The sequence below is a fragment of the Arachnia propionica genome (assembly GCF_037055325.1).
Taxonomy (GTDB): Bacteria; Actinomycetota; Actinomycetes; order Propionibacteriales; family Propionibacteriaceae; genus Arachnia.
Window position 1 is genome coordinate 2,124,566 of record NZ_CP146373.1, and the last position, 112,789, is coordinate 2,237,354.

Here is a 112,789-nt window from a genome sequence, read left to right on the forward strand (position 1 = left end):
ACAACACCCGGGAGGCAAGCCCGAGCGCATCAGCCAGCTGCGATTCCGGGGAGGTCAGCCAACCGAGCGCGGCAGGACCCGCCATCAGCAACCACCCCGCGGCCGCCACCGCAAGCGCCCCCACCGGGGCCAACACGAACCACGGAATGGTCACCTGGGGCCTCGCCACGCGTGCGGCCTCGTCCACATCCACGGCTATCATCCGATGCCGAGAACCGCGTTCCGCCACACCAGCCTCCTTCCTTGATCCAACAGATCACCGAAGTCATGGGTACCCTGTACCAGTGAGATACCGCCCTGGTGGCGGTTCGTCATCCGCGTGGAGGTGAACATGACTGACTCCGGCAAGCAACGTCCCCGCAGGGCCTTCTCGGCGGATAATGCCCAGCCGGACGGCGTCGACGATACACGTAGCGGACATGCAGGCCGGGCCCGACGCGGCGCCGCTGACGACATCGACTCGCCGTTCACTCGCCCCGCCACATCCTTCGAGGAAAGCGCCGTTCCTGCACCGGTTCTCCCAGGAACGGAACGACGCGCCATGCCGGGTTCAGGGGCCGGCAGAAGAGCAATGCGGTGGGATGGGCTCAATGACGAAACCACTCCTGCAGGACGGGAATCGGTATCCGACACCACAGTGCATGCCACGACCCCGCCCACCCGGTACGCACCCTCCAAACTGGATTTCCAACACCAGAGCCAACAACCGGAATCCTCCTGGGGAGGCTGGCCCGATCAACTCTCCCCGCCAACCCGGGCATCCGAGCAACCCCGCACCACAACGCATCGCTCCCCGGCCCGGGCCGCAGATCCCGAGCCGGAAACGGACAAGCCCTGGAAGGCAAATTCCCAGAAGGAACGAAGCGAAGACTCCGCTACTTCACAAGGTTGGATCGCACATCACAAGCGCATGCTCACCACATGGGTGGTCACGGCCATCGCCGCGGCCGTCCTACTGGCAGGCGGGATCTTCGTGCTATCGCGCATGAATGCCCCCGGTCCAGCCGCCAGCAACGCCAACCCCAGCTCCTCGGAAACCGACAGCACCCCGGTCAATCTCACGGAGGCTTCGCTTCTCGACCCCTCGGATGCAGGCCTCATCGAACCAACTGCCAGCTGGAGCATCACCCAGACAGTCACGGAGAAGGGTAAAGAGTCACTTCGCAAGAAAGTGAGCTGTCTGGCGCCTGACCCTGCGGAGATCAACACGACTGCAGCCCTTCAACGCGCCCTTGGGACCCAGCAGGAGGACAAGCTGGCCCTCATCCACCAGATCGACGCGTACGCCAACGAGGAGACCGCCAAGAAGATCTATGAGCAGCGCGCCACATCCTTGGCCTCCTGCTCCGCGACTCCTGCTCTGATCACCGGCTCCTCCACTGTGGCCGGGCTCGGCGACGAGATGCTGCAGCTGAGCGTCCTTCAGGAGAGCAGCGCCCAACATCACACGATTCTGCTGGTGCGCACGGGCAAGGTGATCAACCTGCTCGACGTGGCACGCAATAACAGCGCCGTCGACCCCACAGGCGCGGCGAGCGCCCTGCAGCGCCCCCTGACCGCCACCTGCGAGGCCGCTGCCGGTACCTGCCCCACCACTCCCACAGTCACGCCGGCCGCTCCACCCGCCGCGAACCCGCCGGGCTGGCTGATCTCCAACGACATCCCGATCATCGCCCCGGGGCACCTGGACTGGAAAGGAAGCAGCAGCCCGAGGGAGGTGGAGCTCTCCGGGATGGGCTGCGAGGGCGTGAATCTGACCAGCGAGCAGGGCCCCACCGACCGCAAGCAACGCTCCTACACGGTCGGCTCCTCCGACGAGGCCTTCAAGGTTTTCGGCATCACCCAGTACCGTTTCACCTTCGCTGACGAGGCCGCGGCCACCGCCTTTGGGGATCTGCTCTCGGAGAACATAGCCTCCTGCGCCAAGAGGGTCGCGGCGGCCAAGGTCACGGAGCTGAGCCCCGTAACCACTGACGGCAGTGATGGACCGGCCGTAGCGGCTCGACTCTTCGACGTGAAACAACAGATAGCCGACGACGGCACCCAGCGACCGTATCAATTGATAGTCGCTAGATCCGGCACAGCCGTCAGCTATCTGCTGTTCACCGGCGTCGGGGAAACCCAGTTCACTGCGGAACAGCTCACGAACCTGGCTACGCGGCTCGGCCAGCGCACCGCACAGGGCTAGCGAGCCAGACCTGAAAGCAGGGATGGGAACACGATCGCCACGCGGTCGAGTCGTACGTTGACCCGACTCGAAACTTGATTTTGAGAGCATACTGAGAATTGCTAAGGTTTGTTTCGGACGTCCATCGAGAGCGGAGACACAGCCTTGAATCACACGGAAAAGGCCAGTACGCCAAAAAGGGCCATGGTCGAGGTCGATCCTTTCGACTTTCCCGGTGAGCAGTCGGACACAAACGACGTCATAGAGATCTCCACGACGTCCCCGACGAGACGGCGTCGGCGCTTCGGGAGGGTCTCAATCGCCTCCGGTCTTGCCGGTTTGCTCGCAGTCGGGACCCTGTTCGGTTGGGCGTGGTACTCCCGCACATCGGGGAACGAGTCTGTCTCCGATCAAGTGGCCAGCGACGCCGCCGTTCCGGAGGCCGCCGCACAGGCCGTGGAACAGGGTTTTGGCAACTCCGGCGCTTCCTCCCGCTCCGGGGTGCGCGGCGACCTGGATTCAGCCGTCGCGGATGAGAACGCCAAGGAACACGATGCCTCTCTCAAGTCATCCCATGACGATGCTTTGGAGACCAGCGCGGATGAGACCGCGGCTGAACGCGAGCAGCTGATCGAGTCCGACCTCAAACTTGTTGCCGCGCAGGCGGAAAAGATCGAGGCTGAGAAGAAACAGGCCGAGGAACGTCTCAACGCGGCGCGCGAGTCGCTGAAGAAGGCCGGGGTCGACACATCTCAGATCTCCGCCGAAGATCTGGCAGCGGCCTCCGCCGGGGGCGGCTCCATGCCGCTCAAGGAGAACTACTCCATCGGCTCCACCTTCGGGCAAACCGGCGCCTGGGCCCGGTACCACACGGGGCAGGACTTCCCGGCACCGGTGGGAACCCCCATCTACGCCGCCGCGTCCGGAATCGTGCTGAGTCCCACCGCTGCTTCCTGGGCGGGTAACAACGTGGTGATCATGCACCTGAACGGTGGCATGACCCTGTACGCGCACCAATCGCAAGTTGTGGTGAAACCAGGGCAGGCGGTCAAGGCCGGCGATCTGATCGGGTACGTTGGCCAGACGGGTCGTTCTTTCGGACCTCACCTGCACTTCGAGTACTACCCGGCAGGTACCACCCCTGGTGACGTCTACAAGGCCACCGATCCCATGGAGTTCCTTCGCAGCCAAGGCGTCACCATCCGCTGACGGTTCTGCGTTCTTTCTCGGTTCACGGGGTTCCGCGCATCAGCTCGGAACCCCGTTGTTCGATTCCCTACAGTTTCTCCATGGGCGCGTGACTGATGGCGAGACGTTTCTTCCCTGCCGACCCGAAATCCACGTCCACCTGTTGCTTCAGACCGGCCCCATGGACGGCCAGCACCGTTCCGAGCCCGAAAGCGGTGTGGGCTACACGGTCTCCGACCGCCAGGTCACTGACCGTCGGGCGTTTCCCGCCTCCGGTCCCGAAACTCATTGTTTCTCTGGTGCGTGACCTGCGCTCCGCGTTGCTGGCGGCCCACGTGGTCGGGGTCTCACCGAGACGACGCCAGTCCATCAGCCCTGCTGGGATCTCTTCCAGGAAACGGGAGGGTGGGTTGTAGCTCGGTTGCCCGAAGGTGACCCGCACTGTGGAACGAGACAGGTGCAACAGTGTGCGAGCCCGCGTGATGCCGACATAGGCCAGTCGGCGCTCCTCCTCCAGCTCGTCCTGCGATTCCATGGCGCACATGTGGGGGAACACGCCCTCCTCCATACCGGTGAGGAACACGGTGTCGAACTCCAGGCCTTTCGCGGTGTGCAGGGTCATGAGGGTCACCACTCCCTGCCCCTGTTCCCCATCCGGAACCTGGTCGGAGTCCGCCACCAGTGCGATTCGCTCCAGGAAGGCAGGCAACGAGGCATCAGGTTCGGGCATTCCCGCTGCCAGCCCGGAGTCACTCTCCTCGTCGAGATCGACAGCAGTCGTAGCCGCCACAAACTCTGCCGCCACGTTCACCAGCTCCTCCAGGTTCTCCAGACGCGTCTCGTCCTGGGGATCGGTGGAATTCTGCAACTCTGCAAGGTACCCGGAGTCACTGAGCACCGAGGTGAGGATCTCGTCGGCAGGATCGCCCTGGGCCATTTTCACGCGGTGCCGTTCGATCAGGTCCACGAAACCACGGATCTGTTTCATCGAACGGGTTGCAAGGCCTGGTGCATCCTCGCTGCGCGAAAGGGCCTCGAAGAAGCAGATGCGTTCCGCGCCGGCCAGCGACGAGATCGCCGCCACGGCCCGGTCACCAATGCCGCGTTTGGGAACGTTGAGAATTCGCCGCACCGACACGTCGTCGGCGGGGTTGGCGATAGCTCGAAGGTAGGCGATGGCGTCGCGGATCTCCCTGCGCTCGTAGAACCGCACCCCACCGACCACCCGGTAAGGCATCCCGACGCGGATAAAAACCTCCTCAAGCGCACGCGATTGGGCATTGGTCCGGTAGAACACCGCGACATCGCCGTAGCGCGCACGGCCATCATCGACGAGCCGGTCGATCTCCCCCGCCACGAACTGTGCCTCATCGTGTTCGGTATCAGCCACCCAGCCGACGATCGGGGCGCCCTCCCCCAGGTCACTCCACAACGCCTTCTCCTGGCGCCCTCGGTTTCTGGCGATCACCGCGTTCGCGGCCTGCAGCACAGTGTTGGTGGAGCGGTAATTCTGGTCTAACACAATCGTCCTGGCACCCGAAAAATCATTCTCGAAATCGAGGATGTTGCGGATCGTGGCCCCCCGGAAGGCGTAGATGGACTGGTCCGAGTCGCCCACCACCATCAGCTCGGCCGGATCCACCGTCAAAGTTCCCGTGGCCGACGGGGTGGTGTGTCCACAGAGTTCACGGATCAGCGCATACTGGGCGTGGTTGGTGTCCTGGTACTCGTCCACCAGCACGTGGCGAAACCTTCGGCGGTATTTCTCCCGGACCTCACGGAACGCCTGGAACAGGTGCACGGTGGTCATGATCAGGTCATCGAAGTCGAGGGCGTTGGCGGCCCGCAGCCGTTCCTGATAGTCCTCATAGACCTCGGCGTTGGTCTTCTCCACCGGGCTGGCGGCCTGTTCCTTCGCAGCCTCAAAATCCACCAGATCGTTCTTCCAACCGCTGATGGCGTTCATCACTGCGCGCACCGGAAATCGTTTCGGATCGAGTTGGTGGTCCCGCATCACCAAAGACAGCAGACGCTTGGAGTCGGTGTCGTCATAGATGGAGAAGGACTTGGTGATGCCGAAGCGGTCGATCTCGGAACGCAGGATACGCACGCAGGCCGAGTGGAAGGTCGAAACCCACATCAATGTGGCCCGATTGCCCACCAGCTCCGCCACCCGCTCTCGCATCTCGGCAGCTGCCTTGTTGGTGAAGGTGATGGCCAACACCGCACCGGGATGTACCCCCCGGACCCCCACCAGATGGGCGATCCGCCGGGTCAGCACCCTTGTCTTGCCGGAACCTGCACCCGCCACGACCAGCACCGGGGAACCGGCGTGAATGACAGCCGCCCGCTGTTGCTCATTCAAACCCGCCAGCAGTTCTTTCTCATCAACAGCCCGCGCAGCCCCCCGCGGAGAAGGTGTGGCGACGGTCGCCTCGTCGGGCGCGAAAACGGCGGCAAGATCGGGGAAGAGGGAGTCAGACATCGTGTCATCACCGTAATAGGCTTGGCCGTCATGAGGCGAGTCCTGAGATTCCTCCGTGTCGCGATTCCACGGATCAGTGCCGGCCTGCTGTTGGCGCAGATCGCCTTCATGATCGGTATCACCGGTCGAGAGTCGTTGCGAAAGAAGCACCGAAAGCTGCGACGTTTTCCTTACTCCCCTGCCACACCGGTGACCGTCGGTCAGGATGAAATCACCGTCTATACCTTCGGTGAAGAACTTTACCGGGACATGCTCGCCGCCATTGATGGCGCCCGGGATGTGGTGAACTTCGAAACCTACATCTGGAAGTCCGACGAGGTGGGAGAGGCTTTCAAGGATGCGCTTGGCAGAGCAGCTGCCCGTGGCGTCAAAGTGAACGTCATCTGGGATGATTTCGCGAATCTTGTGGTGCCGCGTCGTTTCTTTACCATGCCTGAGGGGGTGCTCGCGCTCCGGCATCCGGCTTTCCCGAAACCCTGGTCGCCGAGAACATGGGGACGCGACCACCGCAAGCTGCTGATCGTCGACCACGAAAAAGGATTCATCGGCGGCTACAACATCGGCAAGCTGTACGCGCAGCAGTGGCGCGATACCCACGTTCGCGTGATTGGCCCCGGGGCTGCTGAACTGGAGAACGCCTTCGTTGATTTCTGGAACCAGAACGCCAGCAGGCAGGGACTACCAACCCTCCCCAACGATCAGCAGCGTCGCTGGAATTCTCCGTTGAAAGTGCACCGGAACGTCCCACGGATTCAGGTCTACCCGATCCGAAACATGTACCTCGAGGCCATCGATCGCGCCACCGAACGCATCTGGTTGACCCACGCCTACCTCATCCCCGATGACGATCTGGTGGCCGCACTCCGGGACGCTGTGAAACGTGGGGTGGACGTCCGGATCATCGTTCCCGACCGTTCCAATCACGCCGTAGCGGACTGGCTGTCGCGGGGTTTCTACACCGACTTGTTGAACTCTGGCATCCGGTTGTTCCTCTATCAGGGCGCGATGGTGCATTCGAAAACCGCGGTGATCGACGGCACGTGGTCCACCATCGGAACCGCGAACCTGGATCGCCTGAGCCTGTGGGGCAACTACGAGGCGAACCTCGAGATCACCGACCGCGACGTGGCCACCCACATGGAACACATCTTCGCCGTAGACGAGGACAACACCGTGGAATTGACAGCTGACGCATGGCACCGTCGCCCTTGGTGGAAGAAACTCGCAGAATCCCTGCTCAGTCCTTGGCGTCCGCTGTTCTGAACGACACGCAGGGACGAACCGGGGGATCACCTGATGGTCTACGACGTTGCAACAAGGCATGCTTGACACATGCTCACTTTCATCGCATACATCATCATCGGTCTGATCGGCGGCACCATCGCCAAGGCGATCATGCCCGGCGAGGAGGGCGGCGGCTGGGTGGCCACCACCGCTCTCGGCGCCTTCGGCGCACTGCTCGCCGGCTGGCTCGGTCAACTGATCTTCGATTCCTCCTACCACGGGATCTTCTCCATTCGCGGCCTGATCTTCTCCGTGGTTGGAGCCGTCATCATCCTGGCGGTACAGGGCTGGCTCAAGAAACGCAAGGCCTGATATTAGGAGACGTGGTTCGCGGGAGCACCCTGAAGGGGGATCCCGCGAACCACGTCTCGAAAGCCGCAGATTTCCGATTCACACCAGATGCCGGTCCGTAGCCCACTTGGTGAGTTGATGCCGGTTGCTCAATTGGAGTTTCCGCAGCACTGACGACACGTGGGTTTCCACTGTCTTTATTGAGATGAACAGCTCCCGCGCCACCTCACGGTACGAATAGCCACGGGCAATCAGTTTCAGCACCTCACGTTCCCGAGAGCTGAGTCGGTCCAGTTCCTCATCAATGCTGGAGATGTCGACGGCTCCGGAAAAGGCATCGAGCACGAATCCTGCCAGTCGCGGTGAGAACACCGCGTCCCCGGAAGCCACCCGCTGGATCCCCTCGACAAGTTCCTCCGACGAGATCGACTTCGTCACGTATCCTCGTGCACCGGCCCGGATCACGCCGATCACATCCTCCGCGGCATCGGAGACCGACAGTGCCAAGAATTTCACTTCGGGCGCCTTCGCTGTGACCTGCTTGATCACCTCGGCTCCGCCGCCACCTGGCAGGTGAACGTCGAGCAGTACCACATCGGGTTTCGTCTCCAGGATCGAGGTGACCGACGACACCACGTCGTGTCCCTCTCCCACCACCTGGCACATTTTCCCGATCTCGTGGCGCACCCCGGCGCGAAACATGGCGTGATCATCCACGAGCACCACACGCAATTCTTCCAGCGGTTTGCTCTGCTCCTGGTTCATCGAATCAGCTCCAACCTGACCTCGGTACCTTCGCCCGGCGCCGTTCGGATCCGGGCCGTCCCTCCATGACGCTCCATTCGCGCCCTGATTGATTCTTTCACGCCTTGGCGGTCCGGGCGGATCATCGCCTCATCAAATCCGCAGCCACGATCCCGGATGAACAGCTCAACCTTTTCAGGTTCGACCTCGGCGAATACGTCGACCCGGGAGGCGCCAGAATGTTTGGCAGCGTTCATGACGGCTTCCCGTGCGGCCTGCACCAGCGCCATGGATGCCTCATCGAGATCCATGTCGCTCACGCAAATCACCTCAACCGCGATCGGAAACCGCTCCTCGACATCGATGCGCAGCTGCTCCAGGGCGCCCTTGAGGGCCTGTGCCCGGGTCTCCTCCCCATAGAGCCAGGTGCGCAACTCCCGTTCTTGACGACGCGCCAGCGAGGCCACCCGGACAGGGTCATCGGCCTGGCGTTGGATCAAGGCCAAGGTCTGCAACACGGAGTCGTGCAGATGGGCGGCCATGTCGGTCCGTGCTTCGGCACGCAACCTCTCCCGATCCGCGGTCCTGACCCGCGACCAGAGACGAAGCAGCCAGGGAGCCATGACGACGGCCACCCCCGCGAGAAGCGCGACGGCTGCAGCAACCACCGTCTGGAGGCCCTCCCAGCCGAACTGGGATGCGAGAAGCCAGCTGGTCCCAAAACCCACCAGAATCAATCCACCGACGAGCCGTGCGACGCTGGCAATCGTCCTGACTCGCGATCCGGATCGCTTACCCAGGGAGCCTGTCTTCAAACCGCCCCCGTCAGCCTGAACCCAGATCAGGACCACGCCAACGCCCGCCAGCAGAAACGGCCAGAACAGGGACATCCCCCGACCAGTGTCGGTGTCTTCGCCAGGGATCATCCCCCACAACACCCCGGCTATCAGCGCCCCGGCGGAGAAGAGCATTCCTGCATCGATCCGCCGCTCGACCCGCTGCGGTCGCATACTGGCCCGGGTCGCCCCCGCGAGTCCGGGCGCCTCCTCACGCTCGCCCGCAGGCACCAGGGCCCACAACACCCCGTACAGAAACATCCCCAAGCTGTTGAAGAACACCAACAGCACAAAAGCCACCCGGAACCAGAGCACGGGCAACCGCAGATGTGCAGCGATCCCACTCGCCACTCCGGCTATCGCCTTCTGGGAAAGGTCACGTTGCAGCTGTGGGGGATCGTTCGCGATGGATGGGTCGGAAGTCATGACCCTTCAAGGTTGACACGCCGGGAATCACCACGCCACCCCGCTCACCGGGTTTCGGGGCTCCTCAAGGACAACCTCAGGGGAAGTCCTGATGGCCGCTCACCGCTTCAGGGGTAAGACTGGAGACATGAACGAACTGGTGGATCTGGGAGCGCTGCACCCACGGCTCGCTCATCTGGACCGCCCGGCCGGCGGTCTCACTCCCGGATTCTGCCGGGCCATCGGCTCTCGTTTCGGGATTGATCCGCTGCTGATACGCATCCTCTTCATCCTGACCTCCGCACTGAGCGGGGTGGGTGTTATCGCATACGGCTGGGGAGTCCTGCTCACCCCGCGCACTGGACGTCAGGCTTTCATCCATCGGCTGCTTCCCGCGTTCAGCACCTGGAGCCTCCGGACCCAATGGACCATCATCGTCCTGAGCTCCACCCTGGTGGTGGCCGCGGTCTCACAGATGCTGTCCTCACTGTCCTCCGTGTTGTTGCTTCCGTTGCTAGCCCTGGTGCTGTATCGCCGCTGGCGGGAGCCCCGCAAGCACCCGGTTTCCCCTAGCATCCCCCTCTCCGATCGGGAGCAGCCCGCTGCCGAGGCTGATCCCCAGCTCCCCGTCGTGGATCTCTACGCCCCCGAGACCCCTGAACCCCAGCCCCCCGAACGCGGACAGTGTTCCTGGCTCGGCGCGGGGCTGGTGCTGTTCGTCGGATACCTCACGGCCACTGGTGTCGTCGTGTTTGATCTGCTGGACAATCCCCTCCTGGGTTTCTCCATCGTCCTCGGAGTCGTCGGCGTCATGATCCTCGGCTGGGGGCTGCTGGTGCGCAGTCGTCGCCTCCCTGCAGCATTGCTGCTGCTCGCAGTCATGTTCGCCGCCACCACCGCTGCTTTTGCCACCGTCGAGGTGGAGGTGGCCGCGAACTCTGTTGATGCCCGTTCCGACCAGGAGCGTTTCGACTATCAGTTCACGATGACCGATGAAGCAGTGGTGGATCTCCGGCACCTGCCCGCGGACAGCCCCGCGTTCGTTCATGTGCGAACCGCCATGAGCCAGGTTCGCATCATACTGCCGAGGCCACCGGCCCACCGCTACGTGCGAGCCTGGGCAATCGACGTGTCCTGGCCCGAGGGCACCGCTGCCCGGGAGCGCGATCCCGAGACCCGGGGAATCCAGTTGCTCATAGACGGGTACTTGTCCGACGTGAAAGTGGAGTATCCCTCATGAAACGGCTGGATGTTCCGACCATGGTCACGGGAGTGATCGTCATCGGTTTCGCGGCAATCTCCGCCTGGGCCGCCCTCGGCCAAGGATTCTTCGTCCCCATGAAGATGTTGTTCGCCGGCGTGCTGCTGGTGGCGGGGTCGCTGGGGTTGATGATCATCCTCGGACGTTCCCCCAGAAACAGGAAAACCAACGAAAGGAAAAAATGATGACAGTAGTTCGTTCAGACTCTGACAAGTGGATCGCAGGCGTCGCCGGAGGCATCGCCGAAGCGACCGGCTACGAATCCAGGACCGTACGTCTGGTGCTCGCTCTGCTCATGATGTGTGCCGGTTCCGGGCTCCTGATCTATTGCATTTTGTGGGCCATCATGCCACGTCCCACGGGTGGTTCCCTGGCCGAGGACGGGCTGCGGGAGATCAACAGGTGGCGCCAAGAACGTCGCCGCTGAACCCCCGGTTCCGAGCATCCCATCGGTCGGCACCTTGTCCGTGAAACCAGCGGGGAGGCGTATTCCGACTTTCAGGGTCGCCGGGCCGGAGCCAGGGCCTTATCAGCGCTCTCATCTCGGGGAGTTCGTCAGCCGATCCCCATGAGACGAAGACCTGCTCGATGCTCTGGAACCGACCCGGCTGCTCTTTATCGAGGAACCACGCCAAGAACTCCGAGGCGATCTCGATGGCGACACTCTGCACGCGACTGCCTCCGCGCACCGCACCCTCCCAAAGTCCGCTGCCAACGCTCTGACCCCAGCCGTTGCCGGGCAAGAACCTTCAAACACAAGGTGGGCGGTCTCGTCATTACCCGCGACCTGAAACTCATCGCGTACGCCTGCGACCGGACCCCGTGGACGCTGGCCGCATCACCACGCTGGTGCGAATGATCGATGCGTTCGACACCATTCGGATGATGACCGATGCGGGAGATGCGACTCGCGCTTCGAGCAGACCTGGAGTGGCTTGCCGGGAGGTTTTGTTCAGCCCCTGGGCACTGCGAAATGTCTCGCTCCGGAGCTATTCCCATTCGATGGTGGCCGGCGGCTTGCTGGTGATGTCCAGGACCACGCGATTGACCTCGGAGCACTCGTTGGTGATCCGGGTGGAGATCTTCTCCAGCAACTCCCACGGCAGCTTCGCCCAGTCCGCAGTCATGGCGTCGTCGGAGGTGACGGGACGCAGCACGATGGGGTGTCCATAGGTGCGTCCGTCTCCCTGCACTCCGACGGAGTGGACATCGGCAAGCAGCACCACCGGGAATTGCCAGATCTCCCGTTCCTTCCGGGCGTTCGCCAACTCCTGGCGGGCGATGGCATCGGCGCGACGCAGCACGGCCAGCCGCTCGGCAGTCACTTCACCGATGATGCGGATCCCCAGGCCGGGGCCGGGGAACGGATGCCGCCACACGAGCGAATCGGGCAATCCGAGCTGCAGACCGACGGCCCGCACCTCGTCCTTGAACATTGTGCGCAGCGGCTCGATCAACGTGAACTGCAGGTCCTCGGGCAAACCGCCCACGTTATGATGCGACTTGATGTTTGCGGTCCCCACTCCCCCGCCAGACTCCACCACGTCGGGATAAAGGGTTCCCTGCACCAGGAAGTCGATGCCGCGTTCCCCCGCCAGTCGGGCAGCCATCGCCTCAAAGGTGCGGATGAACTCGCGGCCAATGATCTTGCGTTTCTCCTCCGGCTCCGTGACCCCAGCCAGAGCACCGAGGAAACGCTCGGACTCGTCAGCCACCACCAGGTCCACTCCGGTGATCTCGACGAAATCCTCCTTGACCTGTTTGGCCTCCCCCTCACGCAGGAGTCCGTGGTCGACGAAGACACAGGTCAGTTGCGGCCCGATGGCCCGCTGTACCAGCGCCGCGGCGACGGCAGAGTCCACACCTCCGGACAGCGCACAAAGCACCCGGCTGTCCCCCACCTGGGCGCGGATGTCCGCGATGGCCTCGTTGACCATGTTCTCGGGGGTCCAGTCGGGGGCCAGCCCTGCGATGTGGAACAGAAAGTGCTCCAGCACCTGTTGCCCCCACTGGGTGTGCGCGACCTCCGGGTGCCACTGCACCCCCGCCAGTTTCCGCATCCGACACTCGAAGGCTGCGACAGGAGCGCCCGCCGTGCGCGCCAGCACATGGAAACCCTCCGGGGCGCGGGAAACGGAATCCCCGTGACTCATCCATACATTGAGCGTGTTCGGGAGGGTCGCCAGGAGTTTGCCGCTGTTCTGGATGGACAGGGGCGTGCGACCGTACTCGCGCTGCCCCGTCTTAGCCACCGCCCCTCCCAAAGCCTGGGCCATGGCCTGGAAGCCGTAGCAGATACCGAAAACCGGGATCCCGGCCTCGAACAGTGCCGGATCGACCCGCGGTGCATCATCTGCGTAGACCGACGACGGCCCGCCCGAGAGGATGATGGCCGATGGCCGCCTGGCCAGGATCTCCTCCACGGAGGCCTCGGAACCGATGATCTCAGAGTAGACGTGGGCTTCACGGACCCGCCTGGCGATGAGCTGCGCGTACTGGGCGCCGAAGTCGACCACGAGTACCAGATCGTGCTGGGAAGTCATGAGCGAGAGTCTAGGCCCAGCCGTTCCCGTTGAGCCAGAACACAAAGCACCTGCACCAAGTGTCCAATATGTGATACGACGAGCCGTAGTGGGAATAGCGACGATCCAGACACCGTTGTCCCTTACATGACCGTTTACTCCAATGTCACAGAGCTCATCGGACGCACCCCGCTCGTCAAGCTGAACCGCATCGCCGGGAACAACGCGACCGTCGCCGCGAAGCTCGAGTTCTACAATCCGGCCAATTCCGTCAAAGATCGCATCGGAGCCGCCATCATCGAGGCAGCAGAGGCCTCCGGCGAGCTGAAGCCGGGCGGCATCATCGTCGAGGGCACATCCGGCAATACCGGTATCGCGCTAGCGATGGTTGGCGCGGCAAAGGGATACACAGTGGTTCTGGCGATGCCCGAGACCATGTCTCTGGAGCGCAGGGCCCTGCTGCGCGCCTACGGCGCTGAGCTGGTACTGACCCCCGGTCCTCTGGGCATGAAGGGCGCCGTCGCGAAGGCCGAGGAGATCGCCGAAGAGCGTGGCGGCGTTCTGGCCCGTCAGTTCGCCAATCCCGCCAACCTGGACGTGCACCGCCGCACCACCGCCGAGGAGATCTGGGCCGACACCGACGGCAAGGTCGACATCGTGGTGGCCGGTGTCGGCACCGGCGGCACGGTCTCTGGCGTCGGACAGGTGCTCAAGGAGCGTAAACCCGAGGTGAAGGTCATAGCCGTCGAGCCCGCCGAGTCGCCAATCCTGTCCGGCGGCGAGCCCGGCCCACACAAGATCCAGGGCCTCGGTGCGAACTTCGTCCCGGAGATCCTGGACCGCAACGCGATCGACGAGGTCATCACCCGCAACATCGACCAGTCCCTCGAGTTCGCCCGGGCAGCCGCCACCAAGGAGGGTCTGCTGGTCGGTATCTCCTCCGGCGCCGCACTATCCGCCGCCGTCGAGGTCGCCAACCGCCCCGAGAACGCCGGCAAGACGATCGTCGCAGTACTGCCCGACTTCGGTGAACGCTACCTGTCCACCGTTCTGTTCGAGGGTCTCCTCGACGCCTGATCGCCGGGGTAAAGAAGAAGCGGGCCCCTGCAACCGCCTCAACCAGCACACCAGGCTCCCCCACCACCCATCGAGTGGTGGGGGAGCCTTGCGGTTTCAGCGCGCGACGCGCCTGCGGAAAACCACGGCGGTCAGCGCCGGGAAGATCGCCAGCAGCACCACCCACGCGATGACGATGGCCGCCACGGAATTCTGCAGCGGCCACACATCGGGAATCGGCGCCGTGCCGAGGTTCCCGAACAGCGTCCGCACCGCCTGCACCAGCGACGACAACGGGTTCCACTCGGCGATCATCCGCAGCCAGTCGGGCAGGGTCTCCGAGGGCACGAAGGCGTTGCTGACGAATGAGACCGGCAGCACCACGACCGTGGAGATGCTCTGGAGGGACTGGGGGTTGGGGACGGTCACTCCCAGCAGCACCATCACCCAACTGAAGCACCACGCGGTGACAAGCAGGAGCAGCACCCCGAGGAGAAAATTTCCCAGCCCGGCGTGGAAGCGCCAGCCGACGATGGAACCGGCGATGAGCATCACGATCACGGAGCAGGCGGCAACGGCCAGGTCCGCGAGGGTGCGGGCCATCAGGATCGCGCTGGGCGCCATGGGCAGGGTGCGGAACCGGTCGATGATCCCCTCCTTGAGGTCCTCGGCCATGTACATACCGGAGATCATCGACCCGAACACGATCGTCTGCCCGAAGACACCGGCCATCAGGAACTGCGTGTAGTCGCTGCCCTGGACGTGCACGGCGCCGCCGTAGACCTGGGTGAACAGCAACACGAACATGATCGGCTGCGTCAGCGAGAAGGCGATGATCTCGGGGCTGCGCCGCAACTGGAGCAGGTTGCGCACCAGGACGGCGTGGACGTCGCCCAACCAGCCAGCCACTGGTCCGCGTCCCAGGGCCTGAACCGAGCTCATGCCGCCACCTCCTGCTCCTCGGCCACGTGACCCGTCAGGGTCAGGAAGACATCGTCCAGGGTCGGGCGGCGGATGCCGGCGTCGTGCAGTTCGACACTCTCTTCACCCAGGACCTTCAGCACCGCGATCAGCGCTGCGGTGGGGTCACCCACCTGTGCCGTGAGCACCCGCCCCGTGACCGCCACCTCGGTTCCGGTGCTGGACGCGACGATCCTCCGCGCCCGGTCGGCGTCCGCCTCGTCGACGAGGGTCAGTTCGATGCGTTTGCCACCCACCGATGCCTTGAGTTCGTCGGCGGTCCCCTCCGCGATGACGTGCCCGCGGTCGATCACGGAGATGGAGTCTGCCAGCTGGTCGGCCTCCTCCAGGTACTGAGTGGTCAGCAGGACCGTGGTTCCCTCCCCCACACGCTCCCGGATGACCTCCCAGAGCCCCAGCCGGGCCTGCGGGTCGAGACCGGTGGTCGGTTCGTCGAGGAACAGCACCGGAGGATTGATCACGAGCGCCCCGGCCAGGTCGACGCGCCGCCGCATCCCGCCGGAGAATCCCTTCAACGGCCGATCGGCGGCCTCGGTCAGGTCGAAGGCCTCGAGCAGCTCCTCCGCGCGCCGTTTCGCCTGGCGGGTTCCGATCCGGTACAGCCTGCCCACCAGCACCAGGTTCTCCCGGGCGGTCAGCACCTCGTCCACGGCCGCGTACTGACCGGATGTGCCGATCAGCGGACGCACCTTCGCGGGATCGGCGAGCACGTCGACCCCGGCGACACTCGCCCTCCCGGATTCCGGACGCAGCAAGGTGGTGAGCACCTTCACGACGGTGGTCTTCCCCGCACCGTTGGGGCCCAGCAGTCCCCGGACGGTTCCCTGCTCGACGGAGAGATTGAGCCCGTCGAGGGCACGCACCGGTCCGGTCTTGGTTTGATACGTTTTACGCAGTTCCTGCGCCGTGATGAAGGTCATGCATTCCCTTTCTCGTGGTGTGGAATCGGGCGAGAGTCGCTGCAACGACTACCCGTCCGGGAGTGCCGCGTTCCAATGCACCTACGGATCGCGGCACTCTTGTTTTTCATGGATCCCCCCGTTCCGCGGAATCACCGATGAGGCGGCGCAGCGCCTCCTCGATCTCCTCGCGCGGGGCAACGGTGTCCCGGACGACGGCCTGGAACAGGACCCCGTAGCAGTAGGCGAGCACGGCGCGCCCCGTCGCCTCCGGGATGTTCCGCGACAACCGCTCCACCAGGGCCGCGTCGCCGGGGACGATGAAACGCCGAAGCTTCGGGTGAGTCGTGTAGAGCAGGGCGAAGGACATCTCGTTGCGGGTCCGTTTCAGATCCGCCAGGGATTCCATCACCATGTCCGCGACCAAGCCAACGGGGTCATCGACCTCGTTGAGTTCGGAGGTGGACTCGGCCAGTTTCTCCTCGCGTTCCTCCTCCAGCCCCGTGAGCGCCTCCGCCAGCATGTCGGTGAGGGACTTGAAGTACTGGGTGGTCGACCCGAGCGGCACCCTGGCGCGTTCGGCCACCTTCCGGTGGGTGACGGCGCTGAACCCGATCTCCTTGATCAGCTCCCCGGCGGCCTGCAGGATCTTCTTCCTGCGCCCCTCCGGGTCCCTCGTCCGTTTCGCCATGGCGCTAATGTACATGCGTACATGTACGGATGTACAGATTCGGCGTGTCGCGGCTCACCCGCGCAGGATCGCGCGGTGAAGCACCTCGTGGGTCCGGTTTGCCAGGTGAGATTCCACCAGGACGACCTCGGGGACGACGAACTCCCGGGACTCGTAGGTGTCGAGGGCCTGGAGAAGACGCCCTGCTTTCTGGGCGCGCTGGGCCCTGGCGATGGTGATGTGGGCCCTGAAGCCCGTCCCGTCGGGGCTGCCGCCGTGGTGGGTGACGAGAGTCCGCAGCTGCCTGGACCACTCCCCCAGCTGTACCGCCGCGACCCCCGGAACGCCGAGGTACAACACCTTGGCGCGCTCCGGGCCACGGAACCCGCCTGCGCCTGCGATGCTCATCGCCAGCGGGGCATGACGCCCGGCCCATTCATCAATCGCCTGCGCCAGTTCCTCGACTCGGTGACCGGGGTGGTCGGCCATGAAGGCCAGCGTGAGGTGGTAGGTCGCAGGTCGGCTCCAGCGCCACGGCGATTTCTCGGTGGCGATGCGGCGCGGTTCCAGGAAGCGGTCGATGTCGGCGACAACATCGGAGGGAGGTGTCACGGCGATGAAACAACGCATCCGGCGATCCTACGGGGATTGGACCCGTGAGCCTTCGCCACGCCCCGCCTCCAACCAGTCCGTGCGGGCCTTCAGCCCTTCATTCCCAGGTGTTCACGAAGCGTGTTCCCCTGGTATCCGTCCCGGCACAGTCCGCGTCGCCCGAGTATCTGCACCACCTGATCCAGGAACAGGTCGACGGAGTTCCGCGACCCGCCGGGCAGTGCGATGAAACCGTCGATCGCCCCCGCTTCCGCCCGGGCCTCGACCGCATCGGCCGCGTCCTCCGGGGTACCGATGACGGTCCAGTGCAGGGTTGCATCCACCCCACTGGACTCGGCCACCGCATGGGCCTCCTCGCGGCTGTCCGCCAACACCATGTTGAGCCCGGGCAGGAACCGGATGTCGTCGGCCTCGCGACCCGCCGCGACGGCCGCATCACGCAGAGCAGCCCGTTGTGCGACTGCGTCCTCCAGGTCAGGGACCGCCCCGAACACGACATCGGCCACGGCACCCGCGAAGGAGATCCCGGTGGGTGATGCCCCGGCCTGGACGACGGGCAATCGCCCTGCGGGATGCGATGGGAGGGCCATGGGCCCAGCCACCCGGAAGTGTTCGCCCTCGAAGTCGATGGCCTTCACCTTCCCGGGATCGGAGAAAATCCCGGAGGCCCGGTCCGCGACGAATGCCTCGGCGGGGAACGAGTCCCAGAGCGCGTTCACGACTTCGACGAACTCGCCGGCTCGGGAGTATCGCTCCTCGGATCCAGGGGGTGTGTCCAGTCCGTAGTTCTCCTCACCCCCCAGGGCGGTGACCACGTTCCACCCGGCACGTCCCCCGCTGATCTGCTGCAGGGAGGCCAGCGCCCGGGCGACGGGGAACGGGTGCGCGTAGGCCGTCTGGACGGTCGGGACCAGGCCGATCCTCGTCGTGAGAGGCGTCAGGGCCGTGACGAGGGTGAACGAGTCGAGGGTGGTGAATCCCGGTGCACCGCCGACGGAATCCGGTCTGAGATAGCCCGCTTCGGGGCAGAAGAGGAAGTCAAGCGCAGCGGCCTCGGCCTTCCGCGCGAGCTCGGCGTAGGGGCTCAGGGAGAACATCTCCTCGACGCGACTGTCGTCGCGTCTCCAGGCTTCTCCGCGCAACCAGATCGGGGAAAGAGCAATTCCTGTGCTGAGGGTCATGTCGGTCCTTCGTGATTCAGGGGCGCGGTGCGCCCACTTGGTGTCACCTGGGGGGATCCGGTGACAGGATCAGGGGTCACGACGCAGGGCAGTCCGAAGACCTCTTCAACGAGGCCAGGGGTAACCACCTCACCAGGTGGTCCCTGGGCGACGATCTCGCCGGCCCGCATCGCTATCAGATGAGTGGAGAAACGTGCTGCCTGATTGAGGTCGTGCAGCACGGCCACCAGGCAGCGTCCCCTCCGGTTCAGGTCCACCAGGAGTTCCATCAGCTCCACCTGGTGACGGATGTCGAGGAAGGTGGTGGGTTCGTCGAGCAGCAGTATGGGGGTGTCCTGGGCGAGCGCCATCGCGATCCAGGCCCGTTGGCGCTGCCCACCCGACAGTTCATCGACCCGTCTGGTCGCCAGGGCGGTAACGTTCGCCTCGTCCATGGCACGGGCGACCAGTTCCTCGTCGCGCAGGGTCCACCGGCGGGCGAAGCCCTGGTGGGGGAACCTGCCCCGGGCCACCAGCTCGGAGACCGTGATGCCGTCAGGGACCATCGAGCTCTGCGGTAGGATGCCGATTCTTCTAGCGACCTGTCTCGTGGGCTGGTCGTGGATGTCGCGGCCGTCGAGGAGCACCCGTCCGGCAGTTGGTTTCAGGAGCCGGGCCAGCGCCTTCAGCAGCGTCGACTTGCCACAGCCGTTCGGCCCCACCACAGCAGTGAACTCCGCATCGAGAATCGTGAGGTCCAGACAGCTGGAGATGATGCGGTTGCCGTAGCCGAGCCTCGCCCCATCGACCCGCAGCCGGCCAGTGGGTGTCATGCGGATCTCCTTCCCTCACGTACCAGGAGGTAAATCAGATACAGACCGCCGACGGACACCGTGATCAGGCCCACGGGCACGGGACGGTTGCTGCTGCTGGCCAACACGGAGCAGAGTTGGGCGGCCGACAGCAGCACCGCTCCCGTCACCGCCGCCCCCGTGATGGAGGTTCCGGGGATCCTCATGAGTCGCCTCGCGACCTGTGGGGCCGCAAGCGCGACAAAACCGATGGGCCCGGCAGCGGCCGTCACGACGGCGGAGGCCGTCACCCCGACGACGACGAGAAGCGCCCTGCGGGGTTCCAGCGGGATCCCGAGCGCGCCAGCGGTCTGGTCACCCAGCTCGATGATCCCGAGGGAAGGGGCCAGCAGAACCGCGGACACGAGGAGCACGGCCGCTGCCCCCAGCCACATCGGAAGCGACCCGGCCTCAATACGCGTCAGGGAACCAGCCCCCCAGAATCCGACCAACATGGCGTCCTCGACGCGGGCGCGGGTGACCAGATACGCGTTGATCGAGCCCAACGCGGCGGAGACGGCCAGCCCGACCACGATCAGACGGAACCCCGTCGTGGTCCGCCCCGAGAGCAGGTGCACAACGAAGGCGGCCAGCAGTCCCCCGGCCACGGCGGCCACCGCGATGATTCCCTGCGCGCGGGCGCCGAACAGCAGGATTCCCACCACGACGGCGGTGTGTGCCCCGGCGTCGAAACCGATGATGTCCGGCGATCCCAGAGGATTGCGGGTCAACGACTGGAAGATTCCACCACCGATCCCCAGCAGGGCGCCGAAAACCACCGCGGAAGCCGCGGCGGGCAGACGCCATTCGAGAACGACCACCCGGGCGAAAGATCGCCCGCCCAGGAACACGTCGAGCACCTGCCCCGGGGTCAAGGAATAGTCGCCGACCAGGAGACAGGCCCCTGCGAGGACCAGCGCCAGGAGACCCAGAAGCCCTTGGAGGAGCAGCGGGCGCAGGGCGATACGAATGCCGAACCGGGCCCCGCTCAGGCGGAGCATCCGGTGCGCGAAGACGACTCGTTGCCTCATGTGGTGCTCGCTCTGCGGGCCAGCAGCACCAGCAGGGGCGCACCAATCACGGCGGTGAGGATTCCCGCTTCGATCTCCCCGGGAATGGCGATCACACGGCCGAGCACATCGGCCGCCAGCACGAGGGCCGGACCCACCAGCAGGGATCCGGCGAGGATCACCCGCTGGCCGGATCCGACACCCCACCGCACTACGTGCGGGACCATCAGTCCGACGAAGGCGATTCCACCCGTGATCGCGGTAGCGGGACCCGCCAGGAGCGTGATGGCGATCACGGCCAGAAATCGGGTCCGCCCGGCCCGGACCCCCAGCCCGGATGCGACGTCATCACCCAGGGCCATGGCGTCCAGCGAACGCCCCAGGGCGAACGCAAGCATCAGGGCCACGCCAACGAGGGGCAGGACCGGGAGAAGTTCTGCGATCCGGGTGCGTCCGATCGATCCCACCGCCCAGTTGCGGACCGCCGCGAAGGTGTCCGGATCCAGCAGGGACAGAAACTGGCTCACCCCGCTCAGCACGGCCGACATGGCCACCCCGCCGAGAACCAGCTGGACCGGCGCTGTGGGGCCCCGGCCCGTGGCCCCCAGAAGCAGGACCAGAGCCGTGACCCCGGCGGCACCCACGAAGGCGAACCACTGGTAGCCCTCCACTCCCGTGATGCCGAACAGACCGATGCCGACCGTCACCGCGAGCCCGGCGCCGGAGTTGACACCCAGGATTCCCGGATCCGCCAGAGGATTGCGGGTCAGCGCCTGCATCAGGGCACCCGCCACGCCATAGGCGGCCCCGACCACCAGGCCGACGGCCGTGCGCGGGATACGCATGTCCCACACGATCGCGGTGACGGGATCAGCCCCGGGAGCGACGAGCGCCCGCCACCACTCGGAGGGGCTGAGGAACCTGGCTCCCGTCATCGTGCTGGCCAGGACCGACAGCAGGAGAATCACGACCAGTCCGGCAAACACGGTTACCGGCCGTCGGGGAGCCCCGTCAGGACCCCGGTACTGGACGGACGAGCGGATCATGATGGATTCCGCGCAGCGGTGTCAGCGGATCCCGGGAGGGGTCCGGGGTCATCCGATCGCCTCGGCAATCCTGGGTGTGAGGATGTCGAGCGCCACCTTGGTGCCCATCGGTCCGGCCGTGGACATCGCCCATCCTGCGGGGGACTTCTTCTCGGTGATGACCGTGTGCCCGTTCTTCCACGCCTCGAGGCCTTGGAAGACGGTGGAGTCGGTCAGACCGGGAATCGCATCAGGCGTCACCGTGGTGGCGCCCTCACTGCCCGAGACGATCAGCACGTCGGCGTCGATCGATCCCATCAGTTCGGGGCTGACAGTCTGGGTCTCCGAGAAGGAACCCGCATTCTGGGCCTGCGTGAAACCGATGGATGTGAACACCTCGGTGATGATCGAACCGGGAAGGCTCTGGTAGCTGAGACCTCGCTGGGTCCCGAACCAGACCGTATAGCTGAGACTCTTGCCCGCGAAACCCGGGTTGGCCTGTTTGATGCCAGCGATGTAGGAGTCGTAGTCGGAGATCACCTTTTCGGCTGCGTCGGACAGGTCGAGCGCCTTGCCGAGGATACGGATGTTGTTCTGCCAGGGGTTGCTGAAATAGCCGGTCCACGGCTTGTCACTTGTGATCACCGGGGCGATCTCGGAGAGTTTCGCGAAGGAGTTGGTCAGGTCGTAGCCGAACACCACGATCACGTCGGGCTTGGCCGCCGCGATGGATTCGTAGGGGTACTGGTCCCAGCTCTCGGTCTCGAAGACCAGTTCTATACGACCCGCCGCTGCCTCCTTCAGCCAGGGAGCCTTGTTGAATCCGAGACCATTGGTGGTCACGGGGACCCCTCCCAATGACAGCAGGAGTTCCGTGTCCACGGCGTTCGCGCCGACGGTGGCGACACGGGTCGGCCGCTTGCCGATGACCGATTCGCCGTAGGGAGAGGTAAGTGTCAGCGGGTACTCGGTTTTTCCCTCGGCAGCCGGCAGGAGAGCACCGGCCGTTTCGGATGCTGGTGAGGACACAGAAGCCCCGTTGGATGCCGATGAACACGACGTGGCGGCGAGGGCGCAAAAGGCCAGCAGGACGCCACTCAGACGGATCAGCAGAGGAAACCGGAAGGACATATTGGGCGACACCTTCGCTCAGAGCCGCTCGGGACCACTCGGCCAGCGGCTGGCGGAACATTTATGTTAGATACACTAACTTATTATGTGGCGAGTGACCAGACGTGTCTCACGCACCCTCCGAAACGGTTCCTCCGGCCTCTGAACGCCCAACCTCACCGAAAGACGCAAGAATTGGGGCATGGTCTCACCCGGACGGCCTCGCCTCATCACCACCGAACGCATCATCGAGGCAGGAAAACGCATCACCCTTCCACGCCTGTCGATCAGGGGGGTGGCGAAAGAACTCGGCGTCAGCGAGATGTCGATCTACCGGATCGTCGGGGATCTCGAGGGACTGAGGGCCATGGTGGCCGAGGGCATCGTCGCCGGGCACGTCTTCCCCGAACCAACAGCCACGGACCCGGAAGACGCGCTCGTCGAACTGGCGCACACGCTCCGCGCCTTCGTGATGGCCAATCCGGGCATCGGACAGCACCTGGCCAAGCTCGCCGCACCCAGACATGACTTCACGATCAGGCTGGCGGAGGAACAACAGGCGGCTTTCGCATCGTGCTTCGGCTACCCACCGACAGAGGCCAGCCTGCTGGTCTCGACGGTCGCGGAAAACGCGATCGCCCTGGCCGAGATCAATCCGCTGTCCCACGATGACGAGGCCCGGCACACTCCCCTGCCCACAGACGCCCCGACGGTTCGCGCAGGGGCGGAGTCAATCGCGACGCTGAGCCCTCGAGAACGTTTCGAATGGTCCATCCGGGCCACAGCGCGAGGAGCGCTGTCTCTGCTGGGTCAGGAACACATCGCTCAGAGCCGGTGAACCGAATACGTATTGAGACACTGCAGCCACGTGAGTCCGAGGCATCAGCGGGGGTCCTTCAACCACAGCGCGACATCGGGACCCCACCCGGTCATGGTTGTCACCCCGCCCAGGCACGGGATGGGTGCGTAGGCGCATTCGAGGTACCCCACCTGGGTGACGTGGACCACGTCGTACCGCTGCGCGACTTCTGCCCAGTCGGGCTCGAAGATCTGGTGGCCAGCGAACCAGTCTCCCAGGAAGCTCTGTTGTCGTCCGGCATTCGACGGGAAATGCGACGGCCAGGCCTCGACGAGGGCCGCCCAGTCCTGCGCGGAGGTCACCTCGGCGACGCGCGGGGTGAACCTCGGAACGACCGGCCGCCACAGCACTTCCCGCTCCAGGAGATGCCACGGAGCGAAGAACGCGTCCTCGGCACCCCACAGCTCCACCGATGGCGCATCCAACCATGGTCCGCTCGTGGTCTGCACGCACATGCTGTAAGGCGGAGGTTTCCCCACGTACTCCGCCTGTGGAATCTGCTGCACGGGCAGGGTCCACCACCTGCCATGAGGTCTGTCCTGTCCCACGGGGTAGCGCTGCGGCGGCCGAAACTGGCCCCGCCCGGTCATCATCTCCACCTGGGCATCGACCCGAAAAGGGTGGGACCATGCCTGAATCACATTCTCGGGGACCACATCACGGACCTGGAGGGACGGCCATGCCCACGGGTCGAAGGGCTCCGGTCCCATCGGCGGGAGGTCATTCATCACGAATTCTCCCAGCACGCACTGCCAGTCACGCAGCCCCGTGGTGTGGAGGACCTCCTCCTCGGCCGCCTCGGCCGCAAGCATGGCGAGGACCGGGTGGGGGAAACGCTCACGTCCCACAGTCTTCGAGCTCTTTCTCCCGAGTGAGCTGTCGGGCGTAGTAGGTGTAGCCATCACTTGCTTTGATGGTGGAGGAAGTCTGCCCTCGCCAGCGAGACGGGGTTTGATTCCCGCACACCATGTCGATATCCGTGTACCTGAAGCCCTTCCGACGAGTTGACTGACGCAAGTCCACCTCGGTGAGAATATAGTTTTTGGTGAATTCGGTATTCCACCAGAATGCCACTATGTGCTTCTGAAGCTCGTTGGACAAGGAGATCCCGACAGGCTGTTTGAGACACCTCACATGCACCTTGTACCCGATATTGCTAGAAGATTTTCGCCTGTGGACATCATCGACCCTCAGTCTGCAGCCGTCAGGATTCTTCACCACTGTTTGAGGCACGGCTTCACCCGCGGCCTCCTGTCCATCTTGCTGCTCGTAATATTTATCCATCACCGAGTCATCACCGCGCTCGAGAGCTTTTGCTTCCGACTCATCCACACGAATCCACTCATCATCCGAGAGAGTCGAGGGGACCGCCTGCGAGTCGTCCTCCCGGACTCGGACGCCATCAGTCGCGCCTGCGGGAGCTGCTGCAAGCAGGAAGAAAGAGGCCAGAACAGATGCAATCCAGAGGAATTTTAAAGATAACCTCATCATGCACGAGAAGGCTATCAATCACTCCCCCTGGTATCAAGAGGTTTCCCCCGCGGCGATCTGCTCGTGGTGCCGCACCACCTCACGAACGATGAAGGTGATGAACTTCTCCGCGAACTCCGGGTCCAATTCGGATTCGACAGCCAGGGCACGCAGCCGCTGGATCTGCTGGGCTTCCCGGTCCGGGTCCGCCGGTGGAAGACCCGCGGTGGCCTTCAGCCTTCCTACCTGCTGGGTGATCTTGAAACGTTCGGCCAGCAGGTGCACCAGCATCGAGTCCATGTTGTCGATGCTGCCCCGCAGCCTCAACAGTTCCCGGCGGGCGTCCTCGGTGCCCATCAATGCACCATCACATCGATACGCTGGAAGGACTTGATGTCGGTGTAACCGGTGAAGGCCATGGCTTTGCGCAGCCCACCGACGAGGTTCATGGTGCCGTCGGGAAGGTGGGAGGGACCGTTGACCACCTCGGCCAGGGAACCGACCTGCTCGAAGAACACCCGCTCGCCCCGCGGCAGGGTCGCATGCCACGCCTCCGGTCCCCAGTGCCAGCCGCGACCGGGGGCCTCAGCGGCACGTGCTAGCGGGGAACCGACCATCACCGCATCGGCCCCGCAGGCGATGGCCTTGGCGATGTCACCGGACCTCCCAACTGCACCGTCGGCGATCAGGTGCACGTAGCGCCCGCCCGACTCCTCCAGGTAGTCACGACGCGCCTCCGCGACATCAGCGACGGCGGAGGCCATCGGTACCTCGATGCCCAGCACCGACGCGGTGGTGTGGGTGGCGCCGCCGCCGAATCCGACGAGTACCCCGGCGGCACCCGCACGCATCAGGTGCAGGGCCATCCGGTAGGTAGCGCACCCCCCTACCAGCACCGGCACGTCGAAGCGGTAGATGAAATCCTTCAAGTTGAGAGTGTTCTCTGCCTCGTCGACGTGCTCGGCGGAGACCGTCGTGCCACGGATCACGAAGAAATCCACCCCGGCCCGCTCGATGACATCGGCGAACTGCTGGGTCCTGGCAGGCGAGAGCGCGCCCGCCACCGGTACTCCGGCAGCGCGGATCTCGGCCAACCGAGCCTCGATCAGTTCGGCCTTGATGGGCTCAGCGTAGAGCTGCTGCAGGCGGCGGGTGGTGGTCACCTGGTCGGCGGGTTCAGTGAGCTGTTCATAGGCCGGGGAGGGGTCCTCGTAGCGGGTCCACAGGCCCTCCAGGTTGAGCACTCCCAGCCCGCCCAGGCGTCCCATCTCGATGGCGGTAGCGGGAGACATCACCGAGTCCATGGGAGCGGCGACAATGGGGGCATCGAAGGTGACAGCGTCGATGCGCCAGTGGAGGTCCACCTCCGACTCGGAGCGGGTGCGCCGCGCGGGAGCGATGGCGACATCGTCGAAGGAATACCCGCGGGTGGCGTTCTTGGAGCGGCCAAATTCGTACATCGTTTTCCTGTCAGCGTGACCAGTAGTTGGGTGCCTCAGCGGTGAGCTGGATGTCGTGCGGATGTGATTCTCGCAGACCCGCTGCGGTGATTCGCACAAACCGTCCGCGTTCCTGCAGCTCATCGATCGTGCGGGCACCGGAGTAGAACATCGACTGCCGAAGCCCGCCGACCAGCTGATAAGCGACCGCCGCCAAGGGACCGCGGTAGGCCACCTGTCCCTCAATGCCCTCGGGGATGAGCTTGTCATCGCTGGTGACGTCACCCTGGAAGTAGCGGTCCTTCGAGTACGAGGCCTTGCGGCCGCGCGCGGCCATCGCACCCAGGGAGCCCATGCCCCGATAGGTCTTGAACTGTTTACCGTTGATGAACACCAGGTCGCCGGGGCTCTCCTCGCAACCGGCCAGCAGCGACCCGAGCATCACCGAGTTGGCACCCGCAACGATGGCCTTGGCGATGTCACCGGAGTACTGGAGGCCACCATCGCCGATCACCGGAACGCCATGAGGCCTGGCAGCACGGGCCGCGTCATGAATGGCGGTGACCTGCGGCACCCCGACCCCCGCCACCACCCGGGTGGTGCAGATCGAACCCGGCCCGACGCCGACCTTCACCCCGTCGGCCCCCGCCTCGACGAGCGCCCGGGCTCCGGCATAGGTGGCGACGTTGCCGCCGATGACGTCCACCCCGGCGGCAGCCGAGTCGGCCTTGATGCGCCGGATCATGTCGACCACGCCACGGGAGTGACCGTGAGCGGTGTCGACGATGACACAGTCCACCCCCTGCTCCACCAGAGCCATGGCCCGCTCCCAGGCGTCACCGAAGAAACCGACGGCCGCGCCCACCCGGAGCCTGCCGGCATCGTCCTTGGCGGCATTGGGGTATTTGTCGGCCTTCACGAAGTCCTTGAGAGTGATCAAGCCCTTGAGTTTGCCCCGCGAGTCGACGATGGGCAGCTTCTCGATCTTGTTCTTCGCCAGCAACGCCAGGGCGTCGTCGTTGGAGATACCGACGGGTGCGGTGACCAGGGGCATCCTCGTCATGACCTCACTCACCGGACGGGTACCGTCGTCCTCGAAGCGCAGGTCGCGGTTGGTGATGATTCCGAGCAGCATCCCGTCGTCGTCCACCACGGGCAACCCGGAGACACGGTACTGGGCACAGGCATCGTCCACCTCCTGGAGGCTCGCCCCGGGCCCGATCGTCACGGGTTGGGTGACCATCCCGGCCTCCGAGCGCTTCACCTGATCCACCATGTGCGCCTGATCATCGATGGACAGGTTGCGGTGCAGGATCCCGATGCCTCCTTCACGAGCCATGGCGATGGCCATGCGGGTCTCCGTGACGGTGTCCATGGCAGCCGAGGACAAGGGAACATTCAACCGGATGTTGCGGCTGAACCAGGTATCGGTCGCCGCCTCCGAAGGGATGACGTCCGATTCGTTGGGTTGGAGCAACACGTCATCGAAGGTCAGTCCCAAGGTCTCGAAGGGGGCCGGAACGCCAGAGGGGGTCAAATTCGCCACGAGATTGTTCCTCCCAATTGATCTCAGACGGCGAGTCTATCGCGCACCCGCGCAATCAACCGATCCCCCACGCCCCTGAGGAGCTGCCTCCCCCCGAAGCCCCTGCACACATCATCGCCACGGTTTATTCACGACACGTTTTCCTGCGGCCCTCGGGAATCCGACACACCTCTACTTCTGTTGCGACCGTTGGGTATGTGCCACCCGTATCGAAGCCCCGCCATCCGAATGAGGAAGATCAGCGTCGCGGTGCCAAACATCCCGATGCCCCCGGCGACTCCCATGGACGCGAGCCAGACGATCAATCCACTGCCCAGGAGCGCTGCCACCACGTAGAAAGGAGAACGACGGCGGAAGACAAGTGGCACCTCACTGGCCAAAACGTCTCGGAGGATGCTGCCCCCGACACCGGTGACCACTCCGGCCAGTACGGCTGCTGCGGGATGCAGCCCGAAGGCCAGGCCCTTCAGCGCTCCATCGACGGTGAACAGACCGAGCCCCACCGCGTCGCACACCAACAGCGGTATCCGAAGCCGTCTCCCTGTGTGCACCAGCGGCATCACGACCACCGCGGTCGCGATCGACAGGCCGATCATCCAGAGATCGACCAGGGCAGCCACAGGCACTGCACCGATCAGGAGGTCCCGGAGAATACCACCGCCAACCGCGGTGCAGCAGGCGAGCGTGATGACTCCGATACCGTCCAGGTCCCGTCGTCTCGCCTCAAGCGCCCCGGAAGCCGCAAACGCGATCACTCCCGATACAGATATCCCCCACCGAGCCAGCATCTCCAGATCCCACACCACGATCAGAAAGTCTAAAGGGAGCAACCCCTGAATTCCGTGCATGGACATACTCACCCGGCCAAAACAGCCAGGTGTAGGCTCCCCGCGGGAGAAGCAACGGAACCAACCACGTCCTGCACATGAGGAGGCCGGATGGCCCAGAGAACCAGCACCGTGATAGCCGCCCGTGACGCCGCATTCGCAGCGATGAGCGAGGGTTTCCGGCTCATCGACCTGACCGACGCCCTCGGGCCCGAGACCATCCTGTGGCCCGGGGTCCCACCCCTGGAGATCGTCGATGCGGTCACCCACGACGCGCACGGCTATCACGCCCGCGTCCTGACCACCTTCGAGCACGCGGGAACGCACTTCGACGCGCCCGAACACTTCGTCCCAGGAGGCGCTGACACCGCGAGCATCTCGATCGATGACCTCGTGGTACCGGCCGTGGTCATCGACATCTCCGAGAAGGCGGAAACGAACCCGAACACGGTCGTCGAACCCGATGACGTGGTTGCTTTCGAGAAGGAGCACGGCGCCATTCCCGCCGGCAGTGCGGTACTGATGCTCTCCGGGTGGGCCCGGAGGAAGTCCAGCGCGCTCAGCTACATCGGCTCCGAGAGCACCACCGACCTCAAGTTCCCCGGTTTCGGCGTCGAGGCCGCCCGCATGCTCGTGGATCGCGGAGTCGTCGGCCTGGGTGTCGACACCCTCGGCATCGACCCTGGCGACAAACCCGATTTTCCGGTGCACAGAACCGTCTCCCACCCCGCAGGGTTGTGGCACCTGGAGAACCTGATAAACCTCGAACAGCTCCCGGCCACGGGCGGCGTCATCGTGGTCGGGGTGCCACGGATCGCGGGTGGAACCGGTTTCCCCACCCGCGTGTTCGCCTTTGTCCCCAAACAGTGAGCAGGTGAAAGAGCCGCAATGGAATACACGTCCACTCTCCCTCTCGTCGACGATGAGTCCGCCAACCCCCGCGTCAAGGCTGTCTTCGACGACATCCGCGCCACCCGCCAAACCGATTTCATCAATAATTTCTGGCGAGCGCTGGCCAACGATCCCGCAAATTTGGAACGCACCTGGCAGGAGCTCAAGGAAATCATGGGCCCCGGCACGGAACTGGATCCGGTGATCAAGGAACTGATCTACGTGGCGGTCTCCACCGTCAACAACTGCACCTACTGCGTGCGTTCCCACACTGCCGCGGCCCGCGCCAAGGGCGCCAGCGACGCGCAGATCGCCGAGTTGCAGTCCATCGTCGCGGCCGCCAACAAGACCAACCGCCTTGCGATCGGGCTCCAGGTGCCCATCGACGAGGTTTTCGCCTAGATGCAGCAGGAAGGAGGGCATCCATGGATCTGGGTCTGAACGACAGGCGAACGATCGTCACCGGGGGTTCCAAGGGCCTCGGGTTCGCCATCGCACGAGAACTCGTCTCCGAAGGGGCCACGGTGCGGATCTGTGCCCGCAACGCCGGCGAGGTGGAGGCTGCCGTTGAGGGGCTCGGTGAAGGCGCGGATGGCCGTGTCCTCGACGTGCGTGATGCCGGGCAGCTGAATGACTTCGTGGTCTGGGCGGCAGAGTCGATGGGAGGCATCGACGTCCTGATCAACAACGCCGGCGGAGCACATCCGGGCTCCTTCGAAGCTCTCTCGGACGAGTCACTGCTGGCCGATTTCAACATCAAGGTGCACACCTGGTTCCGGGCCGTGAAGGCCGCCCTACCGTGGCTGCGACAAAGCCCTGCCCCCAGGGTGATCAACATCGGGTCGGTCTATGCCCGGATGCCCGATTTCCGGTTCTTCTCCACAACGGTGAACCGCGCGGCCGGGCTCAACCTGACCAAGGCCCTGGCCCAGGAGCTGGCAGGCGACGGAATTCTGGTCAATTCCGTGAACATCGGCTGCGTCGAGACCCCACAGTGGGCGAACATCCATGCAAAACGGGCACCAGAGAAATCAGCGGAGGAGTTCTTCGCGGACCTGGCCGCCGATGAGATCCCCCTTGCCCGTTTCGGCACACCGGACGAGGTCTCGGGAATCGTGGCCTTCCTGGCAGGCGACCGGGCGAGTTACATCACGGGCGCAAGCATCGACGTCGCCGGCGGCATGGGGCGCTACGCCTGAACCCTGAAGGAGGCAACAATGACTGATTTCCGTCTGGACACCGCGACCCGCAGACCGCAGGCCGAACGCGAGACAATCCTCGCCGACCCCGGGTTCGGATCGAACTTCAGCGACCACATGGTCCTGATCGATTGGACCCCGGAACGTGGCTGGCACGACCACCGGATCGTCGGCTACGCCCCCTTCGTCCTCGACCCGGCCTCGGCGGTGTTCCACTACGCCCAAGAAGCGTTCGAGGGGTTGAAGGCCTATGCCCACGAGGACGGTTCGATCTGGCGGTTCCGCGCCGACGTCAACGCCACCCGGTTCCAGTGTTCGGCACGTCGCCTGGCGCTGCCCGAACTCAGCGTCGACGATTTCCTGACAGGCATCGACCGTCTCGTGGATGTGGACCGGGACTGGGTGCCGCGCGGAGCGGAGCAGAGCCTGTACCTGAGGCCTTTCATGTTCGCCCGCTCGGCCTTCCTAGCGGTCAAGCCGTCGACCTCGGTCACCTACGCTGTCATCGCGAGCCCGTCCGGGGCCTACTTCGGCGGATCCGGGGTGCAACCGGTCAGGATCTGGGTCTCCCGCGACTTCAGCCGAGCCGCTCCCGGTGGAACGGGCTTCGCGAAGTGCGGTGGAAACTACGCCGCATCGATGGTGGCCCAGCAGGAGGCCGAAGCAGCCGGGTGCAGCCAGGTCGCTTTCCTTGACGCGGTGGAGCACCGCTACATCGAGGAGCTGGGTGGCATGAACCTGTTCGCGGTCACCGCAAACGGCCACGTGATCACCCCAGCGCTCACGGACTCGATCCTGGAGGGCGTGACCCGCTCCGCGGTCCTGCACCTGGCTGCCGATGCGGGACTGGCCGTCGAGGAACGTCGCCTCTCACAGCAGGAGCTCTTCTGCGGCATCGACGACGGAAGCATCCGTGAGGTCTTCGCCTGCGGCACCGCGGCCATCATCACCCCGGTGGCCAGCTTCACCGATCCGGACGGCACCCACGTCGTGGCGGAGGGACAGCCGGGCAGGACGACACTCGACCTGCGCCGGCAGCTCACAGAGATCCAGTACGGGCGGCGCCCCGACCCCTACGGTTGGATGCACCGCATCGTTTGAGCGCGAGTTCAGTCGTCCTCCTGCGGAAGGTAGTCGACCAGGGCCTGTACCGATGGGATGACGTAGATGGCTCCGCTGAGTGGGGTAGTGAAACGGGTCAGCGCGTCACGGGTCCCATCGACACCGGCCATGCGGCGCAGCATCTCGACCTGCCGCCACTGGTCCTGGCTGAAACCGACGAACAGCGTTCCATGCTCCCCGGTGCAGCCGTACGAGACGTTGTGCCGGAAGATGTCGAGTTCATTGCCGTCAACATCGACCACGGTCCGGGCGACATGCGAAGAGGCCGGTTTGATGTCGTCAGCAAGCTCGACGGAATCGGATTTCGTGCGACCGATGACAAGTTCTTGGTCGTGTTCGCTGAGGTTTTGCCAGGACCTCTCGTGCCGCCACTGCTGAAAGAGCAGAATGCTCGCCCCTGCTCCGGGCCTGCCCGGAGCGACACAGGCCGCTGTGGGGGCCTCGATCAGCGGTGGATTCTCGCTGCCATCGATGAATCCCGTCAGGTCACGCGACTGCTTGTAGTGCCAGCCGTCCAGTTCCGTGGCGACGGTGGCGATGCCGGTGAGGGCGTCGCGCAGCTCCGTTGTCCGATCGAACAGGATGGAGCGTTCCCCAGCGGAGAGCCACACCCACAGATCGTGCGGGGTGGCTGGCATCGTGAAACCATCGGTTCCACGGATCGGCTCATCCCAGTCGGCAGCATCTTCGGGGGTATCCGCGGGCCGGGCAGCGCGCCACAGGCTGGGCCGGACCCCCACGACCATGTTGGTGCTGCCTTCCGTGTAGGCAGCCGGAATTCTGAACAACGCCCGAAGCGCCTCTTCCAGCGTCTCAGAACGGTCGAGATCGAACTCCAGGTATGCGTTCTCCGTGTTTCCCTGGGCGAAAATTCCTGGCTGCGGCATGGTCATGGCGACACCCTATCGGGGAAATCCTCCGCTCCTCGCACCGCCGGGCCAGTCCACTCACATCTTGACTGCACCTTCGGTCAGGCCGCTCAGGAACTGGCGACTACCCACGACGAAAATGAGCAGCAGCGGCGCAACCGCAATGAACGAACCCATCATCACCATTCCATAATCGGTGCCGTGGGCGGTCTGGAGCTGCGAAAGCACCACCTGGAGGGTGAGCTGGTTGGGATTGTTCAACACGATCAGCGGCCACAGGAAGTCGTTCCAGGAACCGATGAACGTGAAGATCCCGAGGAAAGCCAGGGCGGGACGGGCCGCGGGCAACGCGACATGGAAATATTGGCGGAAAAATCCGCACCCGTCCATGGTGGCGGCCTCGATCAGTTCGACGTGCACCGCGCTGGTGAAGTACTGCCGCAGCCAGAAGATCCCAAAGGCGTTCGCGAAAGCCGGGAACATCACCGCCTGCAACTTTCCCACCCAGCCAACCTGGCTCATCACCAGGAACAACGGGATGGTCGACAGCTGTCCGGGCAGCAGGAACGTGAACATGATGATTCCGAACAGGATTCCCCGCCCACGAAACGAGAACTTGGAGAAGGCGAAGGCGGCCACCGAGTCGAGGAAGAGCACAACGAAGGTGACCACCGATGCAACGATGAGGGTATTCATCATCGCGGCCCACACATTCACAGTGCCGGTCACCTTTTGGAAATTCTCCCAGAACCGATCACCGGGAATCAGCGGCGGCGGAAACTCGTGAATGGCGCTGGACCTGTGGGTGGACAGCACAAACATCCAGTAAAACGGAAAGAACGCGATCAGCGCTCCCGCTATCAGGAAGAGGTGCCGCATCAGACCCCACGGCCTGATGGGACGGGCTCTCTGCTCGCTCATGCCCGGCGCTCCCTCGTCGCGAAGAAGTTGATGATCGCGAACACCATCACGATCACGACAATGCCCCAGGCGATGGCGGCACCGTAGCCGTAGCGGTTCTCTTGGAAAGCCACCGAATAGAAATACATGACCATGGTGAGACCGGAATTCCCTACTCCCCCACTGGCGGCGGCGCTTCCCGCCTTGGAGCTGGTGAGCACCTGGGATTCGGTGAACGACTGGAGCGATCCGATTGTGGACATGATCGTCACGAACATCACGATCGGTCGCAGCAGCGGCAGGGTGATGTGGAAAAACTGCCGCACCGGGCCTGCTCCCTCCAGGGACGCGGCCTCGTAGATGTCTTTCGGGATCGCCTGCAGACCTGCCAGAATGATCAGGGCGTTGTAGCCGACGAAACTCCACGCCGACAGCGTCGAGATCGCGATCTTGATACCCCATTCGGTCTGGAGCCACGGAATCTTGCCCGCTCCAATCACGTTGAGCAGCGCGTTCGCCAGGCCAAAGTTGCTGGAGAAAATCGAGCTGAACAGGATGCCCATCGCCACCATCGAGGTCACGTTCGGCAGCAGATACGCCACCCGGTAGGTGTTGGAGAAACGTGTGGTGCTGTTGAGGGCCAAAGCGACGAGAGTGGCAAGGGTGAGGCACGGCACGGTGGACATCACCCACAGGATCAAGGTGTTGCCGAAGGACTTCCAAAACAGTTTGTCCGTCAGGAGGTATTCGAAGTTCTTCAGACCGATGATCTGAAAATCGCCAAGGCCACTCCAGTTCGTCACCGAGATGAATGCGGTGAACAGGATGGGAGCAGCCGAGAAAAGCGCGAATAGCAGGTAGTACGGGGAGACCGCCGCGTAGAGCGGCAACGCGCGCCGGCCCCGCACCTTGAGCGTTCCGAGGTCGGGTGCCTTCGTACGGGGCCGGCGGGACATCAGAGGGTCAAACCATTCTGCTCGGCGAGCCGTTTGGCCTGCTCAACGGCATCGTTCCAGGCCTGCTCGGGATCCTTGTTGCTGGCCTCCACCAATTCCAGTTCCGCGCTGAAAGGTCCGCTGACAGTGTTGTTGAACTTGTGTTCGTACAAGGGACGCACCGTCTCGGCGGCCTTCGCAAACACCTCGGCACCCACCTGACCGCCCAGGAACTCCGTCGGTGCGTGAAGCGCCTCGGACGTGAAGGCCGTAGAATTCGCCGGGAAGTTTCCCTTGTCCTCGTACTCGACGATCTGATTGTCGGCGTTCAGAATGTGCATGATCACCTCGAAAGCCTTCGCTGCATCAGCGGTGCCCTTCGGGATGGTCAGGAAAGAGCCGCCGTTGTTGGTGGCATCACCGGGATGCGCGCACACGTGCCACGTGCCGGCGGTATCGGGTGCATCCACCTTCAGGTCGGACAGATGCCAGGAGGCCCCGATGTCGGCAGGCAGTTTCCCGGCTGCGACCGCGGCCTGAGTGTCGGGGCTATCGGATTTGGCCCCGGCGCTGATACCCAGCGTGTGGGCCTTGACAGCGGTGTTCCAGGCGGAATGGATGTGTTCCTCGACGCCGATGAACTTCCCGGACGAGTCCACGAAGTTCTTACCCGTCTGCTTTACCGCCGTCTCGAAGACGGTGGAGAGGTTTCGTACCAAGAAGGTGCCCGCTTCCTTCCCTACCATCTCGACACCCAGGTTGAAGTATTCGTCCCAGGTACGGATGGCTGCCGCCAGCGTCTCGGGTTCATGGGGCAAACCCAGCTTCTCGAAGACATCGAAGCGATAGAACAAAGCGGTGGGCCCGATGTCGATCGGGATACCCAGCTGCCTGCCATCGGCCGCTGTGGCCTGAGCCCATTTCCAGTCCAGGAACTCCCCCTTGCGGGATTCGGCGCCCAGCGTGTTGAGGTCGATGAAGAAGTCGGGCTGGGAAGCGAAAAAAGCGATGTCCTCCCCCTTGACGCCCGTGATCGCCGGCAAACCGGAACCGGCCTGGAAGGTCGTGGTGAGTTTCTGTTTGAAGTCGCCACCGATGACATCCTGTCGCAGAGACACGCCAGGGAAGGCCTTGGTCACGGAATCGAGCACCGCGGCGGAGAAACCCTCGGGCCAGGTCCACAACACAATCTGTGAACCGTCCCCGCTGGATGTGCCCTCCGAACCAGCCGGAGCAGTGGAACAGCCGCTCAGGAAAGCAGCCAGCGGTGCGATACCGCCCAAGGCGATCACACCGCGTCGTGTGATTGGTTCGGTGAGCATGTCAGTCTCCTAGGGATGAGGTGAACCTGTCCTCGCCCGCGTCTTTGAGGCTCGGACGCAGGCAAGGCTATGGCGCACATGAATGTGTGTCAATGATCGCCAAAGATCATTGGTGATCGAATTTGTTGCAGCCTGCTGAGGTGGCTTGTAGGTTGGTGTCGTGATCAAAGAGGCTCGTCAGCGCGCTCTCCTGGAGCAGCTGCGCGAACACCAGGTGGCCAGCACCGCCACTTTGTCTGAGGCTCTCAAGGCCTCGACCACCACCGTGCGCCGGGACCTCGACGAACTGAGCGCTCTGGGCTTGATCGTGCGGGTCTTCGGAGGAGCCCGACTGGCTTCCGAGAACCCACTCGCGGAGAAAGTGGACGATCCTTTCGACGAGGTGCTCGCCCGCGGTGACGAGGGCAAACGCGCGATAGCCGGACTGGTCGCCCAGCGGATCACGCCGGGCAACACCGTTTTCCTGGAGGCCGGAACCACCACCTACCGCGTAGCAGAGAAACTGTTGGAGCACGACCTGACCGTGGTGACGAATTCATTGCGTATCGCCGACCTGCTGGTCACCAATCCCAGAACTGAACTGATCATGCTGGGCGGGCACGTCAATCGCGAGTACATGTCCGTCCAGGGAGCCACCACGACAGCAGAGATCGCCAACCTTCAGATCGACGTCGCGGTGCTCGGCTGCTCCGGCGTCGGCGAACGCGCCGTCGTACGCGACACCGACCCGAGGGGTCGCGAGATCAAACTTGCCGCCCGCCGGCACGCCTCCCGCGTGCTCCTCGTCGCCGGCCACGACAAGTTCCCAGGAATCGGCGCCTACAACGCCATTGACGTCGGAGACGTGGATCTGTTGATCACCGACCATCCCCTGCCCACTGCTTTCACTACTCTGCCCACGGAGGTGCTGCACCCGTGAAACTGACCCTTCTAGGTGGCGGTGGTTTCCGCGTGCCGTTGATGTTTCGCACCCTGCTTGCCGACCAGAGCGACCGCCGGGTCACCGAGCTGAGGCTCTGGGACACCGATGCAGGACGCCTGGCCGTGATCCGCTCCATCCTGCAGGCGATGGCCCAGGGACATCCGACGGCCCCGAAGGTGGAGGTGTCGCAGAACCTGGACGAGGCCGTGGCCGGAACCGACTTCGTCTTCAGTGCCATTCGGGTCGGCGGCACCGAGGGCCGCGCCACCGAGGAGACCATCGCCCACTGCTGCGAGGTCCTCGGGCAGGAGACCACCGGCTTCGGTGGCCTGAACTACGCGTTGCGTGGCATCCCCACCGCCATCCGGATCGCCAAAACAATCGCCCGCCTGGCCCCCGAGGCTCATCTGATCAACTTCACCAACCCAGCCGGGATCATCACCGAGGTGAGCTCCCGGATCCTGGGCGACCGGGTGATCGGGATCTGCGACTCCCCCGTCGGCCTGGCCCGGCGCGTGCTCGACACCCTCGAGGGGGCGGGGCTGGTGGCCGCGGGAACCACCTCCCGGGTGATCGCGGGCGACGACCGGGTCCGGCTCGACTACGTCGGTCTCAATCACCTGGGCTGGTTGCAGCGGCTGCTGGTGGACGGCGACGACATGCTTCCGCTGCTGCTGGAGCGCCCCGACCTGATCGAATCCTTCGAGGAGGGCCGCCTGTTCGGCGCTCAGTGGCTGCAACAGCTCGGATCGGTGCCGAACGAGTACCTGCACTACTACTACTTCGCCCGCGAAACCCGGAAGGCCGACGACGCCGTGGAGGCCACTCGGGGGGTATTCCTGGCCGCCCAGCAACGCGACTTCTACGCCCGCGCCGCTGCTCTTCCCGGCCCGGAGGCGTATGCACTGTGGGAAGCCACCCGGCTGCGTCGCGAGGAAACCTACATGGCCTCCAACCGGTTGGCCGCGGGCGGCGTGGAACGTGACGCGCAGGATCTCGCATCCGGTGGCTACGACCGGGTGGCGCTGGCGGTAATGAAGGCGATCGCCTTCGACGAAACCACCGATCTGATCGTCAATCTCCGCAACGGCGACCGGTTGCCGGAGCTACCCCGAGACGCCGTCATCGAGGCACCCTGCCGGATCGGCGCGACCGGACCGGTGCCGCTACCCATCTCACCACTGCCTGAGCACGCCGTCGGGTTGGTGCAGTCGGTCAAGTACTCGGAACGTACCATCATCCGGGCGGCGCTGGAAGGCAGCCTGGACCTGGCGGTCGCGGCCTTCGCCCACCACCCGTTGATCGATGGTGTGGGTGTGGCCCGGGAACTTCTGGAACGCGCCCGGGCAGAATTCCCAGAGCTCGGGTACCTGTCCTGAGGTCGACATGCATCACTTTGACTCCGTAATCCTGGAACGCGTCGAACGCGTCAAGGACGACCGCGTGCGTCCCCTCATCGACCGAACCGTGGGGCGCCTGGAGGTCGCTGCCTGGCAGGTCCCGGGTGAACCGGTTCCACCCGCGGAGGCGCTGGGGCAGAGCTACTGTCCCGTCTCGTTGCCGCATCGCTGGGGAGCTGCGTGGAGCACCTGGTGGTTCCAGCTGACCGGCGAGGTGCCGGCGGAGGCGGCGGGCCAGAAGCTGCGCCTGTCGGTGGATCTCGGGTTCGCTGATGCCTGGCCCGGCAACCAGTGCGAGGGGTTGCTGTTCGACGCCAGATTGCGGGTATTGAAAGCCGTCAACTCCCGGAACCGTTCGACGGTGATCGCTGAACGGGCAGAGGCCGGAGCGGCGCTGAAGTTCCTGGTGGAGGCCGCCGCCAATCCCGACCTGTTCGCGAACGGCTGCACACCGACCGAGCTCGGCGACCACCTGACCGCCCCTCGGGATGCGCTCTACGAGCTGCGTTCGGCCGAGTTGCAGATCCGCGACGAACAGCTGTGGGGACTGTTCCACGACCTCGACGTCGCCTGGGACCTGGCGCGTCACCTCCCGGAGAGGGGCACCCGCCGGGCAGTGATCATCAAGGGCCTGGAACGTGCGCTCGACGCACTGGACTTGCACGACGTGCCCGGCTCGGCGGCACGGGCACGGGCAGCACTGGCCCCGGCGCTGGCCGCACCCGCCGTCGCCTCCGCGTTGAACGTGACGGCCATCGGGCACGCCCACATCGACTCAGCGTGGCTGTGGCCCGTGCGCGAGACCGTCCGGAAAGTGGCCCGGACGTTTTCTAACGTGGTCGCGCTGGCCAACGAGTATCCCGATTTCCGTTTCACCGCGACCAGCGCCCAGCAATATGCCTGGCTCCAGGAACATCATCCGGAGGTGTTCGACCGTGTGAGGGCCGCGGTCGAGGCCGGGCAGTGGTTCCCGTCAGGTGGCATGTGGGTGGAATCGGACGTGAACATGCCCGGCGGGGAAGCCCTGATCCGTCAGTTCACCTTCGGCACCCGCTACTTCCAACGAGAACTGGGGGTGCGCAGCCGCACCCTCTGGTTGCCGGACTCCTTCGGTTACCCGGCGAACCTGCCACAGATCGCCGCCCAGTGTGGAATGACGGGTTTTCTCACCCAGAAACTGTCGTGGAACCAGCACAACCAGCTGCCCCACTCCACCATGTGGTGGGAAGGCATCGACGGCACCCGTATCCTCACGCACTTCCCGCCTGTCAACTGCTATGACTCGGAGCTATCCGCCGAGGAGTATCTGCGAGCCGTCGACAACTACGCGGAGAAGGGGGTCGCCACACATCAGGTGATCCCGTTCGGTTACGGCGACGGCGGTGGCGGCCCGACCGCCGAGATGGTGGAACGGGCCCGGCGCCTGGCTGACCTGGAGGGGGCTCCCCGGATGCGCATGGGCGACCCCGACTCGTTCTTCGAGGCGGCGCGCGCCGAGTACGGGGAGGATGCCCCGGTGCATGTCGGGGAGCTCTATCTGGAGTTCCATCGCGGTATCTTCACCTCCCAACTGGAGATGAAACAGGGCAACCGCCGCAGCGAGCACGCCCTGCGCGAGGCCGAGTTCCTGTGGACGCTGGCGCTGCTCTCGGGGGTTCCGCGGGATCGTTTTCCCGCCGCAGACCTGGAGCGGTTGTGGCGGATGGTGCTGCTGAACCAGTTCCACGACATCCTGCCCGGCAGCTCCATCGCCTGGGTGCACCGGGTGGCGCGCGAGGAGTACGCGCAGATTCTGGTCGAGCTACGTGGCCTGTCCGACGCCGCCATAGCGGTCCTGGGCGGGGGTGAGCCCGCGGTACTCAACGCGCTCGACCACGAAGTGAGGCGGGTGCTGACAACCGGCGACGGGACTCTCCGCATGGTCGCAGCACCGCCGCTGGCCGTCACACCCCTGACAGAGGCGTTGCGCGAACCGTCGGCCCCGGCCACGGCCCACCGCAAAGGCACTTCGGTGGTGATGGAGAACTCCCGGGCGCGGGCGGTCATCGAGCCCGACGGGAGCATCGCTTCGGTGACCGACCTGCTCCGTAGTCGGGAGGTGCTGCTGAACGGGGCTGGTGGCGCGAGATTGCGCGCCTTCGAGGACGTGCCGAACGCCTTCGATGCGTGGGATATCGAGCGACACCACCTCAATCCCGGCAACGAACTTCCTGTACCCGAGGCAGAGTCGGTGGAAATCGTGACCGCCCGGGGACTGCGCGCAGAGGTGCAGGTCACGCGAGTCCTGGGCGCTTCCCGACTCGTCCAGACGATCTCCCTCGACGCCGACGCCCCACACCTGGACTTCTCCTTGGAGGCCGACTGGCAGGAACGCGAAACCCTCCTGAAGATGAGTTTCCCACTGGCAGTGCGGGCCCGTGAGCACGCCGCCGAGGTGCAGTTCGGACACATCAGGCGTCCCGTGCACGAGAACACCAGCTGGGACTATTCCCGATTCGAGGTGCCAGCCGGACGCTGGTTGCTGGTGGACGAACCCGGCTACGGGATCGCCGTGGTCAATGACTCCAACCACGGCCATTCCGTCACCCCGCTGCGTACCGGCACCTCGGGAAACGGGGGAATTGGCACCCGGGTATCACTGTCGCTGATGCGCGCCCCCGTCTTCCCAGACCCGCGGGCGGACCGTTCGCACCGCACGGTCCGGTTCTCACTGCTACTCGACGCCGATCCGGAGACCGCCACCCACGCCGGGGAGGAGTTGAACCTGCCGCCCCGGTTGGTGGAGGCCGCCGAAGCCAAGCTGGCTACCCTCGATGTGCCGGGTGCGCACGTCGCGGCGGTGCTGCCCGCCGAGGACGGATCCGGTGACGTGATCATGCGCATCCACGAGGGATCCGGGAAACCCACCGCTGGGATGCTGCACCTGGCCTTCGACGCGACCCGGGTGCGGGAGGTCGATCCGCTGGAGGAGGACCTCACCGCTGACATGTGGCCGCCCCGCGTCGACGTGACCGCCACCCGGGAGGTTCCGATCACCCTGACCGCGTTCACAATTCTGACCTTGCGCATCACACCGGTGGGAGGAGAATCATGAAACTGCTGCTGATCGGCCTGGATGGGGTGCGGATCGACGTTGCCGTACCCTCGGCAATCCCCGAGAATCCGGCATTCGCCGAACCCCACCACCCCGCCGACCCACGTTTCGCCGCGGAACCCGCGCCCGCGGATCGCCCCGAGATGCCACACGAAACCTCCCCCGCCGCGCCGACACTTGCCCGGCTCATCGCAGGAGGGCTGATCGCGCCGGTGTGGATGACCCCGCCCACCGACTCCGGGCCGGGCTGGTCCAACCTGCTGACAGGCACCACCCACGAGCAGAACAACGTGTGGTGGAACGAGTTCGTTGGGCACAAGCTGGCGGAATGCCCCGACGTGCTGTCCCGGATTTTCTTCGCCAACCCGAAGGCCCGCACCTACGCCGCAGCCACGTGGGAAGCACTGCTGGGAAGCTTCGGCCCGGTGATCCAGCGTCGCATCGATCAGCAGCGCACTGGACAGCACACGTTGTTCGTCCCCCACGACTTCACCCGCGGCTGTGTCAGCGCCGACATCGAGGTGCGAAGCCACGCCTGTCAGGTGCTCAACCACGAGGGCCCGGATGCGGCTTTCGTCTACTTCGAGGGGGTCGACGAGGCCGGACACCGACACGGCGCAGCTTCCCCCGGGTATCGCACCGCCATCGGAGAGGTGGACGAGCACGTCCGCGCACTAGTCAAGGCCGTAGCGGAACGCCACGAGGCGCTCGGGGAACAGTGGTTGGTGGCGGTGACCACCGACCACGGACACAAACCGGAGGGTGGGCACGGCGAAGACGAGGTCGACGTGCGGCGCTCGTTCCTGATCCTGCACTCTTTCGGCGATCCGGTGAAACTACCGGACCGGCTCCTGGAGGACAGGCTACCCAAGGCCCTGTACAGCCACGAGGTGACGCCGCTGCTGCTGGAATTGCTGGGCGTAGCCGGCGGTTCATGGCAGCCGGAACACGAGGTGGGGCTCGCCGTCGACATCCCCTCGGCGGGTCCTACGAGGAACTTGACCTTCGAGTGGTGACCTGGGGCGCACCCATCGGGGAGCCGACACCATGTCCGCTGGTGTTGCCCGGGCGGCTGCTCGCCGATGTCCGAGAGCAGGTATCGGATGTGACAGGCGACGACCGCGCAGGCGAGATGACTGCCCGGCTCCTGACCAACATCGCCACCACCACGATCGATCTGGGCGAGGATGGCGAAGAAACCTGGGTGATCACCGGCGACATCCCCGCCATGTGGTTGCGGGATTCCTGTCTGCAGCTGTCTCCGTTGCTTCGCCTCGCCCCGCGCCACCCGGAACTGGCCGGGGTGGCCGCCGGCCTGCTCCGGCGTCACTGGCGGATGATCCTGATCGATCCCTATGCCAACGCCTTCAACCGGCGACCGAACGGAAACCGCTGGGATGATGACCGACCGAGGCAGGGACCGTGGGTGTGGGAACGCAAGTGGGAGCTCGACTCGCTGACCTTCCCTCTCGACCTGGCGCTTCGCCTGGAGGGGCTCGGCTGCCGTGAGTGGCTGAATGCCGATTTCTACGACGCCCTCGACGTCATCCTCTCCATCACCGAGACCGAACAACGCCACGAGGCAGCGAGCCCGTATCGCTTCACCCGTCCCGGGGCTCCCGCATCCGACACCCTCACACGCGCGGGCCGTGGGTCCAGGACCCGGGAGTGCGGGCTGGTCTTCCAAGCCTTCCGGCCCAGCGACGACGCCTGTCAGCTCGGTTTCAACATTCCCGGAAACGCCTTCCTGGCCAGCACCCTGCGGCGTTTGGCGCCCATCCTGGATTGCGACCGGCGTGCCCGGGCGGAGCGCCTAGCGGCAGGTATCGAGGAGGGCATCCGCTGTTTCGGGGTGATCGAGGACCCGGAACCCCACCTGGCCTACGAGGTGGACGGCATGGGTGGCCGGTTGTTCATGGACGATGCGAATCTGCCGTCTCTGCTTGGGCTGCCTTATCTGGGGGTGTTGGCGGTCGACGATCCCGTGTACCTGGCCACTCGCCGCAGAGTTCTGTCCCCCGAGAACCCCTGCTTCGTCGACGGTACCTGGCTGCGCGGCGTCGGTTCCCCACACACCCCACCCGGCCACGTCTGGCCGATCGCGATCGCGGTCGCGGGCTTGACCGCATCCCACGAGGATGAGCAACTGGTCTGCCTGCGCATGCTGATGAATAGCACCGGGGGTACCGGGTGGATGCACGAGGGCGTCGATGCCGATGATCCGTCACGGTTCACCCGCCCCTGGTTCTCCTGGGCGAACGCGATGTTCTGCGAGCTGGCGCTGGCGATCGCGTCCCGCCCAGGAGTCGATTCCGGGGAACCGGTCAGCCGGCGACGGTGAAGGTGCTGTTCGCGTCGAACCCGGTGGCTTGCGACCATGCCGCGTGTTGCTCGATGGTCTCGGAACGCTGCTGCTGGAGCTTCTGGCCCGCGGCGAGCTGAATCACATTCCGGTCGATCGAGATCGGGGACCTGTGCTCCGGGGAACGGTACATGTAGGCGTTCTTCGCGTTGATGAACTGGTTACCGGTGATGGACAGCTCGATGGGCAAGCCCTCGCCGTAGGACAGCAGGTGCACACCACCCTCATTTGGGTTGGGGCGCACCTCCTGACCCCAGCTGCCGATGCCGGCGTTCTCGCAGTAGTTGTCGGTGAAGGAGCAATTGCGGATCCCGGCTTTGGCGCTGGTGGTATCGGCCTGGCTCTTGTCCTCAGGACCCGCCGCCCAGACCTCGAAGGATTGGCTGCAGCGGGTGATGTAGTTCTTCCTGAAGTGCACATTGCTGCTGCCGAGGCGAAGGACCGGGGCTTCCCTGCCGGTTTTCAGGATCTGATTTCCCTGGATGGTGGTCGCCACGTCGTAGACGTCGTGGATGATGTTGTCCTCTACCAGCACGTCGCTGCCACCGAGATACACCTCGACGCCATTGCCGTAGCGCCAGTGTTTGATCGAACTCTTGTCGTTATCGACGAGGTGGCTGCCCCCAATGTGGCGGATGCGGTTACGGAGTACCTCCACGCCGCTGACGTCGCGGACCTGAATACCGTGCCCGCCGCAACCGATGAGGTCGAGGTCCTGGATGGTCATGTTCGAGACGGCCTGGAAAATCTTGCCGTCCACTGCGACGCGCAGGTCGCCACGGCTGGAGGGGTTCTCCTTGCTGTAAACGGTGAGCGTCTTGCCCGCCTCCCCCCGCGCAACTGAATAGAACTCCAGGTCGCCTTCCAGTTTCGCTTCGTCGGGGAACTTCCTCCTCCCGTGGAATGCGCTGTCGAGAAGAAGGAATCCGACGTTCGCATCATCCGTCAGGGTGTTTCCGCTGTAGTTTCCCTCGACCAGTTCGATCTGCCACTGGTTACCGCCGATGTTCCTCCAGGCCTCGGGCTTGTTGAGGACCTTGTATCCCATGATCCTGGGTTTCTCTCCACTCCCGTAGGCACCGAAGGTGATCCGGCCTTCACCCTGAAGACCTGACAGGTCGGTGAACTGCCCGTAGAAGGTCTGACCACGCTTGAACACGATGGTGTCCCCCCGGACGATCTGTCCGGAGTTGATGGCCGCGACGACCTTGTTGACGGACTGCCAGGGTGTGCTCTCGGAGGTCCCGGCGGCCTGGTCATTACCCTCCTCGGCAATGTAGTAGGTCGTTCCCGGGGCGGCGACGGCGTCGTGGACACTCCCCAGGAGTGTCACTGCGGGAAGGGCTGCGGCGGCCGTGGCGAGGACGGCACGACGACTGATGGACATTTTATGCTCCGCTCAGTTGAAGAAAGAAAAATGTTGCCGACCTGCGATGGGGGTGCGCATCGATGAGTCACTGCAAACCTACGAGCACTTCCCGAGGCCACAAAGTCATCCGGATGGCCGACGGGATTTCCCGGATGTCATCACTCCACCCGTTCCAGGGTTGCCACCTCAAATTTCTGCGCATGACGAGGAGCCCCGGAACCGTGTGGTCCCGGGGCTCCTCGTGTGAGTCAGCTCACTTGTCCTCTTCGTCTTCCTTCTTCTCCACCACGAGGGTTTCAGTGGTGAGCAGCAGGGAGGCGATGGATGCGGCGTTGGCCAGCGCGGAACGGGTGACCTTCACCGGGTCGATGACGCCGGCCTCGATGAGGTTCTCGTAAACGCCGGTGCGGGCGTTGTAGCCGTGTCCCGGCTCCAGGTCAGCGACCTTGGAGGTGATGACGTAGCCCGCCTCGCCGCCGTTCTCGGCGATCCAGCGCAGCGGCTCCACCACCGACTTGCGGACGATGGCCACACCGACGCGCTCGTCGCCGGCCAGGCCGAGGTCACCGTCGAGCACCTTGGCGGCATGGATGAGGGCCGAGCCGCCACCGGCGACGATGCCCTCCTCGATGGCCGCGCGGGTGGCCGAGACGGCGTCCTCGATGCGGTGCTTCTTCTCCTTCAGCTCCACCTCGGTGGCGGCACCGACCTTGATGACGCACACGCCACCGGCCAGCTTCGCGACGCGCTCCTGGAGCTTCTCACGATCCCAGTCGGAGTCGGTGCGCTCGATCTCGGCGCGCAGCTGGGCGACGCGGCCCGCGACCTCGGACTGCTCACCAGCGCCGTCGACGATGGTGGTGTTGTCCTTGGTGACGACGATGCGGCGGGCGCGACCGAGCACCTCGAGGCCGACCTGGTCCAGCTTGAGACCCACCTCGGGAGCGACGACCTGGCCGCCGGTGAGGATGGCGATGTCCTCGAGCATGGCCTTGCGGCGGTCACCGAAGGCGGGGGCCTTGACGGCCACGGAGGTGAAGGTGCCGCGGATCTTGTTGACCACCAGCGTGGACAGGGCCTCACCGTCGACGTCCTCGGCCACCACGAACAGGGTGCCCTTGGCGGCGATGACCTTCTCCAGCAGCGGGAGCAGGTCGTTCATGGAGGAGATCTTGCCGGAGTTGATGAGGATGTAGGGGTCCTCCAGGACGGCTTCCATGCGGTCGGCGTCCGTGACGAAGTACGGCGACAGGTAGCCCTTGTCGAACTGCATGCCCTCGGTGAACTCCAGCTCGGTGCCGAAGGTCTGGGATTCGTCGACGGTGATGACACCGTCCTTGCCGACCTTGTCGAAGGCCTCGGCGATCAGCTCACCGATCTGCTCGTCACGCGAGGAGATGGTGGCGACGTTGGCCATGTCGGCGGTGGTGTCGACGGCACGGGAGTTCTCGTGAAGCCGCTCGACGACGGCCTCAACGGCCTTGTCGATGCCGCGCTTCAACCCGACAGGGTTGGCTCCGGAGGCCACGGCGCGCAGGCCCTCGTGAACCAGTGCCTGGGCAAGCACGGTGGCGGTGGTGGTGCCGTCGCCGGCGACGTCATTGGTCTTGGTAGCGACCTCCTTGGCGAGCTGGGCGCCGAGATCCTCGTAGGGATCCTCGAGCTCGACTTCCTTGGCGACGGTCACGCCGTCGTTGGTGATGGTGGGGGCGCCCCACTTCTTGTCGAGCACGACGTAGCGGCCCTTGGGGCCGAGGGTCACCTTGACGGTGTTGGCGAGAGTGTCGACGCCACGCTCAAGCGAACGCCGCGCCTCCTCGTCGAACTGCAGAGTCTTTGCCATGGGTCACGCCTCGATTCAGCGGGAAACGACGGCGAGGATGTCGCGGGCGTTGAGCAGCAGGTACTCGGAGCCGTCGTACTTGACCTCGGTACCCCCGTACTTGCTGAAGATGACGACATCGCCCTCGGCGACGTCAAGCGGGACGCGGTTGCCCTTGTCATCGATGCGGCCGGGGCCGGTGGCAACGACGCGGCCCTCCTGCGGCTTCTCCTTGGCGGTGTCAGGGATGACCAGCCCGGAAGCGGTGGTCTGCTCGGCCTCGAGCGGCTGGACGAGGACGCGGTCCTCGAGCGGCTTGATCGTGGTTGCCACGACAAACCCCTTTCTGTAGTTGTCCGGCGAGAGCCGGATTCAGTTCGGTGTCCGGTCCGGGCGTCGTCGCGGGTGCCACCCGGTTTGGCACCCGGGCCTACCGAGTGCCAGAAAAAGGCTATACCCCCGTTAGCACTCAATCAAGCCGAGTGCCAAGAACGTGTCGGATCCGAACGACTCACAGCGGGACCGCCTCGTCCAGCACCCGCTGCCTGAGGTCATGGCGCAGCATGCTCTCAGGCACCAGATCCACCTCAGCGTCTACGAGCTCGGAGATGCGCGCCTCCAGGCGCCCGAAAGCGAGAAGTCCCAGCGGCTGCTTCATCTCGAACAGCAGGTCAGCCCACCCGTTCGACCACGAAGGCCCTGGCCCCGGCGACGGTCCGGGCCAGCAGCAGGGTCGCGGCTCCGTCGCCCCTCGGTTTCAGCTGTTTCCGCAGAACGGCGGGATCGACGTCGATGGCGCGTCGTTTGATCTCCAGCCGTCCGATCCGATGCTGCTTGACCCACCGCCTGAGGGTGGCGGCGTCGTGGTCAAGCACGTCGATCACCTGGTAGGAGGTGACGAAGGGGCTGTCGACCGGGGAGCCGGAGGAGACGTAGGCCACCCCGGGGGCCAGCAGCCACCCATCGGGCACGGAGTCGGCCACGAGACCGGCGCGGACGACCGCGTTGTCAGGTTCGTGGATGAACCTCCCGGGTGGGGCGACGGGCAGCGGGGCAGCACCCCCGGTCAGAACGTGAGGTTCGGGTTCCCCCCGGGGGAACACGACCGCCCGGGGGCCGGGATCCGAGGCATTGCTCAGCATCAGCTCGACCACGTCACCCTTCACGGACACCCAGGCTGCCCCGACGCCTTCGGGGATGAGTTGTTTCGGCAGCCCAGGGCCGAGTTTGACGAAAGCCACTCGTCTCCCCCGCAGGTGGTCCTCTACCAGCGACCAGGGTGGGGTGAGGTCAGCGGCGTCCCAGGTCCGGCCCCGCGCGGTACGGCGGGCCGGGTCGAGGAAGATCCCGCCCCACTCAGGAACCTGGACGTCCTCGGCGCGCCCCACGGTCACCTCTCCGCCCCCGACCAAAGCCAGGTTGGCCTGGGCAAAGGCGGCGGTCACAGGGTCCGATTCGACGGCATGAACGCCGAGGCCCGCCTCCGAGAGGGCCATCGCGTCGACCCCGATCCCACATCCCAGGTCCCATACCTCACTGACACCGGTATCGACGAACCGGGCGGCACGCCACCGGGCCACCACCCAGCGAGTCGCCTGTTCCAGCCCGTCGGGGGTGAAGAACATCCGCTCCGCCATCGGCAGTTTCCCCCGGGCCCGCCGCCTCAGGGCCACCTGGGTCAGAGCAGCAGCAGCCAGTTCCGACGGGAAACGCCGCCGCAGCCGCTCGGCTGCACCGAGTGAATCCGGATCGGCCTCTGCTGCCGCCATTTCCAGAGCCATGGCACCGTCATCGCTCAGAATGTCCACACACGCAGCCTAGGGGTTCCGGTTGAGCCGACCGAGCCGAAACCACTCGGGTCGTGGAAGACCTGGCGGCAGGCACTCATCCGCGATTCTTCTAGAATTCCTGCATGACCCGAATCGACGTGTGGCTGTGGAGCGTCAAACTTTTCAAGACCCGTTCACTGGCGACGAAAGCCGTCACCGGAGGGCACATCCGGCTCAACGGCGACCCTGTCAAACCGGCACACACGATCAGGCCCGGGGATCGCGTCACCGTCAAGGAGCCCGGCTGGACGCGGGAATTCGAGGTGGTGGAACTGCTGAGCAAGCGGGTCGGAGCACCCATCGCCCGGAAGGCGTACGTGGACCATTCCCCCGAACGTCCCGCGTTCCTCAACGTGCCGGTTGGCAAACGCGATCGCGGCGCAGGGCGCCCGACGAAAAAGGACCGCAGAGCCATCGACAAGCTGATGGGATCAGGGGATTGAAAACTCCCTCGAGTCGACCAGCTCGCGCCGAGGACCTCTACTGATCCAGTTCGCGGGTGTCGAGTTCCACGACTTCGTCACCCAACGCCGCCAGCAGGCGGTGGCGCTCCTCACGCCGTTCGCGCTGCTCGATGGGATTCGGGACGGGGGCAGCCGCCAGGAGCCGTTTGGTGTATTCCTCCTGCGGATCGAGTAGCACCTGCGCACGATCCCCCTTCTCGACGATCTTGCCGTGCTGCATCACGACGACACGATGGGCGAGGGAGTCGATGACGGCCAGGTCATGGCTGATGAACAGGCAGGCGAAGCCGAAATCGCGTTGCAGGTCGGTCAGCATTCCCAGCACCTGGGCCTGCACCGACACGTCGAGGGCCGATGTGGGCTCGTCGGCAATCAGCAGGTCCGGGCTCAGCGAGAGCGCGCGTGCGATCGAGACACGCTGCCGCTGTCCACCGGAGAGTTCGTGCGGATAACGGTTGAAGGCGCTCCTCGGAAGCTCGACGGCCTCCAGCAGCTCGTAGACCCGTTTCTGCCGCGATGCCTTGTCCCCGACCTTGTGCACCTCCAGTGGTTCGGAGATCACGTCGCCAATGGGAAGGCGCGGGTTAAGGGATGCGGCAGGGTCCTGGAAGATCACCCCGATGCGGCGCCGCAGCTCCTTCAGGTTTCGGCCCTGTGGGCCCTTCTTCGAGCCGGCTCCCCGGACCAGTTCCTGGCCGAGGACCTTCACGTCGCCCCCGGCGGCTGGGATCAGTCCCAACAGCGCCCTGCCAATGGTGGATTTACCGGAACCCGACTCCCCCACCAGGCCGACGATCTCACCGCGTTTCACGTCAAAGGTGACGCCGTCGACCGCACGGAACGGTCTTTTTCCGGTGCGTTTGTACTCCACGACCAGTTCGTTGACCTCGAGGGCCGATGTGGCGTTCTCGGCGACATCGGACGGTACGGAACCGAACTGGCCATGCCCTGCCCCCAGGTGCGGAACCGCGTCCAGGAGTTTTTTGGTGTAGGGGTGCTGCGGGTTGAGGAGGACCTCCTCCGCCGTACCGCGTTCGACGATGTTGCCCTTGAACATCACTGCGACCCGATCGGCCATGTCCGCCACGACGCCCATGTTGTGGGTGATGAGCAGGATTCCGGTGTTCAGTTTCTCCTTCAGCGACCTCAGCAGGTCGAGGATGTCGGCCTGCACGGTCACGTCGAGGGCCGTGGTGGGCTCGTCGGCAATGATCACCTCGGGGTCGCAGGCAAGGGCCATGGCGATCACCACACGTTGCCGCATACCACCCGACAGCTCGTGGGGGTACTGCTTGACGCGCCGCTCCGCATTCGGGATACCGACGGCTTTGAGCAGGTCGATCGCCTTCTGCCAGGCGACCTCACCGTGTGCAACGTTGTGCACCTCCATCGACTCGGTGAGTTGCTCGCCGATCTTGATGACCGGGTTCAGGGCGGTCATCGGCTCCTGGAAAACCATGGCAACACGATTGCCACGCAGACCGCGCATTTCACGCGAGCTGAGGCTCCCCACTGTCTTGTCCGCAACCATCGTGTCACCGGTAATGCGTGCGGTCCTGGGAAGCAGACCGAGGGCCGTGGTGGCTGTCACCGACTTGCCCGAACCCGATTCGCCGACCAAGGCCACCACTTCGCCGGGCTTGACCGCGAGGCTGACGCCCTTGACGGCTTGAACCCGCCCGAACTCGGTACGGAAGCTGACATCCAGTTCCCTGAACTGGAGCACCGGCTCGAGTTCTTCGGAGGACGGAGTGGTCTCGTTGACTTCAGTGCTCATTTCTTTCCCCTCAGTCCATCTGCTGCCGCGGGTCGAAGGCATCGCGCAGGCCATCGCCAATGAAGTTGACGCACAGCGCAATGACCAGGATGAACAGGCCCGGCCACCAGAACAGCCACGGTCGAGTGCCCATGGCAGCCTGGTTCTCGGAAATCAACAGACCCAGCGAGGTCTCGGGAGACCTGACTCCGAATCCCAGGTAGGACAGCGCCGTCTCCAACAGAATGGCCGAAGCAATCAGCAGGGTCGAGTTCACCACGATGGTGCCGATGCAGTTCGGCAGGATGTGCCGGAAGATGATGCGCCAATCCGATGTACCGATGGCCTTGGCCGCATGCACGAACTCACGTTCCCGCAACGAGAGCACCTCGCCACGCACCAGGCGTGCCATCCCGGTCCACACCACGAGCCCCAGCACTCCGGCCAGGATGTAGATGTTCGCACCGTCGACCATGCGCCCCAACACAGCGGCCAATACAAGCAGTGGGATGATGATCACGAGGTCGGTGGCCCGCATGAGGACTGATTCGACACGCCCACGGAAGTAGCCGGCAGCGGAGCCGACGACGGTTCCGATCGCGGTCGCGATGAAACCGACGACGAAGGCGATGATCACAGACTTCTGGGTGCCCTGCATCACCAGGGCGAAGTAGTCCTTGCCAATGGTGTTCTGCCCGAAGGGGTTCTCCCCGAGGGAGAAGGGCCACAGCTGGAAGGTAGGGGCACCGTTCGCTTTGGCCAGCGGGTACAGGTCGACGTGGTTTTTCGGCCACCAGAGGCTGGAGGAGAACGCGAGCACAATGACCAGGAGAAGGATGATACTCGCCGCCATCGCTCCCTTGTGGTGGAGGAAACGGCGACGCACCAGGGCACCCTGGGAGTAGGAGTTGTGTCCCGCCTCGTCGATCGTCTCTTCCAGTTCGTATTCTCCCGGATCCGGATTCACCTGATCGGGCTCGCTGGTTTCAGGGACGCCTTGCCCCTGCTCCGAGGTGGCCTGCTTTGCGTCTTTCTGTTCCGGCTGTTCCGGTTTGTTCTGCTCGGACATCTTTTCCTCGGGTTCTGTGGGGCTCATCGGGAGATCCTCGGGTCGAGGAAGGCGTAGGCGATGTCGGCCACCATGTTCATGACGACGGCGGCGGTACCTGTCACTAGAAAGAAGCCCATGATCCGGTTGGGGTCGGCGGCCAGCAGTCCCTCCTTGAAGAGCATGCCCATGCCCTGCCAGCCAAAGACGGTCTCGGTGATAACCGCGCCACCGACGAGACCGGCGAAGTCGAATGCCACGATCGTGGCGAGCGGGATCAGGGCGTTGCGCAACGCGTGACGGGTGATGACCTTGCGCTCGGAAACACCCTTGGAACGGGCTGTGCGAATGTAGTCCTGGTTCAGGACCTCCAGCATGGAAGCTCGTGTATACCGGGTGTAGGAGGCAATCGAGATCAGGGTCAGCGCCATCGTCGGGAGCAGTATGTGGGTGAGGCCATCGATGGTGTATCCCCACCAGTTGGTGTCCAGGTTCGGTGTGGACGCTCCGATGGTGGGGATGGGGTGATCGACGTCCTTCAGATAGGCGGCCCAGTTGCTCAACAGCAGATCGACCATCGCAGTCAGAGAGGCCAGCAGCGAGGTGATCACCGAGGCGAAGGTCGCCTGACGCTTGGAGAACCCGCCCAGCAGCTGCCCCGCAGCGATGCCGACCACGATGGCGGCTGCCAGCAGACCGAGCAGCAGCGGCACGGAGGGATTCGTCATCAACTCCCCACGCAGAGTGACATAGCCGATGATCCCCCCAAAGACCGTTGCCCCCACTGCGTTGCGCACCTTCTTGTTCTCAAAACCACTGGTGAGCACGACCATCAGGGCACCGATGCCAATCACCACCAGGATGTACATGGGGATCCCGAAGACGGGTTTACGGAGCCAGCGCACGGCGTCGAAGTAGACCATGATCCCGGCAAAACTCACGGCCAGGGACCCGAAGGTGATCAGGCGCCGCTTCCACGAACCGCCGACGATCGCTGCAACGATGAAGGCGAGTACCACAGATGTCACCGCTATCGTCAAGGGCGTGAAACGCGCCTTCTCTATCCAGTTGTTGAACTCGATGGCCGCGTACTGCTTCAGCAGCACCGCAAACCAGAACACCGGGAGCGAGAAGAACACGAAAGCCATCAAAGTGATGGCATAGTCGAATCCGCTGTACTGCCTGATGGCGGTCAGGATGCCCAGAATGACACCCGTGACAATGGCCAGGCAGACCGCGAAAATCACCAGCCTGACCGAGACCGAGGCCGCCGAGGAGAGCAGGACGGTAACAGGCTGACCGCTGCTGGCAGTACCCAGGTCACACTGGCCGTACAGACACTTCGCCGCGCCTCCGAGCCACTCCAAGTACCGCTCATACCAAGGCTTGTCGAGCCCCATGAAAGCGATCCGCTGCTTCATCAGGTTATCCCTGTTGGGCGAGTTCGATTCGCGTAGATCCGCCAGCGGATCACCTGCGTTGATGGCCAGGACAAACATCAGCAGAGAGCCCAGCAGGAGGACCACCACAGAGATCCCCAAGCGTTTGGCAATGTACTTGATCACGAGAGTTCCTATTCCAGGAGGCTGTCAGGCCAACGCCTGGCTGACCCATAGCGCCCGATGATAGAGCACTTCCGGGCAACAATGTGCCGGCCACCTTTCATCTTTGAGACGAGCAGTCCCTTGGGAACAGTTCGTGGGGGCGAGCCTCCGACACGGCCCACCCCCACGAAAGAGTTCAGTTCAGATCAGGTCAGATGTCACTTCACCCGCCATTGGTAGGCGTTCCAGGACACCGTGACCTGGGTGGCCGTGGGGCGGACGTTCTTGACCTTGCTCTTCCACGCGACCACGGCTGGGTGGGCGTAAAGCGGGATGTTGAACAGCGTATCCCAGGCCTGTTTCTCGATGACCTTGAGCTGCTCGACCTGCTCCCCCCGGTCAAGGGTGTTGGTCACCTTGTCCCACGCCTCGTCCACCACCGGGTTGGAGTACTTGCCGTAGTTCTGCTGCCTCCCGCTACTCATGATGTTCTGTCCGGTTGCGATCTGACCGGCGCTCGACCATGCGTACAAGGCCACCTCGTAGTCGCCATTTTTGAGGTCTTTCGCGAAGAAATCCTCCTTCGCTGTATCCTCCACATTGAAGCCGGCGTCCTTGCAGGAGGACTGGATGGCCTGGACGGTTTCCGTGCGCCGCTGGTTGCCGGCCTTGTATCCGAGCCGAACTTTGACGGGAGTCTGAACGCCGCTTTCTGCCACCAGCTGCTTGGCCTTCTCGATATCGACCGTGTCGTAGCGACCGTCGTAGGAAGCGGACGTGAGCGTCTCGTAATCGGCATCGCCTGGGAACGCCTCCCGGACGTTCATCACCGTCGCATTGGGATCAATCGGTTTGATGATGTTGTCGACGATGGTCTGGCGAGGAATGCAGTAGGCGAAGGCCTCGCGCAGCTTCTGCCCGCCCTGGGAGTCGGAGAACACGCTCTTATCAAGGAAGTTGAAGTCCAAGTGCTCGTAGGTTCGTTCCGGGTAGGTGGCCACGTTAACGGAGGACCCGATGCTGTTCAGGGTATTGACAGTGTCGACCGTGGCATGCGGGCGGATCACGTCCAGGTCACCGTTCTGCAGCGACTGCGCCATCTGGTTGTCGTCCACGTAGGAGAACACGAGGTTCTTCGTCCCTGCTGGGGTTCCCCAGTAGTTCGGGTTCGCCTCCAGGGTGACGTTGTTGTCCTTCCACGCTTTGATCTGGTAGCGGTTCGAGGACGGGATCACGTCGGGTTCCGGCAACTCACCTGGGTTGAAGATCCATTTCTTGTTCCAGAATTCCGCGACCTTCCTGACGGTTTCCCCATCGCGGTTCTGGATCGCCTGGGCCAGCTGATCAGGGGTCAGACCGGACTTCGTGGCGACCACGTGGGCCGGGAGCGGGGGATCCACCATGATTTTGTAGTCCGGGTATGCGCCCTTGAATTTCATGGTGAAGGTCTTGCCGTTGATCTCACCCTGCGGCCCCTCCGGGACTTGTTCTGGCCACATCGTGGAGACGTGGTCGAAGACCGCTTCAGCTCCCTCAACCGTTCCGCTGATCAGACCCGGCGCCACGAACTCGGGATTCTGGGAGGCCCAGCCCAGCAGAAAGTCGTTAATGGTGATCGGGGTGCCATCCGACCACTTCGCTTTGTCCGAGATGGTGTACTTCATCTCGAGGGGATCCTGGCTGAGCACCTCGAAGGAACCGAATTCCTTATCCTCGCAGATGGTGCCATCGGTTCCGAAATACACGAAATTACTCAGCACCTGGTCCATGACCACTGAGTTGTAGACCGAGTTCGTACGCGATGTCAGAGTGTTGTAGCCATCCCACTTGCCGGGTCCGGGGCTGTAGACCACCTGACCATCGGCAGTCTCCTTGATGCCCGCGTCCCGGGCGCATGGATTGTCGCCTCCGATGGCGGTCTCGGAGGCTGCCGGCTTGGCTTCGCCCTCGGCTTCCTCACCACTGGTACATCCGCTGAGCAGCAGTGCTCCGCTCACCAGCACAGCCAGGGCAGCATTGGTTCCCCTGAACTTCATGTTTTCTCCTTGTCGTGAGCCGACATGCGGTCCCACAATGGGACCGGTTGGCATCGGACCCTAGTGGTAGTCGAAGTCTTCACGCACCCCGAGGGTCAGTTGTGAGACATATTGTTACGTATCTGATACGTGAGACCCCTTATCAGACCACAGTCAGACCACGATCCGAGTGACCGGCAGCCCGGTCTGAGCGGAGAAGTCCAGCGGCGACGACGGCAATCCTGCGCGCACGGCTGTCAGGCCGACGGCGGCGATCATGGCTCCGTTGTCGGTGCACAGCCCCGGCCTCGGACGCCGCACCGCAAGCCCCTCTCCGCCGGCCCGTTCCTCAAGCAAACCACGCAACCGTGAGTTGGCGGCCACTCCCCCTCCGAGCAGGATCGTCCCCACCCCGAGATGCCGAGCGGCGTCAAGGGTTTTGGAGACCAGCACATCGGCGACGGCCTCCTGGAAGCTGGCGCACACGTCGCTCACGGGAACCTCCCGACCCTCCAACCGGGCGGTCTCCACCCAGCGCGCCACCGCCGTCTTCAAACCGGAGAAGGAGAAGTCGAAGCGATGTTTCTCGAGGTCGTGGCGTGCCGTGAGGCCGCGCGGGAAACGGATGGCAGCGGGATCGCCATCGGCTGCGGCACGGTCGATGACAGGACCGCCCGGGTAGGGCAGGTCCAACAGCCGCGCCACCTTGTCGTAGGCCTCCCCTGCTGCGTCGTCGATGGTGGAACCCAGTTCCTCGATGTCACGGGCCAGGTCGCGAACGTGCAGCAGGGATGTGTGGCCGCCGGAGACCAGCAACGCCAGGGCTGGCATCGGGAGAGGACCGTGGTCGAGGAGATCGACGGCGATGTGCCCGACGAGGTGGTTCACCCCGTACAACGGTTTGCCAAGATGCGCGGCGAGAGCCTTGGCGGCTGAGATCCCCACCAGCAGGGCTCCCATCAGGCCGGGGCCGGCGGTGACGGCGATGGCGTCGACTTCGGCCAGGTCGACGTCGGCCGCGGCGACGGCGCGTTGCAGGGTGGGGACGAAGGCCGACAGGTGTGCCCGGGAGGCGATCTCCGGCACCACTCCCCCGAAACGCACGTGGAGATCGACGGAGCTTGCGACCTCGTTGGCCAACAACTGGTCGCCGCGGATGATGCCAACGCCCGTCTCATCGCAGGAGGATTCGATTCCCAGGATCAACGGCTCACTCATTGGCTCTCCTCCATCTTCGTCCTCTTCTCCATGACCACAGCGTCGACGCCTCGCCCGTAGTAGTTTCCGCGCCGATTCACTGGAACGAATCCGTTCGCTGCGTACAACTTGATGGCCGCGATGTTGTCGGAGGCCACCTCCAGCAGCACGTTTCCGACCCGCTGTTCCGCAGCCCAGGCGATCCCGCGCCTCAGCAGCCTTCCCGCGATGCCTAGGCGGCGATGTTTCCCCGCGACGACAATCCGGTCCAGGTCGGCGGTGTCGCCCGCGTGACGCCAGGATGCACAGGCGATCACACCCTCCACCGCGGCGACGGCCACCTCCACGAGGCGGTCATCACCGCTGATCTCCTCCAGCCACGACGTCTCCGACCAGCGTTGCCGAGCCGGGAAAGCTAGCTCCAGCTGGGTCAGGGCGGGGGCGTCGGCAGGCATGGCGGTCCGGATGATCATCGGGGCGCCCTGAGGCGGGGCAGCGCCGACTTGCGGGTTCTCGGCACCGCAGCATCCGCGGCCCGCAGGTAGAAGGGCTCCCCGTCGACGACCGCTAGATCAGCCCAGCGCGCCGCCAACACCGCCGCATCCAAGAAACGCGGCCCGGCAGGGTCGTCTGGGACCGGGCCAGCTGCAGGCAGGTCCGGGATCACCTCGGGCGCACTCACCCGGGGTTCACCGACGCGAATTCCGTCGCGGTAAAGCGCCCAATAGAACTCCTTGCGGCGAGCGTCAGAGGCCACCACGAACTCGTCGGGCGCGTCCCGCCACTGGGCGGCGATCACGTCGAGGGAACACACCCCGTGCAGGGGCCTGCCCGCCACCGCTGCCAAAGTGCGAGCGGTCACGATCCCGACGCGAAGTCCCGTGAACGGCCCCGGTCCCATGCCGACGGCGTAGGCATCGATTCCGGTCATGGCAATCCCAACCGATGCACACACGCGCTGGATCAGCGGAATCAGGGTCTCGCCGTGGGCGCGGGTATCTGCCGCCGCATCAGATACGACGGGTTCCCCGTCGCGGGCCAGACCCACTGCCACGTAGTGGGAGGTGTCGATTCCCAAGGTCCAGGTCATGGTTTCCTCCTGATGACTTCCAGGGCGCCGTCCCAGCGCGGACCGATGCCGGTCAGGATCACACGCCGCGCCTCGTCACCGACTTCACGGTCGATATCGATTTCCAACCGCTCGTCGGAGAGCCACTCGGCGATTCCTTCGCCCCATTCGACGAGGGTCACCGACCGAGACAGCGTCTCATCGAGGTCGATGTCGGCCAGTTCATCGGCATCTGCCATGCGGTAGGCATCCACGTGCACTAGGTCCGGCCCATCGCCGCGAGCAGAATGAATGCGCGAGAGCACGAAGGTGGGTGAGATCACGGGACCCTCAACATCGAGTCCCTCCCCGATTCCCCGGGCCAGGGTGGTCTTGCCGGCCCCGAGGTCTCCGGTGGCGATGATCACATCGCCCGCACGGAGCAGACCCGCCAATTCCACACCCAGGGCATGCATCGCTGCGGGGGTGGGGACGGTGACAGCCACGGGCAGGTCGCGGCCAAGCACGATCCCGGATGCGTTTTCGCGGAGCGGAATGAAACCGTGCGCACCCCACCACTCCACGAGCTCGGGGAACTCACGACGACACAGCACCTCGACCCGCTTCAGACCCGCGTCCACCGCGAGCGAGACGGCCCCACCGATCATGGCCTTCGCAATCCCTCGCCGAGTCTCGGTGGGCAACACGGAGACCCGGCGCAACGTGGCGACCTCTCCGTCGTGGGCGACCAGCAGGCAACCGACCATGCGCTCACCGTCGAAGGCGCACACCCCCCAGCCCTCTGTCAGAGCCCTCTCCACATCGGCACGAGAGTCGGAGAGGGCATCGGCGGGTGGGTCGACGCGACGACGGGCGGCAAAAGCGGTCCGGATGACGCGCAGCATCCCGGGGACGTCTGCTGCGGTGGCCAGTCGCACCTGGATGATCTCGGTCATGGCGGGCAGATTTTAACCCCGCTCCCCCCGGTGGCCGCGATCCCGGCGATCGCCACGCCGCCAGGGACCACGACCGCGACCGCCGCCGGGGCGACGTCGCTGCTGGGGCCTGGGCGCGATCAATGCCTGGTAGTCGCTCTCCGTCACGGGAGCTCCCGCGCAGGGACGGGCGCCCGTGAGTGAGGCGAGTTCGTCGCTTCCCGGGGTCACCTCGATCGGTTCGGTCTTGACCCCGGCCTGCCCCACGATCCGGCGCATCTGTTTGCGCTGGTGCGGCAGGACGATGCTGACCACAACTCCTTCCTCACCGGCACGGGCGGTGCGTCCGGCTCGATGGAGGTAGTCCTTGTTGGTCTTGGGGGGATCCACCTGGAGCACCAGGGAGATGTCATCGACATGGATGCCGCGGGCGGCGACGTCGGTGGCCACCAGGACGGGCACCTCTCCTCGCTTGAAAGCCGCGAGGATACGGGCGCGGGCGCCCTGGGTGAGGCCTCCGTGCAGCGCCCCGGCCATCACCCCGGCCTCACGCAGCTGCCTCGCGATGCGGTCGGCTCCCATCTGGGTGCGGGCGAAGACCACGGTCCGGCCTTCCCGGTTCGCGATCTCGGCAGTGGCCTGGTTCTTGTGGTGAGGAGCCATGTGCAGCACGTGATGGGTCATGGTGGTCACCGATGCCTTGCCGGAGTCCACCTCATGGGTGACCGGATCGGCGAGGTGCTTCCTGACCAGTGCGTCCACTGCACCGTCAAGGGTGGCGGAGAAGAGGAGCCGCTGCCCGTCCGCGGGCACGGCCTCGAGGATGGTGGTGACGGCGGGCAGGAACCCGAGGTCGCTCATGTGGTCCGCCTCATCGAGAACCAGCACCTCCACCCGGCTGAGGTCGACCGCCCCTTGTTCGAGGAGATCGATCAGCCTGCCGGGAGTGGCCACCACCACGTCCACGCCGCGCTCGAAAGCCTTGAGCTGGGGACCGTAGGCCATGCCACCCGCCACCAGGTACAGGTGAAGTCCCATCACCGCAGCCAACGGTGAGAGATTGTCTGCGATCTGCAGGGCCAGTTCACGGGTGGGGGTCAGTATGACGGCGCGCGGGGTGCCGGTGGGATCACCGACTGCGAGGCGGGTCAGCAGCGGGAGCCCGAAGGCCAGGGTCTTGCCGGACCCGGTGCGACCGCGACCGAGCACGTCGCGACCAGCGATGGCGTCGGCGATGGTGGCGCGCTGAATCGGGAATGGCTCCGTAATGCCCTGCTGCTTCAAGACCGCCACCATGGGAGCGGCCACACCGAGTTCTGCGAAACTGGAGGTCGTGTCGTTCTCGGCGACCTCCACCTCGACGGTGGTGGCCTCCCAGCTCATCTGATCCTGTTCGACGGGGTCGAAGTCACGCGATTCGCGGAACTGGCCGCGCCCTTCCCCGAGTCGGCGATCATGACGGCTGCGACGCTCATGGTCGCGGCGACCGTGTGAATGTTCCTGCCGATCCCACCGGGGGGAACGGAAACTCCTCGGACGCTCACCGCGACGGAAGTCCTGGTCGAAATCGCGATCCCGACGTTTCCGCTCGTTTCGCTCATTCCTGCGGCGGTCGCCATCGCGGTCACGGAAGTCATCGCGCTGCCGGAAGTCATCACGGCGACTGTCGAACCGGCCTGCGTCACGGCTCCGCGGCGCATTCCGGTCGTCACGTCGACCGTAGCGGGAGCGGGAGCCGCCCCATCGCTGCCCAGATTCGCGATCGTCACGCCAGCCTCGATCGTCGCGGCGACCGCGTTCCCTGTCGCGGTTCCTCTCACGGCCGAAGTCGCGATCGTCATTCCCGAAGCCACCGCGCCCATGGGCACGATCGCCCCGGCCGAAACCTCCAGAGCGCGCTTCGGGGTTACGTACCCCGCCTGATCGACGGGGTTTGTGACCACGAGCTGCACGTTCAGCAGCGCTCCAACGCTTCTTGGGGGTGCCGTCCGACTTGAACGACTTGGGTTTCTTCCTGGGCATGGCCATGGCAGGTCCTGTTCACGGTGCTCGTCTCGGGCCCGACGGATAATCCCGCGGGCGGCGGCGCGTCTCGTCACATACGAAAACATCCGGAACACAAGACGGCCGTTGGTGCGCTCGGTGCGCAGCTGACAGCCGGGAAATCCGGCGTCGGGGAACCCGGGGAAAGGTCAGCAGCATCCCCGGGGAGGGCCAGTCAGGCCGACTTGTCATTGTATGCCGTGAAATCTGATTTGATCAATGCACGCCTCATTCCTGAGGTGCCAGGGAGACAGCCACCCCGTTGAGGATCACCTCCAGTTTTTTCATGAACCAGTCACGAGGAGAAGAATCGACGGCCTCCAGTTTGGCCTGGCGGATCGCATCCCACCCGGGGACAGGCTCCCCGATCGACTCCTCCGGGGCCCAGGTTCTTCGTAGGTCATCGCGCTCAGGCCCTGCCTCGGCCAGCAACCCGTCCACGTGTTCCACCGCACGACGGTGATCCACCACCATGTCGAAGATGAGGTCACAGGCCAGCAGGGCATTGCGGGCCGTGAACCCACGTTCCATCAGAAAGGAGCATAATTCGTCGTTCAGGCGCACCAGCATCGGGGTGATGACTCCTCGCGAGGCCTCGGTAGCGGAGCCAGGGTGAGCCTCCCAGAAGCACCACGCGCAGGTGGCGTAGTCGACGAGCACTTGCCGCCAGGTTCCCTTCAGCTCGGGCCATTCCACGGATTCCAGGGCAAGGCTGAGTCCGAGCCGGACAAGCTCATCGCGGTCAGGGGCGTAGCGGAACAGTGTGCTCTCCCCCACTCCGAGGCGTTTCCGGACCGCGGCGAAGGTCAGGGTCGGGAAGCCCACATCGAGCACGGCCCGGGCCACCGCTTCCCGATCCAGCCTCGGAGGTCGACCGCGACGAGCTCGCGTACCCATCAGACACTCCCCCGCGCAGCGGTCTCCGCATTGGAGCGGAAATCACGAAAGGCGGGATGCACGAGAACGAATACCGCAACGATTCCCAGAGCCACAATGGACACGATAACGGGCAGCGGCCTCCACCAGCCGTAGAAGAGGGTGCTGAGCGTCGGGGCGAGAACGTAGGTGAGGCCGTTGGTGGCACCGATCACCCCGGCGAGCCCACCTTGCTCGTCGTGCTCGACCAGCATGGTGGGACCGGATGTGTAGCCGGGCATCGCTATTCCGATTCCCAGACCGATCAGTAGGGCCGATACGAACATCACCCAGAGTTCCGCCTCGGGCAACATCACCACGAATCCGACGGTTCCGACCACCGCACCGACGCGCAACAGCATCGGCGGCGCCCACTGGGTGACGGGCACGACGACGGCCTGGGCGATGATCATGCCGACCCCGATCGCCAGCATCACGGCACCGGACAGCTGCCCGCCCGCGACCTCATCCAGGTGGAACCTGTCCATGATGATGAAGCTGGCCGTGTTCTGGATGAAACCAAGGGCGGTGAAGGTACCGAAACCCGCCACCAGGAAGGGCAGGATCCGCTTGTCCATGGGGCTCACCCGGATCGGGCTCTCCACGAGTCGGTTGCCTGCACCGCCGTGCAGGCAGGCAAGCACGAGCAGCATGGCGATCCCGATCAGCACGGGCACGACGATGATGGGGGTCAGCAGGCCGAATCCGGCCAGGGCTCCACCCACGATCGCCCCGAGGATACTGGCGATTCCTTGCACTGCACCTATCCCGGCCATTCCCTTGACGCGGGCCGGCCCCTCGGGCGTGAACTCGGCTATGTAGGCCTGGGCCGTGGGTGGTACGGCGGCGATCGCGGCCCCGAAACCAATTCCCCGCAGCAGCACAAACAGCAAGAACAAAGCAGTACCCGTGAGCAGGCCCTGCACGCCGGCTGTCGCCAGCACGGAGAACAAAGTCATGGTTACGATGGCGAGCGCCAGAGCCGCCAGGAGCACAGGTTTGAATCCCTTCGACTGAGCTCTTCGCCCCCAGAAACCAGAGGTGAGCACCACCATGACGGCAGCGGCAGAGATGGTCACACCCAACTGCCACTCGGGCATGTCAAATCTGCGGGAGAGAGGGGCAATGATCGGGCTGAGGGCCATCTGGCCCACATACACGATGAGAACGGTCCCGAGCAGCAGAGGGATCTGGGACTTCGATGTCCCTGTTGGAGCAACGTCATCGGTGGTCATGGACCCAACCTACACCTTTTCGAGGGTTAACCGCCATAATTTGTTTTCTCGCCTTGCCGCACCCAGCAGGATCATGAAGCCCCACACCCGCCAGGGAGATCACAGGTCCGCCTGGCAGGTGGTTCCTAACTTTTGGTCAGAGTTTGAATTGGCTTTGGCAAGGTCTGGAGTGGTTATGGATTTCCGTTCTAGCCTGTTGCCGTTGCTCCCTTCTCTACTGGCAGGAGGTTGACGTGTCCCGCTGGAGGATTGATGAGCAGGCCACGGGGCAGATTCTGCGATCGACAGCGGCATGTGCTCAGCAGTACGCCGCCAGCCGAGGTGATGCCTCAACAGCTGCGGGGAGTTTGTCGGATGCGCTGAGCAACTCGGGAATTGTTGCTGCTGCGGTCGCAGGATGGATGGATGGCCGCGGCCTCCCGGGTCTGGTCGAGCTCATGGAGCGAGTCGGGGTTGCGGTGACGGCCACTGGTGAGGCGCTGGCCACCTACCACCACGGGAACCTCGCTATGGCAGACAATGCGCACACCATGGCCTCCTTCACGCAGAGCCCACCACAGTTCCCCGGAGGCGATGGAAACCCGTACGACCCGTCCCGGTTCAGGAGACGCTAGACATGAGAAACACCGTTCACACCTGTGGGGTGTGGCGCACGGGATTCAAGGAGGTGCGGTGTGTCGTTGACTCTTCCTGTGGTGGATGAGTCCGGGCCTGTTCGCGACGGGGCTCGGAGCTTGTTGAACGTGTACATGGGGGTGGTGGACGTCACTGATGAGATCGCCTCCACATGGGCCGGTTTGAGCACGGCGTATTCGACTCCCGAAGCGCCGGATGTGTTGGACGCCATGACCCAACCGGGGACGTGCGCTCGCACTCTGGCGGCTGATGCCGGCGGTGCATGTGCGGCGCTGCTGGCATACGCGGACCGGCTTGACGAGTTGAAGACGCTACGAGAACAACTCACCGCCGACATCGCCGCCCATGAAGCCAAGGCCGCAGCGACTTCCCAGGACTCCGCCCAGAGCGATGACCCAACCGCCCAGCAACATCAACAGAACCTGTTGCACTCGGAGGCTGTTGCGCTGGAGGGGCGGGTCGCCAGGTTCATTCAGGCCCTGGAGGAAGCACAACAGGAATGCAGCAGCAAAATCCATGCCGCCCAAGGCAACACCGCACATATTGGTGGGGGTGTCGCGACCCTGACCGGTGGGGGGCCGGGGCTGATTCCGATTGAACCAGATCCCAGGGTTTGGGATGTCGGCCAGGCACGCGATGGTCGTTTCCGCTCAGGGACGAACCAGGAGGAACACCACGAGAGCAGCGGCGCCATGGGGTTGGGCGCTCCAGTTCCCGGAGAGTCGGCTCCTATGCCCCGACCCGATCCGTGGCAGTATCCAGGCGACAGTGAAGGGGAAGGGTCTGGCCCTCACGCGCAGAGAGGAGCGAACCTCGGCGATCACCTCAAGCATGAAGCCGCGACGTCTGCCGCATACGGAATGGCCCCCTTCTGGCCCGACGCTTCAAGGAACCTATTTCACTTCCTCAACAATTCTGGGAAACCACTCGACATGAACACCAATGGCATGCTCAATGACCTCCCTAGCTTGCAGGGCAAAGTCAATAATGATTTGAAAGATTAAGGCTTATTCACAGACGGCGCGCCAGCCAGAAAAACCCCTAGTCAGCGCACACTTGGGAAGGGCCGTGAATAGACCTCATTATACCAGCGCAGCACTCAAGGACGCTAAGACTTCTGGCTATACCGGACCGGTCACGTATCCCTTCGTAACCGGATGGCAGGATGAATACGCCGAGAAGAGCGAGAACGCGAATTGGTTTTATGCCACCGGTGGATATCAGCATGCCACTGCGGGCACCATAACCGTGTATCCAGATGGCAGTTACACCTATAAGTATCAGGTACACACCGCTGATCGGTATAACTGGGATGGGGACAAGAAGACTGGGATCGGACCACTCACCATCCACGACACCGAGCTGCAGGAGTTGCACCGCGCCGGCATCGCCCAGGAATTCGATCTTGTCGGCGAATCCTCGGTCAGGACCGGACCATGACCCACCTCCCGCGACGAGCCATGACCGCAGCCGTCATGGCTGTCACACTGCTCGGCGCTTGCACGCCCACCGAACCAACCAGCCCCACCCCTGAGGAAACCTCCATGTCAATTCAGCAAGAAGGGGCCCCCTACCCCGCAGACCTGGACCACCTCGACGACATCCTCACCCTCGGAAAAACCACCTTCCCAGAAGGTGCTACTGACATTACGGTCTCACCGGCCCTCAAGACTGCAGGAGCCTCACCCGGAGCCTGGGGATACGTCATCGCCTATTACGCGGAACCGCAACCCATCCGTGACCACCTCAATACATACACCGGAGATTTAGGAAATGGCGTAGATCACTATCCCGAAGCTAGATCTGCTATCCACGCCAAAGACATCGATATGACAAAAATTCAGCAACCATGGATCACCGGCTTTAAAAACGCAGAAATCATCATTGAACGCCCTCTTGGTCGGTGTTGGCTTATCATTCGCGGCGGATTCCGCTAACCCCCGCTCATGCATCACGATAAGCACACTCCCATGACACATTCACCACGACAAACCATAATCGCAGCCACGACGGCTGCGGTGGTCGTCGCGCTAACTGGTTGCGCCAACCCCTTCCCCCAGCATCCAGTTCACACCAGAAGAAACCATCACCCCCACCGGAATGGAGAACGCCCCCTACCCCGCTGATCTCGATCATCTCGACGACATCCTTGCTCTCGGCAAGACCACCCTTCCTGAAGGTGCTACCGACATTACGGTCTCACCGGCCCTCAAGACTGCAGAAGCATCGCCCGGAACCTGGGGATACGTCATCGCCTACCACGCCCAACCGCAATCCATAAGAGACCACTTCGACACATACACCAGCTTTGATGGAAGTTTCCTGGAAAAATACCCAGATGATGAACCCCCATCAGGCATCAAGGATATTGATTTCACCGACATTAAACACCCTGTTATCACCGGTTTTGGCAAAGTCAAACTCGTTATCGAACGCCCCCTAGGCCGGTGTTGGCTCCTCATCCGCGGAGCACCCCGCTAGCCCCCACACAAGCGCACGGAACGGTTTAACCAGTGTCAGCAGTCATTGCCGATCGGGAGCCAATAGCCCACAGAGCACCTCGGGGAAACGCAACGCTTGCACATCGGGCGGGTACGGTCCGGGGAAACGCGACGCGGTGAGCGCCTGGAGGCTGGCGGCCATCAGGCCTGCCCGCCCAGCGGGCAGGCCTGCAGCCAGGAGGGTGCCGCAGGCCCCGGCCAGCACGTCGCCGGAACCGGCCTGGGCCGTCCATGCGGGGCCGGGCAGCGCCAGTCGCACGGAACCGTCGGGCGAGGCCACCGGCTGGATGGCCCCTTTGAGGAGCACCGTCGCGCCGAATCGTCCGGCGGCGAGGACCGCGGCGGCCACCGGGTCGGCCTCGATCTCGCCGCGCTCCACTCCGAGGAGCCGGGCCAGTTCACCCGCGTGGGGAGTCAGGAGGGTCTCGGCGGGCAGGTCGGTGGGCAGCTGCCTGAGCGCGTCCGCGTCGATCACCAGCGACACCCGTCGTTCCAGCGCCTCCCGGAAACGGGCCGCGGCGTCGTCCAGAGCTCCCCAGCCCGATCCGACGACCACGGCCTGGACCTGCCCGTCGGCGAGCACGACGCTCGGGAAACGCCCCACCACGAGATCACGGGGAGCGGAGCCGAGATAGCGCACCATCCCGGGCCCGGCACCGAGCGCACCTGCGATCGCCAGCAGAGCAGCTCCCGGGTACTGCCGGGAACCGGCGTCGATTCCGACCACACCGCGCGTGTACTTGTGGCTCGCAGCTCCCGGAACCGGCCACCAGGCCGCGATCTCCCCAGTCGTCACGACATCGGTCACGCCTCGCACACCACCGTGGCGCTTGCGAATCCACCGTCATGGGAGACACTGAGGTGGATTCGGGCGACCCCCAGTTCCGCGAGTCGCTCGGCAACAGTTCCGGTCACCACGAACGACGGCTCCCCGGCCTCGGACCTGACCACCTCCGCGTCCAGCCAGCTCATGCCTCCGGGACTGCCGAGCGCCTTGGCGAGGGCCTCCTTCGCCGCGAACCGTGCGGCCTGCGACTGCACAGGAAGCGCACGTTCCTCAGGTGTCAGGAGGCGCTCAGCAACCCCGGGGCGACGCCTCAGCATCGCCTCGAACCGCTCGACGACGCACAGGTCCGTGCCGATGCCGACGATCATGAGCCCACCCCTGGGTTACTCCACCGTCACCGACTTGGCCAGGTTACGGGGCTGATCGACGTCGTGGCCGCGGAGGGTAGCGACCTCACAGGCGAACAGCTGCAGCGGCACGATGGCGGGCAGCGGCTGCAGCAGCGTGGACACCCGCGGCAGTTCGATGAAGTGATCGGCGTGAGCGCGGGCATCGGCGTCGTTGGCCTCCGCCAGCACGATGGTACGGGCACCCCGGGCGCGCACCTCCGCGATGTTGGAGATCACCTTGTCACGCAGCTGGTCCCGGCTGTACGGGGGCACCACCACAAACATCGGCAGGCCCTCGCTGATCAGGGCGATCGGGCCGTGCTTCAACTCGCCAGCAGCGAAGCCTTCGGCGTGGATGTAGGCCAGCTCCTTGAGCTTCAGGGCACCCTCAAGGGCGACGGGATAGCCGACATGGCGTCCCAGGAACAGGATCGAGGGCTCATCCTTCAGCTCGGCCGCCAGGTTGAGGACGTTTTCCTGGGCGTCCAGGAGCTCCTGCAGCTCCTCGGGCATCCGCTCCAGCTCCTTCAACACCCCGCCGATCTCGTCGGCGTACTTCGTGCCCCGCACCTGCGCCAGGTAGAGACCGAGGAGATAGCAGGCGATGAGCTGGGTGGTGAAACCCTTGGTGGAAGCCACCCCGATCTCCGGTCCGGCATGGGTGTAGATGACCGCGTCGGACTCGCGCGGGATGGTCGCGCCGTTGGTGTTGCAGATCGCGACCACCTTCGCGTGCTGCTCGCGGGCGTGCCGGATCGCCATGAGGGTGTCGGCGGTCTCTCCGGACTGGGAAATGGTCACCACCAGGGTGGTGGGGTCGATGATGGGGTCGCGGTAGCGGAACTCGCTGGCCAGTTCCACCTCGCAGGGGACGCGAGTCCAGTGCTCGATGGCGTACTTCGCCACCAGGCCTGCGTAGAAAGCGGTACCGCAGGCCACGATGACGATCTTGTTGATGCTCCTCAGCTCCTCAGGGCTGATGCGGATCTCATCGAGGACGATCTCGCCGAGCTCGTTGGTGCGTCCGAGCAGGGTGTCGGCCACCGCACGAGGCTGCTCGAAGATCTCCTTGCGCATGAACCAGTCGTAGCCCTGCTTCTGGGCGGCGCTGAGATCCCAATCGACGTGGAACCTGCGGGTATCGGCGGGGGTGGCGTCGAAATTCGTGACGACCACGCCGTCACGGGTCAGCTCGACCACCTGGTCCTGCCCGAGCTCCATCGCGTCGCGGGTGTGTTCGATGAAGGCGGCGACATCCGAAGCGAGGAAGTACTCGCCGTCGCCGATACCCACCACGAGCGGGGAGTTGCGGCGGGCCGCGACGATCCGGTCGGGGTCGGCGGCATCAACCGCCACCAGCGTGAACGCACCCTCCAAGCGAGTCACGACCGCCCGCATGGCAGAGACCAGATCCGCGCCGGCGGAGACCTCACGGGCCAACAGGTGAGCCGCAACCTCGGAGTCGGTCTCGGAGGCGAACTCGACGTCCAGGTGCTCCCTCAGCGCCGCGTGATTCTCGATGATGCCGTTGTGCACGATGGCGATCCGGCCCGCGACGTGCGGGTGGGAGTTCGCGTCGATGGGCGCCCCGTGGGTGGCCCAGCGGGTGTGGCCGATGGCCGTTCCCGACTCCGGCAGCGGGTCGGCCTCGATGGCAGCCGCCAGGTTTGCAATCTTGCCCGCCTTCTTGCGGGTGTACAGTTCACCGTCAGCGACGACGGCGATGCCCGCCGAGTCGTAGCCGCGATATTCGAGTCGACGAAGTCCGTCGATGACGATCTGCCGCCCATCGCGGCTTCCGAGGTATCCAACGATTCCACACACGTTGGCAAACTGTACATCAGAAATGCACGTTTCTTGACCCTCACCTTCGGCTCCACATGCAATACTATCGTCAAGACTTCAATTACTATTGGGGGTCCGGGGCCCTTCACAGACCTGTAAAAGCCGGCCAACCCGGCGCCGGAACACCGCAAGTCCTCACTATGCTTCCCGCATGGACTTCTTCAATGCCTACGCCCAAGGTTTCGCCCGGGTGGCCGCCGCGACACTGCCCGTCGCCGATTTCGATCCGGCCACCAACGCGAGCCGCACCCTCGAGGTGGTGCGTGAGGCACACGACCGGGGTGTGGCCGCGGTGGCCTTCCCCGAGCTGGGCATCAGCGGTTATGCCATTGACGATCTGTTGCTCAACGATTCACTGCTGGATGCCGTCCACGAGGCCGTGGCCCGGCTGCGCCGGGAGAGCGCGGAACTCCGCCCCCTGTTCGCCGTCGGCGCCCCCGTGGCGCTGGGCAACCGACTGTACAACTGCGCCGTGGTGATCCAGAGCGGCGAAATACGAGGAATCGTCCCCAAGTCCTATCTCCCCAATTACCGGGAGTTCTACGAGAAGCGTCACTTCGCCCCGGGAACGAACGACCTGCCGCCCACGGTGGACATCCCCGACTGGGGGACGCTGATTCCTGTGGGGAACGACCTGATCTTCGCCGCTTCCGATGTTCCCGACCTCCGGATCCACGTCGAGATCTGCGAAGACATGTGGGTTCCGGTGCCGCCCAGCCACCTCGCCGCCCTGGCCGGAGCGACCGTGTTGCTGAACCTGTCGGCCTCCCCCATCACCATCGCGAAGGCAGCCGACCGGCGAGCGCTCGCCGCCGCCACGTCGAGTCGTTGCCTGGCTGCCCACGTCTACGCGGCGGCAATGTTTGGGGAGTCCACCACAGACCTGTCGTGGGACGGACAGACGATCATCCACGAACTCGGTTCCCTCCTCGCGGAGGGCGAACGTTTCCCCGACTCAGCGCGACTCACCGTCGCCGACGTCGACCTGGAACGCATCCGCCAGGAAAGGCTGCGCCAGGGGTCCTTCGACGACAACCTCCGGGGCCTGGACGGCCCCCTGCGCCACGAGGTGGTCGGTTTCGCCCTCGCCCCCCCAGCGGGAGATCTCGGGCTGGAGCGCCCCGTGGACCGCTTCCCTTTCGTGCCCAACGATTCCGACCGTTTGGAGCAGGACTGCTACGAGGGCTACAACATCCAGGTCTCAGGCCTGGAACGGCGCATGCTGGCCATCGGCAGCGGCGACCCGACCCATGCGCCACGCCTGTGCATCGGGGTCTCGGGGGGCCTGGACTCCACCCATGCGCTGATCGTCGCCGCCAAAGCCTGTGATCGCCTGGGCCTGCCCCGCACCCACGTGCTGGCCTGGACCATGCCCGGGTTCGCGACGACCGAACACACCCGCAGCAACGCCCAGGCACTCTCGGAGGCCCTCGGGGTGAGTTTCGCCACCGTCGACATCCGCCCCATGGCGAAACAGATGCTGGAAGATCTCGGTCACCCCTACTCGGACGGCGAGGAGACCTACGACATCACCTTCGAAAACGTCCAGGCCGGCATCCGCTACGACTTCTTATTCCGGGCCGCGAACCACCACGGTGGAATCGTCGTGGGCACCGGCGACCTGTCGGAGCTGGCACTCGGCTGGTGCACCTTCGGGGTCGGCGATCACATGAGCCACTACAACGTGAACGCGGGGGTCCCGAAGACCCTGATCCAGCACCTCATCCGCTGGGTGGTCTCCTCCGGGCAGTTCGACGACGAGGTGAACCAGGTGCTGATATCGGTGTTGAACACCGAGATCACCCCGGAACTGATCCCCACGAAACCGGGAGAGGTCCCGCAGTCCACCCAGGCGACGATCGGCCCCTACGAACTACAGGATTTCACCCTGTACCACCTTCTACGGCACGGTCTTCGTCCCCGCCGGGTCGCGTTCCTGGCCCATCACGCCTGGCGTGACGCGACTACCGGCAGCTGGCCCGCGGGGCTTCCCGAGGAGGACCGTCACTCCTACGACCTGGCGGCAATCCGTCACTGGCTGGAGGTTTTCGTGCGGCGTTTCGCAACAAACCAGTTCAAGCGCAGCACCCTCCCGAACGGCCCGAAGGTGGTTCCTGGCGGTTCCCTGTCGCCGCGCGGTGACTGGCGGATGCCCTCCGACATCGGCCCTCGCATCTGGCTTGAGGAGATCGCCCGCGACGTCCCATCGGCCTGACCCCTTGGTCCGACCAACTTGGCGACGCCCTGCTAGCATTTTTGGCGACTCGGCCCATCCCGATGGAGTGAAGAAGTGTCCCGACCTTACGTGGTGCTGCGGCGAGGTGCCTGGGCCTCGCTGGCAAACAACACCGAGATCGACCTCGATGCTGCAACTCTCGAGCGGCTGCGTGGTCTAGGCGACCCGACCTCTCCCGAGGACATCGCCGAGATCTACCGTCCCCTGACCCAGCTGCTGCACCTCTACATCGCCAATGCGGGCCGGCTGCGCGAGAACTCGAACCGGTTTTTGAACCTGAAGGTGCGCAGCACTCCATTCGTGATCGGGGTCGCGGGCTCCGTGGCGGTCGGGAAATCGACGACAGCGCGTCTGCTGCGGGAACTACTGCGGCGCGCCCCGGGAAACCCGAAGGTGGACCTGATCACCACCGATGGTTTCCTGCTACCGACCGCGGAACTGGAAAGACGGGGCCTGATGGAACGCAAGGGATTCCCCGAATCCTACGATCGCCGGGCGTTGTTGCAGTTCGTGATCGACGTGAAATCCGGGGAGCCCCGAGTGACGGCCCCTGTCTACAGCCACATCATCTACGACATCGTCCCGGACGAACAGACGGTGATAGAGCGCCCCGACATCCTGATAGTCGAGGGCCTCAACGTACTGCAGCCGGCACGCGTGGACACGAACGGTCGCTCAGGCGCCACGGTGAGCGATTTCTTCGACTTCTCGGTCTACGTGGACGCCGACGAGACCGACATCAAACGCTGGTTTCTGGATCGTTTCATGGTGCTGCGAGACACCGCTTTCCACGACCCGAGGAGTTTTTTCAAACGCTTCACCCAGCTGAGCCGGGCGGAGGCGCTGCAGTTCGGCAGTCACATTTGGAACACCATCAACGGGCCGAATCTACGTGAAAACATCGAAACCACTCGGGACCGGGCCACCGCGATTCTCCGCAAGGGCCCGGATCACCGGGTGCAAACCATTTCCATCCGAAAGGTCTGATCCTTCCAGCTGGTCAGATGGCGAGCTGCTTCTTGACGAGGGCCGCCAGCCTTTCAGCCACCTCGCGGGCCTGGGCGTCGGTCGGGGCCTCGACCATGACCCGCACCACCGGTTCGGTACCGGAAGGTCGCAGCAGGACCCGGCCCGATGTGCCGAGCTCGTGGCTGGCGTCGGCGACGGCGGCGGTGATCTCGTTGTCAATCCCGGCACGGAGCTTGTCGACACCACGGACGTTGATGACCACCTGGGGAAGTTTCGTCATCACCGAGGCCAGTTCTTTCAAGGACTTACCGGTGGTCGCGACCCGCTTGGCCAGGTGGAGGCCGGTCAGGACACCGTCACCGGTGGTCGCGAACTCATTCATGATCACATGCCCGGACTGTTCCCCACCGAGGGAGAAACCGTTGGCGCTCATCGACTCCAGCACGTAGCGGTCCCCGACCTTGGTCTGATCAATACGGATGCCGTGTTCAGCGAGGGCCAGTTTCAACCCGAGATTGCTCATCACGGTTGCGACGACGGTGTTGGAGGCCAGCCGGTGGTCTTCCTGCAGAGCCAGAGCGAGAATCGCGAGGATCTGGTCGCCGTCGACAAGATTGCCCTCGTGGTCCACCGCGAGGCACCTGTCGGCGTCTCCGTCGAAGGCCAGACCGAGGTCCGCCGACGACGAGAGCACCGCCTTCTGCAGGTCTTCGGGGTGGGTGGAGCCACAGCCTGCGTTGATGTTGATGCCGTCCGGGGACGCATGGATGGCGGTCACCGACGCCCCGGCCGCCTCGAAGGCAGCGATGGCGGTCTCGTAGGAGGCACCATTGGCACAGTCGAGAACGATGGTCAGGCCTGCCAAGGGTTTCTCGGCCCGCAACGACTTCACCAGGTGCGCGATGTAGGAGTCAACGGCATGGTGCTGGTCAATGATGCGCCCCACCTTGTCCCCAACAGGACGCTGCCATTCCTCCCCCATCCGGTCCTCGATGGCGTCCTCCAAGGAATCGTCGAGCTTCACACCACCGCGGGCGAAGAACTTGATCCCGTTGTCGGGCATGTCGTTGTGGGATGCGGAGATCATCACTCCGAGGTCGGTGCGGTACTCGCCCACGAGGTAGGCCGCAGCCGGCGTGGGAACCACCCCGACACGCAGCACATCGACGCCGGCGCTGGCCAGCCCCGCACAGACCGCGGCCTCCAGGAACTCGCCGGAGGCGCGGGGGTCGCGGGCCACCAAAGCGGTCGGTTGCCGCCGCCCGAACACCCCGGCCTCACCGAGAGTGTGGGCTGCCGCAACCGACAGATTGAGGGCCAGTTCAGCAGTCAGTTCCTGATTCGCGACGCCGCGCACGCCGTCGGTTCCGAAGAGTCGAGCCATGCAGGCAAGCTTAGGCCCTGTCGTGATAGTCATGCCCAGCAGCTGCACGGTGACCGGACGCGACGAAAACGCCCCCGCAAAACCGCGGGGGCGTTTTCGTGCAGATCCGGGATGGGATCAGCGCTTGGAGTACTGCGGAGCTTTGCGGGCCTTCTTGAGGCCGGCCTTCTTGCGTTCCTTGACGCGGGCGTCGCGGGTCAACATCCCAGCCTTCTTCAAGGCGGGGCGGCTGGCCTCGGCGTCGACCTCATTGAGCGCCCGGGCGATACCGAGGCGCAGCGCACCGGCCTGACCGGTGACACCACCGCCGTCGATGCGGGCGATGACGTCGTAGGAGCCCGTGACCCCTGCCGTCGCGAACGGGTCGGAGACCAGCTGCTGGTGAACCTTGTTCGGGAAGTAGTCCTCGAGAGTACGACCGTTGATGGCCCACTGACCGGAGCCCGGCACGATGCGCACGCGTGCGACGGCCTCCTTGCGGCGACCGGTGGCGGCTCCCGGAGCAATGATCGCGGCCCGGCTGGTCTCGCTAGCGGCGGTCCCGGGGTTGGAGTCGGAGCGGTAGGCGATCTCTCGGTCCTGCTCGTCGACGAACGGCTTGATCTCGTCAGCGGTCTCCTCGACCGCGGTGGTGGTCTCAGTCATCGAACTTCCTCGGCTCACTGGGCAATCTGGGTGATCTCAAAGGGCTGCGGCTTCTGCGCGGCATGCGGGTGCTCCGGCCCGGAGTACACCTTGAGCTTGCCGATGAGCCGGCGGCTCAGCTTGTTCTTGGGCAGCATGCCCCAGACGGCGCGTTCCACGGCCTTGCGGGGGTCCTTCTCCAGCAATTCGCCGATGGAGACAGCCTTGAGGCCACCGGGACGTCCGGAATGGGAATAGCGCATGTCATCGGTGCGCTTGTTGCCCGTGAGGGCAATCTTGGAAGCGTTGACGACGACCACGAAGTCACCACCATCGACGTGCGGCGCGTAGGTCGGCTTGTGCTTGCCGCGCAGCAGCGTGGCGACCTGGGAGGCCAGACGACCGAGGACAACGTCTTCAGCATCGATCACATGCCAGTTCCGGGCGAGATCGCCAGGCTTTGGGGTGTACGTGGACACAGCAACTTCCATTCGTTATCAAACACTTGAGAGGTCGCACACGCGCAGCCGCTCGATCGCAAGGGTCGACGGCACGGCGCGCAACAGCTGCCTAGTCTATGTGCAGGAAACGGGTTCGGTCAAAAACCACCGCATCCCGGCCTTTTTCCCGCATGTTCCCGCTCGAAGGCGAGCAAGGTTTCCTTTACACCGAGCCCATAGGCATATCCGCCAAGACCCCTGTCGCCACGAATCACCCGGTGGCACGGAACCACGACAGCCACCTGGTTACGGGCACAGGCACCCGCCGCAGCACGTGCGGCGGCGGGACGCCCGGCCATGGCCGCCAGCTCCGAGTAGGAGACGGTGCACCCCGGCGGGATTCTGCGCATCACCTCCCTGACCACGGCGTGGAACTCCCCACCGGGTTGGGCCACCGGGATTTCATCCAGGGCCAACAGCTCACCGCCGGCGTAGGCCCGCAACGCGCACAGGATCGGGTGATTTCCGGGCGCTTCAGGCAGCCCGCGGGAGGAAACGCCGTGACGGCAGCTGATCAACTCGTCGTCCTCGATGATGACCGTCCAGTTTCCTCCGGGCAGGGTGATGATGGCTTCGTTTTTCACAGGTAGCTCTCCTTGGTCCACAGATGCATGACGGCGCGTGAGCGCCAGGGCCGCCAGGTCTCTGCTCGTGCGAGCACCTGACGGGAGGTCGCGAGACCGAGGGCGCGTTGAAGCACCAAATCCCCGGACGGGCAGGCGTCTGGATCACCCAGTCCACGCATGGCGATGAACTCGGTGGTCCATGCCCCGATCCCACGGATACCCAACAACCTGCTGCGGGTCTCGATCCGGTCGGCCTGCGGGTCGAGACGAAGCCCACCCACCAGTTCAACTGCCAAGGCGTGCAGCGTCGCGGCCTTGGAGCGGGTCAGCCTCAAGGAATCCCGGAGCCCATCCGGTCCCGCCTCGGCCACCTCTGCAGGATCGGGTGGTAGCCGCCATCCTTCCCCCAGTCCCGAGATGGGCTTGCCGTATGACGTTATGAAACGTTCCTGCACTGTGCGGGCTGCGGCGAGCGAGATTTGCTGACCCAGCACGGTGAAGAAGGCGAACTCGGCTCCGTCGATCACCCCGGGCACTCGAAGACCGGGACGCTCGGCGACCAGCGGGGCCAACTGCGGGTCGCGGCGAAGCAGGACATCAGCGGTCGAGGTGTCGGCATCCACGGCTAGCCAGCGCCGCACCGCGACGAGGGTGGGCGCCAGGGCGCCGAGCGCCGGCAGGTCCAGCTCCACCCTGCCCATCACGTCGGTTCGCACCAGCGCTGCACCCACCGGCGTGTTCACCAGGCGCGTCACCATCCCAGGCTCTGCCTTCTCCACCCCTGACACCGCGTGTGTCGCGAGCGCTGCCCTCATGGCGCTGGCCGCCTGCTTTTCCGGGGCGGGCAACCGCACGGTCAACCGGACTCGCCCGCCCTCACCTCGTGCCGTCTCGGGGCAGCGTCGCAGTTCTCCCGGGCTGGTACCGAACTCGGCGCGCATGACATCGTTGAATTGACGGACGCTCCCGAACCCTGCTGCAAAGGCAATGTCACCCAACCGCCAGTCGGTCTGATCCATGAGAGCCCTGGCGGTGTGGGCCCTTCGGGTCCGATTGATCTGTTGGACCGTCGCACCCACCTGCTCGCGGAAAATCCGGTTCAGGTGCCGTACACCGACACCAAAGCGTTCCCCCAGCCCGGCAACTCCGATATCGTCCACCACGCCATCACGAATTGCCTGCACAACACGACCCACCAGGTCCTGCCGGTCACTCCAGCCCACGTCACCAGGAAGACGGTCGGGACGGCATCTTCTGCACGCCCGGAATCCGGATGCTACGGCGGCAGCGGCGCTCGCGAAGAAACGACAGTTTTCGCGACGGGGCAGCCGCGCGGGGCAGGAGGGACGACAGTAAATTCCCGTCGATGTCACGGCAAGCACGAAATGCCCATCCCAGGCATGTTCGCGACCAGCGCACGCCCTGTAACAGGACTCCTCGTCGAGGGGAAGAGTGTTCACATCACACAAGTCTGCTGGATCTCTGATCAAATTCTCTGGCGGAATCAGGACATCTCAGCACAAATCTTAAGACCCGGCCACGACGCAATCCGACAAGGCACTAGTGTTCTTGTATGGCCTCAAAGTCGAGTACACACGTAGCAATCAATTCTCCCGAGCAGATCCGCAATGTCATCCTCGTTGGTGCCAGCGGTTCGGGGAAGACCACCCTCTTCGAGCACCTCCTGCGTGCCAGGGTGGAGGGCTATCGCGGCGAGAAGGACACCCCCGAGCGAGCGGCCTCCCTCACCCTGGCCTCCATCCCCGCCAGAGATGTGCAGATCAATCTCCTGGACGCCCCCGGTCATCCCGAATACGTCGGGGAGCTGCGCGCCGGGTTGCGTGCAGCCGACGCCGCGGTGTTCGTGATCCCCGCCGGCGAGGAGATCCAGCCAGCCACCATCGCTTTGTGGGATGAGTGCCAGAAAGCAGGTCTTCCCCGCATCATCGCCATCACGAAACTGGACCAGGGGCGCGCCGATTTCCTCGCCATGGTCGAGGTCTGCCGCGATGCCTTTGGTGAAGGTGTCGTCGCGGCACTGTTACCGATCCGCGAAGACGACCGCTCCACCGGCAACATTTCTCTGCTGAACAAACGAATCCACGACTACTCCTCCGGAACCCGCGTCTCCCGTGACGCCAACGAAGAAGAGAACGCCTACATCGACGAGCAACGCGCCCCGCTGCTGGAGGCGATCATCACCGAGCTCCAGGACGAAGACCTGATGGAGCGCTACCTCGAAGGCGAGGAAATCGCCGTTGCCGAGGTCTACGAGGTGCTGAACAAGGCAATCATCAGCGCCCGGTTCTTCCCGGTCCTGCCAGCCCACACCACCAGCGATGTCGGCACCGAGGAGCTGCTGCGTTGGATCGAGAAGGGTTTCCCCGCAGCCAACACCACCACCGTCCCCGACATCGTCACCCTCGACGGCGAAACCCTGCCGCGCGCCACCTGCGACCCGGAAGGTCCGCTGGTGGCGCAGGTGATTCGCACCACCAGCGATCAGTATTCGGGTCGCCTGTCGCTGGTTCGGGTGTTCTCCGGGACACTGCGCACCGACGATGCAGTCCACGTCTCCGGAAGGCGTGAGCTGTTCGGCGAAGCTGAGGACCCGTCCCACCCCGACCACGACGAGACCGACAAGGCCGGTCAACTCTCCGCACCCATTGGCCTGGAACTGGTGAACAAGAACAAAGCCATCGCGGGCGAGATCGTCTACGTCGCGCGTCTGTCCAAGGCCGAGACCGGGGATTCCCTGTCCACCCCGGAACGCCCGGGCGCGATCCGGCCCTGGCGGGTTCCGCAGGCGCTGCTGCCCGTCGCCATCGAGGCCGATACCCGGGGCGACGAGGACAAGCTCGGCGGGGCCCTGCAACGACTGGCCGTCGAGGACGTCACCGTCCGTCTGGAGCGTCACCCAGAAACCGACCAACAACTGCTGTGGACGATGGGCCAAGCCCACAAGGAGCTGCTGCTGGCGCGACTGCGGCAGCGACACGGCCTCAACATCCACGAGGTTCCCGTGAAGGTGCCGCTGCGGGAAACCTTCACGGTCCCGGCGAAGGCCCAGGGTCGCCACGTGAAACAGTCGGGCGGTCACGGCCAGTACGCGGTCTGCGAGATCGAGATCACGCCTCTCGAACGCGGAGCAGGCTACGAGTTCATCGACAAGGTGGTGGGCGGCGCCGTACCTCGCCAGTTCATCGGGTCGGTGGATAAGGGAATCCAGTCCCAGATGGCCAAGGGCACCTTGTTCGGTTTCCCGATGGTGGACTTCGCCGTCACTTTGTACGACGGCAAAGCCCACTCCGTCGACTCCTCCGACATGGCATTCCAGACGGCGGGCGCCCTGGCGCTGCGTGAGGCCGCGACGGAGAACAACATCGGCGTGCTGGAACCGGTGGACCGGGTGCGGATCACCGTCGGGGAGGCCTTCCTGGGCGCGGTCCTGACGGACCTGGCGGGTCGTCGCGGGCAGGTGCTCGGCAGTGACGCCGACACCGAGCACCACGCCATCATCGACGCGCTGGTACCGCAGCTGGAGCTGATCAACTACCCCATCGACCTGCGCGGCCTGGCACAGGGTACGGGCAGCTTCACCCGGGAGTTCAACAGCTATGAGCTGATGCCGCGGGAACTCTGGCCGAAGAAATAAGACAGAGCAGACACAACGATCAACTGCCGCCGGGATTCCCGGCGGCAGTTGATCGTTGTCGAGGATTTCTCAGATGGAGTGCAAGGGACGATCCCAGGGGGCCAGGTTATTGCGGTCCACGATCTGCTTGCCGAAGGGCGAGCAGGTGACAGGGATCATCTTCAACGACACGACCGCGTTGACGATACCAACGATGGTCACGGTCTGGACGATCGCAGCTACGACGTGCCCAAGGGCCAGCCACCAACCACACAGGACAAACCAGACGAGGTTCATGATGCCGGAACCCATTCCGGCGTTCGGGCGCCTGACTACGGCTTTGCCGAAAGGCCAGGCGACGTAGGCGGCCATTCGGAACGCGGCGACACCGAACGGGATGGTGATGACGAACACGCAGGCGATGACCCCCGCAATCGTGTAGCCGATCGCTAGCCAGATACCGGCGAAGAGGAACCAGATCAGATTCAGCAGGGTGCGCATGGGGATCAGCATAGGTTTTCCACGACGCCAGGCGCTTCAGGTTTTCCCCTGACGCCCTCCCCGATCCGGTTGTGACCGGTTCGAGACGAAGGTGTAGCTGTCCGGGTCAAACCCGACATCCCCGCCGAATGCAGCCTCCAGGGTGCCGTCATGGGCCAGGTCCTGGGGAACTCCCACACGCATTCCGTCGTCCGGACCGACCACCCAGAGCTGGTCGGCATGCCGGGCCGCCACCTCCACGTCGTGAGTGCACACAACCACCGCGATCCCGCGGTCGTATGCCAGGTCCTGCAGCAGCTCGAAGACACGGATCCGCCCGGGCGGATCGAGGAAGGCGGTGGGTTCGTCGAGCAGCAGCAATCGGGGAGCCTGCGCGATGGCGCGGGCGATCATCACCCGCTGCCGCTGCCCGTCGGACAGCTCCCACAGCATCCGTTCCGTCAGCTCTTCCGCACCGACGGCCTCGAGGGCGACGGCAACGGCCTCACGGTCCGAGGCCCCGAGCCGCCCCGACCATCCGGTGTGGGGATGCCTGCCGAGGGCAATGACGTCAGCAACGGTGAGACGTCCCGGGTCGACCCGGTCGGTGAGCACCACCGCGACCTGCCGGGCCATGTCGTCGCGCCGCATCCGCTCGAGGTCTCGGCCCAGCAGCCTCACGCTCCCGGCCAGTGGCGGCTGCAGCCCGCTGACGGTACGCAGCAGGGTGGATTTGCCGGCCCCGTTGGGTCCTACCAGACCAACGAGGTGCCCCTCCTCAAGGCTGGCTTCAAGCCCCTCTAGGACCACCTTCTGGCGTCGCCGGGCGCGGTACCCGACGGCAAGCCCAAACAGTTCCAGAACGCTCACAGCGCAAGCCTCCGACGTTGCAGCAGAATCCAAATCACCACAGGCGCCCCGAAGGCGGCGTTGATGGCGTTCAGGGGCAGCACCGAATCGCCGGGAAGCCCGGAGATGATGTCGGCGGTCAGCGCGAGCAGCGCCCCCATCAGAGCGGTGGCGGGAAACAGGATGCGGTGATCGGACGTGTTGAAGGTACCCCTGGCCAGGTGCGGAACCGCGATACCGAGAAACTGGATGGGGCCACAGAAAGCGGTCACGGTTCCCGCCAGTACGGAGGTCAGCGCTATCAGTACCATGCGCACCACCTTGAGGTTCAGGCCCACGCTCTGCGCGTAACGCTCCCCCAGCAGCAGCGCGTTGAGAGGTTTCACCAGCAGCAGGGAGGCCAGCAGCCCCGATCCGACCACCACGAGGATCAGCGGAAGATCCGCCCAGGTCACCCCGCCGTAGTTGCCGAACCCCCACCGGGAATAAGCGGCAATCAGCTGCGGGGTGGAGAAGGACATCATGATGCTCACACCGGCCGAGACCAGGTAGCCGATCATCACCCCAATCAGCAGCAGAGTCGCCGAGGAACGCACCGCCTGCCCCAACAACAGCACCAAAGCCATCACCAGTCCGGAGCCGATGGCGGATGCGACGACGACCGCCAGGTCACCCCCGAGCCCGAGTCCTGCGGTCAGGACAGCAGCCCCACCGCCCCCGACGATGAGGATCACCGCCGCCACGCCCAGCGAGGAACCAGAGGAGATGCCGAGGATGAACGGATCGGCCAAAGGATTACGAAACAGCGTCTGCATAGCTAGTCCCGTGACCCCGAGCGCCGCTCCCGCCAAACAGGCCGTGATAGTGCGGGGAAGCCGGACGGAACCGACGATCAGCTGGGCGATGGGCCGGGCGGGTTGCCCCGTCAGCACCGCCCAGACCTCGTCGAGGGTGACCTGGGCGGGGCCGAGCACCAGCCCTGTAGCTACTGCTGCGATCAGCGCGCCGCCCAGGACCGCAAACCCGAGAGGGCGCCGCATCAGGCTGGCAGCTGCTCGTAGAAGGTGTAGTCCTGGTCGGCGAACAGCTCAGGATGGGCGGCCTTGGCGAGGTCACGCAGCACCAGATCGGGGCGCACCACGCCCTGCTCCCAGTAGTCGTTCCCACCCGCGGCGTTGATGCGTTTGGTGGGGTTGTAGACCCGTCCGTCCTGGGCCGCCTTGATCGTCGCCAGGGTGGGATCATCCGCGCCAATGGCGGAGATGGTTGGCCATTTCTTCATCATGTCGGCATTAAGCCAGATGTCGGCCCGGGCACCGGCCTCCAGCATCGTCTCGATCGCAGTCTGTGTACTGCCGTTGGATTCGTCCTCAGCAAAGACGTACGTCATGCCAGCATCGGCGAGGAAGGCCGCCATATAGCTACGCCCTCCTGGACGGGCCCACTCCCCGTTGAAGGGGGCGCCGGTGATGGCGGTGGGACGGTCGGTGGTCTGCTGAACCTTGTCCTTCACCGCCGTGTAGTCGGACTCGATCTGCTGGAAGACCTGGTTGGCGGTGCCTTCGGTGTTGGTGAACAGGGCCGTGAACTTCAACCACTCCGACCGACCGAGCGGCGTGTTCTCCAACCATTCGGAATTGCCCACCACAGGTATCTTCAGCTCCCGAATCTTGTCATAAGCCGGGTTGGGAGTGCCACTGGAGAAGAACAGGTCGGGGGTGGCCGCCGCGAGGCTTTCGACGTTGATGCCACCGGATTCGTTGCCGAAACCGGTGATCTTGCCGTCGGCGATGAGCTTTGTGACGGGTTCGGACCAGACGAAGGCCGGGGACTCCACCGCCACCAGGGAATCGGTGACCCCGAGCAGCTCGAAGGCGGGCAGCTGCGTCGTGGACGAGGTCGCGGCGCGGCGCACCGGGATGGAGATGCGTTGCGCATCGGCGAGTTCGGAGGGCAGCTCGGGGTTGGCACCGCACTGCACGAGGACGTAGGTCTCCGACGAGGCACCTTGCAGGGGCTCTTTGACTGTCACGGTCTTGTAGGAGCCGTGGTATTCCACCGTGACCCCAGTGGCGTGGGAAAAGCTCGTTTTCTCGGGGAAATAGTCGGCGTTTGCGTCGTACTGGGTGATGCAGCCGTCGCTCCCGGTTCCGGTCGGGGAGCCCGAGGCGCTCCCCTCCGTGCGTGATGTCTGAGCGCAGGCCGTCAACGACAGCAGAGTGACAGCGACGAGGGCTGCGAGGGTACGGGTGAGTTCCACGTTGATCACCAATCCTGGATATCGCGTCCTTATGGGATTGTCTTCGCTGGCAGTTCCTGGCTTCCCGGTGTCATGGGTCACAGTGGCGCGTCCGTTCCGGATTTCCACCGGATTCCTGCGCGGCGAGACTATGAGAAAACCTACCGTCAAACATGTGCCACGTCGACAGTAGGTTCCGTTACCCCGGTTATCATCTCGGGGTGAAAGCTCCCCGCCCACAGCGCACCATCGTCAGTTTCGTGCGTCGCAACACCCGGATGAATGATTCGCAGTGGGCTGCATGGGATCGTCACCGGAACCATTTCCTCATTGATGTACCCACCGCGGAGATGGAAACGTCGATTGCCGACGACGCCCACGTCGACTGGGACGCGGTATTCGGCAGGCAGGCCCCGCGAATCGTGGAGATCGGCTCGGGTAATGGGGATTCGCTGGTTCCCATGGCCGCAGCCCGCCCCGAGAACGACTTCATCGCCTTCGAGGTGTTCCCACCCGGCATCGCCTCCACCATGGGACGCCTGGGCCGCGAAGGGGTGGACAACGTGCGCATCGTGCCGGCAAATGGTGCGCAGGGGTTAGCGGTGCTGTTCGACGATGCTTCCCTAACGGAGCTGTGGACCTTCTTCGCCGACCCGTGGCGCAAGGCCCGGCACCACAAACGCCGCCTGGTCAGCACGGAATTTGCCGACCTGGTGGCGTTGAAGCTCCGGCCCGGCGGGCTGTGGCGGCTCGCCACGGACTGGGAGGACTACGCTTTCTGGCAGCGGGAGACGCTCGACGCCCATCCGCGATTCGAGAACCTCCACGACGACTGGGCGCCGCGGTACGAGGCACGCCCGGTCACGAAATACGAGGCCAAGGGCCTGGCGCAGGGCCGCAGGGTCTACGACCTGACCTACCGGCGGTTGCCGTGACTCGACTGCGCATCGATCTGTCCTACGACGGCGGGGCTTTTCACGGCTGGGCCTCCCAGCCGGGGTTGCGGACGGTGCAGGGGGTGCTGGAGGAATCGCTGGGCAGGCTGCTTCGCCTCGACCCGGCCCCCGCACTCACCGTCGCGGGCCGCACCGATGCCGGGGTGCACGCCCGCGGCCAGGTGTGCCACGTCGATGTCGAGGACCCAGCCCTGTCCCCCGCCGACCTGCTGCGCAGGCTGCGTCGAATCTGCCCCGACGACATCGCCATCCGTGACGTAACCGAGGCCCCCGACGGTTTCGATGCCCGCTTCTCCGCGGTCTGGCGGCGCTACTGCTATCGCCTGATCGACTCCGCGCAGGTGCCGGATCCTCTGTGGCGCAACCATGTGGTCCACCTGCGGCACCCACTGCACCTAGCAACCACACAGGAAGCGACACGACTGTTGACGGGGCTGCGGGATTTCGCCCCGTTCTGCAAGGCCCGTGAGGGCGCCACCACCATCCGCGACCTGCGGGAGTTCACCGTCACACGACGCGATGACGGGGTGGTGGAGGTGCACCTGCTGGCTGACGCCTTCTGCCACTCGATGGTGCGGGCCCTGGTCGGCGCACTGACCGTGGTCGGCGCAGGACGCCGGGACCTAGCATGGCTGAAAGAGGTGGCACGCAGTGACCGCCGCTGCGGGGAGGTACCGTTGATGCCCGCCCACGGCCTGGTGCTGGAAGAGGTCGGCTATCCCGCCGAGGATCAACTCGCCTCGCGTGCCCGCGAGGCCCGCGCCCGCCGAAGCCTGGAGGAGACATGAGCCACTACTTCACCAACGACTCCTCCCCCATGATCACCCGCGAGATCACCGCCACGGTGTTCGGACGCGAGTTCGTCTTCACCACCGCGAACGGAGTGTTCTCGGGCACCCGACTGGACCTGGGCACCTCGGTGCTGTTGCGCACCGTCGCACCGCCAGAACAGGGGCGGATCCTCGACCTGGGATGCGGATTCGGGCCGATAGCGGTAGGAATCGCCGCGGCCAGCCCCGAGGTGCGGGTGGATGCGGTCGACGTCAACGAACGTGCCCTGGCCTTGACCCGGATGAACGCGGAACGCGCCCGGGTAGCGGATCGGGTGCGAACCTTCTCTCCCGACGGCGCCGTCTACGACGAGATCTGGTCCAACCCGCCGATCCGCATCGGGAAGAAGGCCCTGCACGAGCTTCTGCTCACCTGGCTGCCCCGACTGAGACCCAACGGAGTCGCATATCTGGTGGTGAGCAAGAATCTCGGCGCGGATTCCCTCACGACCTGGCTCATCGAGCAGGGGTGGCCGACGGAAAAGCTGGCCTCAGCGAAGGGTTTCCGGGTGTCGAAAGTCCGGCGCGACAGCGACTCGCCCGCCTGACTGACCCGCGGGTCCCCAAAGGCTGCATAGGATTGGGGAGACCGTCGCGGCCAGACCGCGTGTCCCGAACCGAGGAGTCCCGATGACCTACGTCCTGCCCGATCTCGACTACGACTACGGCGCGCTGGCCCCGCACATCGCCCCAGAGATCATGGAGCTGCACCACAGCAAGCACCACGCCACCTACGTCGCGGGAGCGAACGCTGCCCTGGAACAGCTGGCAGAGGCCCGCGAATCGGGCAATTTCGGCGCCATCAACAAGTTGGAGAAGGATCTGGCCTTCCATTTGGGCGGGCACATCAACCATTCCACCTTCTGGAAGAACATGTCTCCGGAGGGCGGCGGCCGCCCCGACGGCGAGCTGGCTGCAGCCATCGACGAGTACTTCGGTGGTTTCGACGGCTTCCAGAAGCAGTTCAACGCCGCTGCCAACGGCATCCAGGGTTCCGGCTGGTCCATGCTGGTCTTCGACACCCTCGGGCGGCGTCTCAACATCAACCAGCTGTACGACCAGCAGGGCAATCTCCCTGCAGGCCAGATCCCGTTGCTGCAGCTCGACATGTGGGAACACGCCTTCTACCTGCAGTACAAGAACGTGAAGGGTGACTACGTCAACGCCTGGTGGAACGTGGTCAACTGGCTTGACGTCGCCGAGCGTTTCTCCAAGGCCCAGACCTTCGCGTCCTGACCTGAAGCGCCGGGGTTCCAGCCTGCGCAGGCTGGAACCCCGGCGTTTTTGTTCCATGCCCCAGCACGCCATCACGAAACGCGATCACCCCTTTTCCAATAGATCCACAGCAGCCCGATTCCCCTTGAGGCTCATGCATATCCATCCTCAACCACGCCTTGAGCAGGGGTTTTATCACCAAACACTCTGCCTGCGGATACGTTTCAATGTCGTGATCCCACGATGCAGTTGATTCATTGGCTCTGCTTCACCTCCGGGCTACAGACCCCGGTAAACCATTCCGCAGCCCCACGATCGAACCCATTGGGAATTCAACCGTCTGCCCCATCACCTTCAGCTCCGTCGACGAACACCACCCAGCAGCACCACGGCGGCGCTCTTCATCGTGAACTTCACCACAAAAGACCGCTTCCCGGAAACGCTTCCTCACGCAGGAAAAAATCAGTTTCTCTGCCTCATACCTGTCGTACCCTCATTTCACAAACACTCTTGAATCATAAAATACAAGCCTCGCGTCGTTTATCACACACTAAACGTCTCCGACAAGCAGCGACGCTTCGTTGGTCCACACACCTCGGAGAAATCAAGTCATCCAAAAGGATGACAACCCATGATAACCGCGATCAATCCTGCATAAAACTCGATAAATCCCGGTATACGCGACTCGCCGAAGGTCGTGATTGACTGGCCCGAACAACCACAACTGCGGGAGAGGAGGGCCAGCCACATGACGGGAAACGGCCCAGCCTTCGCCGACACCCCGGCCAGGACATGGCAGCTCATCATTTCCTCAGTCCTGGACTTCGTCGTCATAGCCTTGATCGTCACGGCCATCACCCTGTGGGCATCTGCCGGCGATCTGCCCAGGACATTGACGATGTCGTTGGGAACCCTCACCACGATCGTTGTGACGATCACGTGGTGGCGGTTTCGCACGCGCCTGGGCACAAGCCCCGGTCATCTTCTCCTGGGACTGCGTGCAGTCGATCCGGTCACTGGGCTACCCGGTAAACTGCCCGGTTTCCGCGCGGTCGACATCAGGCGCGGCCAGGACCCGCTGCGCCCGCGCCCCCGCTCCATCGCCCTGGACACCACGGTCCCCAAACGCCCACCCGTCGACGTGACATTGGTCGCTTCCCTCGACGACGGATCCCGCTATCGCCTCGACATGCCGTGCGTGATCGGACGCGACCCTCGGGTGGCTCCTCCGTATCACTGTTTGGCCGTCACCGACATCAGCCGGACCATTTCACGTACCCACCTGATGCTGTGGAGCGAATCAGGTTTGCTGTCACTCAGCGACATGGGTAGCCGGGGTGGTACCGCCATTGTCACTCCCCGAGGAGATCATCCGCTGCCCGCGGACCAGACCGTCAGCCTTCCCATGGCCCCGGGCCTCTTGGCGCATCTCCGACTGGGACGGCGTGAGCTCCGAATCGAAGCCATCCCCAACCTGCCAGGAACGCGATGAACGAATTCGACCGCACCCTGATCGAGACCACCAAGACCCACAGGGAACGCCTGACCTCCGCGTTCATTCATGGAAGGCTCGCGGAACGCCACAAGGTCAACACGAATCTGGGCCGACTGCTCGGCTCGGTGATTCTTGCAGCGGTGGTGGGATTCGCCTGTCTGGGAACCGGCTTCGTGCTGGGCCTCCTGGAACGCCAGCATCACGAGCAGGCGGTCAATGCTTTCATGGCCGCGATGAAGGCTAATCCCATCAAACCGGGCAATGGGTACGTCGAGGACGAGAAAACCGGTTTGTTGTTCAACTCAGAAACGGGCCTGTACATCGATCCCCGAACCGGTTTCCGTGTCGACCCCGACACCATGCTGGCCACCGATCCACAGGGCCGCACCATCGACATCAGGCTCGGCTGGTACTACGACCCGGAAACCAAGACCTACACGGATCCGGCGTCGGGACTCACCATCGACCCCGAGACCCTCACGGTCGTCAAGAAGGAGCAATGATGACCTATACACGGCTCACCGTGATCGGCAGCAAACGTAAGGCCGATCTGGTGCTTCCCGATGATGAGCCCGTCGGGGCGCTGCTGCCGCAGCTGCTGGAGATGCTGGACGAGCGTGTCCCCGGGGGGCGCGAGATCGCGCTGTCCACACTCACGGGGGTGCGCGTCGAACTCGATGAGACGCTCGGGGAACAGAGGGTCGACCACGGCACAATGCTGCGCCTGCTTCCCCTCGACGACGCCCCACAGCCACCCGAGATCGTCGACATCACGGATGCCGTGGCCGTCGCTGCAGGACGTCGTGGCGATCACTGGAACGAAAGAGCGGGCATTGCATCGGTCGCGACGCTTTCCGCGGTCGTCGCAGGGATCGCATCGACCAGCGCGCAGGCCCACGTCGGCGGGCTGACCGGCCAGCAGGGTTATTGGTTTCCTGCGGCGTCCTTCTTCCTGATCGCTCTGGCGACGATCTTCGCCCACCGATCCCGCACCGGGGCTGCCGCCGCCTTCGGGGCCGCAGCCCTCGGCATCATCGTTCCTGCGCTCGCCCTGACCCCTCAGCCCTGGTCCCTGGGCACTCGCATCATCGTCCTAGCTGGCGCCGCCTGGCTGGCACTCGGAGCGATTGTCGGAATCGGATCGAAACAGCGACCGGTCCTGGTGTGCAGCGGAATCGGTGTGCTGGCCGCCGTTCTGACCGCGGTGGGGGATCATCTGGCGTGGCCCCAGCTCCTGGTCGCGGTGGTGACCGCACTGACCGGGATGATGCTGACAGGTCTGGTGCCGGGAGTGGCCCTGGCGCTGAGTGGCCTGACGAGATACGACGACCGCTCGATGCGCGGGGAACGATCCGGTCGTCAGGACGTCGATCGCGCTATCGAGGAGGGGTTCGCCACCCTGACCTGGGCGGTCATCGCGATCGGCCTGCCCACTGGACTTGCGCTGTTCTCCCTGGCTGGGCAGGAAAGCCCGTGGACCACGGGTCTGACTCCCACAATCTGCCTGGTTCTTCTGCTGCGCGCCCGTGTGCTGCCGCTCATACCGCAACGCATCGCACTGCTGATCACCGGATTGACACCACTGCTGGCGATGCTCATGGGGAGTCCACAGCTCAGCTCTATGCCTCGGACGATCATCGCGGCTGTTGTGTTGATCGTGTTGCTGGGTATCGCGTTGATCCGTCCCAGCGCTGTTTTCGGTGCCAAACTGCGACGTGCCGCCGAGGTCGTCGAACTCTTGCTCATGATCACCACCATCCCCCTGGCGCTCGGCGCGCTCGGCATCTACGCAGACCTGTTGGAGACCTTCCGATGATCAGCGCGTGGTTTCGTGCCTCGGGAGGTGCCCGCTCCCGGGACCTGGAGCAACTGGCACGCAGGATCAACACCCCACTCCCGGTGCGACGGCGGATCGGGGTCGCATCGATTGGGCGCCGCAGCGGCACCACGACCATCGCCTCCGAGCTGGCGCTGATGTTGGCGCTGCTGCGCCCGGATCGTCTGCTCATGATCACGACCGACGATCCCGAACGATCGCGTTTCGCGCAGTTGCGAAGCCCACACACCGTTCGTCACTTGACCCCCGACCACTGGAGCGATCCGCTGTCCTTCTGGGGGGAAGTCGTTGGCGACGCCCAGCGCGATCACGACCTGACGATCACGGACTGGGGGGCTGCTCCCCTTCCTCAGCTGAGCCTGATAGCCACCGATTCCCATGCGTTGTGTCTGGTCACCGCAGCCGACAGGGGGATGATCCAGTCGACCCTTGACGTCGCGACGGCTCTGAGCGAACGTCTTCCCGTGCTGTTGGCGGTTGCCGATGTGCGGGGCGAGGTCGGGCCGTCGATCCGCGCACTGGTCCGCGGACTTCCCCTAACGTCGATCCTGCAACGCCACGACCGTCGCCGGAACACACGAAAGAAACTCAGGGAACCGGATGCCTTCGAGATGTATCGCCTGGCCGCGAGTCTGATCGGGGTGCTCACCCGTCCGGCGAAGGGACGCACCTCATGACGGATGACATCGCCCTCCCCGAGGCCCAGGAGCTACAGCCCTCCCCTGCACACAAGCGCCTCCAGCGCCCCACCCGCACCACGACGCCACTCGAGCGCCCGGATCCGATCGAGATCCCGTCACCGCCCACGCTCGGTGCCGAGATCAGTCCGACCCCGTTCCAGTTCCTGCTTCCCGTGGTCGGGGCTCTCACGTCCGTGGTGATGATGGTGGTGATGCGCAACGGCCAGCCGTTGTTCATGCTGATCGCCGCCGTGGTCTTCACCGTGGCCCTCGTCAGCGGGCTCGGTTTTGCCATTTCCAGTCGGGGACGCGCAGGCAAGCAGTTGCGTCTTCATCGCAGCCGCTATCTCGATTACCTCGAACGCACCCGCGACAAGCTGCGGGAACAGGCCGAGGAAGCGCGCAACACTGCCCTGGCGCTGCATCCGAGCCCGGCTGGGATCGTCAGTTTCATCCGCGATCCGGAGAGATTGTGGGAGCGGCGACGTTCCGATGCCGACCATCTCCAAGCCCGCATCGGAATCGCGACCGTGCCGTGGTTCACGTTGAACGTCCCTACCTCCGAATCACCCGTGGAACCGATCGACCCGATCCTGTTGCGTGAGGCCGAGATGCTCACCAGTTCCCATTCCTCCATTGAGGCGATGCCCGCCACCGCCGACCTGGTGGATGCGGCTGTGGTGGCGGTGATCGGGCCTCGTGAAAGCACCGTTGCCATGATCCGCGCGTTGATCATGCAGTTGTCCGCCCACCAGCTGCCCGAGGACCTTGAACTGGCGGCGGTTTTCCCGAGCGAACACGCAAGCGACTGGCGGGGGTTCGACCTGTTGCCGCACGTCCACGACCCGGACCTGTTCGACGGCCCCGTGCCGGCCCGTCGCATCGCTCCCACCCTCGATGCGTTGAGCGACATCCTCGCCGGCGAGATGGCCACACGATCCGCTGCGGCGACGGCAGCCAGACGCAGAGGAGGAAAAGCTGAGGAGCTGTCCCGGTTGGTTGTGGTCGTCGACGATCACGGTCATCCGGCATCACGCCTGCGCCATCCCGACCAGACCCTGCACCTCCGCGACCTGGAGGTGACCGTCATCCATCTCCTGGACGACCGCCTCGACGAACCCGATGACGTCGACATCCGCATCGACCTGCGTGACGAGGCAACCATCACCCACGGGGCACGCGGCACCGATCCTCACACCACTCATTTCATCCCGGAGGGTGCGCAGTCCTGGCAGTTGGAAACCGTTGCCCGCGACCTCGCGGCACGTCGCACCTTCACGGCCCTCCATCAGGAGGTGGTCGAGGGCGAGCAAGCAGACATCGAGGACATGCTCGGCATCGATCTGCACCAACCCATCGACCTGGCACGGCTGTGGCGCCCCCGCACCCCGGCCGATTTCCTGCGTGTCGCGTTCGGCGTCGACGACAACGGCCGCACCGTGCACCTGGACCTGAAGGAAAGCGCCCAGCAGGGAATGGGACCGCACGGCATCTGCATCGGCGCAACCGGCTCCGGTAAATCAGAGATGCTGCGGACTCTCATCCTGTCGCTCGCGACAGCGCACTCACCGGAGGATCTGTCCATGATCCTCATCGACTACAAAGGCGGGGCCGCCTTCTCCCCGTTCGTGCCGCTCCCCCATCTTGCAGGTCTGATCGACAACCTCGCCGACGATCCACAACTGACCGTGCGCGCCCGCGCATCGTTGCAGGGTGAGGTCGTGCGTCGCCAGCAGCAGCTCAAGGACGCCGATTCCTCGCCGTCGATCACCCACTACCGGGAATTGCGCCGGGAACGTCCCGACCTGCCCCCGATGCCACATCTGTTCGTGGTCATCGACGAATTCGGAGAGCTGCTCACCGCGGAACCGGATTTCATCGACCTGTTCCTGCAGATCGGGCGCATCGGCCGTTCCATCGGGGTCCATCTGTTGCTCTCCAGCCAACGGATCGAGGGTGGGAAACTGCGTGGCCTGGACACCTATCTGTCCTATCGGCTCGGTTTGCGGACCTTCAGTGAAGCGGAATCCCAGGTGGTGCTCGGCTCCACCGATGCCTTCCATCTGCCTCCCATGCCGGGGTACGGATACCTGAAGGTCGACACCTCGGTGTATCAGCGATTCCGCGCCGGCTACGTCTCCGGACCGGTGCCGAGCGGGGTCCGTCAGGAAACAGTGGCCGCGGGTCCGCGCATCTACGAACTCCCGGTCTACAACGGCATCGAGGTCGATGAACGTGATCCGTCAGTTCCCCTGCTGCGCCACCCGGACACGGGACGCACGCTCGTCGAGGAGGTCGTCGCGGGGTTGCGAGCCGACGACACCGCCGTCACCCCGATCTGGTTGCCTCCGCTGCCCGGTCATCTGACGCTCGGGCAGGTGAGGGAGCAGTCGGACGGCGATCCGTTGAAAGTGGTCGTCGGGCTGGAAGACGATCCGGCGCATCAGCGTCAACTTCCCTGGACGCTGGATCTGACCCGCAGTGGCGGCCATGTCGCGATCATCGGCGGGCCACAAACCGGGCGCACCACGCTGCTGCGCACGATCGCAACCTCCCTCGCCCTGCACGCCACTCCCCAGCAGGTGGCCATCTACGGTATGGACCTGACCGGTGGTGGTCTCCGACGCATCGAGGGTTTCCCACACGTCGGCGGGGTGGCGACGCGGGGAGACACCGACCGGATGCGACGGCTGGTGGAGGAACTCAGCCTCATGCTGCGTTCCCGGGAGCAGCTGTTCAAGACCCGTGGCATCGATTCGATGTCGCAGCTGCGCGCCATGCACGCCGCTGGCCGGTTGCCACAGCTTGCCAGCGCCGACATCGTGTTGCTGGTGGATGGTTACGGTTTGCTTCGCAGCGATTTTGAGCCGCTCGACGATTCCTTCACCCGGCTCATGCTCCAGGCCGCCAGTTACGGCCTTCACCTGGTGATTTCGATGGGCCGGTGGGGGGAGCTTCGGATGGCGCACCAGACCTTGTTCGGTACCCGTGTCGAGCTGCGCCTCAACGACCCCTCCGATTCGATCATCGATCGCAAACTGGCCCCGACCATTCCGGCGGGGTCCCCGGGCAGGGCGCTGACCGACAACAAGACCCTGGCACAGGTGGCGCTTCCGAGCCTGGAGATCGCGGGTTCCGAGGATGTCGGGGAAGCCCTCGAACGTCTCGCCCAGCAGGTATCGGAGTCGTGGTCCGGTCCGGCCGCCGCACCGATCCGGTTGCTGCCCGAGCATCTACCTCCCGAGTCGTTGCCCGATGCCGCCGAGGAGTCCTCCGTGCCGCTGGGAATCCGGCAGGACACCATGGAATCCGCCTTGTGGGACCTCGACGACGGAGATCAACATCTGCTCGTGTTGGGTGACGCGAAGTGTGGCAAATCCACCACGCTGCGCACCATCGCTCGTGGACTCATCGCACGCTACAGCCCGGATGAGCTGGCGATCGCCGTCGTCGATCCGCGCGGGCACGTTCCCGGTGTCATCCCTGATGCCTACCTCGCGGCCCACGCGAGTTCTCTCCAGCAGGCGACGGGACTTGCGGGTTCGATAGCCAGCGAATTGGAGGCACGCCCCACCCGCAGCCCCGAGGAGAGGCTGCGCTCCCCGCAGATCGTGCTTCTCATCGACGACCACGACATCATCTCCGCCGGTGGTTCCGAGCCCCTCGCGCCGCTGATCCCCCACCTGCCTGCGGCGCGGGACCTGGGGTTGCATGTGGTGGTCACCCGGCCCGTCGCAGGCGCCACGAGAGCGCTTTACAGCTCATTCCTGCAGAGCGTCCGCGACACCGGCGGGGCGGTGCTGTTGATGTCCGGCGACCGCTCGGAGGGTCAGATCCTGCCCCGAATCACCCCGGAACACATGCCGCCCGGTCGAGGACGTTACATCCGCCGCGGGGAGCAGCCCTACATCGTTCAGGTGGCCGACACACCGCGACATTCACCTCAGCCCTGAGCAGAAGGTGACAATGACCGTCACGCTGGTTCGCGAGGACTCGCAGGACTCCGAAAGGATGAGACATGCAGCTGCTGGGATCGACTTTCTTCTGCGAGGTGCCTGACGGCTGGGCCGAGGTACGAGAACCGGGCTGTGTGATAGCGACGGCGCCGGCTTCCGTGCTGGGTTTCACGCCCAACGCGGTTCTCAGGGAATCCCGGGTCGAGGGGCGCCCCGACACGTTAGCGGCCATCAGCCAGGCGAATCTTCGTGCGTTCGGGAAGGAGGCGCCGGGCACGCTGGTGATGCGGGTCGAGGCGGTGCGATGCCGCGGGGTGGAGCATCGCCGGATCTGGACGCTCTCCCCGGTCACGAACGAGGAGATTCACGGCAACATTCTCTGTCTCCTGAGCATTCAGGAACTCGCCGTCGTCGACGGCGTGGTCGCTGAGCTGACTGTGACGTTGCCTCTTGTCGGATGGTCGCCGGGCGATCAGCACGAGACGATCGCGGAATCGCTGGCGGCCATGCCGGTCGCGGAGCGCACCGCACCGCCCACGGAATCGAACGTGCCCCCGGTCGTGTTGGACGGGTGGGCGACGACATATGACGGGGCACCCCGGGAGGATCTCAGCGTGATCAAGCCTCCCGTTCTCGTGTTGCAGGCCGAGCCGATTGTGCTCAGCGATGAGGCGAGCACGATCTTCCTGAACAGCGCCAGGACGCGGGTGTTTCCTCCGGTCACGGGCGAGGTGAGGAAGGAACTGGCTGCCGCGGAGCTGGTGGACGACGACGGAAATCTTTCCAGCGCCGGTTTCTGGTATGTCGACCACGTTCTGAGCGGCGAGGCCTGGAAGATTCGGGTGGCAGCTCCCAAGGCCACCGAGTTCAGGTTCTGGATAACGGATTCCACGACGATGTTCGTGGTCCCACACCCCGAGCTCGAGGGTCGGAAATTCTTGGGATACTGCCCCTCGAACGACCTGTTCCGTCTCCTCCTGGCCTGGGTGGAGGCGTTCCCGTCGTGGCCGTTCGACATGCACCTGGAGCTGAGCCGCAAAGAGCTACAGGCCAAACTCGAGCAGAACGTAACGCCCGGGCTCCATGTGGGCGGTATGGGCGAGTTCGTGGAGCAGCGGTGGACCTACATGTCCTTGAGCGACGGCTTTGATGAGCCGGTCCTCAACTGGGTTCACACGCACACACGAGGCGACGCGGTGAGCTGGGTCAATCCTTCCCTGCGCAACATCCGACGTCTCATTTCCATTCAGCAGGATCGCGACGATCCGTTCTGGCTGCGTCTGGTCGGGACCATCGCGGGTCTCGACCCGGCAACGGGAAACAGGAGGAATACATGACCTACTACAAAGTGAACGCCCCGGCCTGCAACAGCATCTTCTCGAAGGTCGAGGGGGAGTGTTCGAATGCGTCGACGGCTCACACATCGGTGTCGGGCGACATCGACACGCTCGGTTCCCTGTGCACAGGGAAGAGTGCGAAGCTGGCGGCACGTTTGAATGCCGTCTACAACCGGGTTTTGACGGCAGGGATGACCGGGGCCGAGCAGCAGATCACCGATGCCGTGGCTGGGGGACGCTCAGCCGTTGCGGCCATTCAGGCGGGGGACCATGAGATGGCGGATCGGACCGAGCGAGCTGCCAACATCGTGGACGAGGTCCGCATCACGGATGGGAAGAAAGTATGAGCATCATCGACACGAGCGGCCTTGAGGACTGGCCGGATCCAGCCTCGTTGTTCAGCGCGGCTTCCAGCCTCATGGAGCACGGCGCCAGCTTCGCGGAGCACGTGGAGGGAGCACACAGCACGTGGAAGGGCCTCGGTGCTTGCTACGAGACTCCCCACCAGGATCTCTTGTACTCGGCGCTGGACCCGGCCCTGCAGTCCAGCCAGCACGCTTCGGACGGGTGCGTCAGCGTCAAAGCGGCCATGACGCTGTTCGCCGATGAGGTCTCCGCCCTCAAACCGGAGCGCGATGAGTTGGTCAAAGAAGCCGCCAGTTTTGATGCCAAATCTATCCCTGAGGATGAGGAGGGCCGACAGGGCTACATGGATGAGGCCGTGGCTCTCAAGGGAAAGATCGTGGTACTCGTCCAGAAGTACGAAGCTGCGATCAACACCTGCTTCGAACAGCTGGCGGCGATCGGGGACGACGGCCTGCCAACACCGAATGTCCCTGCATGGTCCGGAGTGCCGAGGGACACCATGATAGCTGCTCTGGGCGCTATGGGTGAGAGCAGGAAAGTGGACGTCGAACGCGTCATCAGACGCGTCGTCGTCCGCGTTTTCGGGCACGATTTCAAAATGCCCTACTGGATGAGCCACGCCAAATCCCGGTATTGGGACTGGAAGTCGTGGCTTTTCCGACCCAATCAGCCGGGAAGCATCCTGAGCCGCTTTCGCACTGCACTGACCGAAACATTTTTAGGTCCTCCACCGGGACGATACGGCCCGGCAACCGTGATCCGTCCCCCCAACATCACGGGCTCGTGGGGACTCGGAAGAGAACACAGTTTGCAGACCCGCACCGGCACGTCCGCTCTCGGGCGCGTGGCAGGACGCGGCCTCTTTGTTCTCGGGGTCGGCTTGACCTACAGCAGTGAACTCGAGAAAGCCGACAAACGATACCGCGAACAAAACCCGGAACTTTCCGCAAGCGAACGGCAATCGCGGGTGAGGGAAACCGCCGCGGTCCGGGCAGGCTCTCAGGTGGCGGCAGCCGCAGGAGCAGGAGCTCTGGTTGGCTCGATCCTCCCTGTAGGAGGAACCGCCGTTGGCCTGGCAGTGGGCGCCGGGGTTGGGTTCGTAATGAGCATCGAAACCGGCGAAGGCAAGACTGTCGGGGACCACATCGCGGACTTCGGCGAGGGAGTTTGGAATGTCCTCAAAAACCCGTTTGGCGGATGAGAGGTGGAATAATGTCGCTAGAAATCATTGCCCCCGGAGCAATATTCACTGCGATCGGGCTCATTATTTTGGGCCTCCTCTCACTCTGGAGAGGATGGGTAATTTACAGTGAACCCACACCTCGATTTGTCATAGGCTACAGAGGGTGGTCATCAACACCTCTCGCACTCCCTTACGGAGGCGGATTCATGCTATGCTTGGGAATAGCCGGTCTGAAGCCAATTCTTCCCCAAGCTATAATGTTCGCAGTCAGCGTGACATGTTTCATCTGTTTCATCATCTTCATGCTGGGATTTTTGATCTGGTTTCCCCGGTTCCTTCTCCCCCGCTGGTACCGCCGAGCCGTGAAGGCTGGTATTCCACGCAACGACCCCAACGCCATGGGAGCCTTCAAAGCCCTCCCCGTGGAACAGCAACGCGAAGCAGCCCAACAAGGAAAACAACGATGACACCCCCTCGGCAGCACTGGCCGACAAGTTCTGGGACGGAAACACGGCTGACAGACCCACACCGGCACGTCCGCTCTCGGGCGCGCGGCAGGACGCGGCCTCTTTGTTCTCGGGGTCGGCTTGACCTACAGCAGTGAGTACGAGAAAGCCGACAAACGATACCGTGAACAAAACCCGGAACTTTCCGCAAGCGAAAGGCAATCACGAGTGCGGGAAACCGCCGCGGTTCGGACAGGCTCGCAAGTACTCGCGTCCGCATGGGCAGAAGCTGCAGTCGGCTCAATGATTCCCGTGGGTGGAACCGCCGTCGGCTTGGCAGTGGGCGCCGGGGTTGGGTTCGTAATGAGCATCGAAACCGGCGAAGGCAAGACTGTCGGGGACCACATCGCAGACCTTGGCGAAGGCATCTGGAACTGGGGTAAAGGACTGTTTGGCGGATGAAGAATCAAGTAGTTTTGTTGGAGGGCATCGTTTCCGGTGAAATTTTAGCTGCGATCGTGCTCATCCTCATCGGTTTGCTCTGTCTCTGGCAGGGCTGGGTCGCCTACACCGAGCCCATTCCCCGCTTCGTCATAAACTATCGTGGCTGGACCTGTCCACCCCTCGCCATGTTCCACGGGGGTGTGGCCATGCTGCTCATGTCACTGCCAGCATTCAAACCGCCACTACATCGAATCGTTGCGGGAGTGATCGGACTGACATGGCTATTCTGCGGGCTGACCTCTCTACTTGGCCTCTTCTTCTGGTTTCCCCGATTCCTTCTTCCCCGCTGGTACCGCCGAGCCGTGAAAGCCGGTATCCCACGCAACGACCCCAACGCCATGGGAGCCTTCAAAGCCCTCCCCCTGGAACAACAACGCGAAGCAGCCCACCGAGGAAAACAGCGATGACACCTCGCCGCCACCAAATGACAGCCCTTGAGACGGAGACACAACCAGCAGACCCGCACCGGCACATCGGCCCTCGGGCGCGCGGCAGGACGCGGCCTTTTCGTTCTCGGGGTCGGCTTGACCTACAGCAGCGAGTACGAGAAAGCCGACAAACGATACCGTGAACAAAACCCGGAACTCACCGCAAGCGAACGACAAGCACGCGTCGCCGAGAGCGCTACCGTGCGAACAGGCTCTCAGGTGGCGGCGTCAGCTGCCGCAGGCGCTGCAATCGGCTCCATCCTCCCCGTAGGAGGAACCGCCGTCGGCCTGGCAGTGGGCGTCGTGGTCGGGTTGGGCATGAGCTTCGACACTGGTGAGGGCAAAAGTCTCGGAGATCGCGTTGCCGATGCTGGCGAAGGGTTCTGGAATTGGTGCAAAGGGGTGTTCGGCGGATGATAGGTCATGCAATTCTCCTGGAAGGTCTCGTCCCCGGGGACATCTTCACCGCGATCTTTCTTCTTGTCATCGGCATCCTCTGTCTCTGGCAGGGCTGGGTCGCCTACACCGAGCCCATTCCCCGCTTCGTCATTAACTACCACGGTTGGACCTGTCCACCCCTCGCCATGTTCTACGGGGGTGTGGCCATGCTGCTCATGTCCTTTGGAGCACTCAAACCACCCCTGTCCCGCATCCCAGGAGGAGTTATCGGGCTGATATGGGCGTTTTGCATACTGAGCTTCTTGATCGGTTTTTTCTTCTGGTTTCCCCGATTCCTTCTTCCCCGCTGGTACCGCCGAGCCGTAAAGGCCGGCGTCCCACGCAACGACCCCAACGCCATGGGAGCCTTCAAAGCCCTCCCCCTAGAACAACAACGCGAAGCAGCCCAACGAGGAAACCAACAGTGAGACGCTGAACCAGACACGGGCCGCCCAGCGTCCACATGGCAAACGCCCGTAGGCTGAGGATCGTGTACGACGTCTCGATGGTGTTGTTCGAGGGTTTCGAGCTGCTCGACGTGTTCGGGCCGGTCGAGCTCCTCGCCCGGCTGCCCGAGGAGTACCGGATCATCTACGTGGCACCCGACACAGGGCCGGTTCGCAGCAGTCAGGGAGCAGAAATCGTGGTTCCCGTGTCCTTGAAAGACGCAGCACACTCCGACATCGTGTTCATGCCGGGCGGACCAGGCACCCGCTGCCTGGTCCGCGACGAACAATTCCTCCAGATGCTCAGCCATGTGGCAGCCCCCGCTTCGATCGTCGTCTCGGTGTGCACCGGTTCAGCAGTTCTGGCGGCCGCTGGTTTGTTGAATGGGTACCGGGCCACATCCAACAAACGGGCCTTCGACTGGGCGTCAGGACACGGAGACGAGGTCACATGGGTACGCAGGGCGCGGTGGATACACGACCGGAACCGTTGGACCTCCTCCGGAGTGGCAGCCGGCATGGACATGACAGCCGCGTTGATCGCTCACCTCACGGGCCCGGAAGCCGCAGCGACGGCCGCCCGTGAAATCGAGTTGAAGATTCACCCCGACCCCACACGGGATCCCTTCGCGGACCCCGGTGACGATCCCGAAACATCATCCGCGCCGCTACGATGTTGACACGTTCACGACCCCGCAGACCGAGGTATCGTGCGGCCCTCACACAGAGACCTTCTGCCACAGATACAGGACACCGTCACACGGGTCGTCGACAGTCGAAGGAGACCTGATGAATCAACCGCACCCCGAGCAGATCAGCTGGCTGGACAGCATGGAGCATCGCAGCTGGCTCGCACAGCACCGGGAAACATTGCTGGACTTCTTCCAACCCGAGGTAGTGCTGCCCGGCGCGGGCTACGCCTACCTTGATTCACAAGGCCACGCCCTGCCCCGGCTGGGATCACAACTGTGGCTGGGTGCACGCATGCTGCACTGCTTCTCCATAGCGGCCATGCAGGGACGTCCCGGAGCCGAGGACGTGGCCCGGCACGGCATCGGTTTCTACCTGAACGGCGCCGGTCGCGACACCGAGCACGGCGGATGGTTCCCGACCGTCGGGGGCGATTCCCCCAGCTTCCGCAAGGAACTCTACGGGCAGGCCCACATCCTGCTCGGCGCCAGTTCCGCAGCCACCGCTGGGATTCCCGGGGGCGAGGAGCTGCTGGCAGCGGCCCTGGAGGTCATCGAGAAGTTCTGGGTGGAGGCCGATGGTGCGGGCATCGATGCCTTCGACCGCGAATTCCACCAGGCCGAGCCATACCGCGGCCAGAACGCCAACATGCACCTGACGGAGGCCTACCTGGCCGCCTACGAGACGACCGGCGACGAACAACTCCTGGAACGGGCTGCAAGAATCGCGCACCGCATCGCGGGCCGGGCCGCAGACGCCACGGAAGGGGCCTGGCGGCTCCCGGAGCACTTCGACGCCACCTGGCGGGAACTCCCCGACCACAACCGCGACGAGCCCCGGCATCCGTTCCGACCCTACGGTTCCCAACCCGGGCACTGGCTCGAATGGTCGAAGTTGCTGCTCCAGCTCCGCGGCCTCGGCGTTCGGGAGACCTGGTTGCTGGACGCCTCCCGGCACCTCTTCGATGGCGCATTCCACGACGCCTGGGCGGACAACGGCGGTTTCTGCTACACCGTCGACTGGGACGGGAAACCGGTGGTTCCGGAGCGGTTCTTCTGGGAGATCGCCGAAGGCATCGGCGCAGCCGCAGGACTGTTCCGCGCCACCGGTGAGCAGCGCTATGAAGACGCCTACCGCACTCTCTGGGCCTACGCCGATGAGCACGTCATCGACCACGTGGACGGTTCCTGGTGGCAGGAACTCGACGTGCAGAACCGTCCCGTCACCCACACGTGGGAGGGCAAACCTGACCTCTACCACGCCTATCAGGCCACCTTCTACGCCCTACTGCCAGAGAACCGAGGAATAGCCTCCTGGGCGCGCGACCAGCACCGAGGCGACATCACAGCGAACTGAACCGAGCCGCGAGCCGCCGTGGATGGTTTCGCCCCAGACCGCTCGTTCCTCAGGACCCAGCTCAACCGATGCGTCCCGAAAAACTTCGCGGGCAACGAAACGGGGAGGCATCCTGGGCCAGGATGCCTCCCCGTTGTTTCAGAATCAGTTCTCGTCCTCGGACTTCTTCTTCACCGGATCGGTGACGAATTCCAGGACCGCCAGAGGCGCGGAATCACCCTTGCGGATGCCGATCTTGGTGATGCGGGTGCAGCCACCGTCACGGCCCTGAAGGGTGGGGGCGATCTCCTCGAACAGTTTCGCCACCACGTCCCTGTCGGTCACCGATTTCAGCACCAGGCGACGGGCGTGAAGGTCACCGCGCTTGGCCTTGGTGACGAGCTTCTCGACCAGCGGCTGGACGCGGCGGGCCTTGGTCTCGGTGGTGGTGATACGGCCGTGCTCGATGAGCTGGGTGGCCAGGTTGCGCAGGATGAGGCGCTCATGGGTGGGGCTACCACCCAGGCGGGGGCCCTTGGTCGGCTTAGGCATGTCTCAATTCTTTCGGTCTGGTCCCGAGCAGCGCTCGGTATGGGTTCTCAGTACTGCTCGGTCTCGGCGTAGTCTTCGTCCGCTTCGGTGTCGATGTCATCCTCGCCCTCGTGCTCCTGGTCGTAGCGCTCGATGGCCTGGATCGGGTCGAACCCCGGGGCGGCGTCGCGCAACGAAAGCCCCAGGTTGTGCAGGGTGACCTTGACCTCGAGGATTGACTTGGAGCCGAAATTACGGATGTCGAGGAGGTCCTCCTCGGAGCGGGCGACAAGCTCACCGACTGTGTGGATGCCTTCCCGCTTGAGGCAGTTGTAGGAACGAACCGACAGGTTCAGGTCCTCGACGGGCAGGTTCAGCGACTCGGCGATCTGCTCATCCACGGGCGAGGGCCCCATCTCGATGCCCTCTGCGTTGACGTTGAGTTCACGAGCCAGGCCGAAGAGTTCCACCAGGGTCCGTCCAGCGGATGCGACGGCGTCTCGGGGCGCCATGGAGGGCTTGGTCTCGACGTCAATGATGAGACGGTCGAAGTCGGTGCGCTGCGCCACGCGGGTGGCCTCCACCTTGTAGCTCACCTTCAGCACGGGAGAGTAGATGGAGTCGACGGGGATCCGTCCGATCTCCGCGTCGGGATCCTTGTTGAGGACGCTGGAAACGTATCCACGACCACGTTCGACCACGAGCTCCATCTCAAGTTTGCCGCCTTCGCTGAGGGTGGCGATGTGCAGTTCGGGGTTGTGCACCTCGACCCCAGCCGGCGGTTGGATGTCGGCCGCGGTGACCTCACCGGCTCCCGCCTTGCGCAGGTACATGACCACAGGTTCGTCCTCCTCGGAGGACAGGACCAGGCCCTTGAGGTTGAGGATGATCTCGGTGACGTCCTCGACGACGCCCTCCAGGGTGGAGAACTCGTGCTGGTTGCCCTCGATCTTGATGGAGGTCACTGCCGCGCCCGGGATAGACGACAGCAGGGTGCGACGCATCGAGTTGCCGAGGGTGTAACCGAAACCGGGTTCGAGGGGCTCGATGATGAACCGTGACCGGTGTTCGGAAACCGTCTCTTCCGACAGGGTCGGACGCTGTGCGATGAGCATTTTCTTCCTTCCCGCGCCACCCACTATTTGATGGCGCGAATACCGCGACCGGAACCGCTCCGGCTGCGGGGCCCGGAAACCCGAGCTGGGGTGACCGGCAGTTGTGGTGCCGATCACCCCGGTGGCGTCTACTACTTGGAGTAGAGCTCGACGATCATCTGCTCCTGGACGTCGATCACGATCTGTTCGCGGACGGGGAGCTGGTGGACGAGGATGCGCATCCGGTTGGGGCGGGCCTCGAGCCACGCGGGAACGGAGCGCTCGCCGTGGGTTTCACGAGCCACCACGAGCGGGTGGATGTTCATCGACTTCTCGGCGACGTCGATGATGTCGTGAGCCTTGACACGGTACGACGGGATGTTCACCTTCTTGCCATTGACGAGGAAGTGACCGTGCACCACGAGCTGGCGGGCCTGCCTGCGGGTGGCAGCAAAACCTGCGCGGTACACAACGTTGTCGAGACGCGATTCGAGGATCTGCAGCAGGTTGTCACCAGTTTTGCCTGGGTGACGGTCCGCCTCCTCGTAGTAGCGGCTGAACTGCTTCTCGAGGACGCCGTAGGCGAAACGGGCCTTCTGCTTCTCCTTGAGCTGCAGCGAGTACTCGGAGTCCTTGGTGCGACCGCGACCGTGGACGCCGGGCGGGTAGGGACGGCGTTCGAAAGCCTTGTCGTTGCCAACCAGGTCGGTCCCGAGGCGACGGGACTTCTTGGTCATGGGGCCGGTGTAACGAGCCATTTTCTCTTCAGTCCTTTACTTCTCGGGCGCTCAGACGCGGCGACGCTTCGGCGGACGGCAGCCGTTGTGCGGCACGGGCGTGACGTCGGAGATGGTTCCGACCTCAAGGCCCACGGCGCCCAGCGAGCGGATCGCGGTCTCACGGCCCGACCCCGGGCCCTTGACGAACACGTCGACGCGCTTCATGCCGTGCTCCATGGCGCGACGGCCAGCGGCCTCGGCTGCCATCTGGGCGGCGAAGGGGGTCGACTTGCGGGAGCCCTTGAAGCCGACGGTGCCGGCGGAGGCCCAGGAGATCACTGCCCCATTGGGATCAGTGATCGAGATGATCGTGTTGTTGAAGGTGCTCTTGATGTGAGCCTGTCCGGCGAGGACGTTCTTCTTCTCCTTGCGGCGCACCTTGGTCTTGGCGGCCTGCTTGCGGCTTGTTGCCATCAGTAGTCAAATCTCCTGTCTCAGCTCACCGCGCGGGTCAGCGTGCCTTCTTCTTGCCGGCCACGGCCTTCTTCTTGCCCTTGCGGGTGCGCGCATTGGTGCGGGTGCGCTGACCACGGACCGGGAGGCCACTGCGGTGACGACGGCCCTGGTAGTTACCGATCTCGACCTTACGGCGAATGTCGGCGGCAACGGTACGACGGAGGTCACCCTCGATCTCGTAGTTGCCTTCGATGTGGTCACGCAGCGCGACGAGCTGCTCGTCGGTGAGCTGGTGGACACGGAGATCGCCGCTGACACCGGTGGCGGCGAGGGTCTCGGCGGCGCGGGTGCGACCGATCCCGAAGATGTAGGTGAGGGCGACCTCCAGGCGCTTGTCGCGCGGCAGGTCGACACCAACGAGGCGTGCCATGTTCTACCTTTCAGTGTTTCCGGTCCCTATGGGCTTCCGCCCGATCAGGTCGGGGACCGCGAAGGTGTGTGGCGTGTCGCGTCCCCTCCTGGCGCGCGGCGGTTCTGTCGCCGCAAAGGGGCCTTGGCCTTCGTCCAAGGGTCGGGAGTCACCGTTTCCGGCGGCCCTTGCGATCACGTTGTGTTCACTTGTCAGGCGGGCTGGGCGACCTGCCCCGTTCCGCGATGTTCTGCGATCCCTCGTCGGGTTGTCAGCCCTGACGCTGCTTGTGGCGCGGGTTGTCGCAGATCACCATCACACGACCGTGCCGGCGAATAACCTTGCACTTGTCGCAGATCTTCTTGACGCTCGGCTGAACCTTCATTCGAGCAACCTTTTCAATCGGCGACTGGGCAGTCTCCTGCCCAATCTGTGGTGGATGAGCCGGTCGCCGGAAATCCGGGCCATCGCAGGCACACGACAGCATCCGGGCATGGACGACCGACGACAAAGCCTACGTCACATCGCCGTTTTTGCCAACCCGCCGCGGTAAAACAGACGCCCGGCCATGGCCGGGCGTTGAGAATTCACACGTGTTCAGGACCTGGCTGGTCACTTGTGCCGGTACACGATACGACCGCGGGTGAGGTCGTAGGGGGAAAGCTCGACGACCACTCGGTCAGCGGGCAGGATGCGGATGTAATGCTGGCGCATTTTTCCGCTGATGGTGGTCAGAACCTTGTGCCCGTTGGGCAACTCAACGCGAAACATTGCGTTGGGCAACGCCTCGACCACGGTCCCCTCGAGTTCGAGGGCTCCTTCTTTCTTCGCCATGTGCTCTCAATCGTCGATGGAAACCGGTTTCCGGGCGCGGTGGGAAACCGCAATACTTGAGGCAGTTTACGCGGCACGTGGCGACGCCCCAAATCCACCCCGGAAGGGTTACCACCGCCGCGGCGCCGTACCGTTGACCCATGCAGTATTTCGCCGTTCATTACACCTACGTCAACGACACCGAGCTCATCGCCCGTCACCGCCCCGATCACCGGGCCTTCCTGTCAAGCCTGACCGGCAAGGGGCTCATCGCGGGTGGGGCCTACCCCGAGGCCGCACCCCCATCGGCCCTCCTCGTGGTCAAGGCCGAGAACGCCGAGGCTGTCTCCGATCTGCTCGCCGACGATCCGTTCCGGCTCAACAATGTGCTGGCCGATGTCCGTATAGTCCACTGGACCCCGGTGATCGGAGTATTTGCGGAGTAGTTTCCGTCTTCCATTGTTCAGCCACCTATGCGATGTCCCTGTCAACGGATCGGCTTCTTCGGAGCTGATGAGTACCGGCAACTCAGCACGGATATGGGCCACGTTGTCCGGCTTTCCCGCCCAGCGTGTGCCCTCCATCAGGTTCACGAACAACTCTGCACTCGGCGTGAACCCGCAACACGGATCCGCCCGGTAGGCATCTACCCAGGTTTCATCGCGGGTCAGCCAGTCCGTGCGCCAGACACAAGCACCCCTACCGGTTCCTCACCAGGCAACCAGCTACGGCTGTACAGGGGGTGATTATCGAAGGCTGGGATCACACGGACAGCGGGTTCGTTCGTGGCTAGAGACTACTCATCCCGGACCACTTCACACGGCTGGTTTCCTGCTCAAACCAGCCACAGCAGCAGGATGGCCACAATGGCCAGCAGGGTCGCAGCACCCGCGATTGCTCCGAAGGCAACCCAGCCGACACGCGCCGGGGTGCGGATCTCGCCAACCTGCCCCGCAGGTAGGTTTCCTTCACCGACGATCGCAGGAGTGTTGACCGCAGCCGCCGGGAGCTGTTCCACCACCGGGACCAGTTCGCCCAGGGTCTTGGCCGCGTAGATCACATCCATGGACTGCCGATAGGCATCCGCGTCCAGCCGACCATCTGCGAAGGCATCCGAAACCCGCTTCGTCAATGATTCCCGCTCCGCATCATCAACTGCTTCGCCAGCGCGTTGAAGATACCGGGAAGATGGTGGCAAGTTGCTCATGCGATCCATGGTAAAAGCCGTGGACGTCACTCGCCGAGCGGCCCGAAAGGGATGCCGCGGGCGGTCAGTTCCGTTTCTCCCCCATCGGCTTCTGTGAGCACCCAAAGCCCGCGCTCCGTAATGGCCACAGTGTTCTCCCAGTGGGCTCCGCGCTCCCCGTCGCGGCTTCGCACCGTCCATTCATCGGCAGCGACCACCGTCTGATGCAGCCCCAGGGTCAGCATCGGTTCCACCGCGATGGCCATCCCCACGCCGAGACGTGGGTTGGGGCGGAACCTGAACTGATTCGGAACGTCCGGCTCCATGTGCATGTGGGAACCAATCCCGTGTCCCGTGTAGTCGCGCAGCGATCCATACCGACGCGGCTGGCACTTGACGCACTGTTCGATGGCCCGCGACACGTCTCCGACGCGACCGCCGTCACGGACAGCGGCGATGCCGGCCCACATGGCCTGCCGGGTGGCCTCCAGCATCTCGAGATCCTCCGCCCGGGCCTCACCGACCACGAAACTCCGGGCCGCATCACCATGCCATCCCTCCACCACGGCGCCGAAATCGATGGAAACGAGATCGCCGTCGCAGATCACGCGATCACCGGGGACACCGTGAACCAGTTCGTCGTTCACGGAGATGCAGGCGACACCGGAAAACGGCGCGCCATACTCGGCGCCGTATCCCAGGAAATTCGAGGTCGCACCCCGCTCCGCGAGCACTGTTCGGCCCACCTCATCGATCTCGGCGGTCGTGACGCCCACTGCGGTGGCCTCCTGCATCCGGCGCAGCCCCTCGGCCACGACTAGCCCCGCGGCGCGCATTTTCAGCAGCTGTTCGGGCGTCTTGATCTCGATCGACATCTCAGGCCTTGTGCGCCGCCACCGCATCGAGCATGCGCTGCCGCACTTCCTCGACGGTTCCGGTTCCCTCCACCTCAACGAGCAGCCCTTGCCGCTCGTAGTGGAAGAGCAGCGGTGCGGTCTGGCCGGCATAGACCTCCATGCGGCGCCTGATGGTGTCTTCGTTGTCGTCCGTACGCCCTTCCTTCTGGGCTCGGTCCAGCAGGCGCGCGACCAGCACGTCGGGTTCCACCACCAACGAGACCACGACATTGAGGCGCTGCCGCTGATGGGAAAGGTTGTGGTCCAGGAAGTGCACTTGATGCATGGTGCGTGGGAAACCGTCGAGGAGAAACCCAGAGGAGCAGTCATCCTCGGCCAGACGATCGGCAACGATGGCCTCCGTGACGTCGTCGGGCACGTATTCTCCGGCGTCGATCAAGGCCTTGACTTTGACGCCCAGCTCGGTGCCGTTGCGGATGTTGGCCCGGAAGATGTCGCCGGTCGATATGGCTGGTATCGCATATGCGTCGGCCAGCGCTGTGGCCTGGGTACCCTTGCCTGCTCCGGGGGCACCCATGATGAGCATTCTCACCTCAGGAATCCTTCGTAGTTGCGTTGTTGCAGCTGACTCTCGATGCGCTTGACCGTGTCAAGGGCTACACCGACGATGATGAGGATGGAGGTCCCACCGAACGGGAAATTCTGGTTCGCGCCGACCGCGATGAACGCGAGGGTCGGAATCATCGAGATGACCGCCAAATACAACGAACCTGGCGCGGTCAGACGGTTCAGCACGTAGGTCAGGTAACGCTCCGTAGGCTTGCCCGCACGGATACCGGGAATAAAACCGCCGTACTTCTTCATGTTGTCCGACACCTCCTCAGAGTTGAAGGTGATCGCGACGTAGAAGTAGCAGAAACCGACGATGAGCAGGAACTGCAGGGTGCTGTAAACCCAACTGTTCGTGTGGAAATTGGCAGCTATCCACTGGCCGGTTTCCGACTCGGGCCGGAAGGTGGCATAAAGAATCGGTAGATAGAGGATGGAGCTGGCGAAAATCACGGGAATGACACCGGACTGATTGACCTTCAGCGGGATGTAGGTGGTCGATCCCCCCACGAGCCTGCGTCCGACCATACGCTTGGCGTACTGCACGGGAACGCGCCGCTGTCCCTGCTCCATGAACAAGATGCCGAGCATCACGAGCAGACCGATGGCGATGATGGCCAGGAAGAGAAACCAACCGGTGGCCCCTGGGTGGCTCTCCTTGATGGACCACAGGCCGGTCGGGAACTGAGCGGCGATCTGGGTGAAGATCAGCACGGACATGCCGTTGCCGACGCCACGATCGGTGATCAGCTCGCCCAGCCACATGATCACGACGGTCCCGGCGGTCATGGTGAGCACCATCGTGATCAGCGGGAAGAGCTCCTGTGCGTAGAGGATGGGCCGGCTGCACTGCAACAGCTGGCCCGTGCGCGCCATGGTGACGAATGCCGTCGCCTGGAGCAGCGCCAGGACGAGGGTGAGATACCGCGTGTATTGCGTGATCTTGGCCTGCCCGGCGGCGCCCTCCTTGCGGAGGGCCTCCAGCCGCGGGATCACCACTGCGAGCAGCTGCAGGATGATCGAGGACGTGATGTAGGGCATCACGCCCAGGGCGAAGATCGTCAGGTGAAGCAGGGCACCGCCCGAGAACAGGTTGATCAGGGAGTAGAGCCCGGCCTTCGAACCTGTCGTTGCATCTGCCACGCATGCGTTCAACGCCTGCATGTTCACGTTCGGGGCAGGGATGGTGGAACCGAGGCGGAACACCAGAAGGATCCCAAGCGTGAAGAAGATCTTCTTGCGCAGCTCAGGTGTTTTGAACGCGCTAGCGAAGGCGGAGAGCATCCGGCCCCTCTTTCAGTTGCTCAGCAAATTACCCGTCGCCCATCTCAGGCAACCCAGGCAGCGTACCAAGGGGCACGCGCATTCCCCAATGCCGCGCCACGGATGAGACCTCACGGGGGTGTCGGGCTACCGCCCCGGCGCGCACCCGTACCTCTCCGATGCGCAACTCTTCCCGAGGGTATTGCATACTTCCGGCCAGCTCTCCTATGCTTCCCGCATTGATTTCGCGACGTGACTATCGTCGTTGGTTGGGGGACATCATGAAAAAAGTAATGACCGTGTACGGGACCCGTCCCGAGGGCATCAAGATGGCACCTGTCATCCGACGCCTGGAGGAGGACTCGCGTTTCGAGTCGATCTCGGTGGTCACGGGGCAGCACCGCGAGATGCTGGACCAGGTGAGTGAGGTTCTGGGAATCACCCCGACGCACGACCTCAACGTTTTCGCACCAGGCCAGACCCTCAATGAGATCATGGCCCACATCATCACACTGCTCGATCCCATTCTCGAGATGCAGCGCCCAGATGCCGTCGTGGTCCAGGGCGACACCGCCACCGTCGCCGCAGCGGCCCTGACTAGTTTCAACCGCCACATTCCCGTCGTCCATTTGGAGGCGGGACTTCGCAGCGGCGACATCGCTGCCCCGTTCCCGGAGGAGGCCAACCGCAGCATCGCGACACGGATCAGTTCCCTCCATCTGGCACCAACCCGGCAGTGCCGGTACAACCTGGAGCGGGAAGGCATCCGCGGTGAGCACATCGTTGTCACTGGCAACACCGTCATCGACGCTCTGATGCGCGCGGTAGATGCCGGGATCCCCATCCGGGACGAAAAGATCCGCCACGTGGTCGCCTCGGGAGCACCGATCCTGCTGGTCACCGCTCATCGCCGGGAAAACTGGGGTCTACCCATGGAACGGATCGGTCGCGCCGTCGCCCGTTTGGCGCGTCGTCATCCCGAGCTTCACGTCATCCTGCCAGCCCATCTGAATCCCATCGTCCGGCACTGCCTGCTACCTCCCCTAGTCGGCCTGGACAACGTCATCGCCTGCGATCCTCTCCCCTACGGCGAGTTCATCCAGGTCCTGAAAGCCTCGAGCATCGTACTGACGGATTCCGGGGGTTTGCAGGAGGAGGCGCCGGCCCTTGGCAAACCCGTCCTGGTACTGCGCGAGAGAACGGATCGCCCTGAGGCGATCGAGGTCGGAGCGGCTCGCCTGGTCGGCACTGACGAAGAGATCATCCTCGCGGAAGCCACCAGCCTGCTTGAAGGACTTGCCCGACGAGCACCGGTCCCTGAACCAGTCAATCCATACGGCGACGGCGCAGCCGCCGTACGTGCGGTCGCCGGCATCGCTGCATTCCTTGGCGTCGGCGACCCCCTCCCTGACTTCGTCAGTCGCACCCCGGCGCGGACCTGGCCGTTGATCAAATCCGCCTGAGACACGAAGGGGCCGGGTGGCCGATCCTCAAGGATCAGCCACCCGGCCCCTGTGTCATGCTGTTGCCGTTCAGGCCTCCACTGCAGACCCACCAGCAGCTGCCAGCTTCTCCTTCGCGGAGTTCGAAAACGCGTCAGCCGTCACGTTGAGAGCAACGTTGATGTCACCGCCGCCCAGCACCTTGACGAGCGTGCCGCCACGCACGGCACCGGCCTCGACAAGATCCTCCACCGTGACGGCTCCCCCCTTGGGGAACAGCTCGGCGAGACGACCGACATTGACGACCTGGTACTCCACGCGGAACGGGTTCGTGAACCCCTTGAGTTTCGGGATCCGCATGTGCATCGGCATCTGACCGCCCTCGAAGTTCGCCGGGACGTTCTTGCGAGCACCCGTACCCTTCGTGCCACGACCAGCGGTCTTGCCCTTGGACGCCTCACCACGACCCACGCGGGTCTTAGCGGTATTGGCCCCCGGCGCGGGGCGCAGGTGATGAATCTTGAGAGCCATTAGTTGACCTCTTCCACTTTCACGAGGTGGGCGACGGTACGGATCATGCCGAGCACCTCGGGGCGGTCCTCGCGCACCACGGTCTGACCGATGCGCTTCAGCCCCAGGGTACGCAGCGTGTCCCGCTGGTAGTCCTTGCCGCCAACCTTCGACTTGATCTGGGTGATCCTCAGTTCAGCCATCAGCCGGCCACCTCCTCCTTGCGTGCCCGGAGCAGTGCCGCCGGGGCGACGTCCTCGACCGGCAGGCCACGTCGTTTCGCGACGGCTTCCGGTTCCTCGAGCTGCTGCAGGGCATCCACCGTCGCGTGAACGACGTTGATGGCATTGGCCGAGCCGAGCGACTTGGCCAGCACGTCGTGCACACCCGCGCATTCGAGCACTGCACGGGCCGATCCACCGGCGATGACACCGGTACCCGGCGAGGCGGGGCGCAGAAGCACCACGCCAGCGGCCTTCTCACCCTGCACGGGGTGCGGGATGGTGCGCTGGATCAACGGCACGCGGAAGAAGTGTTTCTTGGCCTCCTCCACGCCCTTGGCGATGGCGGCAGGCACCTCCTTCGCCTTGCCGTAGCCGACGCCGACCATGCCCTCGCCGTCACCGACGACCACCAGGGCGGTGAAGCTGAAACGACGCCCACCCTGGACGACCTTGGCGACGCGGTTGATGGCGACCACGCGCTCGAGATACTGATTCTTCTCTTCCCTGGAAGCCTGGCCACGACGATCGTCACGGCCACGACGCTCCCCACCGCGGCGATCACCGCGCTGCTGGGTTTCACTCATCGTGTTCCCTATCCTCTCGTCGTTCTCAGAATCCGAGACCGGCCTCGCGCGCCGCATCGGCGAGCGCGGCGATCCGGCCGTGGTACTTGTTCCCTGCGCGGTCGAAGACGACATTCTCGACACCGGCTTTCTTCGCACGCTGGGCGATGATCTCCCCCACCTTGCGAGCTTTGGCGGACTTGTCGCCCTCCGCCGCCCTCAGATCGGCTTCCATGGTGGAAGCGGATGCCAAGGTGTGGCCGATGGTGTCGTCGATCACCTGCACGTACAAGTGACGCGCGGAGCGGGTGACCACCATGCGAGGCCGCTCGGCGGTGCCATTGATCTTCTTGCGGCCGCGCAGCTGACGGCGGGCGCGTGAGGCGGTCTTCGCCGCCAGGCCCTTGCGCTTGCCAAGCGAGATAGCCATTACTTACCAGCCTTTCCGGCCTTGCGGCGGACGTGCTCGCCCGCGTAGCGAACACCCTTACCCTTGTAGGGTTCGGGCTTGCGGATCTTGCGGATGTTCGCGGCGGTCTCACCGACAAGCTGCTTGTCGATGCCGTGCACCGTGAACTTGGTCTGGGTCTCGACGGTGAAGGTAATGCCCTCCGGGGCGTTGACCACCACCGGGTGCGAGAACCCGAGGGCGAATTCGAGCTGGGTCGGGCCCTTCGCAATGACGCGGTAGCCGACACCCACGATCTCGAGTTTCTTCTCATATCCCTGGGTGACCCCGGTGACCATGTTCGACACGAGGGTGCGGGTCAGGCCGTGCAGGGAACGGGACAGCCGCTCGTCGTTCGGGCGCGACACCTCCAGCTCTCCCTGCTCGTTCTTCGCGACGGTGATGGGTTCGCGTACGGTGAATTTCAACTCACCCTTGGGACCCTTGACGGCCAGGTTCTGACCGTCGATCTTGACCTCGACGTTGGACGGGACCGCGACCGGGAGCTTGCCAATTCGTGACATTATCTATCTCCTTTTCAGTCTCGTCGGGTCACCAGACGTAGGCGAGCACTTCGCCACCCACGGACTTGGCGTTTGCTTGCTTGTCGGTCAGCAGGCCCTGGGATGTGGAGATGATGGCGATACCGAGACCGCCGAGCACCTTCGGGAGGGCCTTGGCCTTCGCGTAGACACGCAGACCGGGCTTGCTGATACGACGGAGTCCTGCGATGGAGCGCTCCCGCGAGTCACCGTACTTGAGGGTGACCTTGAGCACTTTGCCCACCTGTCCTTCGACCTCGGTCAGTTCGAAGTTCGAGATGTAACCCTCGGCCTTCAGAATCTCCGCGATGCCGACCTTGATCTTCGACGACGGCATGGTCGTCGATTCCTGGTACGCCTGATTGGCGTTACGCAGACGCGTGAGCATGTCTGCGATGGGATCAGTCA

The 112,789-nt window shown here is 64.3% G+C and carries 117 protein-coding genes, 1 pseudogene and 1 riboswitch (2 of these 119 cut by a window edge); of the genes and pseudogenes, 48 read left to right on the top strand and 70 right to left on the bottom strand.

The features are described from left to right. Positions 1–229: the beginning of a DUF6350 family protein gene (locus V7R84_RS09800; protein WP_338568400.1), read on the bottom strand. The gene continues 1,052 nt to the left of window position 1, outside the view; 229 of the gene's 1,281 nt are visible here — the first part of the coding sequence; the start codon lies at positions 227–229; its stop codon lies beyond the left edge, outside the window. A gap of 102 nt (positions 230–331) precedes the next feature. Here V7R84_RS09800 and V7R84_RS09805 point away from each other — a divergent pair, with 102 nt between their 5' ends. Further along, complete coding sequence (locus V7R84_RS09805) at positions 332–2,188, top strand: hypothetical protein (protein WP_338568402.1); 1,857 nt, start codon at positions 332–334, stop codon at positions 2,186–2,188. A 144-nt stretch (positions 2,189–2,332) separates the two neighbouring features. After that, a complete protein-coding gene (locus V7R84_RS09810) occupies positions 2,333–3,376 on the top strand; it encodes a M23 family metallopeptidase (protein WP_338568404.1) in 1,044 nt (347 codons plus the stop codon). 67 nt (positions 3,377–3,443) lie between these two features. Here the strand turns inward: V7R84_RS09810 and pcrA are convergent, their stop codons facing one another. Continuing rightward, positions 3,444–5,840 carry a DNA helicase PcrA gene (gene pcrA / locus V7R84_RS09815; RefSeq protein ID WP_338568405.1) on the bottom strand — a complete coding sequence of 799 codons (2,397 nt, stop codon included), beginning with the start codon at positions 5,838–5,840 and terminating at the stop codon, positions 3,444–3,446. A gap of 30 nt (positions 5,841–5,870) precedes the next feature. On the opposite strand from pcrA, the gene V7R84_RS09820 reads away from it, so the two are divergent. Both V7R84_RS09820 and V7R84_RS09825 read left to right on the top strand, forming a co-directional pair. Continuing rightward, a complete protein-coding gene (locus V7R84_RS09820; RefSeq protein ID WP_338568407.1) occupies positions 5,871–7,103 on the top strand; it encodes a phospholipase D-like domain-containing protein in 1,233 nt (410 codons plus the stop codon). A gap of 69 nt (positions 7,104–7,172) precedes the next feature. Continuing rightward, complete coding sequence (locus V7R84_RS09825) at positions 7,173–7,436, top strand: GlsB/YeaQ/YmgE family stress response membrane protein (RefSeq protein WP_338568409.1); 264 nt, start codon at positions 7,173–7,175, stop codon at positions 7,434–7,436. 78 nt (positions 7,437–7,514) lie between these two features. Here the strand turns inward: V7R84_RS09825 and V7R84_RS09830 are convergent, their stop codons facing one another. After that, positions 7,515–8,180, bottom strand: a complete 666-nt coding sequence (locus V7R84_RS09830) for a response regulator transcription factor (RefSeq protein ID WP_338568412.1) — start codon at positions 8,178–8,180, stop codon at positions 7,515–7,517. Further along, positions 8,177–9,421 carry a PspC domain-containing protein gene (locus tag V7R84_RS09835; RefSeq protein ID WP_338568414.1) on the bottom strand — a complete coding sequence of 415 codons (1,245 nt, stop codon included), beginning with the start codon at positions 9,419–9,421 and terminating at the stop codon, positions 8,177–8,179. The genes V7R84_RS09830 and V7R84_RS09835 overlap by 4 nt, the downstream gene beginning before the upstream one ends. A gap of 127 nt (positions 9,422–9,548) precedes the next feature. Here V7R84_RS09835 and V7R84_RS09840 point away from each other — a divergent pair, with 127 nt between their 5' ends. From V7R84_RS09840 to V7R84_RS09850, 3 genes are read left to right on the top strand one after another with little or no spacing between them, the layout of a single operon-like run. After that, a complete protein-coding gene (locus V7R84_RS09840; RefSeq protein ID WP_338568416.1) occupies positions 9,549–10,640 on the top strand; it encodes a PspC domain-containing protein in 1,092 nt (363 codons plus the stop codon). Next, a complete protein-coding gene (locus tag V7R84_RS09845; protein WP_338568419.1) occupies positions 10,637–10,846 on the top strand; it encodes a hypothetical protein in 210 nt (69 codons plus the stop codon). Before V7R84_RS09840 ends, V7R84_RS09845 begins: the two co-directional genes overlap by 4 nt. Continuing rightward, a complete protein-coding gene (locus tag V7R84_RS09850) occupies positions 10,846–11,088 on the top strand; it encodes a PspC domain-containing protein (RefSeq protein WP_338568422.1) in 243 nt (80 codons plus the stop codon). The genes V7R84_RS09845 and V7R84_RS09850 overlap by 1 nt, the downstream gene beginning before the upstream one ends. A 562-nt stretch (positions 11,089–11,650) precedes the next feature. Here V7R84_RS09850 and guaA read toward each other — a convergent pair. Beyond that, positions 11,651–13,204 carry a glutamine-hydrolyzing GMP synthase gene (gene guaA, locus V7R84_RS09855; protein WP_338568425.1) on the bottom strand — a complete coding sequence of 518 codons (1,554 nt, stop codon included), beginning with the start codon at positions 13,202–13,204 and terminating at the stop codon, positions 11,651–11,653. Between the two features lie 126 nt (positions 13,205–13,330). Here guaA and cysK point away from each other — a divergent pair, with 126 nt between their 5' ends. Then, positions 13,331–14,260, top strand: coding sequence for a cysteine synthase A (gene cysK / locus V7R84_RS09860; protein ID WP_338568428.1), 930 nt, complete (start codon positions 13,331–13,333; stop codon positions 14,258–14,260). A 96-nt stretch (positions 14,261–14,356) separates the two neighbouring features. Here the strand turns inward: cysK and V7R84_RS09865 are convergent, their stop codons facing one another. From V7R84_RS09865 to V7R84_RS09905, 9 genes are all read right to left on the bottom strand, one after another. Beyond that, positions 14,357–15,181 carry an ABC transporter permease gene (locus V7R84_RS09865; RefSeq protein WP_338568431.1) on the bottom strand — a complete coding sequence of 275 codons (825 nt, stop codon included), beginning with the start codon at positions 15,179–15,181 and terminating at the stop codon, positions 14,357–14,359. After that, entirely contained in the window at positions 15,178–16,140 is a 963-nt protein-coding gene (locus tag V7R84_RS09870; RefSeq protein WP_338568433.1) for an ATP-binding cassette domain-containing protein, read from the bottom strand. The genes V7R84_RS09865 and V7R84_RS09870 overlap by 4 nt, the downstream gene beginning before the upstream one ends. A 106-nt stretch (positions 16,141–16,246) precedes the next feature. Further along, positions 16,247–16,810, bottom strand: a complete 564-nt coding sequence (locus tag V7R84_RS09875; protein WP_338568435.1) for a TetR/AcrR family transcriptional regulator — start codon at positions 16,808–16,810, stop codon at positions 16,247–16,249. Between the two features lie 54 nt (positions 16,811–16,864). Beyond that, positions 16,865–17,419 carry an RNA 2',3'-cyclic phosphodiesterase gene (gene thpR, locus V7R84_RS09880; protein WP_338568437.1) on the bottom strand — a complete coding sequence of 185 codons (555 nt, stop codon included), beginning with the start codon at positions 17,417–17,419 and terminating at the stop codon, positions 16,865–16,867. Positions 17,420–17,490: 71 nt separating this feature from the next. Beyond that, a complete protein-coding gene (locus V7R84_RS09885; protein ID WP_338568440.1) occupies positions 17,491–18,582 on the bottom strand; it encodes an LLM class flavin-dependent oxidoreductase in 1,092 nt (363 codons plus the stop codon). Next, the gene (locus V7R84_RS09890; protein WP_338568442.1) at positions 18,579–19,394 is read right to left on the bottom strand and encodes an ABC transporter ATP-binding protein; all 816 of its coding nucleotides are present in this window, start codon (positions 19,392–19,394) and stop codon (positions 18,579–18,581) included. Before V7R84_RS09890 ends, V7R84_RS09885 begins: the two co-directional genes overlap by 4 nt. After that, positions 19,391–20,443, bottom strand: coding sequence for a FecCD family ABC transporter permease (locus V7R84_RS09895; RefSeq protein WP_338568445.1), 1,053 nt, complete (start codon positions 20,441–20,443; stop codon positions 19,391–19,393). Before V7R84_RS09895 ends, V7R84_RS09890 begins: the two co-directional genes overlap by 4 nt. After that, on the bottom strand, positions 20,440–21,468 hold the full coding sequence (locus V7R84_RS09900) for a FecCD family ABC transporter permease (protein ID WP_338568448.1): 1,029 nt from the start codon (positions 21,466–21,468) through the stop codon (positions 20,440–20,442). The genes V7R84_RS09895 and V7R84_RS09900 overlap by 4 nt, the downstream gene beginning before the upstream one ends. Positions 21,469–21,516: 48 nt before the next feature. Next, positions 21,517–22,578, bottom strand: a complete 1,062-nt coding sequence (locus V7R84_RS09905) for an ABC transporter substrate-binding protein (protein WP_338568451.1) — start codon at positions 22,576–22,578, stop codon at positions 21,517–21,519. Positions 22,579–22,759: 181 nt separating this feature from the next. Here V7R84_RS09905 and V7R84_RS09910 point away from each other — a divergent pair, with 181 nt between their 5' ends. After that, entirely contained in the window at positions 22,760–23,395 is a 636-nt protein-coding gene (locus tag V7R84_RS09910; RefSeq protein WP_338568453.1) for a hypothetical protein, read from the top strand. 44 nt (positions 23,396–23,439) lie between these two features. Here the strand turns inward: V7R84_RS09910 and V7R84_RS09915 are convergent, their stop codons facing one another. The 6 genes from V7R84_RS09915 to V7R84_RS09940 form a co-directional block, all read right to left on the bottom strand. Beyond that, positions 23,440–24,264 carry a hypothetical protein gene (locus V7R84_RS09915; RefSeq protein ID WP_338568454.1) on the bottom strand — a complete coding sequence of 275 codons (825 nt, stop codon included), beginning with the start codon at positions 24,262–24,264 and terminating at the stop codon, positions 23,440–23,442. Further along, positions 24,254–24,907, bottom strand: coding sequence for a hypothetical protein (locus V7R84_RS09920; protein ID WP_338568456.1), 654 nt, complete (start codon positions 24,905–24,907; stop codon positions 24,254–24,256). Before V7R84_RS09920 ends, V7R84_RS09915 begins: the two co-directional genes overlap by 11 nt. A gap of 33 nt (positions 24,908–24,940) precedes the next feature. After that, the gene (locus V7R84_RS09925) at positions 24,941–25,243 is read right to left on the bottom strand and encodes a chorismate mutase (protein WP_338568459.1); all 303 of its coding nucleotides are present in this window, start codon (positions 25,241–25,243) and stop codon (positions 24,941–24,943) included. After that, the gene (locus V7R84_RS09930; RefSeq protein WP_338568461.1) at positions 25,243–26,346 is read right to left on the bottom strand and encodes a GuaB3 family IMP dehydrogenase-related protein; all 1,104 of its coding nucleotides are present in this window, start codon (positions 26,344–26,346) and stop codon (positions 25,243–25,245) included. Before V7R84_RS09930 ends, V7R84_RS09925 begins: the two co-directional genes overlap by 1 nt. 10 nt (positions 26,347–26,356) lie before the next feature. Next, complete coding sequence (gene guaB, locus V7R84_RS09935) at positions 26,357–27,871, bottom strand: IMP dehydrogenase (RefSeq protein WP_338568462.1); 1,515 nt, start codon at positions 27,869–27,871, stop codon at positions 26,357–26,359. 128 nt (positions 27,872–27,999) lie between these two features. Next, on the bottom strand, positions 28,000–28,677 hold the full coding sequence (locus V7R84_RS09940; protein WP_338568464.1) for a trimeric intracellular cation channel family protein: 678 nt from the start codon (positions 28,675–28,677) through the stop codon (positions 28,000–28,002). A 132-nt stretch (positions 28,678–28,809) separates the two neighbouring features. Between V7R84_RS09940 and V7R84_RS09945 the strand changes: the two genes are divergently transcribed. From V7R84_RS09945 to V7R84_RS09960, 4 genes are read left to right on the top strand one after another with little or no spacing between them, the layout of a single operon-like run. Further along, the gene (locus V7R84_RS09945; protein ID WP_338568467.1) at positions 28,810–29,568 is read left to right on the top strand and encodes a cyclase family protein; all 759 of its coding nucleotides are present in this window, start codon (positions 28,810–28,812) and stop codon (positions 29,566–29,568) included. Positions 29,569–29,586: 18 nt separating this feature from the next. Then, positions 29,587–29,991 carry a carboxymuconolactone decarboxylase family protein gene (locus V7R84_RS09950; protein WP_338568469.1) on the top strand — a complete coding sequence of 135 codons (405 nt, stop codon included), beginning with the start codon at positions 29,587–29,589 and terminating at the stop codon, positions 29,989–29,991. Positions 29,992–30,014: 23 nt separating this feature from the next. Beyond that, positions 30,015–30,788 (top strand): SDR family oxidoreductase, encoded by a 774-nt coding sequence (locus V7R84_RS09955; RefSeq protein WP_338568471.1) that lies wholly within the window; start codon positions 30,015–30,017, stop codon positions 30,786–30,788. Positions 30,789–30,806: 18 nt separating this feature from the next. Further along, positions 30,807–31,889, top strand: a complete 1,083-nt coding sequence (locus V7R84_RS09960; protein ID WP_338568473.1) for a branched-chain amino acid aminotransferase — start codon at positions 30,807–30,809, stop codon at positions 31,887–31,889. 8 nt (positions 31,890–31,897) lie between these two features. Here V7R84_RS09960 and V7R84_RS09965 read toward each other — a convergent pair whose 3' ends face one another. The 4 genes from V7R84_RS09965 to V7R84_RS09980 are packed head-to-tail and all read right to left on the bottom strand — an operon-like array spanning position 31,898 to position 35,936. Then, complete coding sequence (locus V7R84_RS09965; protein ID WP_338568476.1) at positions 31,898–32,803, bottom strand: Dyp-type peroxidase; 906 nt, start codon at positions 32,801–32,803, stop codon at positions 31,898–31,900. A 54-nt stretch (positions 32,804–32,857) separates the two neighbouring features. Continuing rightward, positions 32,858–33,700: a carbohydrate ABC transporter permease gene (locus V7R84_RS09970; protein ID WP_338568478.1), complete on the bottom strand. Its 843-nt coding sequence runs from the start codon at positions 33,698–33,700 to the stop codon at positions 32,858–32,860. Continuing rightward, positions 33,697–34,635, bottom strand: a complete 939-nt coding sequence (locus tag V7R84_RS09975) for a sugar ABC transporter permease (protein ID WP_338568481.1) — start codon at positions 34,633–34,635, stop codon at positions 33,697–33,699. Before V7R84_RS09975 ends, V7R84_RS09970 begins: the two co-directional genes overlap by 4 nt. Then, entirely contained in the window at positions 34,635–35,936 is a 1,302-nt protein-coding gene (locus V7R84_RS09980) for an ABC transporter substrate-binding protein (protein ID WP_338568483.1), read from the bottom strand. The genes V7R84_RS09975 and V7R84_RS09980 overlap by 1 nt, the downstream gene beginning before the upstream one ends. A gap of 160 nt (positions 35,937–36,096) precedes the next feature. Between V7R84_RS09980 and V7R84_RS09985 the strand changes: the two genes are divergently transcribed. From V7R84_RS09985 to V7R84_RS10005, 5 genes are read left to right on the top strand one after another with little or no spacing between them, the layout of a single operon-like run. After that, positions 36,097–36,855, top strand: coding sequence for a DeoR/GlpR family DNA-binding transcription regulator (locus tag V7R84_RS09985; protein ID WP_338568485.1), 759 nt, complete (start codon positions 36,097–36,099; stop codon positions 36,853–36,855). Continuing rightward, positions 36,852–38,237, top strand: a complete 1,386-nt coding sequence (locus V7R84_RS09990; RefSeq protein ID WP_338568488.1) for a 6-phospho-beta-glucosidase — start codon at positions 36,852–36,854, stop codon at positions 38,235–38,237. The genes V7R84_RS09985 and V7R84_RS09990 overlap by 4 nt, the downstream gene beginning before the upstream one ends. Positions 38,238–38,244: 7 nt before the next feature. Beyond that, the gene (locus V7R84_RS09995; protein WP_338568490.1) at positions 38,245–41,352 is read left to right on the top strand and encodes an alpha-mannosidase; all 3,108 of its coding nucleotides are present in this window, start codon (positions 38,245–38,247) and stop codon (positions 41,350–41,352) included. Continuing rightward, positions 41,349–42,368 (top strand): alkaline phosphatase family protein, encoded by a 1,020-nt coding sequence (locus V7R84_RS10000; RefSeq protein ID WP_338568493.1) that lies wholly within the window; start codon positions 41,349–41,351, stop codon positions 42,366–42,368. Before V7R84_RS09995 ends, V7R84_RS10000 begins: the two co-directional genes overlap by 4 nt. Further along, positions 42,287–43,693 carry a glycoside hydrolase family 125 protein gene (locus V7R84_RS10005; protein WP_338568496.1) on the top strand — a complete coding sequence of 469 codons (1,407 nt, stop codon included), beginning with the start codon at positions 42,287–42,289 and terminating at the stop codon, positions 43,691–43,693. The genes V7R84_RS10000 and V7R84_RS10005 overlap by 82 nt, the downstream gene beginning before the upstream one ends. Here V7R84_RS10005 and V7R84_RS10010 read toward each other — a convergent pair. The 5 genes from V7R84_RS10010 to V7R84_RS10030 form a co-directional block, all read right to left on the bottom strand. Beyond that, entirely contained in the window at positions 43,677–45,101 is a 1,425-nt protein-coding gene (locus V7R84_RS10010) for a right-handed parallel beta-helix repeat-containing protein (RefSeq protein WP_338568499.1), read from the bottom strand. The two genes, V7R84_RS10005 and V7R84_RS10010, sit on opposite strands and share 17 nt — an antisense overlap. A gap of 235 nt (positions 45,102–45,336) precedes the next feature. Then, the gene (gene groL / locus V7R84_RS10015) at positions 45,337–46,926 is read right to left on the bottom strand and encodes a chaperonin GroEL (RefSeq protein ID WP_338568501.1); all 1,590 of its coding nucleotides are present in this window, start codon (positions 46,924–46,926) and stop codon (positions 45,337–45,339) included. Positions 46,927–46,941: 15 nt separating this feature from the next. Next, on the bottom strand, positions 46,942–47,238 hold the full coding sequence (gene groES / locus V7R84_RS10020; protein ID WP_014847141.1) for a co-chaperone GroES: 297 nt from the start codon (positions 47,236–47,238) through the stop codon (positions 46,942–46,944). Between the two features lie 178 nt (positions 47,239–47,416). Further along, a complete protein-coding gene (locus tag V7R84_RS10025; RefSeq protein WP_338568507.1) occupies positions 47,417–47,563 on the bottom strand; it encodes a hypothetical protein in 147 nt (48 codons plus the stop codon). Positions 47,564–47,576: 13 nt separating this feature from the next. After that, positions 47,577–48,713 (bottom strand): THUMP-like domain-containing protein, encoded by a 1,137-nt coding sequence (locus tag V7R84_RS10030; protein ID WP_338568509.1) that lies wholly within the window; start codon positions 48,711–48,713, stop codon positions 47,577–47,579. Between the two features lie 104 nt (positions 48,714–48,817). Here V7R84_RS10030 and V7R84_RS10035 point away from each other — a divergent pair, with 104 nt between their 5' ends. Further along, positions 48,818–49,177: an RNA-binding S4 domain-containing protein gene (locus tag V7R84_RS10035; protein WP_338568512.1), complete on the top strand. Its 360-nt coding sequence runs from the start codon at positions 48,818–48,820 to the stop codon at positions 49,175–49,177. A gap of 37 nt (positions 49,178–49,214) precedes the next feature. Here V7R84_RS10035 and V7R84_RS10040 read toward each other — a convergent pair whose 3' ends face one another. From V7R84_RS10040 to V7R84_RS10095, 12 genes are all read right to left on the bottom strand, one after another. Next, on the bottom strand, positions 49,215–50,975 hold the full coding sequence (locus V7R84_RS10040; RefSeq protein ID WP_338568513.1) for an ABC transporter ATP-binding protein: 1,761 nt from the start codon (positions 50,973–50,975) through the stop codon (positions 49,215–49,217). A gap of 10 nt (positions 50,976–50,985) precedes the next feature. Then, positions 50,986–52,050 (bottom strand): ABC transporter permease, encoded by a 1,065-nt coding sequence (locus V7R84_RS10045; RefSeq protein ID WP_338568515.1) that lies wholly within the window; start codon positions 52,048–52,050, stop codon positions 50,986–50,988. After that, positions 52,047–53,567, bottom strand: coding sequence for an ABC transporter permease (locus V7R84_RS10050; RefSeq protein WP_338568516.1), 1,521 nt, complete (start codon positions 53,565–53,567; stop codon positions 52,047–52,049). Before V7R84_RS10050 ends, V7R84_RS10045 begins: the two co-directional genes overlap by 4 nt. Before the next feature lie 197 nt (positions 53,568–53,764). Then, complete coding sequence (locus tag V7R84_RS10055) at positions 53,765–55,582, bottom strand: ABC transporter family substrate-binding protein (RefSeq protein WP_338568518.1); 1,818 nt, start codon at positions 55,580–55,582, stop codon at positions 53,765–53,767. A gap of 153 nt (positions 55,583–55,735) precedes the next feature. Beyond that, on the bottom strand, positions 55,736–56,779 hold the full coding sequence (tsaD, locus tag V7R84_RS10060) for a tRNA (adenosine(37)-N6)-threonylcarbamoyltransferase complex transferase subunit TsaD (protein ID WP_338568521.1): 1,044 nt from the start codon (positions 56,777–56,779) through the stop codon (positions 55,736–55,738). Then, positions 56,776–57,231 (bottom strand): N-acetyltransferase, encoded by a 456-nt coding sequence (locus tag V7R84_RS10065; protein WP_338568522.1) that lies wholly within the window; start codon positions 57,229–57,231, stop codon positions 56,776–56,778. The genes tsaD and V7R84_RS10065 overlap by 4 nt, the downstream gene beginning before the upstream one ends. Continuing rightward, on the bottom strand, positions 57,228–57,848 hold the full coding sequence (gene tsaB / locus V7R84_RS10070) for a tRNA (adenosine(37)-N6)-threonylcarbamoyltransferase complex dimerization subunit type 1 TsaB (protein WP_338568524.1): 621 nt from the start codon (positions 57,846–57,848) through the stop codon (positions 57,228–57,230). The genes V7R84_RS10065 and tsaB overlap by 4 nt, the downstream gene beginning before the upstream one ends. Next, positions 57,845–58,762, bottom strand: coding sequence for a tRNA (adenosine(37)-N6)-threonylcarbamoyltransferase complex ATPase subunit type 1 TsaE (gene tsaE, locus V7R84_RS10075; RefSeq protein WP_338568527.1), 918 nt, complete (start codon positions 58,760–58,762; stop codon positions 57,845–57,847). Before tsaE ends, tsaB begins: the two co-directional genes overlap by 4 nt. A gap of 12 nt (positions 58,763–58,774) precedes the next feature. Continuing rightward, a complete protein-coding gene (locus V7R84_RS10080; RefSeq protein ID WP_338568530.1) occupies positions 58,775–60,124 on the bottom strand; it encodes a DEAD/DEAH box helicase in 1,350 nt (449 codons plus the stop codon). Further along, a complete protein-coding gene (locus V7R84_RS10085) occupies positions 60,121–60,684 on the bottom strand; it encodes a hypothetical protein (protein ID WP_338568532.1) in 564 nt (187 codons plus the stop codon). Before V7R84_RS10085 ends, V7R84_RS10080 begins: the two co-directional genes overlap by 4 nt. Positions 60,685–61,012: 328 nt before the next feature. Then, positions 61,013–61,681 (bottom strand): TetR/AcrR family transcriptional regulator, encoded by a 669-nt coding sequence (locus V7R84_RS10090; RefSeq protein WP_338568534.1) that lies wholly within the window; start codon positions 61,679–61,681, stop codon positions 61,013–61,015. Continuing rightward, on the bottom strand, positions 61,681–62,934 hold the full coding sequence (locus V7R84_RS10095) for an MFS transporter (RefSeq protein ID WP_338568536.1): 1,254 nt from the start codon (positions 62,932–62,934) through the stop codon (positions 61,681–61,683). Before V7R84_RS10095 ends, V7R84_RS10090 begins: the two co-directional genes overlap by 1 nt. 233 nt (positions 62,935–63,167) lie before the next feature. Between V7R84_RS10095 and V7R84_RS10100 the strand changes: the two genes are divergently transcribed. The 5 genes from V7R84_RS10100 (at position 63,168) to V7R84_RS10120 (ending at position 66,051) form a co-directional block, all read left to right on the top strand. Next, the gene (locus V7R84_RS10100) at positions 63,168–63,548 is read left to right on the top strand and encodes a DUF6507 family protein (RefSeq protein WP_338568537.1); all 381 of its coding nucleotides are present in this window, start codon (positions 63,168–63,170) and stop codon (positions 63,546–63,548) included. 60 nt (positions 63,549–63,608) lie between these two features. Next, positions 63,609–64,574: a hypothetical protein gene (locus V7R84_RS10105; protein ID WP_338568539.1), complete on the top strand. Its 966-nt coding sequence runs from the start codon at positions 63,609–63,611 to the stop codon at positions 64,572–64,574. Between the two features lie 64 nt (positions 64,575–64,638). Further along, positions 64,639–65,010, top strand: coding sequence for a hypothetical protein (locus V7R84_RS10110; protein WP_338568542.1), 372 nt, complete (start codon positions 64,639–64,641; stop codon positions 65,008–65,010). Positions 65,011–65,114: 104 nt separating this feature from the next. Next, a complete protein-coding gene (locus V7R84_RS10115) occupies positions 65,115–65,507 on the top strand; it encodes a hypothetical protein (protein WP_338568545.1) in 393 nt (130 codons plus the stop codon). A 163-nt stretch (positions 65,508–65,670) separates the two neighbouring features. Continuing rightward, complete coding sequence (locus V7R84_RS10120) at positions 65,671–66,051, top strand: hypothetical protein (RefSeq protein WP_338568547.1); 381 nt, start codon at positions 65,671–65,673, stop codon at positions 66,049–66,051. Positions 66,052–66,093: 42 nt separating this feature from the next. Here the strand turns inward: V7R84_RS10120 and V7R84_RS10125 are convergent, their stop codons facing one another. Genes V7R84_RS10125 through glmS form a run of 3 tightly spaced genes read right to left on the bottom strand, consistent with a single transcriptional unit; the run spans position 66,094 to position 69,071 of the window. Next, positions 66,094–66,879, bottom strand: coding sequence for an NAD(P)H-hydrate dehydratase (locus V7R84_RS10125; protein ID WP_412728054.1), 786 nt, complete (start codon positions 66,877–66,879; stop codon positions 66,094–66,096). Then, complete coding sequence (locus V7R84_RS10130; RefSeq protein WP_338568549.1) at positions 66,876–67,226, bottom strand: holo-ACP synthase; 351 nt, start codon at positions 67,224–67,226, stop codon at positions 66,876–66,878. The genes V7R84_RS10125 and V7R84_RS10130 overlap by 4 nt, the downstream gene beginning before the upstream one ends. 15 nt (positions 67,227–67,241) lie before the next feature. Next, positions 67,242–69,071, bottom strand: a complete 1,830-nt coding sequence (glmS, locus tag V7R84_RS10135; RefSeq protein ID WP_338568552.1) for a glutamine--fructose-6-phosphate transaminase (isomerizing) — start codon at positions 69,069–69,071, stop codon at positions 67,242–67,244. A 172-nt stretch (positions 69,072–69,243) separates the two neighbouring features. Between glmS and V7R84_RS10140 the strand changes: the two genes are divergently transcribed. Together V7R84_RS10140 and coaA are read left to right on the top strand one after the other, a co-directional pair. Continuing rightward, complete coding sequence (locus tag V7R84_RS10140; RefSeq protein ID WP_338568554.1) at positions 69,244–71,307, top strand: NAD(+) synthase; 2,064 nt, start codon at positions 69,244–69,246, stop codon at positions 71,305–71,307. Between the two features lie 75 nt (positions 71,308–71,382). Then, positions 71,383–72,315: a type I pantothenate kinase gene (gene coaA, locus V7R84_RS10145; protein WP_338568556.1), complete on the top strand. Its 933-nt coding sequence runs from the start codon at positions 71,383–71,385 to the stop codon at positions 72,313–72,315. Between the two features lie 13 nt (positions 72,316–72,328). On the opposite strand, the gene glmM is transcribed toward coaA, so the two are convergent. From glmM to V7R84_RS10170, 5 genes are all read right to left on the bottom strand, one after another. Then, the gene (gene glmM / locus V7R84_RS10150; RefSeq protein WP_338568559.1) at positions 72,329–73,681 is read right to left on the bottom strand and encodes a phosphoglucosamine mutase; all 1,353 of its coding nucleotides are present in this window, start codon (positions 73,679–73,681) and stop codon (positions 72,329–72,331) included. A gap of 117 nt (positions 73,682–73,798) precedes the next feature. Further along, entirely contained in the window at positions 73,799–74,326 is a 528-nt protein-coding gene (gene rpsI, locus V7R84_RS10155; protein ID WP_338568561.1) for a 30S ribosomal protein S9, read from the bottom strand. 14 nt (positions 74,327–74,340) lie between these two features. After that, the gene (gene rplM, locus V7R84_RS10160) at positions 74,341–74,784 is read right to left on the bottom strand and encodes a 50S ribosomal protein L13 (RefSeq protein ID WP_338568563.1); all 444 of its coding nucleotides are present in this window, start codon (positions 74,782–74,784) and stop codon (positions 74,341–74,343) included. A gap of 119 nt (positions 74,785–74,903) precedes the next feature. Continuing rightward, positions 74,904–75,389, bottom strand: coding sequence for a methylated-DNA--[protein]-cysteine S-methyltransferase (locus V7R84_RS10165; protein WP_338568566.1), 486 nt, complete (start codon positions 75,387–75,389; stop codon positions 74,904–74,906). After that, positions 75,386–76,831, bottom strand: coding sequence for an Ada metal-binding domain-containing protein (locus V7R84_RS10170; protein WP_338568569.1), 1,446 nt, complete (start codon positions 76,829–76,831; stop codon positions 75,386–75,388). Before V7R84_RS10170 ends, V7R84_RS10165 begins: the two co-directional genes overlap by 4 nt. 113 nt (positions 76,832–76,944) lie before the next feature. Between V7R84_RS10170 and V7R84_RS10175 the strand changes: the two genes are divergently transcribed. Continuing rightward, positions 76,945–79,026, top strand: a complete 2,082-nt coding sequence (locus tag V7R84_RS10175) for an elongation factor G-like protein EF-G2 (RefSeq protein WP_338568571.1) — start codon at positions 76,945–76,947, stop codon at positions 79,024–79,026. Positions 79,027–79,095: 69 nt separating this feature from the next. Here V7R84_RS10175 and V7R84_RS10180 read toward each other — a convergent pair whose 3' ends face one another. From V7R84_RS10180 to V7R84_RS10195, 4 genes are read right to left on the bottom strand one after another with little or no spacing between them, the layout of a single operon-like run. Then, positions 79,096–79,506 (bottom strand): YccF domain-containing protein, encoded by a 411-nt coding sequence (locus tag V7R84_RS10180; RefSeq protein ID WP_338568574.1) that lies wholly within the window; start codon positions 79,504–79,506, stop codon positions 79,096–79,098. Positions 79,507–79,542: 36 nt separating this feature from the next. Then, entirely contained in the window at positions 79,543–80,355 is an 813-nt protein-coding gene (locus V7R84_RS10185) for an ABC transporter ATP-binding protein (protein ID WP_338568577.1), read from the bottom strand. After that, entirely contained in the window at positions 80,352–81,374 is a 1,023-nt protein-coding gene (locus tag V7R84_RS10190) for an iron ABC transporter permease (protein WP_338568580.1), read from the bottom strand. Before V7R84_RS10190 ends, V7R84_RS10185 begins: the two co-directional genes overlap by 4 nt. Further along, the gene (locus V7R84_RS10195; protein WP_338568582.1) at positions 81,374–82,603 is read right to left on the bottom strand and encodes an ABC transporter substrate-binding protein; all 1,230 of its coding nucleotides are present in this window, start codon (positions 82,601–82,603) and stop codon (positions 81,374–81,376) included. The genes V7R84_RS10190 and V7R84_RS10195 overlap by 1 nt, the downstream gene beginning before the upstream one ends. A 21-nt stretch (positions 82,604–82,624) precedes the next feature. After that, positions 82,625–82,753: riboswitch (cobalamin riboswitch) on the bottom strand. Between the two features lie 41 nt (positions 82,754–82,794). Here V7R84_RS10195 and trmB point away from each other — a divergent pair. From trmB to V7R84_RS10290, 19 genes are all read left to right on the top strand, one after another. After that, the gene (gene trmB, locus V7R84_RS10200; protein ID WP_338568583.1) at positions 82,795–83,508 is read left to right on the top strand and encodes a tRNA (guanosine(46)-N7)-methyltransferase TrmB; all 714 of its coding nucleotides are present in this window, start codon (positions 82,795–82,797) and stop codon (positions 83,506–83,508) included. Beyond that, positions 83,505–84,317: a tRNA pseudouridine(38-40) synthase TruA gene (truA, locus tag V7R84_RS10205; protein ID WP_338568586.1), complete on the top strand. Its 813-nt coding sequence runs from the start codon at positions 83,505–83,507 to the stop codon at positions 84,315–84,317. The genes trmB and truA overlap by 4 nt, the downstream gene beginning before the upstream one ends. Next, positions 84,314–84,907: a class I SAM-dependent methyltransferase gene (locus tag V7R84_RS10210; RefSeq protein WP_338568589.1), complete on the top strand. Its 594-nt coding sequence runs from the start codon at positions 84,314–84,316 to the stop codon at positions 84,905–84,907. Before truA ends, V7R84_RS10210 begins: the two co-directional genes overlap by 4 nt. 82 nt (positions 84,908–84,989) lie before the next feature. Continuing rightward, positions 84,990–85,595: a superoxide dismutase gene (locus V7R84_RS10215; protein ID WP_338568591.1), complete on the top strand. Its 606-nt coding sequence runs from the start codon at positions 84,990–84,992 to the stop codon at positions 85,593–85,595. Positions 85,596–86,322: 727 nt separating this feature from the next. Next, positions 86,323–87,066: an FHA domain-containing protein gene (locus tag V7R84_RS10220; RefSeq protein ID WP_338568594.1), complete on the top strand. Its 744-nt coding sequence runs from the start codon at positions 86,323–86,325 to the stop codon at positions 87,064–87,066. Beyond that, the gene (locus tag V7R84_RS10225) at positions 87,063–87,572 is read left to right on the top strand and encodes an OCRE domain-containing protein (RefSeq protein WP_338568596.1); all 510 of its coding nucleotides are present in this window, start codon (positions 87,063–87,065) and stop codon (positions 87,570–87,572) included. The genes V7R84_RS10220 and V7R84_RS10225 overlap by 4 nt, the downstream gene beginning before the upstream one ends. Continuing rightward, on the top strand, positions 87,572–88,885 hold the full coding sequence (eccD, locus tag V7R84_RS10230) for a type VII secretion integral membrane protein EccD (protein ID WP_338568599.1): 1,314 nt from the start codon (positions 87,572–87,574) through the stop codon (positions 88,883–88,885). Before V7R84_RS10225 ends, eccD begins: the two co-directional genes overlap by 1 nt. Next, positions 88,882–89,583: a hypothetical protein gene (locus tag V7R84_RS10235; protein WP_338568601.1), complete on the top strand. Its 702-nt coding sequence runs from the start codon at positions 88,882–88,884 to the stop codon at positions 89,581–89,583. The genes eccD and V7R84_RS10235 overlap by 4 nt, the downstream gene beginning before the upstream one ends. After that, complete coding sequence (gene eccCa, locus V7R84_RS10240) at positions 89,580–93,539, top strand: type VII secretion protein EccCa (protein ID WP_338568604.1); 3,960 nt, start codon at positions 89,580–89,582, stop codon at positions 93,537–93,539. The genes V7R84_RS10235 and eccCa overlap by 4 nt, the downstream gene beginning before the upstream one ends. A gap of 65 nt (positions 93,540–93,604) precedes the next feature. After that, positions 93,605–94,879 carry a hypothetical protein gene (locus tag V7R84_RS10245; protein WP_338568607.1) on the top strand — a complete coding sequence of 425 codons (1,275 nt, stop codon included), beginning with the start codon at positions 93,605–93,607 and terminating at the stop codon, positions 94,877–94,879. After that, positions 94,876–95,226, top strand: coding sequence for a hypothetical protein (locus V7R84_RS10250; protein ID WP_338568610.1), 351 nt, complete (start codon positions 94,876–94,878; stop codon positions 95,224–95,226). Before V7R84_RS10245 ends, V7R84_RS10250 begins: the two co-directional genes overlap by 4 nt. Further along, positions 95,223–96,446 (top strand): hypothetical protein, encoded by a 1,224-nt coding sequence (locus tag V7R84_RS10255; RefSeq protein ID WP_338568612.1) that lies wholly within the window; start codon positions 95,223–95,225, stop codon positions 96,444–96,446. The genes V7R84_RS10250 and V7R84_RS10255 overlap by 4 nt, the downstream gene beginning before the upstream one ends. Before the next feature lie 11 nt (positions 96,447–96,457). Next, positions 96,458–96,895, top strand: a complete 438-nt coding sequence (locus V7R84_RS10260) for a hypothetical protein (protein WP_338568614.1) — start codon at positions 96,458–96,460, stop codon at positions 96,893–96,895. 120 nt (positions 96,896–97,015) lie between these two features. Then, a complete protein-coding gene (locus V7R84_RS10265; RefSeq protein WP_338568617.1) occupies positions 97,016–97,336 on the top strand; it encodes a hypothetical protein in 321 nt (106 codons plus the stop codon). Further along, positions 97,333–97,785 carry a hypothetical protein gene (locus V7R84_RS10270; protein ID WP_338568620.1) on the top strand — a complete coding sequence of 151 codons (453 nt, stop codon included), beginning with the start codon at positions 97,333–97,335 and terminating at the stop codon, positions 97,783–97,785. Before V7R84_RS10265 ends, V7R84_RS10270 begins: the two co-directional genes overlap by 4 nt. A gap of 27 nt (positions 97,786–97,812) precedes the next feature. Next, a complete protein-coding gene (locus V7R84_RS10275; RefSeq protein WP_338568622.1) occupies positions 97,813–98,223 on the top strand; it encodes a hypothetical protein in 411 nt (136 codons plus the stop codon). Beyond that, entirely contained in the window at positions 98,220–98,672 is a 453-nt protein-coding gene (locus V7R84_RS10280) for a hypothetical protein (RefSeq protein ID WP_338568624.1), read from the top strand. Before V7R84_RS10275 ends, V7R84_RS10280 begins: the two co-directional genes overlap by 4 nt. A 62-nt stretch (positions 98,673–98,734) precedes the next feature. After that, complete coding sequence (locus V7R84_RS10285) at positions 98,735–99,370, top strand: DJ-1/PfpI family protein (RefSeq protein WP_338568626.1); 636 nt, start codon at positions 98,735–98,737, stop codon at positions 99,368–99,370. A 109-nt stretch (positions 99,371–99,479) separates the two neighbouring features. Then, positions 99,480–100,736: an AGE family epimerase/isomerase gene (locus V7R84_RS10290; RefSeq protein WP_338568628.1), complete on the top strand. Its 1,257-nt coding sequence runs from the start codon at positions 99,480–99,482 to the stop codon at positions 100,734–100,736. Between the two features lie 159 nt (positions 100,737–100,895). Here the strand turns inward: V7R84_RS10290 and rplQ are convergent. The 7 genes and pseudogenes from rplQ to infA all read right to left on the bottom strand — a co-directional run. After that, positions 100,896–101,267 (bottom strand): annotated as a pseudogene (gene rplQ / locus V7R84_RS10295) (50S ribosomal protein L17); the annotation flags it as partial. Between the two features lie 47 nt (positions 101,268–101,314). After that, entirely contained in the window at positions 101,315–102,361 is a 1,047-nt protein-coding gene (locus V7R84_RS10300; RefSeq protein ID WP_338568630.1) for a DNA-directed RNA polymerase subunit alpha, read from the bottom strand. 131 nt (positions 102,362–102,492) lie between these two features. After that, entirely contained in the window at positions 102,493–103,098 is a 606-nt protein-coding gene (gene rpsD / locus V7R84_RS10305) for a 30S ribosomal protein S4 (protein WP_338568631.1), read from the bottom strand. A 30-nt stretch (positions 103,099–103,128) separates the two neighbouring features. Further along, the gene (rpsK, locus tag V7R84_RS10310; protein WP_014847211.1) at positions 103,129–103,533 is read right to left on the bottom strand and encodes a 30S ribosomal protein S11; all 405 of its coding nucleotides are present in this window, start codon (positions 103,531–103,533) and stop codon (positions 103,129–103,131) included. Between the two features lie 37 nt (positions 103,534–103,570). Further along, positions 103,571–103,945 carry a 30S ribosomal protein S13 gene (gene rpsM / locus V7R84_RS10315; RefSeq protein ID WP_014847212.1) on the bottom strand — a complete coding sequence of 125 codons (375 nt, stop codon included), beginning with the start codon at positions 103,943–103,945 and terminating at the stop codon, positions 103,571–103,573. Positions 103,946–104,195: 250 nt separating this feature from the next. Further along, positions 104,196–104,309 (bottom strand): 50S ribosomal protein L36, encoded by a 114-nt coding sequence (rpmJ, locus tag V7R84_RS10320; protein WP_002514836.1) that lies wholly within the window; start codon positions 104,307–104,309, stop codon positions 104,196–104,198. Positions 104,310–104,536: 227 nt separating this feature from the next. Next, positions 104,537–104,758: a translation initiation factor IF-1 gene (gene infA / locus V7R84_RS10325; protein WP_014847213.1), complete on the bottom strand. Its 222-nt coding sequence runs from the start codon at positions 104,756–104,758 to the stop codon at positions 104,537–104,539. Between the two features lie 140 nt (positions 104,759–104,898). Here infA and V7R84_RS10330 point away from each other — a divergent pair, with 140 nt between their 5' ends. Next, positions 104,899–105,183, top strand: coding sequence for a YciI family protein (locus tag V7R84_RS10330; protein ID WP_338568640.1), 285 nt, complete (start codon positions 104,899–104,901; stop codon positions 105,181–105,183). A 389-nt stretch (positions 105,184–105,572) separates the two neighbouring features. On the opposite strand, the gene V7R84_RS10335 is transcribed toward V7R84_RS10330, so the two are convergent. The 4 genes from V7R84_RS10335 to secY are packed head-to-tail and all read right to left on the bottom strand — an operon-like array spanning position 105,573 to position 108,673. Next, positions 105,573–105,944, bottom strand: a complete 372-nt coding sequence (locus V7R84_RS10335) for a DUF1707 domain-containing protein (RefSeq protein ID WP_338568642.1) — start codon at positions 105,942–105,944, stop codon at positions 105,573–105,575. A 26-nt stretch (positions 105,945–105,970) separates the two neighbouring features. Further along, positions 105,971–106,798, bottom strand: a complete 828-nt coding sequence (gene map / locus V7R84_RS10340; protein ID WP_338568643.1) for a type I methionyl aminopeptidase — start codon at positions 106,796–106,798, stop codon at positions 105,971–105,973. Position 106,799: 1 nt separating this feature from the next. Then, positions 106,800–107,372, bottom strand: a complete 573-nt coding sequence (locus tag V7R84_RS10345; RefSeq protein WP_338568645.1) for an adenylate kinase — start codon at positions 107,370–107,372, stop codon at positions 106,800–106,802. Then, positions 107,369–108,673 carry a preprotein translocase subunit SecY gene (gene secY, locus V7R84_RS10350; protein WP_338568648.1) on the bottom strand — a complete coding sequence of 435 codons (1,305 nt, stop codon included), beginning with the start codon at positions 108,671–108,673 and terminating at the stop codon, positions 107,369–107,371. Before secY ends, V7R84_RS10345 begins: the two co-directional genes overlap by 4 nt. 260 nt (positions 108,674–108,933) lie before the next feature. On the opposite strand from secY, the gene wecB reads away from it, so the two are divergent. Then, positions 108,934–110,115, top strand: a complete 1,182-nt coding sequence (gene wecB / locus V7R84_RS10355; protein ID WP_338568651.1) for a non-hydrolyzing UDP-N-acetylglucosamine 2-epimerase — start codon at positions 108,934–108,936, stop codon at positions 110,113–110,115. Positions 110,116–110,184: 69 nt separating this feature from the next. On the opposite strand, the gene rplO is transcribed toward wecB, so the two are convergent. The 6 genes in view from rplO to rpsH are tightly spaced (at most 28 nt apart) and all read right to left on the bottom strand, a layout consistent with a single transcriptional unit that may run on beyond the window. Then, positions 110,185–110,625, bottom strand: a complete 441-nt coding sequence (gene rplO, locus V7R84_RS10360) for a 50S ribosomal protein L15 (protein WP_338568654.1) — start codon at positions 110,623–110,625, stop codon at positions 110,185–110,187. Next, positions 110,625–110,807 carry a 50S ribosomal protein L30 gene (gene rpmD, locus V7R84_RS10365; protein ID WP_338568657.1) on the bottom strand — a complete coding sequence of 61 codons (183 nt, stop codon included), beginning with the start codon at positions 110,805–110,807 and terminating at the stop codon, positions 110,625–110,627. The genes rplO and rpmD overlap by 1 nt, the downstream gene beginning before the upstream one ends. Beyond that, on the bottom strand, positions 110,807–111,412 hold the full coding sequence (gene rpsE / locus V7R84_RS10370; protein WP_130873496.1) for a 30S ribosomal protein S5: 606 nt from the start codon (positions 111,410–111,412) through the stop codon (positions 110,807–110,809). Before rpsE ends, rpmD begins: the two co-directional genes overlap by 1 nt. 25 nt (positions 111,413–111,437) lie before the next feature. Continuing rightward, positions 111,438–111,821: a 50S ribosomal protein L18 gene (rplR, locus tag V7R84_RS10375; RefSeq protein WP_338568663.1), complete on the bottom strand. Its 384-nt coding sequence runs from the start codon at positions 111,819–111,821 to the stop codon at positions 111,438–111,440. Then, positions 111,821–112,363 (bottom strand): 50S ribosomal protein L6, encoded by a 543-nt coding sequence (gene rplF / locus V7R84_RS10380; RefSeq protein ID WP_338568665.1) that lies wholly within the window; start codon positions 112,361–112,363, stop codon positions 111,821–111,823. The genes rplR and rplF overlap by 1 nt, the downstream gene beginning before the upstream one ends. A 28-nt stretch (positions 112,364–112,391) precedes the next feature. Continuing rightward, positions 112,392–112,789, bottom strand: the 3' portion of a protein-coding gene (gene rpsH / locus V7R84_RS10385) for a 30S ribosomal protein S8 (RefSeq protein WP_130873493.1). 7 nt of this gene lie beyond the right edge of the window; only the last 398 of its 405 coding nucleotides appear in the window; its start codon lies beyond the right edge, outside the window; it ends in the stop codon at positions 112,392–112,394.

Bases quoted from the DNA above. Each gene is read 5' to 3' on its own strand.
- tsaD (WP_338568521.1), bottom strand. From the start codon at position 56,779: ATGAGTGAGCCGTTGATCCTGGGAATCGAATCCTCCTGCGATGAGACG.
- V7R84_RS10290 (WP_338568628.1), top strand. From the start codon at position 99,480: ATGAATCAACCGCACCCCGAGCAGATCAGCTGGCTGGACAGCATGGAG.
- V7R84_RS10335 (WP_338568642.1), bottom strand. From the start codon at position 105,944: ATGAGCAACTTGCCACCATCTTCCCGGTATCTTCAACGCGCTGGCGAA.
- V7R84_RS09835 (WP_338568414.1), bottom strand. From the start codon at position 9,421: ATGACTTCCGACCCATCCATCGCGAACGATCCCCCACAGCTGCAACGT.
- V7R84_RS09850 (WP_338568422.1), top strand. From the start codon at position 10,846: ATGACAGTAGTTCGTTCAGACTCTGACAAGTGGATCGCAGGCGTCGCC.
- V7R84_RS10280 (WP_338568624.1), top strand. From the start codon at position 98,220: ATGATAGGTCATGCAATTCTCCTGGAAGGTCTCGTCCCCGGGGACATC.
- V7R84_RS10065 (WP_338568522.1), bottom strand. From the start codon at position 57,231: ATGATCATCCGGACCGCCATGCCTGCCGACGCCCCCGCCCTGACCCAG.
- V7R84_RS10175 (WP_338568571.1), top strand. From the start codon at position 76,945: ATGGCCTCAAAGTCGAGTACACACGTAGCAATCAATTCTCCCGAGCAG.
- V7R84_RS10220 (WP_338568594.1), top strand. From the start codon at position 86,323: ATGACGGGAAACGGCCCAGCCTTCGCCGACACCCCGGCCAGGACATGG.
- V7R84_RS10270 (WP_338568620.1), top strand. From the start codon at position 97,333: ATGAAGAATCAAGTAGTTTTGTTGGAGGGCATCGTTTCCGGTGAAATT.
- V7R84_RS10330 (WP_338568640.1), top strand. From the start codon at position 104,899: ATGCAGTATTTCGCCGTTCATTACACCTACGTCAACGACACCGAGCTC.
- secY (WP_338568648.1), bottom strand. From the start codon at position 108,673: ATGCTCTCCGCCTTCGCTAGCGCGTTCAAAACACCTGAGCTGCGCAAG.
- wecB (WP_338568651.1), top strand. From the start codon at position 108,934: ATGAAAAAAGTAATGACCGTGTACGGGACCCGTCCCGAGGGCATCAAG.
- rplR (WP_338568663.1), bottom strand. From the start codon at position 111,821: ATGGCTATCTCGCTTGGCAAGCGCAAGGGCCTGGCGGCGAAGACCGCC.
- V7R84_RS09980 (WP_338568483.1), bottom strand. From the start codon at position 35,936: ATGCTCACCGAACCAATCACACGACGCGGTGTGATCGCCTTGGGCGGT.
- V7R84_RS10225 (WP_338568596.1), top strand. From the start codon at position 87,063: ATGAACGAATTCGACCGCACCCTGATCGAGACCACCAAGACCCACAGG.
- eccCa (WP_338568604.1), top strand. From the start codon at position 89,580: ATGACGGATGACATCGCCCTCCCCGAGGCCCAGGAGCTACAGCCCTCC.
- V7R84_RS09895 (WP_338568445.1), bottom strand. From the start codon at position 20,443: ATGAGGCAACGAGTCGTCTTCGCGCACCGGATGCTCCGCCTGAGCGGG.
- rpsM (WP_014847212.1), bottom strand. From the start codon at position 103,945: ATGGCACGCCTCGTTGGTGTCGACCTGCCGCGCGACAAGCGCCTGGAG.
- rplO (WP_338568654.1), bottom strand. From the start codon at position 110,625: ATGGCTCTCAAGATTCATCACCTGCGCCCCGCGCCGGGGGCCAATACC.
- cysK (WP_338568428.1), top strand. From the start codon at position 13,331: ATGACCGTTTACTCCAATGTCACAGAGCTCATCGGACGCACCCCGCTC.
- rpsI (WP_338568561.1), bottom strand. From the start codon at position 74,326: ATGACTGAGACCACCACCGCGGTCGAGGAGACCGCTGACGAGATCAAG.
- V7R84_RS10080 (WP_338568530.1), bottom strand. From the start codon at position 60,124: ATGAGCTGGGAGGCCACCACCGTCGAGGTGGAGGTCGCCGAGAACGAC.
- V7R84_RS09840 (WP_338568416.1), top strand. From the start codon at position 9,549: ATGAACGAACTGGTGGATCTGGGAGCGCTGCACCCACGGCTCGCTCAT.
- V7R84_RS09965 (WP_338568476.1), bottom strand. From the start codon at position 32,803: ATGACCATGCCGCAGCCAGGAATTTTCGCCCAGGGAAACACGGAGAAC.
- V7R84_RS10095 (WP_338568536.1), bottom strand. From the start codon at position 62,934: ATGACCACCGATGACGTTGCTCCAACAGGGACATCGAAGTCCCAGATC.
- map (WP_338568643.1), bottom strand. From the start codon at position 106,798: ATGTCGATCGAGATCAAGACGCCCGAACAGCTGCTGAAAATGCGCGCC.
- V7R84_RS09805 (WP_338568402.1), top strand. From the start codon at position 332: ATGACTGACTCCGGCAAGCAACGTCCCCGCAGGGCCTTCTCGGCGGAT.
- V7R84_RS10210 (WP_338568589.1), top strand. From the start codon at position 84,314: ATGAGCCACTACTTCACCAACGACTCCTCCCCCATGATCACCCGCGAG.
- V7R84_RS10115 (WP_338568545.1), top strand. From the start codon at position 65,115: ATGTCAATTCAGCAAGAAGGGGCCCCCTACCCCGCAGACCTGGACCAC.
- rpsE (WP_130873496.1), bottom strand. From the start codon at position 111,412: ATGAGTGAAACCCAGCAGCGCGGTGATCGCCGCGGTGGGGAGCGTCGT.
- V7R84_RS09930 (WP_338568461.1), bottom strand. From the start codon at position 26,346: ATGTACGAATTTGGCCGCTCCAAGAACGCCACCCGCGGGTATTCCTTC.
- V7R84_RS09875 (WP_338568435.1), bottom strand. From the start codon at position 16,810: ATGGCGAAACGGACGAGGGACCCGGAGGGGCGCAGGAAGAAGATCCTG.
- V7R84_RS09820 (WP_338568407.1), top strand. From the start codon at position 5,871: ATGAGGCGAGTCCTGAGATTCCTCCGTGTCGCGATTCCACGGATCAGT.
- V7R84_RS10300 (WP_338568630.1), bottom strand. From the start codon at position 102,361: ATGCTCATCGCACAGCGTCCGACCCTGTCGGAAGAGACGGTTTCCGAA.
- V7R84_RS09960 (WP_338568473.1), top strand. From the start codon at position 30,807: ATGACTGATTTCCGTCTGGACACCGCGACCCGCAGACCGCAGGCCGAA.
- V7R84_RS10190 (WP_338568580.1), bottom strand. From the start codon at position 81,374: ATGCGGCGCCCTCTCGGGTTTGCGGTCCTGGGCGGCGCGCTGATCGCA.
- V7R84_RS10035 (WP_338568512.1), top strand. From the start codon at position 48,818: ATGACCCGAATCGACGTGTGGCTGTGGAGCGTCAAACTTTTCAAGACC.
- V7R84_RS09920 (WP_338568456.1), bottom strand. From the start codon at position 24,907: ATGATGAGGTTATCTTTAAAATTCCTCTGGATTGCATCTGTTCTGGCC.
- V7R84_RS09950 (WP_338568469.1), top strand. From the start codon at position 29,587: ATGGAATACACGTCCACTCTCCCTCTCGTCGACGATGAGTCCGCCAAC.
- infA (WP_014847213.1), bottom strand. From the start codon at position 104,758: ATGGCGAAGAAAGAAGGAGCCCTCGAACTCGAGGGGACCGTGGTCGAG.
- V7R84_RS09945 (WP_338568467.1), top strand. From the start codon at position 28,810: ATGGCCCAGAGAACCAGCACCGTGATAGCCGCCCGTGACGCCGCATTC.
- V7R84_RS09900 (WP_338568448.1), bottom strand. From the start codon at position 21,468: ATGATCCGCTCGTCCGTCCAGTACCGGGGTCCTGACGGGGCTCCCCGA.
- V7R84_RS09970 (WP_338568478.1), bottom strand. From the start codon at position 33,700: ATGAGCGAGCAGAGAGCCCGTCCCATCAGGCCGTGGGGTCTGATGCGG.
- groL (WP_338568501.1), bottom strand. From the start codon at position 46,926: ATGGCAAAGACTCTGCAGTTCGACGAGGAGGCGCGGCGTTCGCTTGAG.
- V7R84_RS10130 (WP_338568549.1), bottom strand. From the start codon at position 67,226: ATGATCGTCGGCATCGGCACGGACCTGTGCGTCGTCGAGCGGTTCGAG.
- V7R84_RS10040 (WP_338568513.1), bottom strand. From the start codon at position 50,975: ATGAGCACTGAAGTCAACGAGACCACTCCGTCCTCCGAAGAACTCGAG.
- guaA (WP_338568425.1), bottom strand. From the start codon at position 13,204: ATGACTTCCCAGCACGATCTGGTACTCGTGGTCGACTTCGGCGCCCAG.
- V7R84_RS09925 (WP_338568459.1), bottom strand. From the start codon at position 25,243: ATGGGCACCGAGGACGCCCGCCGGGAACTGTTGAGGCTGCGGGGCAGC.
- V7R84_RS10055 (WP_338568518.1), bottom strand. From the start codon at position 55,582: ATGAAGTTCAGGGGAACCAATGCTGCCCTGGCTGTGCTGGTGAGCGGA.
- thpR (WP_338568437.1), bottom strand. From the start codon at position 17,419: ATGCGTTGTTTCATCGCCGTGACACCTCCCTCCGATGTTGTCGCCGAC.
- V7R84_RS09830 (WP_338568412.1), bottom strand. From the start codon at position 8,180: ATGAACCAGGAGCAGAGCAAACCGCTGGAAGAATTGCGTGTGGTGCTC.
- V7R84_RS10260 (WP_338568614.1), top strand. From the start codon at position 96,458: ATGTCGCTAGAAATCATTGCCCCCGGAGCAATATTCACTGCGATCGGG.
- rpsD (WP_338568631.1), bottom strand. From the start codon at position 103,098: ATGGCTCGTTACACCGGCCCCATGACCAAGAAGTCCCGTCGCCTCGGG.
- rpmD (WP_338568657.1), bottom strand. From the start codon at position 110,807: ATGGCTGAACTGAGGATCACCCAGATCAAGTCGAAGGTTGGCGGCAAG.
- V7R84_RS10250 (WP_338568610.1), top strand. From the start codon at position 94,876: ATGACCTACTACAAAGTGAACGCCCCGGCCTGCAACAGCATCTTCTCG.
- V7R84_RS09995 (WP_338568490.1), top strand. From the start codon at position 38,245: ATGCATCACTTTGACTCCGTAATCCTGGAACGCGTCGAACGCGTCAAG.
- rpsK (WP_014847211.1), bottom strand. From the start codon at position 103,533: ATGGCAACAAGCCGCAAGCAGGCCGCCAAGACCAAGGTGCGCCGCAAG.
- V7R84_RS09825 (WP_338568409.1), top strand. From the start codon at position 7,173: ATGCTCACTTTCATCGCATACATCATCATCGGTCTGATCGGCGGCACC.
- V7R84_RS09885 (WP_338568440.1), bottom strand. From the start codon at position 18,582: ATGACCCTCAGCACAGGAATTGCTCTTTCCCCGATCTGGTTGCGCGGA.
- glmM (WP_338568559.1), bottom strand. From the start codon at position 73,681: ATGGCTCGACTCTTCGGAACCGACGGCGTGCGCGGCGTCGCGAATCAG.
- eccD (WP_338568599.1), top strand. From the start codon at position 87,572: ATGACCTATACACGGCTCACCGTGATCGGCAGCAAACGTAAGGCCGAT.
- tsaE (WP_338568527.1), bottom strand. From the start codon at position 58,762: ATGACCGAGATCATCCAGGTGCGACTGGCCACCGCAGCAGACGTCCCC.
- rpmJ (WP_002514836.1), bottom strand. From the start codon at position 104,309: ATGAAGGTTCAGCCGAGCGTCAAGAAGATCTGCGACAAGTGCAAGGTT.
- V7R84_RS09910 (WP_338568453.1), top strand. From the start codon at position 22,760: ATGGTCTCACCCGGACGGCCTCGCCTCATCACCACCGAACGCATCATC.
- V7R84_RS09975 (WP_338568481.1), bottom strand. From the start codon at position 34,635: ATGTCCCGCCGGCCCCGTACGAAGGCACCCGACCTCGGAACGCTCAAG.
- V7R84_RS10255 (WP_338568612.1), top strand. From the start codon at position 95,223: ATGAGCATCATCGACACGAGCGGCCTTGAGGACTGGCCGGATCCAGCC.
- V7R84_RS10120 (WP_338568547.1), top strand. From the start codon at position 65,671: ATGGAGAACGCCCCCTACCCCGCTGATCTCGATCATCTCGACGACATC.
- V7R84_RS09955 (WP_338568471.1), top strand. From the start codon at position 30,015: ATGGATCTGGGTCTGAACGACAGGCGAACGATCGTCACCGGGGGTTCC.
- V7R84_RS10000 (WP_338568493.1), top strand. From the start codon at position 41,349: ATGAAACTGCTGCTGATCGGCCTGGATGGGGTGCGGATCGACGTTGCC.
- V7R84_RS10005 (WP_338568496.1), top strand. From the start codon at position 42,287: ATGGCAGCCGGAACACGAGGTGGGGCTCGCCGTCGACATCCCCTCGGC.
- V7R84_RS09870 (WP_338568433.1), bottom strand. From the start codon at position 16,140: ATGACCTTCATCACGGCGCAGGAACTGCGTAAAACGTATCAAACCAAG.
- V7R84_RS10140 (WP_338568554.1), top strand. From the start codon at position 69,244: ATGGACTTCTTCAATGCCTACGCCCAAGGTTTCGCCCGGGTGGCCGCC.
- V7R84_RS10090 (WP_338568534.1), bottom strand. From the start codon at position 61,681: ATGGGTACGCGAGCTCGTCGCGGTCGACCTCCGAGGCTGGATCGGGAA.
- V7R84_RS10045 (WP_338568515.1), bottom strand. From the start codon at position 52,050: ATGAGCCCCACAGAACCCGAGGAAAAGATGTCCGAGCAGAACAAACCG.
- V7R84_RS10235 (WP_338568601.1), top strand. From the start codon at position 88,882: ATGATCAGCGCGTGGTTTCGTGCCTCGGGAGGTGCCCGCTCCCGGGAC.
- V7R84_RS09890 (WP_338568442.1), bottom strand. From the start codon at position 19,394: ATGACACCCACTGGCCGGCTGCGGGTCGATGGGGCGAGGCTCGGCTAC.
- V7R84_RS10180 (WP_338568574.1), bottom strand. From the start codon at position 79,506: ATGCGCACCCTGCTGAATCTGATCTGGTTCCTCTTCGCCGGTATCTGG.
- tsaB (WP_338568524.1), bottom strand. From the start codon at position 57,848: ATGACCTGGACCTTGGGAATCGACACCTCCCACTACGTGGCAGTGGGT.
- rplF (WP_338568665.1), bottom strand. From the start codon at position 112,363: ATGTCACGAATTGGCAAGCTCCCGGTCGCGGTCCCGTCCAACGTCGAG.
- V7R84_RS10215 (WP_338568591.1), top strand. From the start codon at position 84,990: ATGACCTACGTCCTGCCCGATCTCGACTACGACTACGGCGCGCTGGCC.
- V7R84_RS09845 (WP_338568419.1), top strand. From the start codon at position 10,637: ATGAAACGGCTGGATGTTCCGACCATGGTCACGGGAGTGATCGTCATC.
- V7R84_RS09905 (WP_338568451.1), bottom strand. From the start codon at position 22,578: ATGTCCTTCCGGTTTCCTCTGCTGATCCGTCTGAGTGGCGTCCTGCTG.
- V7R84_RS09865 (WP_338568431.1), bottom strand. From the start codon at position 15,181: ATGAGCTCGGTTCAGGCCCTGGGACGCGGACCAGTGGCTGGCTGGTTG.
- V7R84_RS10010 (WP_338568499.1), bottom strand. From the start codon at position 45,101: ATGTCCATCAGTCGTCGTGCCGTCCTCGCCACGGCCGCCGCAGCCCTT.
- V7R84_RS10245 (WP_338568607.1), top strand. From the start codon at position 93,605: ATGCAGCTGCTGGGATCGACTTTCTTCTGCGAGGTGCCTGACGGCTGG.
- pcrA (WP_338568405.1), bottom strand. From the start codon at position 5,840: ATGTCTGACTCCCTCTTCCCCGATCTTGCCGCCGTTTTCGCGCCCGAC.
- V7R84_RS10025 (WP_338568507.1), bottom strand. From the start codon at position 47,563: ATGAAGCAGCCGCTGGGACTTCTCGCTTTCGGGCGCCTGGAGGCGCGC.